The following is an 86,794-nucleotide window of genomic DNA, read 5'->3' as shown; positions in this document are numbered from 1 at the left end:
CAACATCGACCAATTGGGACGTCGAGGCAGGCGAACCTGTCCACCCGATCAGTAAGTTTAAATCAACAGGCGGAATTAGAGCTTCAATTTTTAGTTGTGGCCATTTAAGTTGAACTAACTCATTTAAAGTATATTCATTGCGTGCAAGTTTTAGCCATTCTCTATCAAAAGAATGATAAGCGATATAACCACCATAAACACTGGCTGCAATGTCGCCCAGTGAACCATTACCCTGAACTTCAAAATGTGCAATTGCAGCTAATTTAAATAATTTGTCTTTAGATACTGGTAAATTATAGAAAGTACAGAGTGCCTTAACAGTTGCTACAGTTACAGCTGCTGACGACCCCAGTCCATATTTTTTACCATCTGGACTGTCTAGTTCACTATCGATTTTAAGATGGTAACAACGCATCTTTTTGCCCAATGATTGTGCATATTGTTCGGTGATCTTGATACCGGAAAGGATATAATGAAATGGATTGTCACGGTTATCAAAAACCATTTGATTTCCATGTCTTTTCCAATACAATGATTCTTCTTGGTATTGTCGTGAAATGATTGAACCATAGTCATGACTTTCTTCCACAGATACGTGAACGAATTGGTTTAATGCCACTAAAATAGCGGGATAACCGGTCTCAACGACGGCATATTCACCCGCCAGGTAAAGTTTGCCGGGGGCTTTGACCTTAATCAAATAAATCAGACCCTTTCAGGAAAATATTTCTTAATTATCTAATAATTTAACTCCTGGACCAGGTGCTGCAACAAGCAAATGATCACTAGGGAAGTAATGGCACAGCTCATCTAATATAACATTTAAATCATTGTTTTTACAAATAACTTTGACGTTTGGTCCAGCGTCCATAGTATAGTAACAATTAACTTTTTTTTCACGCAAATTTTCCACAACGCGCATTGCAATCAAGCTTTCAGGTTCAAAGTAATTAAAATGAGGTGTGGCACTTAAATTGAGCGCATGCATTTTCAAAGAATTATTTTCGGCAATTTGACCAAATGACTGGAAATCATTTTTACTGAGTGCTTCTTTAATGTCGTTAAGATCTTTATTAGCAGTGCTGACCCATCCTTTGTAGAAGGGCGATGTTGCAACTACAGTTTGCATACCTGAACGCGAAGAAACCTTTTTGGGCTTAGAGTCAACGACGATTGCGATCATTCTAATATCCCAATCAGTATTAACCCTTAATGGCTTTGCATATGAGCTTTCATCATCTTGACCTTCGATCCATTCAACAAAACCACCAAAAATTGACCGTGTTGCGGAGCCTGAACCCCGACGAGCTAAACGCGAAAGTTCAGTTTTAGTATAATGTTTGTTGGCCGCTGTGGTTGCTGCAAGTGATAAGGCTGCATAAGCGGAGGCTGAAGACGCTAAACCGGCGGCAGTCGGAACATGATTGATTGAGTTGATCGATGCATATGAATTGAAACCAGTTTTTTGGCGCACAATGTCCATAAATTTAGCCAATTTTTGATCATTTTTGTTTTGACCATTTAAGAAAAAGTGATCTTTTTTAAGGCTTGGCGAGTATTCAACCGTTGTGTCTGTATAAAATTTATCTAAAGTTAATGAGATTGATCCATTCATTGGTAAAATTAAATTTTTGTCTTTTTTACCCCAGTATTTAATTAGTGCAATGTTTGTATGAGCACGAGCTGTCGCTTGCAAATCTGCCATTATAAACCTCCAATTTCAGATGATAGTGGTTGGATCCAACTTTTTGTAACACCATATTCTTTTAGTATTACTGCTAACTTTTCAGCTGTTGCTCGACTTTGAGTTAAATTAATGAAGCAACCACCGCGGCCGCCACCAGTTAACTTGCTGCCAAGTGAACCGTTTTGTAACGCAATTTTGATCAATTTTTCTAATTTTTGACTGCTAACACCGATTAAATGCAAATGTTTTTGCGCAGAATTTAAGGAGTCACCCAGACCACTGACGTCATTTTGTGCGAGTTGTTCTCGGACTTTAGAAGACAGTGCGCCAAGTTCATCCAAATGTTTTTGTGTTAGACTTGGATCCTTGGCTAAGTTGTCTGATACGACCTTAATTGCTTTACTGGTTTGCCCTTTAACACCACTATCGCAGATCAATAAATAAGCGTTCATTGTGATTGGTAGTGGGACTAGTTCTTTTCCCCTGATAAGCCAAATAGGATTTTCACTAGCTGCCGTTGCTGCATCTAAACCACTGGGATTTTTATGCGTATCTGTTTCTGAAATGTTTGCCAGACGCAGTGTTTGATTGTGTGTTAGCTTTAAGTTAAATGCATTGTATAAGCAGCGTATGATGGCAATTGCAACTGCAGCCGATGAACCCATTCCGCGTTCAGCAGGTAATTGACTTTGAATTTTTAGTGTGAAACCAATTTTTTCTTGGTGAAATTGACTCAAGATCCTTGTGATCATATGAGATAATCCTAACATTGCAGGAGGCATTTTATTGAGAGGGCCATCGAAATAAGAACTTTGCAAAATTTGCTGACTGTCATTTGTGAAATACAATTTTGCTGTTGCTTGAATCGTAGTCAAAGGAAGTGCGATCGCTGGTTTTCCATACACGACGGAATGTTCACCAATCAAAATAATTTTGGCATGACTGTGACCAATACCATCTACTTTTTGTTCCATAACATCTCATACTCCCTCTTACTTTTATTTATCTATCAATACTTTTTGGTAATTAATTCCAGAATTTAAATAAATTTGTATGAAAAAAATTTATTGTCAGGCAAGGTAATTATACATTTTCATACAAGTTCAGACAATGAAAATATAGATAGAAATTTATTGTCAGGCAATATCATGCCAAACGCAGACATTGTTTAAAATCAAGAATAATGAATCTTAATGGTTTGTTGGATATTAAAAAAACAGCAGATATTGAAGTGATTTAAACGTTACTTCTACCCTAGAAATTACCACGTGAAGTGGACAAAAAGCGTCAATACTGGTAATATCAACGATTGTAATAACACTTTTGATTTGATTAATTGTAGAAGTGGTGAAAAAATGAGCGCACAAAAAACATATGCAGTAGTTGATCTTGAAACTACTGGAACTGCTATTAATGGAAATAACCGAATTATTCAGTTTAGTTGTGCTTTTATTCAAAAGCAGCATATTGTCAATGAGTTTTCAACGTTGATCGACCCTAAACAACCAATTCCTCCAGAAATTTCGCAGTTAACAAATATTAGTGATAAAGATGTTAGAAAAGCACCTAGTTTTGAAGAAATGGCAGGGACTATTTATTCTTTGTTGCAAAATACTACTTTTGTTGCACATAATATCGCTTTTGATTATAATTTTTTGAATAGTGAATTAGTTCGTGTTGGTTATCCTGAGTTAGATATAAAAGGCATTGATACTGTTCAGTTAGCACAGATCGTGATGCCAACTTTACCATCGTATCGATTATCCGATGTGAGCCATGTATTATCTCTAACACATGAACAACCACATAATGCAGCTAGCGATGCGCAGACCACGGCAACACTTTTTATTAAATTACAAGAAAAAATTGCGACTTTCCCAGTGACTTTGTTAGAACGGCTTGCATCCATGGGGCGGAAGTTAGAACTGGACACTGTGGACTGCTTCACTGATATTTATAAAAAGAAAAAGGGACAAGAAACTAAGTTGCCTGCAGATTTAATGTCAGTTGATGGGATAATTTTACAAAGGCCAATTTTTACTAAGGATATATTAGCGCCTTTAGACTATCCTCAAAGATTAGCAGATAAGGAAAAATTATTTGCTGATGTGATCGATGTGCGACCACAGCAAGTGGCGATGATGGATGAGATATATGAGTTTTTTAGCAGCTCAGAGTCTGTTTTAGTAGTAGATTCTCCGACTGGTAGTGGTAAAACACTTGCTTATTTATTTCCAGCAGCTTATCAGACAGGACAAGGAAAACGAGTCGTGATCAGTACGGCAACTAATCTTTTACAGGCTCAGTTACAAGAAAATTCATTTGCCACGTTAAAAAAGTTGCTTCCTTTTGGCTGTTCTCTTGTTTCGGTCAAAGGAAATTATCATTTTATTGATCTGGATCGATTTGCACGTTCTTTAAAACGTGTCCAAAATGCGCATACTAATTTGTTGCAAATGCGGATCATGGTGTGGTTAATGGAAACAAAAACGGGAGACTTTGATGAATTACATTTGACTAAAATGCAGGATCCTTTATTTGCCGAAATTAGTCATCATGGTATTGAAGAGCTTGATCAAGATAGCTCCTTTTATGCAGTGGACTTCTTGAGAAGGAGAAAGAAGGCAGAAAAAAATGCAGATTTTGTCTTAACTAATCACGCTTATTTAAGTAACCATGTTGATGAGTTAGGTGGGGCTGATACTATTTTGATCGTTGATGAAGCACAACATTTGCCACAAATGACGGTTAAAAGTAATCGACGGGCCCTAGATTTTGATGAAATAAAAATTTTAGCAGATTCGGTGCTGGTTAAAATCAGGTCACATGAATCCTACTCTTTTTTTGATTTAGTCGATGCTGGATTCATTATGGGTTCTGAGTTCAAGAATTTATTGCAGGTCGTGCGAGTCATTGATTCTAGAGTACCTCAACTAAAAGCAGATCTGACACAAGCTTTGATACCGTCAAAAATCTCGTTTGAACACTATTATGAACAGTTAGTCCAGCCAGCTAAACTTCGCGGGTTTATTAAAGCACACTTGGCAGAATTTACTGCAGTGGATTATGCGTATCAAAGGTTAATAAAAATCAATAGGCAATTGTACAAAAGGTATGTTACTCAAAGTAGTTCCCTGCATTTAAGTTCCATACAAACTAAATTGCTAGATGATTATTTTACCCTGACAGGATCTCTGCTAAATGAACTGAAAAATTGGCAACTGTTTGACTTGGATCATTTGGAAGAATTGTTTGAAAAACAAGTTATTTGGTTGTCTAAATCGAATGTAACTGGAGCACATTTGCGAGTTAATGCTGGATTAATGGAAACACAGGATTTCCTAAAAGAGCATGTTTATGACCATTTTCAACATACTTTACTAACGGGGGCTGAATTATCGCTGAACAAGATCCAGGATTTTATCCGCAAAAGTCTTGATTTGCCATCGCAAACTAAAATTTCAGGATATGGCAGCGTTTTTGATTATCAAAAACAAGCCCGTGCTGTGCTAGCTTACGATGCTCCAGATGTTGGGACGATCGATCATCAAAAATATTGTCAGTATTTAGCGGATGCTATTAGTTTGATTTGCACTGAAGTTCCGCGTCAAACACTGGTTTTATTTAATTCCTTACAAACAATTGCTGATGTATATCAGATTTTGCAAAAAAATGGAGTGACCATGAACAAAAATATTTTGGCACAGGGTATTTCTGGTGGAGTCGAAAAAATCAAAAAACGTTTCTTATTGGATCACAAACATCAAGCAGTTTTGCTTGGAACAGGTAGTTTTTGGGAAGGTATTGATTTACCATATGATGACTTGGAACTATTGATAGTTACACGTTTACCATTTCAGCCAGTCGGCTCAGTACTTAATCAGGCTAGATATCATCGTGCCGAAAATAAAGGGGAAAACCCATTTTCAACGATTGCCTTACCAGAAGCGGTCGTTAAATTAAATCAAGGCTTTGGTCGCTTGATCAGAACGCCAACTGATTTTGGTGCGTTTGTATTGCTGGATCCTCGTGTTAACACTAAAAAGTATGGCTCAGTATTTGTGGAATCTTTTCCCACGGGGGTTAAATTATCTCAAACAGCGACTAACGAAATACCTGCAACTTTGCAAGAATTTTTTAAAAACTGTGAGCTCAATCTTTAAAGAAGATGTAGACATTGGTATAATTGTTAGGTGAATAAGCTGGGTATTGAGTTGAGCGAGGATAGGATGAGAAATGAGAAAGAAAAACGGGCACAAAAAGACAATTTTTTGGTTGATCCTTTTGGTTTTAGTTTTCTTGGTAGTTGTTTATTTCCGTGGTGCACTAGGACCAAGACAACAAAACGAGCAACAGGCAACTGCTTTGGCTGAGAAGTATGCACATATCACGAAAAAAACTGACTATTATGAGTATCAGCGTGGAAACAGCGGTTATCATACAGTAGTTGGACAAAATAAGCAGGGTGAAAAATTATATGCAGTTGTTTCTAACAATAATCGTAAGATCAATGTTTTGTCTGCTGATAAGGGTGTTTCTGCTAAACAAGCGCAGGATGCAGTCGTTTCAAAACGTAAACCAAAAAAAGTTTTGAATGTTGGACTCGGGATGGATAAAAAAGGTAAAAAACCACTGTGGGAAGTAACTTATCTGAATCAAAAAGGAAATTTATGTTATACATTGCTATCTTTTAAAGACGGTGTAGTAACTAAAGAAATTCAAAATTTGTGATGGGAGGGTATTTATATGGAGTTATCCAAAAAAGTTCGTGATTTACAGCCATCTGCAACTATTGCTTTGTCAGATCAGGCCAAGAAGCTCAAAGCAAAAGGGGTTGATGTGATCAATCTAACAGCGGGTGAGCCAGACTTTCCCACCCCAACTGCGATCAAAGATGCTGCAATTACGGCGATCCATCAAGGTCGAGCAGATTCCTATACAGCAGCTAGTGGGATCTTACCTTTGAAAAAGTCGATAGCTGCCAAAGTTAATGAACAATATCAGGCTAACTTTTCTTTTGAAAACGTGGCAGTCACTACTGGGGCCAAATTTGGATTGTATTTGTTAGGCCAAGCTTTATTAGATCCAGAAGATGAAGTATTGATCCCGGTACCATTTTGGGTCAGTTATGGAGAACAAGTGAAATTGGCTGGAGGTAAACCAATTTTTGTTCAACCAACTAGTACCACTGGTAAGATCAGTGTATCCGATTTAGAAAAATGCTTAACGTCTAAAACTAAACTCTTGATACTTAATTCTCCACAAAATCCGTCTGGTTTAGTATATTCAAAAAGTGAATTATTAAAGATCGCACAGTGGGCCACTAAACATGAATTAATACTGTTGACTGATGATATCTATCGTGATTTGATCTACAATCAAACTGAATTTCATTCGCTCTTTGAATTTGGTGGGAAGATCCGCGAACACACTGTTTTGGTAAGCGGCTTTTCAAAATCATATGCAATGACTGGCTGGCGGATCGGTTTTGTAGTTGGTCCTACTAAATTGATCAAGACGCTCAATGCTTTATTGGGACAGACAACAAGTAATTTAACAGCAGTCAGTCAATATGCAGCGCTCGCAGCACTGAATTTGCCACAAAATGAGGTTGAACAAATGCGTGTGAGCTACGAAAAAAGACTAAATCATTTTTATCCCAAGCTAGCAGAATTACCAGGCTTTTCCTTTCCGGTCAAACCACAAGGGGCATTTTACTTTTTCCCCGATGTTAGGGAAGCTTTAAAATTAACAGGTATCTCGTCTACTACTGAATTTGCTGCAAAGTTATTAGAAGAGGCCCATGTAGCATTAGTGCCAGGTGAAGCATTTGGTCAACCTGGTTTTATACGTTTGACTTATGCAGCTGACAAGGATAGTTTGGAAGAAAGTATCCAAAGGATCCAAAAGTTTATCGAATTACATATGTAGGAGGAATGTTCGTGGAAACTATAAGTATTATCGACTCAAAAAATTACGTTGATCAAAAAGTAAAAATCGGTGTGTGGTTGACGAATAAGCGTTCAAGTGGGAAAATCGCGTTCTTACAACTGCGTGATGGTTCAGCTTATTTTCAAGGAGTAGTGGTTAAAAGTAATGTTAGCCCGGAGATCTTTGAATTAGCTAAAGAAGTTAAACAGGAAACAAGTATGTATGTAGTTGGAACAATTCATGAAGATTCTCGTTCGCATTTTGGCTATGAAATTGAAGTCGAGGATATTACGATCGTTGGTGAAAGTGAAGATTATCCTATCACACCAAAAGAACACGGTACTGATTTCTTGATGGACCATCGTCATCTGTGGCTACGTTCTAAAAAACAATTCGCTAACATGCAAGTACGTAATGAAATAACTCGCGCGACATTTGAGTTCTTTAACAAGGAAGGTTTCATCAAATTCGATGCACCCATTTTAACTGGTAGTGCTCCAGAGGGTACGACTGAACTTTTTCATACCGAATACTTTGATAAAGATGCTTATCTTTCCCAGTCAGGTCAGCTTTACGCTGAAGCAGGAGCCATGGCTTATGGCAAAGTATTTACCTTTGGACCAACATTCCGTGCAGAAAAATCTAAGACGCGGAGACATTTGATCGAATTTTGGATGATCGAACCAGAAATGGCATTTATGCACCAAGAAGAAAGCCTGGAGATCCAAGAACATTATATCGCCTTTTTAGTACAAAATGTTTTGGATCACTGTGACTACGCTTTGACGCTTTTGGGTCGTGATAAAGAGCTCCTTAAAAATTATACCAAATTGCCATATCCAAGGATTTCATACGATGAAGCGATTAAGCTCTTGCAAGAGTCAGGGGAATTTGATGGTCTTGAATGGGGAGCTGATTTTGGGTCGCCAGAAGAAACTTATTTAGCTAATCATTTTAACCAACCAGTTTTTGTAGTTAATTATCCTAAAGCAATCAAGCCATTTTATATGAAGCCACATCCAACTCGAAAAGATCTTGTGATCTGTGCTGATTTACTCGCTCCTGAAGGATATGGAGAGATTATTGGCGGTTCTGAACGTGCTACAGATTCAGATTATTTAGAAGTACAAATTAAAAAAGCTGGTCTGAATGAAAAAGACTATCAATGGTATTTGGATTTACGTAGGTATGGTAGTGTTCCACATTCTGGTTTTGGTTTAGGGCTAGAGCGAATGGTGACGTGGATCACTGGTGAAGAACATATTCGTGAGGCAATTCCTTTCCCACGTATGTTAAACCGGATCTACCCTTAAAAACTGTTGAATAAGTTACTAAAAAGAGGGAGTGAACGCTTTGTTTAAAGGTGATTCATTCCTTTTTATATGCAATGAAAAAAAGTGCCGATTTTTATATTTTTGATGTTCAAGAACCATTCTATAAATTTTTAAAAAATTTAAAAGTTATTGCTTTAAATGAGGAGTTAAAAATGGTGTATCTGAGTTCAATATACAATATATTGCCTTTTTGATATAATAACGATGAAATAGCAAAGAAAAGAAGTGATATAAGATGGATCCAACGTTTAGCAAGTTTATTGCGCAAGGCCAAATTACTGTGTCGAATATGATTTTGCATCATTACGTGCAGCTTGGACTAACTAATGACGAATTTATTTTATTTTTACAAATCTCAAGTAGTTTACAATCTGGTAATGATTTTCCTGATCTAGAAATGATTGCCCAAAGAATGGGGATTAAAAATACAGAAGTTTATGATCTAGTTCATCAATTACTTGCTAAAAAAGTCTTAACGATCACGCCCGTTAGTGAACAAAATGGTAAGCAGCATGATCGTTATAGCTTTGAATTGTTATATCGTAAGTTAACAGCCTTAGAAGAAAAGTCACAAAAGGATGAGGCTGACCACAGTGTTATTTTGGAAAAAGAGCAGGTTTATAATCAAATCGAAGAAGAGTTTGGACACCCATTATCGCCAATCGAAATGGAAACTATTGATTCTTGGCTTAAGGAAGATAATTATTCACCGGAATTGATTGGCGCTGCTTTACGAGAAGCAGTGTTAAGCCGCGCGTATAGTTTAAAGTATATGGATAAGATCTTGCTTAATTGGGAAAAGCAAAATGTGAAATCAGCTGCCGATGTTGCTAATTTGCAAACAAAACGGCGGCAAAATTTTGCCGGTAATAAAACTGAAAATAAAAAGCAGGGAAATCAAAGTAAACCAAAGATCCCGTTATATCGTTGGTCAGATAAGCCGGATAAGTAATTAGAGAATAGAGGCCAAAATATGATGAATAAAAAGCAAACGACCGCTGCGGTGCAAACGATGATGGAGGAATTTCCTGATGCGAAATCGGAGCTAAATGCGGATTCTAATTTTCATTTTTTATTAGCGGTGATTTTAAGTGCGCAAGCAACAGATAAGTCAGTTAATAAAGTTACGCCAGCATTATTTGAAAGATATGTCGATCCAGAAAGTCTTGCTCAAGCTGAATCGTCTGAAGTTGAAGACTATATAAAAAATATTGGATTGTATAAGAATAAGGCGAGGTATTTGATAGCATGTGCACAAAAATTAGTTACTGATTTTTATGGTGTTGTGCCGCAAACTTTATCAGAACTGACCTCATTACCAGGTGTCGGTCGAAAAACTGCAGATGTTGTTTTAGGTGACTGTTTTGGCGTTCCTGCCATCGCTGTTGATACACATGTAACTAGGATCTCTAAACGATTACGTATAGTAGACCCAAAGGATACACCGCATGAAATTGAGAAAATTCTCATGAAAAAATTGCCACAGTCGATGTGGATCCGCGCTCATCATACGATGATTTTTTGGGGACGATATCGTTGTACCGCCCGAAAGCCACGATGTGCAACTTGTCCATTGCTAAAACAGTGTCGTGAAGGGCAAACACGAGTTAAAAGTTGATAGCAGAATAAGTATAAAAAAAGTCGCAAACTTATTTGAAAGTGCGACTTTTTTTATAATAAATTTTATTCAGAATCTTGTTGTTGCTCTGAACTGCTTGGTTGACTATTATTACCATCATTTTCGCTTGGCTGGGAGGATGATGGCTGTTCCGAAGACGAAGGCGTGGATGAGGGTTCTGTGGATGAAGACTCTTGAGAAGAAGAAGAAGGTTCACTACTATCTTCAGAACTAGAGCTTGTTTCTTCTGAACTAGAATTACTATCTTCAGAACTTGAACTGGATTCAGAACTAGAAGAACTACTGATCTCACTTTCTTCAGAGGAGCTTTCTTTAGAAGAGCTCTTTTCAGATGAACGACTACTATTTTTGCTTTCATCTTTCATCATCGATTGGTCAGGTGAACCAGCCAGATAAAGTTCACGTACGCCATTAAGTTGTTTAGTTAAGACGTTACTTGGACGTGACCAATCGGAGTTAGTTTTACCTTGAGAAATATAAGACATGATTTCTTTATAGGTTAACTGAGCTAAACGTTCAGAGGCTTTATCCAAATAATTGTTTCCTTGATAAGGGTGGTCATAACCGATCCATACGGAAACTGAATAATTTTTAGTATAGCCATTGAACCACGAATCCATGGAGACATCTTCTGGGAACTTGTCGGAAATATCGTCTGGATATGCATTAGTACCTGTCTTACCAGCTTGGTAGAGACCAGGGATCTGAGCACGTGTACCAGAGCCCATTGGAGAAGTAATAACTCCCTTTAAAATATCAGTGATCATGTACGCAGTTGAAGACTGCATTACATGTTTGCCTTTGCTAGAATAATCATTAACTTGACCATCAGCGGTTTCGATCCGGTTAATATACGATGGTTTATAATATGTTCCACCATTAGCAAAGGCAGAATAAGCAGCTGCATTTTGTAAAGTTGAAGATGGTAAGCCAATACCGTTTTGATATTCCAATTGTTTCTTATATTTAAAGCCTAACTTGCCAATAAAGTTTTGAGCCTTATCGATTCCAACTGCATCTAATGTTTTAATAGCCGGAACGTTTCTTGATTGAACTAAAGCGTCACGTAGTGTCATTGTACCTTTATATTGATTATCAAAATCGTTTAACTGAGTGTTGGTCCCGGGATAAGTATATTTCTCATCCTTGAGTGAATGATAAGTTGCCCAGTCAAGATATTCAATAGCTGGAGCATAGTCCATTAATGGTTTTGCAGTCGAACCATTTGTCCGATCAGTTTGCACAGCACGATTCAAACCATAAGTTACGTCACCATTTTTACGTCCACCTAACATGGCTACTACTTTACCATTATTAGGATTTACGATCGTTGAAGCTACTTGTAATTTTTTATCAGGGAAATAAACATAATCGTTTGAATTGGCAATGTTATATAGTCTCTTTTGTACATCCATATCGATGTTGGTATAAATTTTAAGGTTAGCACCATAGGGATCATAACCTTTTTTCTTAACTTCTGATAGGACCTGTTTCAAATATGGATCTGCAATTTTAGCTTTTTCATTTTTTTGTTTATTTTGATGATAGGGTAGGAGACCATCGCTAATATCTTTATTTTTGGCCTCATCATGCTGAGCCTGTGAGATTTTTTTGTTTTTAAGCATCGCATCTAAAACTTCATTTCGTCTAGCTAAGGCTAACTTAGGGTTGGAATATGGGTTATATTGCGATGGTGCATTTGGTATCCCAGCGATCACAGCAATTTGAGCTAAATCTAGGTTTTTGATCGATTTTCCATAATAAAATTTTGAAGCGGCTTGCATACCATATGAGCTATAGCCCATAAAAACTTTGTTAATATAGAAAGTTAAAATTTGATCCTTAGAGTATGTTTTATCCAGTTTGCGTGCCATCCAGGCCTCTTGAGATTTTCTTTTTAAGGTCTGGTCAGATTTTTTAGTGGAGAAAAATGATAGCTTGATTAATTGTTGATCGAGAGTACTTCCACCTTGTAGCCCCGATGATGAATTAGTGAAGTTGGAAAAAGCAGCCCCAACTGTTCGTTTGATATCCACCCCGTCATGTTCATAAAAACGACGATCTTCAATAGAGACTACAGCGTCTTTAAGTTGCTGTGGTATTTCACTTTGCTTTAAAGTTTCCGCATTTTGTGATCCAAGGGTGAGTATTTTTTTATTTGAAGCATCGTAAACCTTTGTTGCACCTGGATTTTTTAGGCTATCTTCATTCAATGAAGGGGCACTCCTAGCATATGAAAAGAAAAGAGTTGCACCAGCGGCGACAACAACTATACACAATAGTAGCAATGACCATAAAACCGTGGAAAGAACGTGGTGCTTTTTACGTGGGTGTTTTTTTGGTCGTTTATTTTTTTGTTCTTGTTCACGCCGATTAACACGTGAATATTTTGGATCTTGTTTACTCATAATAAACATAAACTCCTTTATTAAGGCATCTTTAATTTTTGAATCAATTGATCGACTCCTATAAGATAGGGAATTCGCGGATTAATTTGGTAATTGATCAAATAACTTTCCTTTTTTATTTGATCGTAAGGAATAGATTTACGACCATTTGACTGGTTATCCCAATATAAAAAAAGTAGATGTGAAGGCATCAAGTAAATTTCTTGACGTGTTACGAACCTAACGATCGTAAAGCATATCCCTTGTTGTTTTTCGCATGCCTTCATATGTTTAATTTGATGGTCATGGAAATTATTCAAAGGAAAAGAAGAATGGTTACGTGTTTCTTTCGCCTCAAAATCAATATAATGACCTTGGTAAACACCATTGTAATCAGTAGTAGAAGCTTGCTTAAAATAGGCTTCTCTGATTACAGCGGCACTTCTTTTAGGATAGTTCACGTCAACTATTTGAATCGGGATCGGTTTTTTATGGATGACAGCTATTCCGTTTTCCAAATAATATTTGTTACTGAGGTTGATCTCTTGTTCAAGCGACATGCCACGATTACCATAAATGACATTTTCCTGCGCTGGAGCAGTGTGGAAACTTGATCCACTTTGAGCAGTAACATTTTCCTGAAAGGGAACCCCATTTGGATAGTGTTTGATCATTTTTTCTCACACTCCTATGCGCTTAATTATAGCAACTCAACGCTCCATTGGCAAAGTTTGAAAAAAACTTTTGTTCATAATATACTTGGATGAGAGTAAAAAATTAGTCACATACGATTATAGTACGTGTGTGTCTAAATAGCTTAAATTTTACCTGACCTTATTTAAAATATAATTCGATCATAGTCGATATGACAAATGAAGGTGAGTGAATATGCGACTATGGGTTACAGGGTATCGTGCTTATGAATTAAGTGTTTTTAATGATAAAGACCCGAAAAAGCTTGTGGTCAAACACGTTATAAAAAAAGATTTAAAAAATTGGTGTGACAATGGGTTGGAGTGGATCCTGACTGGAGGACAGTTGGGAGTTGAACAATGGACGGTCGAAACAGTATTGGAGTTAAAGTCTGATTATCCGGAGCTCAAGGTAGCTTTAATGCTACCCTTTGCCAATTTTGGTGAAAATTGGCAAGAAGATAAGCAACAACATTTGATGGAATTAAAACAAGCAGCTGATTTTTGTGGCGAAGTTAGTCGGCAACCCTACAGTTCTCCTCAGCAATTAAAAAACTATCAGACATTTATGTTAAACCATACTGAAGGAGCTACACTGATATATGATCCAGAGTACCCTGGAAAAAGTAAGTATGACCACCAGTCAATTCTCAAAAGACAAACCAAAAGTACCTATGGTGAAGAATTGATAGATATGTTCGAATTGCAAGATGCTGCAGCTGAAATGGCAGAGCAATCGGAAATTGACCAATAATAAAAATTGATGGGCAGCTTTGAATGCCTAAAGAGTTTTATGGATTATTATATAAAATGTCTTGTAATTTTAACATTAACTGATATAATAATATTGTTATAGGTTAAGTTCCTTTTGGATGGGGTGCAATGCAATGGAAAACGTAAAATTAACGCCTAAAGATATCGTTAATAAACATTTTAAGCCAAAGATGCGGGGATATGATCCTAATGATGTTGATGAGTTTTTGGATGATGTAATTCAAGACTATGAAACATATTCTAAAGAGAATCAACGCTTACAAGCTGAAAATGATCGTTTAGTTAGCAAAGTCGATGAGTTAACTAAACAAGTGGCAGTTGGTAAATCCGGGCAAACATCACGTCCAGCTTCTAACACGACGAATATGGACATTTTAAAACGCTTGTCTAATTTAGAGCGCCATGTTTTTGGGGCCCAACTTAACGATGATGATCAAAGTAATCAGTTTTAATAAAGCAATGTAGTTTTCTGGTAATCGCGGTCTGCATTAAGCAGGCTGAGGAAAGTCCAAGCTTACACAAGCTGCGATGCTTGTAGTGTTCGTGCTTGCTAAAAAAATAAGGCGGGAGGCCTGTGATAACAGGCTATGGCAGATAAAAGGGCTAAAATTTCGATCATGCCTTAGTAGTCTTGAAAAGTGCCACAGTGACGAAGCAAACAGGGAAACCTGTTTGATGGAACGCGGTAAACCCCACGAGTAGGTAACCCAAATTATGGTAGGGGCGCTTCATGACGGAAATGAACAAATCATGGGGGCGAGTGCTAAGTCACTCGGAGATAGATGATTACCACCGATTTCGATTCCTGGATCGAATGACGTACGGAACGTGGCTTATAGAGGACTACATTACAGGAGTCGGGGTAATTTTTAATTATCCCGACTTTTTTAATAGTTAACTTTTTAGGAGCTTTTAGAGCCTTTTGATTTTTAATAGAATTAAAAGGCGGGCTCCCTTTAAAAATATGGAGGATCTTTAATGCAAGAATACAATTTAATTGCCACTTGTGCTTCGGGGATCGAGGCATTGGTCGGCAAAGAACTACGTCATCTCGGTTATGAAGCTGAAGTTGAAAATGGACGTGTTCGTTTTCGCGGAACATTAGAAGATATATTTTGGACCAACTTGTGGCTGAGAACTGCAGATCGGGTCAAAATTGTATTAGCTGAATTTGAAACAAAAACTTTTGATGATTTATTTGAACAGACAAAAGCTGTTTCTTGGGATCAATTTTTACCAATGGATGCTGAGTTTCCTGTAAATGCTAAATCCCAAAAGTCAACTTTACATCATGTTCCTAGTATTCAGTCAATTGTCAAAAAGGCTGTAGTCAAGCAAATGTCGGCTGCATATCATCGCCGCACGAAATTTCCTGAAAATGGGGCTGAATTTCAAATAGAAGCTGTTTTGAATAAAGACCATGTTTTATTATTGTTAGATACAACAGGAAGTAGTTTATTCAAACGTGGCTATCGGGTTGAAAAAGGAGTTGCACCTCTAAAGGAAAACATGGCCGCAGCATTAATTTTATTAGCACGTTGGTACCCTGAAATGCCGTTTGTTGATCCAGTTTGTGGATCAGGAACTTTACCGATCGAAGCAGCATTGATCGGCCGTAATATTGCACCTGGAACGTGGCGCTCATTTGCTTGTGAAGCTTGGCCGCTGTTTTCTGATGAGATCTCAGAAAAAATGAGAGCCAAAGCAGAAAATGCTATCAATACTGAACAAAAACTCAATATCCATGGTTATGACATTGACGGTGAGATGATCTCCATTTCACGGTTAAATGCTAAAAAGGCCGGCGTTTTACATGATATTGAGTTTAAACAGTTAGCAGTTAAAGATTTTAAGACGACAGATAAAAATGGTGTGATCGTTGCCAATCCTCCATATGGTGTTCGTTTGAGTGATCAAAAAGAAGCAGCTAAACTTTATCAACAAATGGGACAATTGTACCGGCCACTAAAAACTTGGAGCAAATATATATTATCGAGTGATTTAAATTTTGAAAAAGAGTATGGGCAAAAAGCCACTAAAAGGCGTAAATTGTACAATGGTGCATTAAGGGCAGATCTTTTCCAATACTGGGGGAAAAAGGAAAAGCTCAATTAAAGTAAGACATGTTTAAATTTAGGTAAGGTGATTGAAATAAATGGATAAGAAATATAGTTATCAGCCTGACTTTGCAACTAGTGTAATTTGTTGGTCCTTTACTTTCATGTTATTTTTATTAAGTATGTTATTGTGGTTAGAAATCACAGTATTGCAGCCGTGGACGGTGATAACTTTTATACTTTTCATGTTAGTTTTTGCTTTACAAGTGAAATTACGTAACTTAGAGCTAGGAAAAAATGAGCTAAGAGTCAACAAAGTTATCAAAACCAATAACGTAGAGATCTTGTACAGTGATGTTGTGGCAGTTGAAGTTAACCAACATAGATTGATACTTAAAACAAAACATCATAATTATGAATGGTTAATGAAAAAACAACAGGCTTTGGAACTTGCACGAATTATTTCACAGAATATTTCTGTGGAACAAACAAAATAATTTTGCCTTTGATCAAGAACGGAGGTCATCTTACTAATTATGAAAGATATTGAAATCGCACAAAAAGCAAAGTTGCTTCCTATTGACCAAGTCGCTCAAAAAGCAGGTATTCCTCTGGAACAAGTCGAACCATACGGGCATTTTAAAGCTAAAATTGACTTGTCTTTAAGCGCTGGTGATCATGCACGTCCATATGGCAAATTAATTTTAGTAACTGCGGTCAGTCCAACACCTGCGGGTGAAGGTAAATCAACAGTCACGATCGGCTTAGGCGATGCCTTAACTGCAGTTAATAAAAAGACTATGATCGCACTTCGTGAACCTTCGATGGGTCCGGTCATGGGGGCGAAAGGTGGAGCTACTGGCGGAGGATACGCACAAGTATTGCCAATGGAAGATATTAATCTGCATTTTACTGGTGATATGCATGCCTTGACGAGTGCCAATAATACTTTAGCTGCTCTAATCGATAATCATATTTATCAGGGGAATGCATTGAACCTTGATCCACGGCGGGTCGTCTGGAAGCGCGTCTTAGACATTAACGACCGTGCGTTAAGACACATTGTAGTTGGTTTAGGTGGTAAAACATCTGGGGTCGTACGTGAAGATGGTTTTGATATTACAGTTGCTTCTGAACTTATGGCTGTTTTGTGTTTGGCAAAAAATCTTGCTGATCTGAAGAAACGGCTCTCCAAAATTTTGGTCGGTTATACATATACTGGTCAACCAGTGAGAGTCGGACAGTTGAAAGTTGAGGGTGCATTAACTGTGATTTTAAAAGATGCACTCAAGCCAAATTTAGTCCAGACGCTTGAAAATACTCCTACTTTGATTCACGGTGGTCCATTTGCTAATATTGCACATGGGTGTAATAGTGTCTTGGCTACAAAAACTGCTTTACAATTGTCAGATTATACGGTGACAGAGGCGGGATTTGGTTCAGATCTTGGTGCAGAGAAATTTTTAGATATTAAAAGCCCTGTTTTGAAAAAAAATCCAGACACGATAGTATTAGTTGCGACCGTGCGTGCTTTGAAGATGAATGGTGGCCTTGCTAAAGATCATTTAGACCATGAAGATATTACTGCTTTAACTCAAGGATTTAGCAATTTAAAACGACATATCCAAGCTATGCGCAGATATAATATTCCTGTTGTTGTTGCGATCAATCGTTTTGTTGCTGATACTCCCCAAGAATTGCAGTGTTTGAAAGACTTGTGTCAAGCTGAAGGCGTGGCTGCTGAAGTAACAGATGTTTGGGCTCGTGGTAGTCAAGGAGCACAAGCCTTGGCACAAAGGGTCCTAGAAAGTTGTCAGCAAAATAGGGATTTTGTTACTTTATATACACCTCAGATGTCTTTAACTGATAAAATCAGTGCAGTCGTAAGTGAAATTTATGGCGGTAGTCAGGTCAGCTATTCGAATAAGGCTCAAAAACAACTGGTAGAATTTCAAGAACGGGGTTGGGATAAACTGCCAGTCTGTATGGCTAAAACACAGTATTCGTTCAGTGATGATCCTAAACTTTTAGGGGCGCCGGTTGATTTTACGATCCACATTCGTGAGTTTGTCCCTAAACTAGGTGCAGGTTTTATCGTAGCTTTGACAGGTAATGTTTTGACTATGCCGGGGCTACCAGCTCTTCCTGCTGCTGATCAAATTGACATTGATGAAAATGGTCAGATCACAGGTTTGTTTTAAATAGAACGTTGTTAGGTTTGAATAGATTAGAAAAAAGTGTGCTGATGTAATATTTTGATCAAGCATAATAAAGATGGAAGGCGCCGATTTTATGCCGATTTATGTATTGTTAGTTTTCGCAGTTGTCTTGCTTGACCAGTCTTTGAAGTTTTATGTTTTAGGGAATATTCCACTTGGACATAGTGAAGTTTTGGTTGATAACTGGTTGTCCTTAGCCCATATCAGAAATTATGGCGCAGCATGGAGTATTTTACAGGGACAACAGTGGTTATTTACGATCATCTCAATTATCGCGATCGCTGTAGTAATTTATTATTTTATAAAGTTATGGAAAAATTGGGGTTATGCCTTAGGATTGACGCTTATTTTAGGTGGAACGATCGGTAATTTTATCGATCGTTTACGCCTAGGCTATGTGATCGATATGTTTGAATTAGATTTTATAAACTTTCCGATTTTCAACGTTGCCGACTGTGCCCTGACTGTCGGGGTCATAATAATATTACTCGTAATGTTAAAGGATGATTCAATATGAAAGAGTTCACCATCACAGATCAAACAGGACGTTTGGATCAGGTTTTAAGTGTTGTATTTCCAGAATATTCTCGCTCGGTGATCAAAAAAATGTTGACTTCAAATGATATTTTGGTCAACGAACAAGGTGCTAAACCGCGCTATCAAGTCAAAGCTGGCGATCATGTCAGACTGACAGAGCCTAAGCCTCAAAAATTAGACTTGGTGGCAGAAAACATCTCTTTAGATATCATCTATGAAGATGATGATGTGTTGGTGGTTAATAAGCCTGCAGGAATGGTCGTGCACCCGGCAGCTGGACATCCTGATCACACTTTAGTTAATGCTTTGTTATATCATTGTCCATTATCGCAAATAAATGGTAAGTTACGTCCAGGTATAGTGCACCGTATTGATCGTGATACTTCGGGTTTGCTGATGGTTGCTAAAAATGATCAGGCACATCGAAGTTTGTCACAGCAGTTAAAAAATAAAACAACTAGTCGCTACTACTTGGCGTTAGTTCATGGAAATTTGAAAGAAAATCGTGGCACGATCGATGCCCCTTTGGGTCGGAGTCCAAAAGATCGAAAAAAACAAGCAGTTGTCGCAAACGGTCGCAAAGCTGTGACACATTTCGAAGTACTTCGTCGCTATCAAGCATACACATTGATCAAATGTCAGTTAGAAACAGGACGGACCCACCAGATACGTGTGCATTTGAAGTATATTGGTCACCCAGTTGCAGGAGATCCTGTTTATGGACCAAAAAAAACTTTAGCGGGGAAAGGCCAATATTTACATGCAGCTGAATTAGGTTTTACCCACCCAATAACAGGTGATAGGCTTGATTTTAAAGCCGCGCTACCAGATTATTTTAAAAATATTTTATCTTATCTTGACAAAGATATAACTAATTAGTATACTAACAAAAGTTAAGTTCCTTTTAAAACTTAGTCCAGAGAGGCTAGTAAGGGCAGCATTTATGAAAAAGTTAGCACCACCATTTTATGGTGAGCTCGACTGTGCCCTAAATTGGCTACATGTCGAGCTTTTTTTATACGATCAAGCGTTTTTAATTTTTCAAGGGACAAACTTAAAGTTTATTTATAATAAGAGTTTTAATCTAAAGGGGGTAATTTTTCAATGTCAAAACAGATTTTAGATGGGATCGCCATGAAAAGAGCACTTACCCGGATCACATACGAGATCATTGAAAATAATAAGGGCGTCGATAACCTGGTTTTGGTTGGTATCAAAACACGCGGAGTTTTTTTGGCTCAACGGATCGCCGAGCGTTTGAAAGAGCTTGAGGGCGCCCAAGTTGGTGTAAATGAGCTTGATATTTCGCACTATCGTGATGATGTCAGTGATCATGGTTTAAGAGCGGCTAAGCAAGTTGCAGAATTCAAAACGGATGTAACAGACAAAAATGTGATCTTAATTGACGATGTTTTGTTTACTGGCCGAACTATCCGTGCTGCACTCGACGGTATCATGGACCAAGGTCGGCCACGTAAGGTGCGCTTAGCTGTTTTAGTTGATCGCGGACACCGTCAATTACCAGTCCGTGCTGATTTTGTTGGTAAGAACATCCCTACGTCTTGGGATGAAAAGGTTGCGGTCTATATGTCAGAAGTCGATGGTAAAGATGGTATTGAACTGATTTGACGCACTTTTTTACAAAACTAAATATAAATATTAAAGAAATGAACCATTTAAATGACTCCAGTGAGAGCACAACGGTTTTACTAACACGTAGTCTGTCTAAAAGACTAGCTATTTGTGCAAGTGTATTTTGCCTAGATCATTTAAAGATGGTCTAGGCTTTTTTTATTAAAGTTGAAGCTGATCTTAGTTTAAATTTTAAGGTATTAGTAGAAACGTTATTGTAATTATTAATAAGAGATAGTTTCATTGAAAGGATGGATTTGACGTGTCAGAAAAAAATACAGACGAATTTCGTAATGACGAAGCACTTTTAGATATTGGAGACAAGCCAAGTTTTGGACACTGGTTAATTTTATCGATCCAACATTTATTTACTATGTTTGGAGCAACAGTCTTAGTTCCATTGCTGATCGGGATCGATCCAAGTATTGCTTTATTCGCTTCAGGTGTAGGAACCCTAGTTTACATAATTTGTACTAAAGCTAAAATACCGGCCTATCTTGGGTCTAGTTTTGCTTATGTAGTCACAATGCAAGGATTGATGCACCAGTATGGATATTCAGCAGTTGGTCAAGGAGCGATCGTTTCCGGTTTAGTCTATGTTTTAGTTGCTTGGTTGATCTCGAAGTTTGGTTCAACATGGATGGACAAAGTTTTGCCCCCAGTAGTTGTGGGACCGATCATCATTGTGATCGGTTTATCGTTAGCTACTACGGCAGCGGAAGATGCAATGTTGAATAATTCGCATTATGATCTGAGATTTTTCGGTGTTGCGATGTTTACCTTACTGATTACGATTATTTTTAACATGTTCCTCAAAGGGTTTCCGAGTATGATCCCCGTATTGTTGGGAATTATTTGTGGCTATATACTGGCATTGTTGGTGGGGATCGTTGACTTAACACCAGTTAAAGAAGCCAAATGGTTAAGTTTGCCGGCTTTCAGTGTGATGTTTGTAAATTATGATTTTAAATTTTATCCATCTGCGATCATCGGTATGGCCCCGATCGCTTTTGTAACAATGACAGAACACATGGGTCATATTATGGTCCTTAATAAATTAACTAAGAGAAACTTTTTGAAAAAACCTGGTTTGCACAAAACTTTATTAGGTGATGGTTTATCAACTATTATTGCTGGTTTTGTCGGTGGACCACCTACAACTTCTTATGGTGAAAATATTGGTGTGTTAGCAATGTCAAAAGTTCATAGCGTGTGGGTCATAGGAGGCGCAGCTTTCTTTGCAGTTGTATTTAGTTTTTGTGGTAAAGTTTCAGCTCTGATCCAAACAATACCTAGTCCTGTGATCGGTGGTATTTCATTCCTCTTGTTTGGCATGATAGCTTCGAATGGTCTACGTATCTTGATCGATTCTAAGGTAGATTATGAGAAAAAAAGAAATCTGATCGTTACTTCCGTGATTTTGGTGATCGGTATCGGTGGAACTTACCTACAATTGGGAAACTTTCAATTGACAAGTATTGCTTTATCAACAGTACTAGGCATCATCTTGAACTTGATCTTACCAAAAAATGCTCTGAGTGAAGAAAAATAAATGAATTAGTTTAACAAACTAATTACAAGTGTAAAGGGGAGTATAGGATGTCATCAAGAAAAGCACCAGTTTTATTATCACATTTTCTTTCGGTCGAAAAGTTAACTACCCAACAAGTTTTTAGTTTATTACAGCGGGCCCAAGACTTTAAAAATTCACCGACCAGGCCTGAATTTACTAGGGAGATTAACGTTGCTAATTTATTTTTTGAAAATTCAACACGGACCAAACTTAGCTTTACGATGGCAGAACAAAAATTGGGATTAAACATTTTTCCTTTTTCGGCGCAGACTAGCTCAGTACAAAAAGGTGAATCACTGTATGACACTTTGCTAACGATGTCAGCGATCGGTATTGACCTTGCTGTGATCAGACATCCACAAAATACCTACTATGAAGAAGCTTTGAATCAACCGAATTCTCAACTGAACTTAGGGCTATTGAACGCGGGCGATGGCTCAGGACAGCACCCGTCACAATGTTTGTTAGACCTGCTAACGATTTATGAAGAATATGGTGGTTTTAAGGATCTGAAAGTTGCGATCGTTGGTGACTTAAAAAATTCACGGGTAGCTCGCTCGAATATGCAAATGTTAAAAAAATTAGGCGCACATTTGTATTTTTCCGGCCCATCCGAATGGTTTACGTCAGAGTTTAGCGAATATGGTGAGTACGTAGAGTTTGATCAATTGGTGCCACAGATCGATGTTTTGATGTTATTAAGGGTTCAACATGAACGTCACACAGATCTAGCACAAGAACAAGCTTTTAGCGCAGCTAGCTATCATCAAAAATATGGTTTAACGATATCACGTTACCAGCAGATGCAAGAAAAGGCGATCATCTTACATCCTGGCCCGATAAATCGTGATGTGGAAATGGCGTCAAAACTAGTTGAAGCACCGCGTTCGCGTTTTGTGAAACAAATGACCAATGGAGTTTATGTCAGGATGGCAATGTTAGAGGCTGTTATTAACGGCCGTCAGATGGGGGGATTTAAGTGCAACAAACGGTGATCAAAAATGGCCAAGTCTTGTTAGGAGAACATTTTGAACAAGTTGATGTTTTAGTTCAAAATGGAAAAATCAGTGCGATCGGACAAAATCTGACTGCACCTCAGACGATCGATGCAAGTGGCATGGTAGTCAGTCCGGGATTGATCGATGCCCATGTGCACTATCGTGAACCCGGGCAAACTAGAAAAGAAGATCTGGTTAGTGGAACGATGGCTGCAGCACACGGAGGGTATACAACAGTATGTGCGATGGCAAACGTTCAGCCAGTACCCAATACTCCAAAAAGTATTCAGCAAATGTGCCAGGCTAATGCGGATAAGGGATGTGTCCGTGTTTTACAGTATGCACCGGTCACCAAAGATTTGACTAGTGAAACTTTAAATGATTTTGCTGGAATGAAGAAAGCGGGTGCTTTTGCTCTGAGCAATGACGGTCAGGGGATACAAAAAGCGTCAACTATGTATGCAGCCTGCAAACGCGCGGTTAAAGCCGACATGATGATCGCTGTTCACGCACAAGATAATAGCTTGTTTGACCACGGTGTGATCAACCAAGGCCCAACCGCACGTCAATTATCATTAGCAGGTATTCCAGCGCTGAGCGAGTCAACTCAAGTGGCACGTGATCTCTTGATTGCTCAACAAACAGGTGTACACTACCATGTTTGCCATATTTCAACTAAGGAAACAGTTGCTTTGATCCGTCAAGCAAAAACATCAGGGATAAACGTGAGCTGTGAAGTTACGCCACACCACTTGTTACTCACGGAAGATGATATCAAACAAGATGACACAAATTATAAAATGAATCCTCCTCTCCGGTCTAAGGCTGACCAAGAAGCGTTACTACTGGGGATATTAGATCATACGATCGACATTATTGCCACTGATCATGCTCCTCATACAATACAAGATAAAGCAGGCGGGCTTAAGCAGGCAGCTTTTGGGATCACTGGTAGTGAAACAGCCTTTGCGACCTTATATACACAGCTCGTATGTACTAAAAAAATGTCTTTAGTGCAATTGTTATTGCTTTTGAGTACGCGTGTGGCAGATACCTTAGGTTTGTCAGATACGGGCAAGATCTTACCCGGTAAACGAGCTGATCTAGCGATTTTTGATCTTCATTTCGAAGAACAATTGTCAGATAGTAAATATTGCTCTAAAGCAAACAACACACCATTTACTGGACAAAAAGTGAGTGCCAGGACGATTTTAACTATGGTCAACGGTAATGTCGTGTATCAAGCCGAAACAAAGCAGAATAATCAACGATAGGAGTGAAGAGTAAAATGAAACGTTATTTAGTTTTAGAGGATGGAACGATCTATCAAGGTCAAGCATTCGGAGCGACAAGAGTTTCTGAGGGTGAATTAGTTTTTACTACAGGTATGACTGGTTATCAAGAAGCGATCACAGATGATTCTTATGCAAGCCAGATTTTAGTCTTTACAAATCCTTTGATCGGAAACTATGGGGTGTCCTTGGCCGATAGTGAAGACATTCAGTCTAATTGTGCAGGAGTTGTGTGTCGACAACTAGCACGGGTAATTGACAGTTGGCGGTCTACTGCAACTTTAGATCAATTTTTAAAACAACAAGATATACCAGGGATCAGTGGGGTAGATACCCGCGCCATCGCGCAAAAGCTCCGGAGATCTGGTGCAATGAAAGCACAGTTAGTCGATGATGTTCCTACTCAAATGTCTCGGCAAAAATCAGCTCCTTTTGCTTTGGCGATCAAAGCACAAACACAACCCTATATGATACCAGGTGAAGGATACCGAATAGTAGTGATCAATTATGGTACTAAGCAAAGTATCTTGCGTGAGTTGATCAAACGCAACTGTAATATTGTAGTTGTACCTGCCACTTATACGGCTGCACAGATCTTAAGCTTTAAACCAGATGGTGTTTTACTTTCGAATGGTCCTGGAGATCCACAAGATTTCCCAGATACGATCGCAACCATTCAAAACTTACAACAACAAACGGTATTGTTTGGGATCTGTTTGGGACATCAGTTGTTTGCTTTAGCAAATGGTGCGCAAACATTCAAAATGAAGTTTGGCCATCGTGGATTTAACCACCCAGTTAAAGAAATTGCGACAGGCAGATCACTTTTCACTTCACAAAATCATGGCTATGCGGTCGAACCAGCTTCATTAGAAAATATGGAATTGATCGAAACTTATGTCGAGTTAAATGACGATACAGTGGAAGGTTTACGGCATAAAAAATATCCAGCAGCTTCAGTGCAATTTCACCCAGATGCTAGCCCCGGACCTCATGACGCAGTCGAAGTTTTTGATGACTTTATTTCCATGATCGATACACATAAGGAGGAACAACTTGCCAAAAAGAAATGATATCTCTAAGATCTTAGTCCTCGGTTCAGGGCCAATTATTATTGGACAAGCCGCAGAATTTGATTATTCAGGAACACAAGCGTGCTTAGCTTTACGTGAAGAAGGTTATCAGGTAGTGTTGGTCAATTCTAATCCAGCTACGATCATGACTGATCACGAAATTGCTGATCAAGTTTATCTTGAACCTTTGACTGTAGAATCTGTTACTAAAATCATTAGACAAGAAGCACCCGATGCATTGTTACCAACTTTAGGCGGACAAGTTGCTTTGAACTTAGCAGTTGCACTAGCTGATAATGGTGTGTTAGAAGAGATGAACGTTAAGTTACTTGGAACTGGTTTAGAATCAATTTCCCAAGCAGAAGACCGGGAAAAGTTTAAACAGTTGATGAATGAACTAAACGAACCAGTGCCTGCTTCAAAAACTGTCCAACAAGTAGAAGAAGCACTCGCATTTGCTCAACAAGCCGGTTATCCAGTGATCGTTCGTCCAGCTTTCACTATGGGCGGTACAGGTGGAGGAATTTGCTATAACTCTACTGAATTAACGCAGGTCGTGGGTAACGGATTAGAGCTCTCGCCAACCAGCCAGTGTTTGATCGAACAATCGATCGCAGGATTCCGTGAGATCGAGTTTGAAGTAATGCGTGATGCTGCAAATAATGCTTTAGTTGTCTGCTCTATGGAAAATTTTGATCCGGTCGGAGTCCATACTGGGGATTCGATCGTTTTTGCACCGACCCAAACACTGAGTGACCAAGAATACCAGATGTTACGTGATTGTGCGTTGAAGTTGATCCGTGCTTTAAAAATTGAAGGTGGTTGCAATGTTCAATTAGCCCTTTCAACTGATAGTATGGAATATTATGTGATCGAAGTTAACCCGCGTGTTTCACGTTCATCAGCCTTAGCGTCTAAAGCGACGGGCTATCCGATCGCTAAGGTGGCGGCTAAGATCGCAGTAGGTCTTAATTTGACTGAAATTAAAAATCCGGTCACGAAAACGACCTATGCTGAATTTGAACCAGCTTTGGACTATGTAGTTGCAAAGATCCCACGTTGGCCATTTGATAAGTTTACACAGGCAGATCACTCCATTGGTACACAAATGAAGGCGACAGGTGAAGTGATGGCAATTGGACGGAATTTGGAAGAAGCTTTGTCTAAAGCGATTCAATCCTTAGAAGTCTCCACTCATGACCTTAGTTGGCCTAAAATCAGCCAGAAAAGCGATGAAATTCTCGCTAAGTACTTAGTCCATGCCACCGATGAACGCTTATTTTATGTTGCTGAAGCATTACGGCGGGGATGGTCGTTAAATGAAGTCGCTGGCTATACTAAGATCAATCAATATTTCTTAGATATCGTATTACACTTGATCGAACTTGAAAAACAAGCGCCTGACCACGTTATGGATATTAATTTTTTGCAAGAAGCCAAATATTATGGTGTAAGTGATGAAACAATGGCACGCTTGTGGAAGGTCGATGAAAATAAAGTCAGAGATCTGCGACATGAAAATAACTTGTTACCTGCTTATAAAATGGTCGACACATGTGCAGCTGAATTTGAATCAGATACGCCTTATTTCTATAGTACTTATGGGGAGTTTAATGAAAGTGTCGATAATGACAAAAAATCAGTTTTAGTTATTGGTTCAGGTCCGATCAGAATTGGGCAAGGTGTTGAATTCGACTATGCGACGGTTCATTGTGTTAAAGCCTTGCGTAAGGCTGGATATGAGGCTATCGTGATGAATTCAAATCCCGAAACGGTTTCGACCGACTTTTCAGTTTCAGATAAGTTATATTTTGAACCACTCACACCTGAAAAGGTCTTGGATGTGATCGACTTAGAAGATCCATTGGGAGTGATCTTGCAATTTGGTGGACAAACTGCTATCAATTTAGCGGAACCCTTGGCTAAGCGAGGTGTCAACATTTTAGGAACTAGTTTAGAGTCATTGAATCAAGCAGAAGACCGCGATGAATTCGATCAGTTGATCAAGAAATTAGACCTCTTACAACCACAAGGAAAAATCGCACATTCAACTAAAGAAGCTGTGGCTGGTGCGAAAGAAATTGGGTATCCAGTACTAGTTCGCCCAAGTTATGTCTTAGGTGGAAGGGCAATGCAAATTGTCGCAAATAAACAAGAATTGTTGGATTATCTGGAAGAAAATATGGCCACAGTTGGCGAACGTCCGATTTTGATCGATCAGTATTTAAAAGGACGTGAGTGTGAAGTTGATGCTTTATGCGATGGTCATGATGTCTTGTTGCCTGGTATTATGGAACACATTGAGCGAGCAGGTGTTCACTCGGGAGATTCGATGGCAGTTTATCCTCCACAACATTTAAGTGATAAAGTAAAACAACAAATCGTCGAGATCACTAGCAAATTAGCTACTTCGTTAAATTGCGTAGGGATCATGAATGTTCAATTTATTATCGTTAAAGAACAAGTCTATGTGTTAGAAGTTAACCCGCGGGCTAGCCGGACTGTACCATTTTTAAGTAAAGTGACTGGGCTTCAAATGGCTCAAGTTGCAACACGTATTGCATTAGGTGAAACATTGGCAAAACAAAATTTAACAACTGGCTTGTTACCAGAGCCTAAAATGAAGTACGTTAAAGCGCCTGTTTTTTCCTTCAGTAAACTTAATGATAGTGATAGTTTCTTAGGACCAGAAATGAAATCAACAGGAGAAGTCATGGGCAGTGACAGGAAATATGCCAATGCTTTATTAAAAGCTTTTCAAGGGGCGGGACTTTCTATCCCCGCAAATGGGAATGTATTATTAACAGTTAGTGATGAAGATAAACAGCGTCTAGTTTCGATCGCACAACGTTTTACACGGATCGGATATCGTTTATATGCGACCCAGGGAACAGCTGAATTGTTAAACCAACAAAAATTATATCCAACATTGGTGGATAAGATCGGTGAAAATGAAAAATCAGATAATGATGGCATCATGGACGTTATTTCAGATGAAAGGATCGATCTGGTAGTCAACACGATGGGGACAGACGTGGCTAAGAATTCTGATGGTTTCATGATCAGACAAAATGCAGTTGCACATAACATTGTGTTATTAACATCATTAGACACGGTCGAGGCTTTGTTAGTAGCTTTAGAAGGGCAATTTTTAACAACGGTTCCTCTTTAAGGATAAAATTTGTAAGATGGAAAAGAACGGCCGTTCCAATCAAAGGATAGAAAGGAAGCAAGTTGATGAATAATACACGGTTAGCAGTTGAATTACCTGGGCTTTCTTTGAAAAATCCGATCATGCCTGCCAGTGGTAGCTTTGGTTTTGGTGATGGGGATATCACTAAGACTAATGATCTGAACGAATTAGGGGCAATAGTCTTAAAAACTACGACTAAAGATCCTAAGAAAGGAAACTTACAACCACAAATTGTTGTTTTACAAGATGGCGTTTTGAATTCCGTTGGCCTGACTAACCCAGGAGTAAAAAATGTGGTCAATGAAAAGATACCCACCTTAAGAAAGCACTATAGCAAATTACCTATTATTGCAAGCATTGCCGGAGAAAGCTTTGAAGATTACTTGTTTGTTGCTCAACATTTTGCTGCTCCAGGTTTAATTGATGCCTTAGAACTCAATGTTTCTTGTCCCAATGTTGCTGAAGGCGGTATGCAATTTGGCGTTGATCCCAAGGTTATTCAAAAACTGACAGCGGCAGTGAAAGAAATTATCGCGGTTCCGCTTTATGTTAAATTAACGCCCAATGTTACTGATATCGTTGCGTGTGCTCGTGCAGCACAAGAAGGTGGAGCAGATGGATTAACGATGATCAACACCTTGTATGGAATGAGGATCGATCCAGTTACTAAAAAAACGTTAGTTGGTAACCAAATGGGTGGTTGGTCAGGGCCTGGCATCTTACCATTGGCAATTCGAATGATTTATCAGGTAGCTCATGTAGTCAATATACCGATCATTGGTGTTGGTGGGATTTCTAGTGCACTAGATGTACTTGAAATGTACTTAGCTGGTGCTAGTGCTGTTCAGATTGGAAGTGCACAATTTAAGGACCCAGCGGCTTGTTGGCATATTTTATCTGAGCTAGAAAGTGAAATGGATAAAGCCAATGTCAATAATTTGCAGGAATTATCAGACCAAATCAAAAGGAAGTTTCGAGATGAAAGAAGATAGACCAATAATTGCTTTAGATTTTCCAGACCAAAAAAGTGTGGATACTTTTTTAGAACAGTTTCCTAAGAACGAAAAGTTGTTTGTCAAAATTGGAATGGAGTTATTTTATCGGTGTGGGCCGGATCTGATAAAAGATATGAATGACCGTGGCTATGATGTTTTTCTAGACTTAAAATGCCATGATATTCCGCATACGGTTGAAGCGGCTATGCGAAGTATTTCAAAGTTAAAAGTTACTTTAACTACAATCCATGCTAGTGGCGGTCTACAAATGATGAAAGCTGCTAAGAAAGGTATGAGTGACAGTTTAGGTAAAACTAAGATCCTAGCTATCACTCAACTTACTTCGACTTCTCAAGAAATGCTAAAAAAAGAACAATTGACTAATGTTAGCATGGAACAAAGTGTGAATAATTATGCTAAACTGGCTGAAAAAGCAGGTTTAGATGGTGTAGTTTGCTCTGCATTTGAAGCAAAACAAATCAAAGAACAAACTAATAATGATTTTTTAACTGTGACCCCTGGAATTCGTTTAGCTTCTGATGATCATGATGACCAAAAAAGGGTCGTTTCTCCTGATCAAGCAGCGAGCTTAAAAGCTTCAATGATCGTAGTCGGTCGTAGTATCACTCAAGCAACGCAACCATACGAAACTTATTGTAAAGTAAAAAGATTATGGAAGGATGGGAAACACCTTGAAGAAGATCGCTGAAGAACTATTAGATATTGAAGCTGTTAAACTATCACCGAATGACCCATTTATTTGGGCAAGTGGGATCAAAAGTCCGATATACTGTGATAACCGTTTAACGATCAGTTACCCACACGTTAGGAAAATGATTGCTACAGGAATGGCAAAACTGATCTTAAGTAATTATCCTGATGCTGAAGTTATCGCTGGGACCGCAACTGCTGGGATACCACATGCTGCTTGGGTAGCAGATGAATTAGAGCTACCGATGATCTATGTTCGTTCAAAACCTAAGGATCATGGTAAAGGTAAGCAAACAGAAGGTGTATTGAAAGCAGGTCAAAAAGTGGTTTTGATCGATGATTTACTTTCGACTGGTGGTAGTGTGCTAAAAGCAGCGACGGCATTACAGCATGAACAAGCGAATGTGATAGGTGTAGTTGGTATTTTTAATTATCAGCTTGCTGATCTAGATAAAAACTTTGCAGATAGTAAATTAACTTATCATACTTTAACGAACTACTCAGAATTACTCGAAGCTGCACAAGAAAAAAATATCTTTACGCAAAAAGATGTTGATTCGATGCTTGATTGGAAAAAGTCGCCTAAATCTTGGAAATAAAGTTAGTAATAATTAAAAAAGATGTAATTGCATTGACGTTTTGATTAGACATGTTATATGCAATTACATCTTTTTTGTTTATATTCTTCAATAGGAATCTTAGTTAATAATTTTTAATCAAAAGTTAGTATTTAATTTAAGTCACTTTTTCTGGTTTGAAAACGGTATTTGCGAAAAAAACTTTTAAAGTGTAAACTTATTATATATATCAGAAATAATTTAGTTTTGTTAAAAATTTCTGTTGCTAGAATTAGTTGCTACGAATTTAAAGATGTAGTTTTAGTAAAAATTAATTTTTACTTGATATAATGATAAGTAACGATTAATTGTTGAATTAACTGCATCTAGTAAAAATTTTTCTAAAGGGTTTAACTGAATATGCAGCATAGTATCGCACACAAAAGCTTGAACTGCTTGGGAGCAACATGAAAAGGGGTCGTATTTTATGAAAACACAGCATGAAAGTATTTTTTCATCGAAAACGTTAACTTATTTTTTACAATTAGCGGAAACTATGAGTTATACGCAAGCTGCTCAAATATTAGGGATCACACAACCCGCTTTGACTCAGCAAATAAAAAAATTAGAGAATAATGTAGGCGCACCTTTATTTTATTCAGTTGGCAAAAAATTACATTTATCGGATGCAGGTTATACTATGCTGGATGCTACCCATCAGATCTATGAAACATTAAACCGTGCAACTGATGAGATACAACAATCAACAAGCCCTGATATAGGGGAAATTAATATTGGTATTTTAGCCTCGATCGAGACTGAAGTATTCTTTGATTTTGTAAGTGATTTTTATCAAAGACATCGCGATATAAAACTAACGATATATGCTTTGACTCGTAAAGAGATCTGGGAAGGGTTAGAGAATAATCAGTTAGATTTAGCTATTATGTATTTGCCAGACGAAAACATTAAAAATTGGAAGCCATATGAAACCAAGAAAATTTTGACAGAAAACTTGGTCTTTGTACATCAAAATGAAAAGCTGAAAAAGAGAAGACGTATTAAATTGAAAGATACTTTGGGCCGTCCCTGGGTTGGTTATCCAACGGATTTTTATGTAAATACACAACTTAGAGAGGCTTACCGCAATGAAAATATTGATTCGCCTAACTTTGCAGCTCGTTTTACAGATCCAGAACAATTGCTTAGATTTACTAGACGTACAGGCAACTATACCGCTTTACAGGCTTCGTTTGTAGAGGCTAATCTGACGGAAGATAGTGATTTTTATACAGCATTATTTGAACCGACAATTTCTTTTGAAATGTCTTATGTTTATCGAAAGGGAAAAGGAGAAATCCCTCGGATCGCTAATTTTTTCCAGGAATTTGATCAGTATCTAGCAGATAAAGATTATATTTCTCGCTTGACAGATTCTACTACAGAGCAATAAGCTATTTAAGAACGTAATATTAATTAATAAGGTAAAAGTTTTTAGAAACTTTAAGACTAATTATTATAAGGAGATATTTATACAATGAAAGAATTGGTTTTTGGACACAAAAATCCTGACACAGACGCAATCGTTGCTGCCAAGGCATATTCATATTTGTTGAATCAATTGGGTGGGCAAACTGAAGCTGTTGCTTTGGGTGAACCTAATGATGAAACAAGATTTGTACTTGATCATTTCTCTGAGCCATATCCACGCGTGATCTCTGAAGCTGGTTCAGAAACAAAACAGGTAGTTTTAGTTGATCATAATGAATCACAACAAAGTGTTGATGATATTAGTGATTTGACAGTTACTCATGTTATCGACCACCATCGGATCGCCAATTTTGCCACAGCAGCTCCTTTATACTATCATGCAGAACCTGTTGGCTGTAGCAGTACAATCATCTTTAAGGAATTCAAACAATCTGGAGTTGACATTCCACAAAATTTAGCTGGTTTGATGTTATCTGCAATTATTTCAGATACTTTATTATTTAAATCACCTACTACTACAGACGTTGATATTGCAGTCGGAAAAAAATTAGCTGAAATTGCAGAAGTGGATTATGAAGAATATGGGTTAGCTATGTTAAAGGCAGGTACTAATTTATCTACCAAGACAGCAAAAGAATTGGTTACTTCGGATGCCAAATCATTTGAGATGGGTAACAAGACTATTCGTGTTGATCAGGTCAATACAGTTGACCTTAACGAAGTTTTTGCACGTGAAAATGAATTACGTTCAGCAATTGAAGAACAAAATAAAGACAATGGTTATGATTTGTTTTTGTTGATGGTAACTAATATTCTTGATTCTAATACACGTTTATTAGCGATCGGGTCTGGACAAGACGTTGTTGAAAAAGCATTTGGCCAAGGTTTAGCTAATGATAAAATGGATCTACCAGGCGTTGTTTCACGTAAAAAACAAGTCGTTCCACCGTTAGAAGAAGCTTTTAACTAAAAAATATGTTTTATTAGTACGAAAGAACACCTTATACTTTAGGGTGTTCTTTTTTTAACTATTAAAAAGTATAAAGTTACTTTAACTAAACGAAAAAGTTAAAACAAAAGAAACAATCATTAGGAATACGTGCAATTACGTAAGAAAACCCATATAATAAAAGGTGAAAACATTTTTGAGGTGATCAAGTTGAGTCAAGAAAAAAGAATTGAATTAATCAAACAATTATTAGAAGAACGGCAGGAATTATCTACCAAAGATATTATGAATGAATTTGGTATTTCACAAGATACTGCCCGTCGTGATATTGTACTGCTGACAAAACGAGGAGAAGTCCGCCGTACTCATGGTGGTATATTGCCACTTGATTTTGGCCGTAGTGTGCCAAATTATGAAAGTCGTTTAGCTCGATTTAATAAGTCAAAGACCCAAATCGCGATTGAAGCCTTAAATTACTTTAAGCCACAGCATGTTTATTTTATTGATTCGTCTACGATTTTATTAAAAACTTGTCAGAATTTAAATGTTCCTCTAACAGTAGTCACTCATTCGCTCGATAATTGTATTGCACTAGCACAAAATAATAAGGTAACAGTCAAAAGCCTGAGCGGAACTTTAGATCATGACAATCGTTTTTTCTATTCACATTTGGCTATGGAAGAATTACAGGATATCATGTTTGATACAGCGTTTATCGCTGCTTCAGGTATCGATGAACACGGAGTCTATTTACTTGATCAAGATGATGCTGAGATTGTGGGTATGGCTGCTAAACGAGCACGTAAAGTAATTTTAGTAGCCGAACATCAAAAATTTGTGAACAGGTCCTATTACCGAATTTGTTCTTTGGATAAAATTTCATTGTTTATTACTGATAAAATGCCAACAAAAGAACAACGAGAACTATTTTCACCAGAAACTGAGATCAAGGTAGTAGAAGATAATAATAAATAGCAAGTACTTTGACATTTTTTTAAACTTGGTGGCAATTTGTTTGTTTAAATTGTTATAATAGTCCCAATTTAATGAAAAGGGTGTGAGAAAATGGTTTTAAAACACAAATTTAACCAACAAGTAGAACAAGTTGCAATTTCAGATATTCGTCAATTTGATATTGACGTTAGTGGTATTCCCGAAATTATTAAATTGACTTTGGGTGAACCAGACTTTAATACCCCCGACCATGTCAAACAAGCTGCAGTTGATGCAATCAATGATGATCAATCTCATTATGCGCCAAATCCTGGTATTCCAACGTTGCGAAAAGCAGCAGCAGATTATTACAATACAAAATACCATTTAGATTATCGAGCAGAGCAAGTAATTACAACAATTGGAGCAACTGAAAGCATAGCAGTCTCACTACAAACTATCTTAAATCCAGATGATGTAGTACTAGTTCCCACGCCAGTTTTTCCAATTTATATACCAATTACGCAAATTAACCACGGTAAATGTATCACGATCGATACAAGTGACGATGATTTTGTTTTAACACCAGAAAAGTTAAGGGTAACTATTAAAGCTAATCAAGACAAAAATATTAAAGCTTTAGTTTTAGTTTATCCTAGCAACCCAACAGGGGTCACATATTCTAGGGAGCAATTGAAAGAATTGTCTAAAGTTATTAAAGAAAGTGGCATGTGGGTTTTATGTGACGAAATATATGCAGAACTTAGCTATAATAATGAAACACATACTAGCTTAGCCGAGTTTTTACCTGATCAGGTTCTATTGGTTTCGGGTTTGTCTAAATCGCATGCCATGACTGGCTGGAGGGCAGGTTTTTTAATGGGGCCAAGTGACTTCATCGAACAGGCAATTAAAACCCATCAGTATTTAGTTACTGCTCCAACTAACAATGTCCAATATGCCGCATTAGAAGCATTAACTAATGGGCAAGCTGATAGTGAACCAATGAAAGCAGCATATATTAAAAGGCGTGATTTCTTATGTCATGAGTTGGAAGAATGTGGCTTTGATGTTGCTAGTCCAGATGGTGCTTTTTATTTATTTGCAAAGATACCAACGAAATTTGGTACAGATTCATGGAAATTTGTACGACAGTTAGCTAAAAAAGCGCGCGTTGCTTTAATCCCTGGAGCATCATTTGGGCCTGGAGGAGAAGGGTACGTCAGGATCAGTTATGCTGCTTCTCTGGATGATTTAAAGACGGCTGCGCAACGAATAAAAGAGTATGTGATCAATAATTAGTGTATGGAGGCAAGCGATTTTGAATTCTATTGAAAAACAAAGACCGATCGGGGTTTTCGACTCCGGTGTTGGTGGTATTAGCGTTTTAAAAGAACTTTACAAGTTAATGCCAAATGAAACTTATTTATTTTATGGTGATTCGGCGAATGCGCCGTATGGTATTAAAGATAGAGAAGAAGTTTTTCAACTGAGTCATAATATAGTAGAAAAGTTTCTTCAACAAAATGTAAAAGCAATCGTGATTGCCTGTAATACTGCAACAAGCGCTGCCATTTCCCGTTTAAGAGCTGAATTTCCTGAGATTATTTTTATTGGACTTGAACCAGCAGTTAAACCTGCAATTTGCCATAAAAAAAACTCAGAAGTTGTCGTTATGGCTACGCAATTAACTTTAAAAGAAAAAAAGTTTGCCGAATTGATCGGTCATTACAAAAATCAAGCAAAAATTATTCCTTTACCTGCTTCAAAACTAGTTGAATTTATTGAACGTGGCGAGACTGATAGTTTGGCTTTAAAAAATTATTTAAAAGATTTATTGGCTCCATATAAAGAAACAGTAGATTCAATTGTCCTTGGCTGCACTCACTTTCCATTTGCACGTGGTGCCATTCAAAAAATAGTTGGTAGCCAAGTATATATTGTTGACGGTGCAAAAGGGGCAGCCACACGTTTACAGAGCGAATTAAAAAATAATTCATTGAATAATGACTTAAATAGCGGAGCAGTTCGATTTTATAATAGTAATCCTGATCCAGCTGAACTCGAACTTAGTCGAAAGTTATTCTCATTATAATTATTAAATGTTGGTGGTGAAACATGTAATGATAAAGATCAAAGTAGCAACATTTAATGATCTTCCTGTGGTAATGCGAATTTTTAACCAAGCCAAGAGATTTTTAAAGGAAAATAAAATACCACAATGGCAGGATGGAACACCTAATGAAGAAACCTTTTCTGAAGATATCAAATTACAAGAACTATTCTTACTCGTAAATAATTCGGATATTTTGGGGATTGCTGCATTAAAATTAGGGCCTGACCCATTTTACGATGAAATCAGAGAAGGTGAATGGTTATCAGATGCGTCATATTATGTGATCCATCGTTTTGCCATGGCACAAGAAGCGCGTGGAAAACAATTAAGTGAGATCTTTATTCAAAAAATACTTGAAATTGTTAAGCAAAAGGGTGTTGCTCACATCCGTATTGATACTCACCCGCGAAACATGGCAATGCAACATGTGATTGAAAAAGTAGGCTTCCAGTACCGTGGGATAGTAGATGTCACATTAGAGCAAAGTGATCCTACGAGAAAAGCTTATGAGTTAAAACTTAACTAGGAGTATATAATTGACTAGAAAAAAATACGAAACATTTATATTTGATTTAGATGATACATTATTAAACTTTAGGTCTGGAACAGCAAGCGCTAGAACTTTTATTTGACAATTTTGATTTGATTTTAGACCAATCTGCTAAGAAAGCATTTAATAGTTTTAACCAAAGCTTATGGAAAAAACTTGAAAGAAAAGAAATTACTCGTACACAGCTTTTTGAAGGAAGATTTCATACCTTTTTTAAAAATTACTTTCATATGGAAATTGATGGTAACGTTTGTTCGGCTCAATATCTGTCTTATTTAGCACATGGACATGAAGAAATAGACGGTGCCAGTCAGATATTAAATGACCTATTTAAAGTTAATAAACAAATATTGTTAGCAACAAACGGCGTATTTAAAACTCAAATTCAACGGATAAATGATGCTCAAATAACGCATTTTTTTGAACACATATTTACTTCTGAAAAAATTGGTGTTGAAAAACCTGATCCACGTTTCTTTGAATACCTTTTTGCCCACTCACATGCCTTACCGGCTAAAACATTAATTATTGGGGACTCTTTAAGTTCGGATATTTTAGGAGGAATTAATGCTGGAATTGATACAGCATGGTTTAATCCGCTTTCTACCCAAAATTTCTCTCAAATTAAGCCTAAATATCAAATTGAAAATTTATCTGAGATCAAGCAATTTACTTAAATAAATTTAATTATTATTTGGATATTATTTTAAGACAGTTTATAATGAACTTAAGGCTAATTTATTTTAATCATCTTAACTCTTGTATATAACAGATGTTAGATGACAGGAGGGTGCATAATGATCGAAAGTATCCGCTTAAAAAGGAAAAAAACTGAACCCATTGCAATCGGAGATGTTGTTCAATATCATGGTGGAACATTTGTTGTTATCAATATTTTAGGTATTGATGCACAACCGGATAGAAAAAAAGACGATCGCATATTTTATTATTGTTTAGGGCAGTTATACGGATCGCCAGACCTAGCGACCGATTATTTGGCGACTGAAAATGAGTTAAAATTTTCACCGGATCAATATTACAATATTCCGCAAGTTGGTGATATTTTTTTTGATAATAATATTGGTATATGGCTCAGGATCATTGAAATTCGTGCGGTAACTTTTGAAAAAGATGGTATGAAGGTTAATTTTAAATTTTCTCCGATCAAAGAATGGCCTAATAAAAAAATGGAACAGGCTTTTCAAAAGTCACGGTCGCACCATATGAAACTTTTAAAAAATGACCGACCTACTGGATAAAAAAATGCGATATTAGAGTCTTGGATATTAAGTGAATTTAGGATAGAAGCATTTGATAAGACTCATCAACACTAAAAAGTTTAGACCCAAAAAATCTGCACTTCTCCAGCTATAGTTGCTGTAAGAAGTACAGATTTTTTATTTTTGCTTTAACGAATCGATTTTATCTTTTTGGGGTGTAACATACAAGGTTTTTTGTCCCTCGTAAATTACAAAACCAGGTTTAGCACCATTAGGTTTACGGATATTTTTAACAGGTACATAGTCTACCGCTACATTTGCAGACGCTCTTCCTTTGGAATAATATGCTGCAATTTGAGCTGCTTCAAGTAAGGTTGATTCTCTTGGAGAATTGGAATGAACTATAACGTGAGAACCAGGAATGTTTTTAACATGTAGCCAAATCTCATCTTTTCTAGCAGTTTTCATAGTCAAATGATCATTTTGAATATTATTTTTACCAACTGAAATTTCTGTACCATCCGTAGCATAATATAATTCAGGCTTACTTTTATTCTGACGTCGTGCCTTTTTTGGCGAGCGTTTATCTTTTTGGGCTTTTAGGTATCCTTGTTCCTGTAACTCAAGTTTGATCTCCGGTAAATCTCTCGGGTCAGCTAATTCGATTGCATTGGCGAGTGATTCAAGATAAGTGATTTCAGCCTTGGTATTTTTAATTTGCTGGTTGAGATAGACGGCTGCATTTTTAAGTTTTTGGTATCGTTTAAAATACTTTTGAGCATTTTGCGAAGGACTCAACTGATTAGATAATGAGATTTCGAACAAATTATCATTATCGTAATAATTTGGTAAAGTGATTGAATTCATTCCACGTTGTACTTGATATAAATAAGTTGTTAATAATTCACCTTTGACTCGGTATGAATCTGCATTTTCAGTTGCTTGGAATTCTTTATTTTGTTTCTTTAATTTTCTTTGGTTTTTCCGCAAATTATTAGCTACTACTTTGATAAGATTTGCACCTTGCTGTTTGACGCGGTCGTGTTCGGCTTTATCTTGGTAGAAGGCGTCCAACAATTCGCTAAGTGTCGGCCAAGATGAGTTAATTTTCATTTCGGCAGATAAGAAACTAAAGTCTAGCTTATTATTGTTAGTTATAATAACCGGGTCAGGATGTTTTGTTTTATTAAGAAAATATGAATAAGCTTCCTGTAATGAAGGATAGTTTGTTGAATGTAAAATGTCAGCCAATTGTAAACCAGATAATTTTGAAAAACCTTGATACGTATCAACTAGCTTTTGCGCCAAAACATCTCTGTTGGGATATTGTCTGTTAAGTTCAACGTACAGCTCTTGTGTTGAAAAAGGGTCACTTTTATCTTGTTTTGGAGGAGTACGATAGGTAGAACCAGGTAACAGAGTTCGGTATCTATCCTGCTGAGCAGAAACGCGTTTGATTGCATCTAAGACCTTGTTTTCCTGGGAATCAATTAAAATTACATTACTATGGCGTCCCATAATTTCAATACTCAAAAGAAGTGTGATTTGATCACCGAGCTCATTTCTACGGGTAAAATTAAGATAAATCACACGATCATTTTGTAACTGCCAAATATCTTCGATTTTGGCCCCATCCAAATATTTACGCAACATCATCGTAAAGTTGGTTGGGGTCTGGGGATTTGTATATGGAATTTTTGTTACTTGTATCCTAGCATAATTAGGGTTTGCAGATAGCAACAGCGGATAATTTTGTCGGTTAGAACGAATCGTCAAAATCACTTCGTTCGAATAAGGCTGTGATATTTTTGCAACACGACCATTAACCAACATATTTTTTAATTCATTGACCATCGCATGCACAAACAAACCATCGAAAGCCATCATTAAACACTCCCTTATATAAATCTACAGTACTATTATTTTAACCTTTATTTACCTTTGGGGCAAAAATATTTGTCAATAATTAAAAAATAAAAAACTTTTTTATAGAGTGTAAACTTAAGGTTGTTTAGATATGTGTGAAGTTGTATTATACAAGTAATGTATATATGGAGGTGACGTAATGAAAGAAAGTTTAGATATTTTATTAGATGTTCAAAAAAACTATACGCAGCTATTAAAGCAAATGACCCATTTACATACGGTGACCATCGCAGAATGGCAGTTACTTCAAAATGTTGCTGACGGAAGTAATACGCAGTCTGAACTTGTTTCGACCACAAAATTAGATGTTTCAACCTTAAGCCGACAATTAAGTAAGCTAGTCAAAAAAGATTTGTTAGCAATTGAAAAAATGGGTGAAAAACCGACTGCACGAAAAAAATATCTCTACACCATGACAAACAAAGGACAAGAGGTTTTGAGGAAGATGGATCAGGATTTTACCCAACTCAAAGATCGTCTATTTTCACAATGGACTAAAGAAGAACAAAACTTGTTAAAAATCTTATTGAATCGGCTCAACACCAGTTTTAATAGGATTGAAAACTAGCTAACAGGACTTCAGTATGTTACTATTAAAGTCGCTATTATTTTAAATTTAAATAGAAAAAAGACTAAAGTAGGTGTAAATTTATGAAAATAGCTGTAGTTACAGATAGTACGGCTTATCTTTCACCAAAACAAATAGAAAAATATAATATTCATATTGTTCCGATTCCAGTAATTATTGATGGAAAAACATATCAGGAAGGTGTAGATATCACTACTGGTCAGTTTTTTGATAATCTCAGGATGTCTGAATCTTTTCCAAGCACTTCACAACCACCAATCGGTGAGTTAGTTCAAATGTATGAAAATTTAGGCGATCAGGGTTATGACGCAGTGATCAGTATTCATTTGGCTGCTACAATTTCTGGACTTTATAATACGCTCAAAACTATAGTTGCTCCACAAGTTAAAAATATTAAAGTGATCCCATTTGATTCGAAAATTACTGTAATGTTAATGGGTAATATGGTGATCGAAGCGGCCCGCATGGCACAACACGGTGAAACGACTACTACAATTCTTAGTCGCTTAGAGCACTTACGTGAAACAGCAGACGAATACTTTGTTGTAGATGACCTACAAAATCTAGTGCGCGGTGGACGCTTATCAAATGCTTCGGCTTTTATTGGTAGTGTATTGAAAATAAAACCGATACTGACTTTTGATGAGGAAACGGACAAAATAGTAGCATTTGATAAAGTTCGTTCTTCTAAACGTGCACTTAAGCGTGTCGAAGGTTTATTTGACGAAAAAGTAAAAAAATTAGATTATCCAGTTAGAATGATCATTATTCACGCTAATGATGAAGAAGCAGCGCAAGACTGGAAGCAAAAATTGACTAAACAATATCCAGAGCACCCAATCGATATCAGTTATTTTGGGCCAGTTATCGGCACACATTTAGGAGAAAAAGCACTTGCCTTAGCATGGATGGAAGATATTGATAATTATTAATTAATAAAGAAAGAACTGATAGATATGATCGATTTGGGTTTAAAAGCTAGTACAAAGTTCAGTCAGATTAAAGATAGGCTTCATTATCAACCAGAAGTTTTCGAATTTTATACGGATGAAAATGATTTTACTTCAGAAGGCCTAAAACGTTTAGAATATGATATTGAGTGGGTTAAAAATGAAGCAACGGATAAAATAATTTTACATCATCCGATGAAATATCGTGGAATGGCTACTGAACTTGTTGCGCCAGAAAGTGATTGTCCTCAGCTATATCATTTTATCGAACAATCATCTTTAGATTTATTACAATTAGCAAAAAAGCATCGTATTCAGACGCTTATACATGGTGCTTATGCGCGCCAAACTCAACACTTTATTTCGATGTATCCATCTTTGATCAGAGCAGAAAAAGCTCTCTTTGAAAGACTAGATCATTTTAAAAAATTGGGCGGAGAAAACGTGATGTTTGAAAACTCGATCTCTCCATTATTTGCTTATGGTTATCCTGTTGATGAAGAAAAAGTCTTAGCACATCATTATCGTTTGGCTTTTGATGTTTCTCATTGTTTTATAAAAACCCACGGAGATAATCAAGCATTGATAAATTCCTTGCAGAATTTAAAAGATAATGTCGTACATTATCATCTAGTTGATTCTATGGGCCAAACACATGACAGTTTACCTGTGGGGGATGGTAAAATTGATTGGGAGCGTATTTTGCCGTGTTTAAATCCACAGGCAACTAATATTTTTGAAATCAAACTTGCAGATGAAGCTAACGCCACTGAACAAGTAGCTAGTTACCATTATTTAAAAGATTTGCAAGGTTAGTTAAAATTAAATTAAGAACAATTTATCTGCTTTCACTTCGCGCTTTTACTTGTCTATAATACTATTATTGACGTGTAATTCGAGAAGAAGGGAGCAAATATGATTAATAGAAGCCTCAATATTTCTGCTGGAATCATAGGAGGATTTTATATTTTAGTAGATATTGTTTTTCGTTTAACTGCTTGGATCCTGATGCATTCAAAGAAAATTTCTTATCCATTTGCTTTTAGGCTTGCTGATAACAGAGGAGTATTTTTTATCGTAGTTTTATTTTTATCATTTATTCTATCTCTAATCAGTTTGGTTGCGTTAGTTAGCAATTTAATTTTGTTTGTACGAGCAGATTTCTTCTTGAGAGTTCTTTTTACAATGAGTGGTGTTTTTTTACCATTCATTCCTGGTGAGACCACTTTCAGTCTTTTCTTTGAAGTTTTCTTCATTGGTTTATATGTGCTTTATTTATATAAAATAAAACATCGTAAACGGGATATTTCAGAATCTGAGTTTGAAAATTATAAACAATTGTAAATAAAAAGGAGAAGTATGAATAAATTTAAATCGATTATGAGTTGGGTGATCCCAATTTTAGTTGGCCTGTTAGTTGCTGAATTGGTCAAGATTTTTTTGTTTGCTCCTGTAAAAGTGGATGGATCATCCATGTATCCTAATTTACAGTCAAATGAATATGTAGCAGTTTTAAAGCAAGCCAAAATAAAAAGAGATTCTGTAGTCGTGTTTGATGCCTACGGAGTTGACCACCAAAATGCTGCTATTACCAAGGATACTAAATATGTTAAAAGAGTTATTGGTCTTCCTGGTGACCGGGTCGAATACCGTAATAATGGTGATCTTTACGTTAATGGTAAGTTCCAGTCACAAAGCTATATTACTAAAACACAGCAAAAGAGCGGAACGTTGCAGTTGGCAAGTAGCTTAGATCCAGCATCTAAGGTAACCTTAGGTACGGGTAAGGCTTTTACAGTTCCTAAAGGCCAATACTTCATGTTAGGTGATAACCGACATGAATCAAACGACAGTCGTTATTATGGCTTTGTTCCAGAAGACAAAATAACGGGTGTTGTAAAAGTTGCTGTCTGGAATGGCAAACGAGATGTGATCAATTCATTTGCAACAAATTAATGATAGTTAATTAAAAGATCCTGTTTTGATAAAAACTTGGATCTTTTATTTGAATGGAAAATTATTTTAAAGAAGAAATGTGATACGAATTCATGATAGTATACAGACCAATTAAAAATAAAAATTAAGTTGCTACATATATATAAGTTATATAAGTCCAGAAATTAACTTGGGGTAGCTGGGGCGGTGATTTTGATTTAACTCCACTTTCGATAATGTATATTATGTAAACTAGAATAAAAATAAAAAATACAAGTGCCACCCCCTTCAAAACTTAATAAAACAAAGCCAGGTCTTGGTTTTTAGCGGAGTTTTCTACTAATAAAATAGAAGAAAATTATTTTAAAATCAGGTTTTAAAATAAAAATTTTTAAAAAACCAATTACACGGTACGTTTAACAAATTTCATTGAAATGTACGATTAATTACATAAATTCAACAATTTGACTAATTTAATTTCCAATGAATCTATCGATCAATTTAATTTCGTTGAATAAAAAAATAAATATGGGCAGTTTTACGCTAATTAACTTAGCAAAATTGTCCATATCATATAGATGATGGTTAAATTAAATTTGTTTTCTGTGCGAAAATTAGACACTAAAGACACTAACAAAAACTTCGTATTATTTTTCTTTCTTAAACATATTAGCATAACCACCCATAGTATCTGCAATTTGATCCATGAAACTCGGTTTGATGCCCAAATCAGCTAAATCTGATTTGGCAAGCGAATATCGAATAGCTGATTCCTCATTATTGGTTACTTTTTGAACCCATTTAGGTTCCCAGAGCGATTCATGACCTAAAGCAACCAGATCAAAAGATTCACTAGCTTTTTCAGCGTCTGCGGGTGTTTTAATGTTACCAACTACGATCATTGGAAAAGTATTTGAGATTCGTTTTTTGATAGACTCATTGACGATCTGCTTGGAATTTTCATCTCTTAACGGTGTCCGCCAAGCATCACTTTGTGAAACGTGTAGATAATCGATTTTTGTTTGCTTTAACTGATCAATAAAATGTAGGGTATCATCTAATGTAATACCAGGCTCTTCAAGTTCTTCTGGTGAGATCCGATATCCAAGCAAGAATGGCTTCTTAGCGTATTTTTCAATCACTTTAGTCGTTTCTTTAACTACAGCAAGTGGGAATTTCATTCGCTTTTCTAGTGAACCGCCCCACTTATCATTACGACGATTAGAGTGTGGTGAAAAGAATTGCTGTAAAAGATAAGTGTTTGCACCGTGAAGCTCTACACCGTCAAATCCAGCTTCTATTGCCCTTTTTGTAGCAGCACCAAAGTCTTTGATCGTTTGTTCGACTTCTTTTTCAGACAATTCACGTGGTGTTTCCGATTCTGCTCGAACTGCCGGTATCGCACTTGCACTAACCGGCTGTTTTCCTCTTAAATAGCTGTGCTTGACATACGACCAGCACTAAAAATTTGAATAATTGCTTTAGTGCCGTTTTTCTTGATACTAGAAGCTAAATCACTTAATCCAGGTAAAAAACGATCGTCGGCAATGCTTAATTCTCCTTCAAAGCCCTTTCCCAAGGAATTGACGTTAGATACCGCAGTAATATACATTCCTGCACCACCAGTATGTTGAGCATAATATGCGATTTCATCACTAGTGACGGTCCCATCTTCAAAAGACATTCTTTCAGTCATTGGTGGGATCACGACACGATTTTTTAATGTGATATTCTTATTTTCAAAAGTATATGGCTGTAAAAAACTATACTTAGTCATCTTTAAAACCTCCCGTCACATAAAATAATAGTACACTAACAGCAATTATTAAAGAAAAAACTCTGTGCACCTAGCCATTAAAGTGGTCCTGTGTGATCATATAATCGATTGCGATCACTAAACCAACCGCCAAATTTTCATTCTCATAGGTTAACTGTTCATTTTCAGCGGCTTGAATAGATATTTCATAAGCATCCGCAAAAGAAAGAAATTTTTTATGAATGGTCGCTATTTCTTCTTTATTGCTTAAAAGCGAAAAATTCATGGCAAAAATATCACCTTGTACCGTTATATTTTGCGGACTAAAGGTGTAGTGAGGATGAAATAATGTGAGATCTTTTTTAATTTCAACTGTTTGCTTATCTGTTTCAACGACAAATTTAGGTAAAAAAGCCAGCGTTTTTTTTGGTGATCTTAGCAACTAAATTTTTCTCTTCATCCTGGATCTCAAATGTTTTTGGTGCATTAAATAGGCTGCCCTTAACGTAGTAATGAATACGTTCATCAGCGTCAGTTATGGTAAACTTTTCAGCAGCACTGAATATTTTTTGTTTGACATAAAGTTGCTTCATTTTAAAAGTCTCCTAGCAAATCGTTTGATTATGTATACTAATCTTAACATGCTATAAGACATAAAAATATATTCATTAGCCATTGTAATATACAAAAAGGCTAGGAAATAACTTATTCCCTAACCTTTTTTGTTAAATTTATCAATCGGTCTTTTCTTGGATTTCACTATGCAACCAAATTGGCTTACCCTGTGAATCAGTATCTAATATAAATGAACCGTTAGAATAACGATCATTACTTGGATGTTCAAAGGGATCGACCTCAACTATTTGATTTTTGTTAGTTGTTATATACAACTTTGTGTCTCTGTGTAATAAAGCTGTGAATTTAACTTTATGCGGATTTTTCTTTAATTCACGTAGGATCAAAACACCACGCTTGGCTCGCGTAGTTTGTGAAACTTCAGCGACTTTCATTCGCTTAAAGGAACCCCGCTGTGTCACTAGAGCTAAATCGTCGGACTCATGTACCAATGTGACACTTGCTAAAAAATCGTCTCGTAAGTTCATGTTTTTGACACCAGCAGCTTTTGCACCGCTAGTTGGAACTTCTTCTAGGGAGTAACGTAATCCATATCCATTATAGGATGCACAAAATACTTGTAAGTTTGGATCTTTTTGCTTTTGATAATCGATCAGAATAATCTCATCTGTAGTTGTTTTGAGCTTCATGAACTTGCTGGCTTTGGATTTATAAGAACGACCGGGTTTTAGATCGCTCAATTTTGTCTGTTTGATAAATCCCTCTTTAGTAGCAAAAGTAAATTTACCACCCTGGTCAATATCTTTGAAGCAATATGCTCGAATTACATACTCATTATTTGCTAAACCAACGGTCTGAGACAAATGTTCTCCTGTATCCTTCCAGCGGGCTTCTGTCACATCGTGGACCGGACGATAAATCATATTACCCTTATTGGTAAACATTAATAAATGATCCAACGTATTAACTGTTGCTGAATAGACAACATGGTCTTCTTCTTTCAATCCATTTTCATCAGCTCCGGATGCTTTAACTGATCGAAGGGATGAGCGCTTAACATAACCATCGCGTGAAACTAAAACTTGGACATCTTCAGATGCAACAATAACCTCTGTATCGATCGTTAATGATTCTATCTTTTCTTGGATCTCAGTTAATCGTGGTGTTGAATATTTCTTGTTAACTGCCCTTAATTCTTTTTTGATAACTTTGTCCAATTCTTTCGGATCAGAAAGTATCTTTTGGAAGTTTGAAATTTGTTTTTCTAGTTCTTTAGCTTCTTTTTGTAGTGCCGTAACGTCAGTATTCGTTAAGCGGTATAACTGCAAAGAAACAATTGCTTCCGACTGTTTATCACTAAATTTGTACTTGGTAATTAAATTTTGCTTAGCGTCTCGTTTATTTTGTGATGAACGAATTGTTTTAATAACTTGATCAAGAATTGAAAGCGCCTTGATCAAACCGTCAACGATATGCTCACGCTCTTGCGCTTTATCAAGGTCAAATTTGGTCCGTTTAATTGTAATATCGCGTTGATGATCAATATATGCGGATAAGATATCCTTTAAACCGACATTTTCTGGTCGCTTATTATTGATTGCGACCATATTGAAGTTATAAGAGATCTGCAGATCAGTGTTTTTAAACAAATAATTCAAAATCCCTTTAGCATTTGCATTTTTCTTTAACTCGATCACTATACGTAAACCTTCACGATCAGTTTCATCACGTACTTCGGCAATACCTTCAACCTTTTTCAAGAGACGCAGCTCGTCGATCCTTTTGACCAAAAGAGCTTTATTGATCTCATATGGGACCTCAGTCACAACGATTTGTTGTTTACCACCACGTAATTCTTCGATTTTAGTCCGTGAACGTAAAATAGTTTTTCCGCGTCCAGTTTCATAGGCTTTTTTGATACCTTCTTTGCCCTGTAAAATACCGCCAGTCGGAAAATCTGGTCCCTTTACGAACTGCATCAATTCGTCCAGAGCAGCATTAGGATGATCAAGCAAATAAAGGGTCGCTTCAATTGCTTCACCTAAGTTATGTGTGGGGATCGCTGTCGCATAACCAGCAGAAATGCCTGTGGCTCCATTAACTAACAGGTTAGGAAAACGAGCCGGCAAAACTGTTGGTTCATACTCGGTATCGTCAAAATTTAATACCATCTCAACAGTTTTTTTATCAATATCTTGCAGCATGTCACCGGCGATCTCAGATAAACGCGCCTCAGTATATCGCATTGCTGCAGGTGGATCACCATCCATCGAACCATTATTACCATGCATTTCGATCAGTGGTTCTCGCAACTTCCAATCTTGACTTAGGCGGACCATCGCTTCATAAATTGATGAATCTCCGTGTGGATGAAAGTTACCCATAACATTCCCAACGGATTTAGCGGACTTTCTAAATGCTTTATCAAAAGTATTACCATCCTGGTTCATCGCAAATAAAATCCTACGTTGAACTGGTTTTAGACCATCACGGATGTCTGGCAACGCACGTTCTTGAATGATATATTTTGAATAGCGTCCAAATCTCTCTCCCATGACTGCTTCAAGTGAAAGTTCTTGAACATTGTTATTTTCAGTTGTCACCATGACTTTTCACCTCGCTAATTATTGTTTTTAGATCGTGCAAGTTTACCGTCAAAGAATGCCTGATCATTTTTACTTAGGTCCACATCTTCGCCATGGGCACCTTCAGCCGCGACTGTATCTAACAAACTTCCATCTTCTTCCAATGAGAATTTGACATTGTTTTCGATCCATTTTCTACGTGGTTCAACTTTATCACCCATCAGCGTCGTAACACGTTTTTCAGCTAAAGCACCATCATCGATTTTGACACGAACCAAGGTTCTAGTTTCCGGATTCATGGTTGTTTCCCATAATTGGTCAGCATTCATTTCTCCTAGCCCCTTAAAGCGTTGTAAAGAATAACCTTTGCCCATTTCTTTGCTGACTTTGGCTAATTCATCATCAGTCCAAGCATAGCGCACAACTGGTTTTTTCTTAACATTTTTTTGTAATTTGTACAATGGTGGTAAAGCAATATAAATACGACCTGCATCGATCATTGGACGCATGTACTTATAAAAGAAAGTCAGTAATAAAATCTGAATATGTGCACCATCAGTATCGGCATCAGTCATGATCACAATTTTATCGTAGTTTGCATCTGCGATATTAAATTCCGCCCCGACCCCTGCGCCGATTGTATAAATCATTGTATTGATCTCTTCGTTTTTAACGATATCTTGTAACTTAGCTCGTTCAGTATTAAGGACTTTTCCTCGCAAAGGTAAGATCGCCTGAAATTTACGATCACGTCCTTGCTTAGCTGAACCACCCGCAGAATCCCCTTCGACTAAGAACAGTTCATTTTTCTTAGCATTTTTTGATTGAGCAGGCGTTAGTTTACCTGAAAGTAACTGATCTTTCTTACGTCGTTTCTTACCATTCCGACTTTCATCACGCGCTTTTCGGGCTGCTTCACGTGCTTCTCGCGCACGCAAGGATTTTCGAACCAAGTCTTGGGCAAATTCACCGTTTTCCATCAAATAATAATTAAGTTGTTCAGAAACGACGCCATCAACGATCGTACGTGCTTCGGGCGTCCCCAATTTTTCTTTAGTTTGTCCTTCAAACTGGAGCATTTCTTCTGGAACACGCACCGAGATCACTGCTGATAATCCTTCACGTACATCGCTGCCCTCTAAATTTTTGTCTTTTTCTTTAAGCAACCCAACACTACGTGCGTAATCATTAAAAGCTTTTGTCCACGCTGAACGTAACCCAGCTTCATGCGTTCCACCATCTTTAGTCCGCACATTGTTGACGAAAGACAAGACGTTTTCAGAGTATCCATCGTTATATTGTGCAGCAACTTCTACTTCCATTCCAGACGTAGAACCATCGAAATACATGACCCTACCGATCGTATCTTTGCCTTCATTTAAGTATGTGACGAATTCTTTAATACCTTCTTCATATAAGAAAATATCTTGGTGGTCGTTACGCTCATCGGTTAAAGTGATTTGTACCCCTTTTAAAAGATAGGCCGATTCACGTAATCTCTCAGCTAATACATCATAGTGATAATGTGTCGATGAAAAAATAGTCGAATCTGGCTTAAAGGTAACTTTCGTACCACTGGGGCGTTTAGTCTTACCCAGTTTTTTTAATGTGCCAACTGGTTGGCCGCCATTTTTAAAATCTTCTTCATACTCAATGCTGTCACGAACAGTATTAACGGTTAACTTTTCCGACAAAGCATTGACTACAGAAGCCCCCACACCATGTAAACCACCGGAGGTTTTATAACCGCCTTGACCAAATTTACCACCAGCATGTAAGACTGTAAAAATAACTTCAACAGTTGGGACCCCCGTCGAATGCATACCAACAGGCATACCACGACCATAATCGCATACCGTAATCGAGTCATCAGCATGGATCGTCACATCAATTTTTTTACCATAACCAGATAGTGCTTCATCGACAGCGTTATCAACTATTTCATAAACTAAATGATGTAAACCATGTGTATCAGTTGATCCAATATACATCCCCGGTCGCTTTCTGACAGCTTCTAGACCCTTTAATATTTGGATCGAATCATCATTATAATTAGGTTTTGTCATTGAAATTTCAAATCCCTTCCCGCTTAAACAAGTCGATTCATTCTTACTTTGAATCGACAAACTTGTATTATCATAACCCATTAGATACTATCCTGTAAAGTAACTAACGCCACTATAGCCCGTAATGACGGACTTTTAAGAAAAATTTTGAATTGCATATGACTACTTAATTTTTTACAAGAAGCTATTCAATAATTTAAATTGCCCCCAGCACAATAAACTGCTAGAATTAAAAGGCAAGACAAAGGAGGCAAAAAATGTGGACCTAAATGTTATTTGGATGCTCCTGATCGGCTACTTACTAGGTTCTATACCATCTGGTATCTGGATCGGTAAGGCTTTTTTTGGAAAAGATATTCGTGAATATGGTAGTGGTAATATGGGTACGACTAATACGTTTCGTGTATTAGGGAAAACGGCTGGTTCGGTCGTGTTGTTGATCGACATGTTAAAAGGTTCAGCCACGGCCTTATTGCCCTTGTTATTCCACTCAGATGCTAATGCGTTATTGATCGGAATCGCAGCAATTATTGGGCATGCATTTCCGGTTTTCGCAAACTTTAAGGGTGGTAAGACTGTTGCTACAAGTGTGGGAGTTTTGTTGATTTATAACTGGCAATTCTTTTTACTAGCTTGGGCAATTTTTCTAATTACGATTTACCTAACAAGTATGGTCAGTGTCGCTAGTATGCTTGGATTTACACTGATCACGATCAGTTCTTTATTTTACCAAGATTGGATCTTGACTACGGTTGCACTTGTCCTAACAATTTTTGTTTTTATTAGACATTGGGGTAACGTTTCGCGTATTCGACAAGGTCAGGAAAATATGGTTCCTTTTGGTTTAGGCTATCGACGTCGCCAAAAGCGAGAAAAAAATAACAACAAATAAAAAATAAGCTGCAGTAACTGTTTCATATTAGTTACTATAGCTTATTTTTTAATTAAAATACTGTCACTGAAAAACCAGCATTAAATTCTTCATGAGGAGCCAATTTGTTGATGGCAAATTTATGTGTTAACTGACCATCAGCATCTTTTTTATCTGCTAAGCCCCACCATGGCTCAATGCACACAAACTGACCATCTTTAGGATACGTTGACCAAATTCCGACATACTTAGCATCTTTAGTGTCGATCAAAACACCATGCTGCTGTTTTTTATCTTGTAGAGTTATCTTGGTCGGTTCTTTGTGTAAATTATAAATTAAAGCATCATCTTTAAATAAATCTCGACTGACCTCTAGGTGATTATTATCCACTAAGGTTTCATTTTCAGGATCTGTTAAACTTTGATTAAGTGGGACCCTTGGTCTTTTAATGGCAGGCGAAAATTCTAATTGATAATCAGTATATGCTTGTGACGGCATCAAAGGTGTCTTGAATGCTGGATGAGCACCGATCGCAAAATATAAGTCCTGATCAGCACTAGGATCATAAACATTATAGGATAATGTAAGTTTTCGACCTTGTAATGAGTAAGTTAAACGTAAACGAAAGTCAAATGGATATTTAGCCTTAGTTTCAGAATTTTCAGTTAATTCAAAGACGACGTGCTCGTTTTTTTGTTCAATGACATCAAAATCTTGGTCTCGAGCAAAACCGTGTTGTGTCATATGATATTCTTGGCCTGCGTAAAAGTAATGATCATCCTTAAGTTTACCTTCGATCGGAAACAACACTGGTGAATGGCGTCCCCAATATTTTGAGTCACCAGACCACATATAATCGATCCCTGTATCCTTAGCGATCAGACTACTTAACTCTGCACCGTGTTCATTGATAACTGCCCGGACCTTATCATTTTCAATAATAACTGCCATTTTTAACTTCTCCTTTAACTTAATTACCTACTAGTTTATAAAATATAATGAGCTAAATCTTTATCAGCGGCAATTTTACCAATTTTTTGCTCAACATAAGCTTCAGTGATCGTGATCTCACCCATTTGCATATCAGGTCCTTCATACAAGAGATCTTGTAATAAACGTTCTAAAATAGTGTGCAAACGTCGTGCTCCGATATTATCTGTGTCACGGTTAACTGTAAACGCAATATTAGCGATTTTACGGATTGCTTCGATCGTAAAGGTGACTGAAATATTATCGGTGTTGATCATAGCAATATACTGTTTGATCAAAGCATTATCTGGCTCAGTTAAGATCTTGACAAAATCTTCTGCACTTAAGTCATTTAATTCCACACGAATCGGAAAACGTCCTTGTAATTCAGCAATTAGATCGCTTGGTTTGCTGTCTTGAAAGGCTCCAGATGCAATAAACAAAATATGATCCGTGTTAATAAAACCATATTTCGTTTTGATCGCTGAACCTTCAACGATCGGTAAGATGTCACGTTGAACTCCTTCACGGGAAACTTCCCCAGAATTTTGCTTAGACTGAGAAGTGATCTTATCTATTTCATCAATGAAGATGATCCCCGTATTTTCCGCCCGTTTGATAGCAGCATCAGCTAAATCAGCACTATTAACTAATTTTTCTGATTCTTCTTGGACTAATACTTCTCGTGCATCTTTGACTGCCATCGTTCGTTTAACTTTTCTTTTGGGGATCATCGAACCTAAAGCGTCACTTAAGTCGATCCCCATTTGATTTAACATATCTGAAGATGGATTGCTATTATTTTGAGATGGGTCATCTATTTTAATGGTAACCTCAGTGTTCTCTAATTGACCACGTTTCAATTTTTCGTTGGTATTTAAGCGTTCATTACGAACTTGGTCACTAACTTCGCCATCGTTTTCTTCTTGTCCTGGACCTTGTGGCATTTTACCATTCTGCAGGTCTCGCATCATTTGCATGAAGTTTTCCTGTTGATTTTGCTGCTTCTGTTTTTTTTGTGCAGGAACTAATAATTTTACAAGACGTTTATCAGCGTTAGCGACAGCCTCACTTCTAACCTGGCTAAAAAGTTTTTCTTCTTCCATCTTATAAGCTGATTCAACTAAATCACGTACCATTGATTCAACATCACGGCCTACATAACCAACCTCTGTGAATTTAGTTGCTTCGATCTTTACGAAAGGTGCATTGACAATTTTAGCTAAGCGACGTGCGATCTCAGTTTTCCCGACCCCCGTCGGCCCAATCATTAACAAATTTTTCGGAGTAACTTCTTCTTGCATTTCTTCGGGTAACTGCATCCGACGATAACGATTACGTAAAGCGACCGCTATCGATTTTTTCGCTTCGTCTTGTCCGATCACATACCGGTCAAGTTCTGTAACTATTTCTTTTGGTGTTTTATCCATTGGATCCATAAATTAAGCGGTAAAGATCAGTGAAATAATCTTTGCCTTCGCTCCTTTCCGACTATCAGGCTAGTTTAGAGAACTTCTGTGATTACATTTTGGTTGGTAAATATGTCAATATTGCCCGCAATATGCAATGCACTTTGAGCAATTTCTTCTGCAGACATTTCAGGAGCATGCGCAGTCAAAGCAACTGCCGCTGCGAGAGCATAATTACCTCCAGAACCAATCGCAAGTACGTCATTATCAGGTTCGATCACTTCACCAGAACCAGAAACTAATAATAAATTATCTTTATCCATCACAACTAATAAAGCTTCAAGCTTTTGTAATTGTTGGTCACCACGCCATTCTTGAGCTAATTCTACAGAGGCACGTTGTAAGTTACCACTGTATTGATTCAGTTTCTTTTCAAAGCGATCTTGCAAATTAAGTGCATCTGAAACAGAACCAGCAAAACCGACTGCTACCTTACCGTCATAGATTTTTCTAATCTTATGGGCTGTTCCTTTCATAATGACTTGTTCTCCCATTGTTACCTGGCCATCGCCGGCCATTGCTGTATGTCCATTGTGTCGCACAGCACAAATAGTTGTCATATTATTGACTTCCTCCTAATATTTTAAGTTATTATTGTTATTTAGTTTTAGGCACGTGGGAAAAATTTTCGATAATTTTCTTGAAGACTCTCCGTAGTCACGTGCGTATAAATTTGAGTTGTTGAAAGACTGCTGTGTCCTAACAGTTCTTGAACAGCACGTAAATCAGCACCATTACTCATTAAATGCGTTGCAAAAGTATGTCGTAATTCATGGGGATGAATGGTTGTTTGCAACGAACTCTGTTTAACGATCTGATTTAAAACATAAGTGATCCCTGCAGCTGTGATTGGATCTCCATAATGATTGATAAAAACATAATCGTGTTCTTTATGATACTTTTCCATGATCGGAGTTCGTGCTTTTGCAAAATACTTTTTAAGTGCATTTGCACAATATTGTCCAAAAGGAACGTAGCGATCTTTACCACCCTTACCGTGCAATAACATAGCTTGGTTATCAAAATCAATCACTGGGACTGTGAGGTTCGTACATTCAGAAACACGCATACCTGTTGCATATAAAGTTTCTAGTAGTGCATTATTTCTGATGTCTTTCATTGAATCACCAGCTGTGGCTGCAAACAAAGCGTTCATTTCCTTTTCATAAAAAAAATGTGGTAAAGAACGAGAATGCCGCTTTAACTGAACGTATATAAATGGATTTGCGGATACGTAGTTATTTTTTAGTAAAAAACGATAAAAAGAGCGCAAACCAGAAATCATCCTAGAAACACTATTTTCTTTGTATTGTTGTTCGTACAAAAAACTCATATACACGTGAACATCGTTTTCTGTAACTGCTGCAAAGGATGTTATCCCACCAGTGTCAGCTAAAAAACTGCAAAAGTCACGGATGTCATCTGTATAAGCTTTCACAGTCTCTCTTGAATACTGTCGCTCGTATTTTAGATAATCTTGATATTCCATGATCCATTTTTGTTCCACTACGCCACCTCCTAGTCAACATAACTGTATTTTCCTATAATGGTCAAAATTAGTCAAGGAAACGCCAGTTAATTCTTTTTTCTTAACCTTTTCACAAGCAAGACAAATATTAGATAACAATTGACTGTTAATAAATACACTTGTTGAAAATAAAAGCTGCATTATCATATACGTTTAAACGTTTGATAACACAGCTTTTTTTGCTAGTACACCTTAAAGATTATTTCTGCAATTCTTCTTCGTAATCGCCATTCGGACATTTAACTTGTGCACCTTTTTTTGATTTTTTATAAACTAAATAATGTTTGCATTTTGGACAATTACGGCCAACCGGTTGATCCCAAGAAATGAAGTCACAATCGGGATAACGTGAACACCCATAAAAAATACGATTTTTCTTAGATTTACGTTCGACTACTTCACCTTTACTGCACTTGGGACAGGTTACACCGATTTTTTTGACGATTGCCTTAGTGTTACGGCAATCAGGGAAACGGCTACAAGCATAAAATTTACCGTAACGGCCCATTTTGATCAACATTGGTGCACCACAGATATCACAGTTAAAGCCAGCAGGCTCATCTTTGATCTTGACCTTTTCCAATTTTTGTTCGGCGCTGGTAACTTCTTTAGCAAATGGTCGGTAGAATTGATCGATCACGTTGACCCATTCTTGTTTTCCTTCTTCAATTTCATCAAGTTCATCTTCAAGATCAGCGGTGAACTTCACATCTAAAATGTCAGGAAAGCATTCGGCGATCATCGAATTAACTATCTCGCCTAGTTCAGTTGGTTCAAATTTGCGCGCAGTTAACTTAACGTAATATCGCTTTTGAATCGTACTTAGAGTCGGAGCATAGGTCGATGGACGACCAACACCATTTTCTTCAAGTGTTTTGATCAAAGTAGCTTCAGAATAACGTGCGGGTGGTAAAGTAAAGTGCTGACTCGGATCAGTTTTAACCAGCGAGACCTCATCACCTTCGCTTAAGTTTGGTAAAAGATTATCTTTTCGCTTTGATTCAGCATAAACTTTAGTATAACCGGGAAACTTCATCTTTGAACCGTTTGCTCTGAAAGTTACCTCATTTTGTTCTAAATCAGCCCGTACGGTATCAACGATAGCTGGAGTCATTTGACTGGCAACAAAACGTGACCAGACCAAAGAATAAAGTTTCATTTGGTCTTTGGTCAAATATTTTTCCATAGATCCAGGTGTCCGCAAAACAGAAGATGGACGGATCGCTTCGTGGGCATCTTGGGCATTTTCTGAAAGTTTACCTGCGCGTGGTTTAATAGCAGCATAATCACTACCATAGTTCTCAGTAATAAACCCAGCTGCTTCGTGTTTAGCAATAGTTGATACACGTGTGGAATCAGTCCGCATGTAAGTGATCAGTCCCACTGAACCGCCACGACCGATATTGATCCCTTCATAGAGCTGCTGAGCGATCATCATTGTTTTTTGCGTCCTAAATTTCAATGAATTGTTCGCTGTTTGCTGCATAGTAGAAGTCGTGAAAGGCAATGCGGGGAATCTTTTACGTTCCTTTTTGATAACTTTGGCAACTTCAAATGGCTTTTCTTTTGAAATTTTACTTAAGACGTTTTGAACGTCTTCATTATTTTTCAATGCAGTTTTTTTACCTTTGAGACCATAAAAAGCCGCATCAAACTTGCTACGCCCCTTTTTAAACTGCGAATCTATGTTCCAGTATTCTTCGGGAATGAATTCTTTAATTTCCCTTTCTCTTTGAATGATCAAGTTCAAAGCAATTGACTGGACACGACCTGCAGACAACCCTTTTTTAACTTTTGACCACAATAACGGAGAGATCGAATAACCAACTAAACGATCTAAAATTCGTCGCGCTTGTTGTGCATCAACTAAGTTCATATCAATGGCACGTGGATTTTTAAAAGCATTTTTGACGGTATCTTTAGTAATTTCATTAAAAACTACACGGTTCTTATCGTTCGGGTCTAGACCTAAAAGATATGACAAATGCCAAGCGATCGCTTCCCCCTCACGGTCCGGGTCGGCTGCAAGATAAACCTGCTTTGCTTTTTTTGCTTCCTTACGAAGCTCTTTAATGACGTCACCTTTACCCCTGATCGAAATGTAATGTGGCTCATAGTTATTATCTACATTGATACCCATCTTGCTTTTAGGTAGATCACGAATATGTCCAAGACTAGCCATCACTTTGTAACGTGAGCCTAAATATTTTTCGATAGTTTTTGCTTTTGAAGGTGATTCCACAATCACTAAATTCTTTTTTACTTTTCTTGTCGTTCTTTTCTTTTTTGCTTTTGTTTTGGGTGTTTTTTTTGGTTGTGTGGATGTCGGCAAAACGTCCCACTCCTTTATTTAGATTGTATTTTAATGATAATTGTTAGTTGGTTAAATCGCTTAACCAAAATCGATAACAATGTTATGCCTTTGAAGATTGGTTTGTCAAGCTGTTTGGAAAATCTTCAAGAATATCCCTACTATTTAAGACGGGTTTTGCACCGGCTTGGATTAATTCATTACAGCCAACTGACAGACTGCTGTCAATGCGACCAGGAATCGCTAAAACATTGCGATTTTCTTGTAAGGCCAGGTTAGCTGTGATCAGACTACCACTATGGTGTTTTGCTTCTACTACTAACAAACTATAACATAAACCAGCAATGATCCGATTACGTAGCGGGAAATGATAAGGTAATGGCTTTTGCCCGATCTCATATTCGGATAATACTAAGCCTTTTTTAGCGATCAAAGTTTGCAATTCATAATTGTCTTTTGGATAAGTTCGGTCAAGACCTGTCCCGATCACAGCAATGGTTGGTGCATGAGCTTTCAAAGCTAAACGATGAGCAAGACTATCAACACCTGTGGCGGCACCACTTACGATCGGGATTTGCGGGGTGCAGACATCTTTTAATACCAAAGGCAAAACGTCAGTTCCATAACTAGTCATTTTTCTGGCACCAACGACAGCTAAACTAGTCTCCTTCATTAATGAAAGATTTCCTTGATAAAATAAAATTATCGGTGGTTCAAATGTCTCTTTTAATTGAGTCGGATATTCAGGGTCAAGGATCGTTATAATTCCATTATGTCGCTGATTGATCAACATTTTTTGTGTAGTAGAATCTGAATGAAAATCAGCTAAAAAATGTTGCAGATCACTTTTAGTTCCTGTTAAGATTTTATCTAATTCAGTTACTTGGGGTTGTCTTTTATTTTGCTGCATAAAATTATAAATTTTGGTTTCACCTTTAATGCCAATTCCTGTACACAAATGAATCCTTAATAAAAATGATCGATCATCCATAAAAACGCCGCCTTTGCTTTTTATATGATACATACGCAAAAGGCGGCGTTTTTAATTATTTAATTTAGATTTAATTGGTTCAAAACTTTTACGGTGGATCGGAGTAATACCATTTTTTTCGATCTCTGCTAAGTGCTGCTTTGTCCCATAACCAGCGTTTTTTTCAAAACCATAACCAGGATAATCCTGAGCGTACTCTTCCATGATTTTATCACGGGCGACTTTCGCAATAATGCTGGCGGCTCCGATTGAAGCCGAACGTGCATCACCTTTTATCAATTTACGTTGCTTGATGGTTGTTTTTATCTGCATAGCGTCGATCAAAAGTTCTTCCGGCAATGGTATCAATTGTTCAACTGCTTGTTCCATTGCGAAGCGAGCTGCTTCATAAATATTGATCTCATCAATTTTTTTATTATCAGCTTGTCCGATCCCGATAGCGATCGCTTGTTCCTTGATCAAGGGTGCTAATTCAAGTCTTTTTTTGGCGCTGAGTTGTTTGGAATCATTGACATCATATAAATCAAAATCATGAGGTAAGATCACAGCTGCAGCTACGACTGGCCCTGCCAGTGGTCCACGCCCAACTTCATCGACCCCGGCAACAAATTGCACACCATTTGTCCATGATCTTTTTTCCAGTGTAAGTCTTTTTTCAAACTCTTTTCTTTTCAGTTCAATTTTTTCTTGACGTTTTTCAAAGCTTTTCAATAATTGCTTGACACCTTGGCGCTTGTCTGTATAAAGCTCATTTATCAGTTTAGCTGTAGAGTTTTCAGGTTGACTTTCAATGCTTTTTAACAGTGACCGGACATCTGTTATATTCATTTTCTTTGCCTTTTCACTAGTCATTTTGCTTCTCTTTTTTTGTAGTTCTTCCAGCAATTTGCAAAACTGGGTCTAAGGTATACCGCCCTAGTTTTTGTTTACGGATATCTTGGATCAAACGTTGTGCGCCTCGATCATAATCATCACGAAAACCTGCATTTTTAGTGATAGCTAAAAGTGTATCCACGTCTGAAGCTGTCATTTCTTCGTTAGTTAACCGATAACGTTCTTGTAGCTTTTGCGGTGCCTTTTCTTTGAAAAATTCAAGCGCATATAAAGCAATATCATCATCATGGAATAATTGGTCTTTAATTGCTCCCGTCAACGCTAATTTTTGACCTACCAATGGATCCTCGAATTTTGGCCATAAAATCCCTGGTGTGTCTAATAATTGTAAATTCTTACCAGCTTTTAACCATTGCTGTTTCTTGGTAACACCTGGCTTGTCCCCCACCGAAGCTACGTTTTTTTTGACCATATGATTGAGCAAAGTTGATTTACCAACATTAGGGATGCCAATACACATTACACTAATTTTTTTAGATTTAATTCCTTTTTCTTGACGTTTCTCAAGCTTATCGGCCAAGACGTTATTTATTTTTTTTTCGATCACTTTCAATGAACCATTAGTACTATCAACTGCAACTGCGGGTTGTCCCGTTGCTTCATAATAATTTATCCACCGCTGTGTTTCTTTAGGATCAGCTAGGTCCATTTTAGTTAAAACAATGATCGCGGGTTTATTTTTAAGAATATTTACAAGTTCAGGATTACGTGATGATTCAGGCAAACGAGCATCAACCAGTTCCAAAACGATGTCAACCGTCTTTAAATTTTCTTTAGCCTGACGTAAGGCTTTTGCCATATGGCCTGGATACCATTGAATGACTGCCATATTATTCCTCCTTGTTATCTGATCTTTATCAATAATCAGACTAGAATTTCATATTTTTATTATACACAAGACGTTCTTTTTAACCAAATTAACAAAACAATTGTTCAGTCAAAACAAATGAAAAACAAGTAACTAACATTACATTAATTACTTGCTAGATAAATTCTAATTAGCAGCTTTAATTGCGGTGTCATACGCTTTATCAGAATCAATAATAAATTGAGCAACTGATTCTTGAATACTATCGATCGTCTTTTTATCAGCGATACCATTTGTATTTAAGTGCTTAGTTTGTTGGAATCTTTTCACCGCATTTTTAGTCCCTGAATCATAATATCCATCAGTTCGGCCTGGTTTGTACCCTAAAGCCTTTAGGAATATTTGTAAACTTTTAACATTCTTGGAAACGTCATTTTCTTGATAATTTTTCTTATTATCAATGGCTGCTTGATAAGCGACAGACGGGTAATCTGCTTTGATCGAAGGTTTAACTCCTTTTTCATGGATCCAACTACCATCGGGTGTCAACCATTTAGCAACAGTTAACTTAAGTTCTGTTTTATCATTAAATGGCATTGCATTTTGAACAGTTCCTTTTCCAAATGATTTAGTTCCCACTAATTGATCATTAGCTGATTGTTTAAGGGCAGCAGCAAAAATTTCCGCGGCACTCGCAGAACCGCCGTTGATCATAACAACTGTTTTTTCATGAACTTTAAAGCCATCATCGTACTTTTTGCCAGCTTTATAAGCTTCCTTTTTTCCATCTCGTTGTTGTACTTGCATAATAGTTTTTCCATCTTTCAAGAACATCGAGGATAATTTTAATGCTTGATCCATCAAACCACCGGGGTTATTGCGCATGTCGATCACAAACGATTTTGCACCTTTTTTCCGCAATTGCTTAATCGTTTTTTTCATCTCTGTTGCAGTTTTTTCTGAGAAAGTGGTGACTTGAATATATCCGACATTTTTATTATTGTCATCTAATTTACCATTCACAGTTTTAACGGGAATAGTATCACGCTTAAACGTTTTTTCAAAAGTCGAGGAGCCACGTTTGATCGATAATTTAACGGAAGTTCCTTTTTTACCTCTGATCAAAGAAACTGCCTTATTGAGCGAGTATCCATCCAGTGATTTTCCATCAATTTTTAAAATAATATCTTTGGCTTTCAGGCCGCCTTTTTGAGCTGGAGTTCCAGAAATTGGAGAAACAATTTGAATTTGTTCTCCAGTTTTCCGAACTTCAGCACCAATTCCTGTAAAGCTAGACGAAATAGTTTCATTCAATGACTGAGTTTCAGATTTTGTCATATACTCTGAGAATTGGTCATCTAAAACATCAACCATCCCATTTAGGGCACCATTTTCAAGTTTTTTCTTGCTGATATTTTTGTAATAATATTTATCCAAAGCTTTATAAACTGTGTTGATTTTTTCCATTGATTCACTCGTTTGTTCTGCTGCTTGCAAACGTGAATTCATTATTACGAAAACACTGCTTCCTCCAAACAAAATTGCAACGATAGCAGTGATTATCAACGTTGTTAAGCTAAAGGATCTTTTTTTACCAGAAGAACTTTTTGTTTGTTTTTTTTCTTCCTTCAAAAATCATTCCCTCTTTCACTTAATTATTGAATTTTTTCAAGATATTTCTGCCACGCATCATCGAAAATTGTCATGGAGGGTAAGTAATTTCCATTCATTTCCAAATATTGTGACAGTCCTTCATAATCACTCAACTGTTTAGGAAAAGATTGATCATAAAATGCATTATTGGCAAATTGAACCACTTCATTATAATCATCGGGATCGCGAAGAGTCATTAAAAACTGATAAAAGCTCATCTCATTTTTCATTATTTTTCCTCCTCAGTTAATGGTATCAATATTTTGAAACGAATGCTGTCATTTTTTAAGTCTAATTCTTGACCCTTAGCTTGAATTCCCTGTTTTGTCTTCACGTGATTTAAATTTAAAATAATCTCAGATTTTTTAGGCGAGATCTGAACAGCTTGCCCAGTTTTAACGTTATTTTTAACATAATTTAGCACAAATTTAGTTGGTGCATTCAAAGAACCGATCGCAACAGACTTAATTTTTAACTTGATATTTCCATTTTTACTTAAAGTTGGTTTAGCATATAAAGTAAAGGAGACTTTCTCACCCAGCACTTTAGTTGTTCCAATTAAAATCGCCGATTTATTCAGAATAAATTTGTATTGTATATTGTTGCTGTCTTTTTGCTGATGATTTAAATAGTAATTAAGAGCACTACTTAATTGTTTTTTATTCATTTGAACATCGATCGAAGTCGTTTTATCAGCAGGTGTTTTAGTCTTGATTTCTTGTTCAACGCCCTTGTCAGGTGTATACACTTCAAGAATTATAAAAGCTACAAACGCAATGACCAACGCTAATAAAAAAGTAAAAGCAATTTTCCACGGGTCTTTAGGCTGCTTAGTGGCGTGGGCTTGTCTTTTTCTGTTTTTATTCTCCATTTTGGACCTCCTTGAACCATGTATCTTTATGTTTTACCATAATTTCATACAATTTTTGGGTCATTAGTTGATAACCGCGATCATTTGGATGAAAATGATCATCTGAAGATAAAAAGTTATTTTTTTCTTTATTATCAGACAGTAGTTTTTCAAGTTTTTTATTATTAGTATTACTTAAGTCTAAATTAGCTTCTTTTTTTAATTCTTTTTTAGACTTGCCATAATATTGACCCTCAGAAATTTGATGGTCGACGTCAACAAAATAAGTTGAATTTAGCTGTTGTACTTGATTATGAGCAGCTTTATTCCATTGATCGGTATATTCTTGTAGAGCTGTCATATTTGGAAAATATACATAAAATGGGTCGTAAACCGAAAACAAAAAGATAGGCGCACGTGAATTAACTGCACGCACATCCTTTAATAATGCAGTCATATTTACTTTGTATTGATCCTTAGCCACTTGCATGCTTTGGTTGAAATTATTAGATGACAATGTTTGAAAGTTATTCTGCAAAACGTGCATTAGATCGTTGCCACCAGCCGTGATTGTTATAATATCAGCTTTTTTTAATTGCTTTTTAATCTCTGGTTGGGAATCTAAACGCTGTTTGATTTCAGTTGTAGTGTCTCCAGTTTTACCAAAATTAGCTGTGTTTACTTTTTTAGCATCATTTTTTTGTAACTTTTGTTTAATTAAATAAACATAGCCACCACGCTCAGTCGTATCGCCAACACCATGTGTTAAAGAATCTCCCAATCCAACTAAGTTAAGGTGATCAAGCTTTTGATTTTGCTTATTTTTCTGCTTGTTAACTTGGTGTGATGTTGGTTCTGATCTGAAAGGCTGGTTTTGTAGTCGTGCCACCAAATAAAAAATTCCTAAAAAAATGCCACTAAGAACCAACAAAGACAATGTGAATTTGCCAATCTCAGTAATTTTTTTCATCTACCCCACCCTTATCAAACAAAATTTCGTACTCTAATCATAGCACGCCATTTTAATATTTTATAATTATCAGTCAGAATTTTTACATTTTATACCTAACTTTTTTTATTAAAAATCGTCTATACATATCGATCTATTCCTCAAACAAAAAACACTTTTCGCCATAATGAGCTACTAGCGAAATAGTGTTTAGCAATAAGTCACATTAAATTTAGACCGCTACAGGTGCTTTGATTGCTGGCCAAGATTCATAACCAATGACTTTAATGTCCGTTAGGTCTAATTCTCCAATATGTTTTTTTTCAGGATTCAACCAGAGTTGCGGTGCATCTTTAGGAGTACGTTGTAATTGTTCTTGGACTTGATCAAAATGATTAGTATAAATATGAGCATCGCCTAAGGTATGCACAAATTCGCCCACCTCTAAGCCAGTTTCGCGTGCGATCAGGTTAGTTAATAGTGCATAGCTGGCAATGTTAAACGGAACCCCTAAGAAAACATCTCCACTTCTTTGATATAACTGACAACTTAATCTTCCCTCTACCACGTAAAATTGAAAAAGTGTATGGCACGGTGGTAAAGCGGCAGAAGGGATATCTTCCGGATTCCAGGCAGTTACGATCATCCTTCTTGAATCCGGATCATTTTTTATCGTTTCGATCACATCATGGATCTGATCGATCGTCTCATTTGAACGAGTTTGCCAGCGACGCCACTGTGCACCATAGACATTCCCTAAATCACCATACTTAGCAGCAAAACTATCGTCAGCGATGATCCGTTGACAAAAAAGCTTTTTTTGCTGTTGATATTCTTTTTTAAATTGGGCATCTTGCTGTGCACGTAGTCCAAAATTATTCATATCTGGTCCCGTGTATTCAGGACTGTTGATCCAGTTCTCAAAAGCCCATTCGTCCCAAATATGATTTTTATGCTTCAATAGAAACTGAATATTTGTATCACCACGTAAAAACCACAACAATTCACTTTTTATTAAACCAAATGGAACTTTTTTAGTTGTTAATAACGGAAAACCTTGGTTGAGATCAAAGCGCATCTGGTAACCAAATAGACTCTTAGTTCCTGTACCTGTCCGATCTTCTTTATAGTGACCATGGTCTAAGATATCTCTGATTAATTGTAAATATGGTTCTTCCATGCTGGCCATTTTAATCCTCCCATTTTTTTACTATATTTAACTAGATAATATTTCTAGTTAAAAACAAAATACTATTCAACGTACTGCCCTAATTCTTCCCAACGGGCCATCTTTTGTTCGGATTCATTTTCTAAATCATTCAATTGCTGTTGCAGATCACCTAGTTGCAAATAGTCATCACCACTGATTTGTGACATTTGTTCTTTAACATCTGTCATTTTTTGCTCGATTTGATCAATTTCTTTTTCTAAATTGTCAAACTCGATCTGCTCAGCGTAGGTCAACTTAGTTTTAACTTTAGTTTGTTCACTTTGCGCTGAATTTTGTTGAGCAGTTTGAACAGTGGTATTTTTCGTCTTGTTTGCGACCTTAGTACTTTCCTTTTCTTGTTTCAAATAATCTGTAAATTGCCCTGTATATCGTTTGATCTGAGCGTCACCATTGAAAATTAATAATTGATCAGCAACTTTATCTAAGAAATATCGGTCATGAGAAACCGTAATAACAGTCCCGGCAAAAGTTTCCAAGTAGTTTTCTAAAATTGTCAATGTGCCAACATCTAAATCGTTAGTTGGTTCATCTAAGAATAAGACATTCGGTTGCATCATCAATAATTTCAACAAATAAAGGCGCCGTTTTTCACCACCAGAAAGTTTGCGGATCAGTGTACCATGCATGAAACGCGGAAATAAAAATTGTTCCAATAACTGTGTGGTACTAATTTGTTCACCCTCAGTATTAGTAACATTTTGGGCTACTTCATTTAGATAATTAATGACACGTTTATCTTCAGGTATCTGTTCAGTTTGTTGACGATAGTAAGCTGCTTTAACAGTTTCACCAACTATTATTTGACCTGAATCAAGTGGGGTCTGACCAGCTAATACATTTAAAAAACTGGTTTTTCCCGCACCATTTTTACCAGTAATTCCGATTCGATCCCCCGCGTTGATCATAGTACTAAAATCATGGATGATCTGATGCTTTCCGAGTTTTAAAGATGCGTTTTTGAGTTCAAGTACTTTTTTACCCAGTCGTTGTTGACCGAGATCGATGTCAATATTTTTATCGACTTGAACCTTGTCATTGACTTTGTCCGATAATTTTTCAAAGCGATTGATACGTGCCTGTTGTTTAGTAGAGCGCGCTTTAGCACCAGTCTTCATCCAAGCTAATTCTTTTTTGTAGAGCTGTTGGTTTTTATGTTCCTGTTGTAAAGCTTTCTTTTGTCTTTCGGCTTTTTGACGAACAAAAGCCTCGTAATTTCCTTGATAAGAAAACATTTTTCCAAAAGATAGTTCATAGATTTGATTAGTTACATGATCCAAAAAATAACGATCATGGGTCACGACTAAAAGAGCACCTTGATAATTTTTTAGATATTCTTCTAACCAATCGATCGAATCAAAATCTAAATGGTTAGTTGGTTCGTCTAAAATTAATAAATCAGGGTTTTGAATCAAGATTTGAGCTAATCCCACACGTTTTTTTTGTCCACCAGATAAAGAAGCAACTTTTTGGTCTAATTCATTCAAATGTAATTGTGTCAAAATCGTTTTTACATCATTTTCCGCTGTCCAAGCGTCTGCTTCATTCATGCGTTCTTCCGCACTTGAATAACGTTCTACAAATTGTTTTTGGTCAGGATTTTGTTCTAGATCATGTAAAGCTTCTTCATATGCACGGATCACCTTAAACACTGGAGCACCGCCCTCAAAAACGGCTTCCATAACTGTTTTATCAGTCGCTAATTCAGGTTCTTGTTGTAAATACCCGATCTCATAGTCATTAGCATGGATCAGTTCACCTGAATCAGCAGGATCAATTCCACTAATTGCATTTAGCAAAGTTGTTTTACCTGAACCATTTGTACCGATCAAACCGATTCGGTCATGTTCATTGATTATAAAATTTAAGTCTTCAAATAATTTTTTTTCGCCATATGTTTTTGTTAAATGTTCTACACGTAATGTTTGCAATTTTTTTCACTCTTTCATGCAAATGTTGTCCAAAACTCTAGATAAAAACAATCTATATCAAGGATTTTGCATATTGCAATAAACTGTTTTTGTCATTATTCAATTCACCATTTAAAACCATTTCCTCAACCAAATTAATGATTTTACCAATCTTTGGACCAGGTTTAATTTTTAATTCTTTTATCAAGTCATTACCAGTCAAAGTAAGCTCCCTTTTATTCTTAATTGGCAAAGAAACGTACATAGAATGTAATTTTTCATCTGGGAGCGCAGAATTTTCATACTTAGCCACTTGATTGGCCACTAACAATAATGGTAAACCAGTTTCATAAAGAAGTTTCGGCTCTAATTGCGGAAAATTTTCTAATGCATTTTGTGCTGTGGTGACATCTTTGATCAAATCATTTGAACTTTTCCACTTACGTAGCATTTGACCGGTTTCTTTCGGTTTGAGACCAAAGTAATGTGCCAGCAAAACCCAGACAGTTACTTCATTATCAAGACTTAACCCGGAAAGATCAGCAATTTTTTTTAAGTTATTTTCATGATCTTTAAAGCAAGGACAATATAGATACATTTTGGTTCTGATAAATTCTGCCAGGGCATGATCGACCGTTTTTCCAAGCATTAGCTTGACCCACTCCACATGTATCCTTTCAACTGCTATTTTTGTCAATAGCTGTGCATTATCACTAATCGCTTGACGCGTTTGCTTTTCTAAAGTGAAACCTAATTGGCTTACAAAACGAACTGCACGCATCATTCGTAAGGCATCTTCGTGAAAACGTTCAGCTGGTTGTCCTACGGCTTTTATTTTTTTGGCCTTTAAGTCAGCCAATCCGCCAAACAAATCAATGATTTTTCCTGTTGGATCCATTGCTAATGCGTTGATCGTTAAATCTCGACGTTTAAGATCGTCTTTTAGTGAACGAACAAAGGTCACATGGTCAGGCCTTCTAAAGTCTTGATAACCACTTTCAGTTCTAAAAGTAGTCACCTCATACCCATTCCCATGGTCCAAAACCATAATTGTCCCATGTTTGATACCTGTGTCAACTGTCCGTTTAAAAATATTTTTGACTTCAGCTGGATACGCATTCGTTGCAATATCTACATCATTTATTTGTGAGCCTAATAAAGTATCACGGACACTTCCACCGACAAAGTACGCTTCAAAGCCATGAGTTTGTAGTTGTTTTAGGACAGGAAGAGCGTCAAGAAATTTTTGCGGTAAATTTGTTACTCTCATAGGATATTTTCTAGCCCTACTTTCAAACCGGAGACTTGGTTTATTTTTTCGATCGCAAGTGCCACACCAGTCATAAATGAAGCACGATCAAATGAGTCTTGTCTAATTGTCAAGGCTTCGCCCGGTGCACCAAATAAAACTTGTTCATGAGCAACGTATCCCGGTAAACGAACAGCATGTAGCCTGATACCATCATATTCGCCTCCACGAGAGCCAGAGATAGTTTCTTTTTCGTTGGGATCTCCTTGCCGATGAGATTGACGTACTTCGGAAATCTTCTTAGCAGTATTTATCGCAGTTCCTGAAGGAGCATCTTGTTTTTGGTCATGATGCATTTCGATTATTTCGGTATCTGGGAAATATTTAGCGGCTTGTTGAGCAAATTGCATCAATAACACAGCTGAAATGCCGAAATTCGGCACTATCAAGCCCGAAATATCCTTTTTATCTGCAATACCTTGTAAGTCTGTTATTTGCGCATCAGATAGCCCTGTCGTTCCAATCAAAGGGTGGATCTCTTTTTGTAATGCAGCTTTGACATTCTCATAAACTGACCGAGGTGATGTAAAGTCTACCCATATATCTGCATACTTGGCAGGAATAGTTGTAAGATCATGATATACGGGGATCTTAAGTTCTTCTTTAATCAAAGAATCTTCAAGTGAATGTGGATCATAAACACCTACTAATTCAAAGTTTTCATGTTTTAATATCATGGATACAGTTTGTTGGCCCATTTTGCCTTTGTATCCAGCAACTAAAATTTTAATCACTGACACCATCCCTTTACAAAAGTCTTGCTACTATTCTAGCAAATCTGCTACTAAAATAATAGTAACAGATCAGGTACTTCTTGTTGTTTGGTTGTTTGAATTTTGCTATAGTTAAAGTAACTTGTTACTTTAACTTGATGAAAGGAATGTGAAAGAATGAGTTTTCCTTATGAAAAACGATTTAGACGTTTCTTGCAAAATGACAAATTAGTTATCAAAGTCACCGAAAGTGATACTTGTCATGATGTTAATGATCTGTTTATTTATTTACGTAATTTCAATGATAATTATCGCCAGAGTGCTGATTTGTCAAATTTAGAAGAATCAGATATTGTTGAATATTTAATTATGCTCCAGACAAAAAGAAATATAAAAAATACGACTTACAATAAGGTATTAACGCACTTGAATACTTATTTTAAATTTTTATTCAAATTTAAATTATCATCCGCTTTACCTACTATTTCATTACAAGGTCTTGAAAGACCACAAAAAGAATTAGTTGACATTTATGGCTGGCAAAAAGACTTGCCTTCCTATTTAATTAGTTCAAATTTATCAAATTATACCAAAATGGTTTTACTTTTATTAGCACATTTTTATACGATCACAGAAATTGTAACGCCAGGATTCCATCAGCTTTTGGAACGTTTGGATTGGTCAAAAAATGAACAACGGTTCATAACTACATTTCTTCAAGAAGAACGACCGAAGCAACAAATGCAGCAATGCTCAGATTTATTTTTAAAAGCTCGTCTTGACCTTTCTGAGCCACGCTTATCTGTCGCTGGTCTGCATAAAATATTAAAAAAAGATCAAACGTATTGTCAATTACCCCTTTCTCCTCGTCGCTTACGTCAAGCAGCAATCGAAGCTTATCTGAATGAATATCAAGAAAAAACTGACGGACAACTATGTGCAATTCTACGACTTGATCAGGCCTCACTAAATTATTACCGCAACCTCTCTGTAAAAAATTTATAACATAAAAAAACAAAGGTACAGCTATTCTATGAATAAAAGCGTCCTTTGGTTTTTGTTTAATCTTGAATTTCATCCCAAAACAAATTCATATCGGGGTCATTAGGATAAATTGCTAAAAATTTCTGTGCACAATCTCTTGCTTCTTTTCTTTTACCAGCATTGCGGAAAAAAACAGCAGCGTCAGATAAAAAATCTGGTGAATTGCTTAATTCTTGAAATGCTGCTTCATAGTCATCAAGCGCATCAGAATAATTATCTATGGCGGCAAAAGAACGACCTTGGTTCCATAACAATCGTGCATCAGATTGATCTTGCTTTTGATAAAATTGAATCAAGTCTAAATTGTCTGAGTGACGTTTTAAAAAAACAAGCAAATTACTTAAATCGATCACTAAAGTTAGGTTATCAGGATCCTGTTTTAGAGCGGTACGTAAATATTTTTCAGCAGTTTCATCTTGTCCTAATTTATGTGCCATTCGGCTAGCATTTTGATAAAGGGAAATATTATATTGATCGATAGTTAAACCGTCTTGTAGTGTCAGTAATGCATCTGCAAACTGGCCTTTGTTTTCATAGATCTTAGCAATATAGGGATAAATTGTCGCATAATCAGGGTCAGTTTCTTTTAACTTATTGAAATTACGTAAAGCATCATCTTCATGATGTAACTCATATTGTGTTACGGCTAGCTGGAAACGAGTATCTGATTCTAGATCTTCTTCGTGGATCTGCTCCAAATAACCTAAAGCTTGTTCAAATTTTCCAATTTCTGCATAACAAACACCTAACCTACCTACAATATTAACGCGAGAATAAGACTGTATCCCCTGTTTGATCAAACCTAGATAATAATTCAATGCCTTACGGTATTCTTTAATACTAAAGTATAACTCGGCTAATGCAAACTGAATTACTTCTTCATCCGGAGCTAATTGTAAAGCAGTTAACAATTTTTGCTCGCTGACTTCAAACAAGCCCTGAGTCTGATACAAATCAGCTTCTACTAGCAAAGCTTCAATGTATGCTGGAGAAGAAGGAGCAATCTCAGTTAAATACTCCAGTGCTTGATCGTCTTCACCTTCACTGATTGCGATATCTGCTAAAGCAGTACGTAATTCATCTTCTTTGGGATAACGGTCCAAGAGTAACTTATATGTCCTTTTGGACATCGAAGAAAATCCTAATGAATATAGTTCTTCTGCTAAACTAAATAAAACATCGTCGTCATCTTTACGCAATGCCCAAGCAAATTGTTTTTTTGCCTCATTGATCTGTCCTAATTCTAGATTAGACAACGTATCTTCTGAATAACTCATAACAGTGCTCCTTTACTTCTTAATTGATCTAATAATATATATCATTCTAGCAGTATTTTATCAACTATGGGGACTACAGCTCATTTTAAATGTTTGCCTAATTAAAAAAGGACCAGGATAAGAAGTTTCTTACCTGATCCGTTTCAATGCAGTTGTTTTATTTAACAACATCCTTCAGAGCTTTGCCTGGCTTAAATGCAGGGACTTTGCTTGCAGGAATTTGAATTTCTGCACCTGTTTGTGGGTTGCGGCCTTTACGAGCAGCGCGTTCGCGTACCTCAAAGTTACCAAAACCGATAAGTTGAACCTTTTCGCCATCCTTTAAGAAATCTTGGATTGAACCGAAAACAGCATCAACTGCAACAGTTGCGTCCTTCTTTGTCAAACCTGTTTTTTCTGCAACAGTTTCGATCAATTGTGCTTTGTTTGCCATGTGTTTCACCTCCTGAACTAGATCTCAGATATAAAATAATCTTTATATCTATTCTAAGTAATTGGTTGTTCACCAAAAACATGAAACAATGACTAACAAATCATTGCTCAAGTAATAAGATAGCACATGAAGCCTAATATAACAAGGTTTTTGGCTTTATTTTGCAATTTTTTTGTCAAAAAGGCATATATATTAAAATATTCTAATGAAAAGCCTTACTTTGCCTATTTTCTACGTCTTTCAATGATTCTTAATGGTGTTCCTGTAAAGTCAAATGCATCACGAATTTGGTTTTCCAAGAATCTTTCATAAGAAAAATGCATTAGATCTGGATCATTAACAAAAAATACAAAAGTTGGCGGTTGAACAGCAACCTGTGTTCCGTAATAAATACGTAGCCGTTTACCATTTTCAGTTGGTGTTGGATTATGTGCAATAGCATCCATCAACACATCATTTAGCACAGATGACGAAACTCTTTGCTTATGATTATTATAAACTCTTTGTACTAATTGAGGAATTGTACTTAGTCGTTGATGTGTCTTAGCAGAAACAAAAACAATCGGTGCATAACTCAAATATTGAAACTCGTCACGAACAAAAGCTTCAAATTGTTGCATTGAATGATTTCCCTTTTTTAGTGCATCCCATTTATTGACTACGATAATAACACCACGTCCAGCTTCGTGCGCATAACCAGCTACATGCTTATCCTGCTCTCTAATACCTTCTTCAGCATTTAAGACAACACAAACCACATCACTTCGATCAATTGCTCGCATTGCGCGTAAAACTGAATATTTTTCAGTATTTTCATAAATTTTACCACGTTTACGGATACCAGCCGTATCTATCATAGTGAATTCAGTCTCGTTCTTTGTAGAAAATTTAGTATCGATTGCATCACGTGTCGTTCCTTCGATCCCTGAAACGATCACTCGATTTTCACCTAAGATCGCATTTACTAAGCTTGACTTACCTACATTTGGTCGACCAATAAAACTAAACTTGATCGAATCATCCTCATCATTTTTAGTATCATCAGGAAATGCCTGACAAATCTTGTCTAGCAAGTCACCAGTTCCGATACCATGAGTACCAGAAACAGGCACTGGATCGCCTAGACCTAAAGAATAGAAGTCGTATATCTCTGCTCGTGCCTCCGGATTATCAACTTTATTAACAGCTAAAATAACCGGTTTATCTGAGCGGTACAAAATTTGTGCAACTTGTTCATCAGCATCTGTGATCCCCTCTTGCACACTTACGATCGCAACGATCACATCGGCTTCATCGATCGCAATTTTAGCTTGTTCAGTAATTTGTGTGATCAATGGCTCGCTGCTGATTTCAATTCCACCAGTATCTATGATATCGAAATTTTGACCAAGCCATTCACTATGAGCATATATTCGATCTCGCGTAACTCCAGGCGTGTCTTCGACGATAGAGATCCGCTCTCCAGCTACTCTGTTAAAAATAGTGGACTTGCCAACATTCGGTCGGCCAACAAAAGCAACTACTGGATTAGACATATTATATCCCCTCTTTCAAATTCATAATATTTCTTCTATCTCAACAAAACCAACAATCAAAAAACCAGTCCAAGAACAGAATACATGGACTGGCATTAAATATCAAATTAGGTTTAATTTATTTGTTTAAATCGTCACCAATAATATCGCCTAATGTGAAACCTGTTTCTTCATCAGGGAAATCGTTGGAATCATTTTTGTGCGATTGTTTTTTCTCAGGCTTAGGTTCTGCAGCCGGTTTGTCTTGCAAAGCCTTGATCGACAATGCTAAACGATGACGTTCACCATCAACACTTAAAACCTTAGCTTTAACAGTTTCACCAGAAGTCAACACTTCGTTTGGTGTCGCAATATGCTTATGTGAAATTTGTGAAATATGAACCAAACCTTCAACACCAGGGAAGACTTCAACAAAGGCACCAAAACTCGTCAAACGCTTAACGGTTCCTTCAATAACATCACCTTCGGCAACCTTTTCGTTAATATCATCCCAAGGTTGTGGTAATGTTTGTTTGATCGACAATGAGATACGATCTCTATCAGGATCAACAGAAAGGACCTTAACTTTAACATCTTCGCCAACTTTAAGAACATCAGATGGTTTACCAACACGTTCATAAGAAATTTCTGAAACATGTACCAAACCATCAACGCCACCCAAGTCAACAAAAGCACCAAAGTTTGTTAAACGAGCAACTTTACCTTCAACAACATCACCTGCTGCTAGTTTACTCATAATTTCTTGACGTTTTTCTTCACGTTGCGCACGTGCAATTTCTTTATGGGAAAGAATCAAACGATTTTCACTAGGTTCGATCTCAATAATTTTAAGTTCAAGTTCTTGTCCCTTGAATTGACTTAAATCTTCCACAAAGTGATCAGAAACCATGGATGCGGGAATAAAGCCACGGACACCTGCGTCAACTACCAAGCCACCTTTAACAACTTGAGTGACAGGAGCTGTGATATTCTCACCAGCTTCAAATTTTTGTTCAATTTCATCCCAAACTTTGCGCGCTTCAAGTCTGCGTTGAGACAATAAGAAACTGCCGCCTTCTTTGTCAGAACCGATTTTTGAAATGACTACTAAGTCAAGGTTATCACCAACTTTAACTTGATCATCGATTTCTTCGGCTTTCATGCTCAATTCACGAGCAGGAACGACACCCTCGACACCTGTGCCTTCAATACCGACAATAACTTGTTTTGAATCGTCTAATGCCAAGACTTCACCTTTAACGACATCACCGATTTTTACAGGTTTAACACTGTTTAACGCTTCTAATAAATCCTTGTTTTCTGATTCACTCATGGACTAAGTCCTCCTTAACGACTAACTCTAAGGTATATCTTAACTGATTTTACCTAAAAATTCCAGTTAATTTTAATTTTTTTCGTATTCTTCAATAAATTCAAGTATTTTTTCGACTACCTCTGTAATATTTAGTGATGTTGTATCCAGTAAAATGGCATCACTAGCCTGTGTCAAAGGTGAAATTTCACGGTGTGAATCTTTATAATCCCTAGTTTTTATTTCATCTTCTAACGTTGCCATTGAAGTTTCTATGCCTTTTGATACATTTTCTTTATAACGACGGACAGCACGTTCATGCACACTCGCCACTAAGAAAATTTTTACCTCAGCTTGTGGCAAAACTGTGGTACCAATATCACGACCATCCATCACAATTGCACCAGCGGCGGCAATATCTTGCTGACGGTGAGTCATTTCCTTACGTACACTTGGTTGTGCTGAAACCAATGACACCTGATTTGTAACTTCAGGTAAGCGGATCTTTTTAGTAACATCTTCACCATTAACAATAACCAATTGCTCTGGGTCAGCAGGCACGAATTTTAATTCAAAGGAATTCAGCATCTCTGCCAATACCTTGTCATTATCTAACGCTATCCCCTGTTTTAATGCAGCATAAGTAACAGCTCGATACATAGCACCAGTATCACAATAGATATAATTTAATCTTTTTGCAACTAATTTAGCAACAGTACTTTTGCCTGCCGAAGCAGGACCGTCGATTGCAATTTGCATTTTTGTTGACATATTTTCCTCCAAAGTTTTTAGCTAAAAATTAATAGTTGGTCAAGTATGCTCCAAAATTAAAAATTTGCTTTAATTATTTTTTTCTCTTTAGTATAAGCAAATAAATAGAGGACAATCAAAACTTGAGCGCCCTCCGTATTATTGCTTATTACTTAATGCGTATCCTTTGTCCCGGGTTGATCGTGGAACCTGCACTTAATCCTGGATTAAGTTGAACAAGCTCGTCAACTGAAAGACCGTTATTCGCTGCAACACGATATAAACCTTGTCCAGCATCGACAGTTACATATGTTTGATCGTCAGATGACTGTTCAGAACTACTTTTTTCTTGTGAACTTGCTGACTCTTGTTGTCCACTTGACTGCGCCTGTTCTGACTGTGAAGTATTTTGTTGAGACGATGATGCTTTATTTTTAGACTCATTTTGTTCTTCGTTTTCTTTGCTACTTGCTTTGGCAGCAGCTGTTTTAGAACTTTTCTTAGCCGCTTCATCTTCAGAAGATTTCTTTTTTGCAGCTTTTTCTTTTTTATTAGAGGAAGAAATTACTTCTACCTGATCATCACTATTTAAGGTTTTATTAGACGATGTCTTTTGTGAAATAAAATAAAGTGCGATGGTTCCAATAATGATAATCAAAAAAATAACCAACAAAGAACTGGTTAAAACTGTGTTGCTTTTATTGTTCCGGCGCGTAGCTGAACGCGAATAATTGCCGTTACTATCCTTTTCATCCTCAAAAGTACTTTCCCAAGGTTTTTTAGTATGTTGGTCACTTTTCTTACTCATGAATCACACCTCCTTAAACTAACTCATAAGTATTTTACCATAGTTATTTTTTTTAAAAAAGAAAATCAATGTCAAAATAGTAAATTATCGAGCTTAAAGATATAAAACACTTCAATCAGCTCTTGGATTTTTTGCTGATCACCAAGAAACCTTAAATAGTTTCTGTAAAATTTCCTGGTATGATGCAGGCATTTCTTGCTTTTGCTCAGGCTTAAGTGCTTTTATTTGTTTAAAAAGTGATTCAATATCGATATTTTGTCCGCCTATTTGACAACAACATTTCCCATGTTTAACAAAGTTCACTTCGTCAAAATACTTTAAAATAAAGTTACGCTTACATTCACTAAAAGAAACATAGTCCACCATTTGTTGAATCGCGTGTAGCTTTTCTAGACGTCGTTGAGCAAATATCTGATTCATTTTTGCAAATGCAACCCCCATTTGCCGATAACGTATCACCAATTCTGCACTCTCATTTTCTTGACTTGCATTTTTCAATATTTCTGGATCACGTTGATATATTTCCAATTCATCGGAACTTGGAAGTGAACGTAAAGCTAATCGTCGTTGTAAAAACTGGTCACTTTCACTAAACAAAACAATAGCAATACTCTGTTTACTATCACGACCAGCACGCCCGATCTCTTGTACATAACTTTCCAGATCTTGTGGCATATGGTAATGGATCACATATCGAATATCTTGTTTATTGATACCCATCCCAAAAGCAGAAGTCGCACAGATCACATCAAGTTGTCCATTTAAAAACTGTTGTTGAACAGCATAGCGTTCACTGAAAGATAATCCCGCGTGGTATGAGGCAACACGTAAACCTGTCTTTTGCTGCAAAAGCTCTCCGACCTTATCACATTGCTTTTTACTAGAAAAATAAACGAGCCCCGGAGCAGGTAAACGTTGTGCAAAATCTATCAAATAATTATCTTTATCTTTTTCATCTACTGTTTTTTGACTAGCTAAATAAATATTAGGCCTGTCGACCGAATGTCTGATCACTTTAGTGTTTTCCGATAAATTCAATGAAGATAACATATCTTTTAACACTCGGTCAGTAGCTGTTGCTGTTACAGCCAATGTTAGCGGATCATTTAACTGACTTCTAACTTGCCCTAGGTTAAGATAATCAGGCCGAAAATCTGGTCCCCACGCCGAAATACAATGAGCTTCATCGATCACCAATAAACCAATATGTATGCTAGATATAGCACGTAAAACATCTTCGTTACGCAGCATTTCCGGCGCTAAATAAATGAAGGAAAAGTGAGCAAGGTTTTGCAAAACGTGCTTTTTTTCTTGAAATTTTAAATTTGAATTGATCGCAACGACACGTTTTTCGCCATTAAGCCGCAACTGTTCAACTTGATCTTGCATCAATGAAAGTAGTGGGGAAATGATCAGCACTGTTTGTTGCGTATATTTTCCATAGAATTGATAACATAACGATTTTCCTGTGCCAGTTGGTAAGATCGCAACAGTTGAATGGCCAATCAGCAAATTTTGAATAACTTCTTTTTGGCCAGCTTTAAAATCAGTAAAACCAAATGTCTTTTTTAGATAATCATACATTTTTTCCTCAATATTCAAGTGTTTCCCGACTCCTCTTGATAGCAAATAACCTATATTTGAAAAATGACAATTCCTCTTGTTCTGATTCAACCATTTTGTACTGCCATTTATCGATATCATCAGGCAACAGCTGTAACAATCGGTTCTCCTCTTCTGCATTTAAAAATAAGAAGAACGGAAAATCGATGTTAAAGATAGCAGCATTTAAAATATGTTCGCGTATAGTACTTTCTTTTAATCTTTTTTGCTGTGCGATATCTATGATCTTATTTCCCTGCTTAACTAATGCTAAAGCAGCATTGCTTTTCTCATACAACGAATTCTGGCTTCTAAAATGTTGAATAATACTAGTCAAGGTCGATCTACTTTCTACTATGTGTAAAGCAAAGCGACTAGTTAGATCTAATGAAACAACTTCGATCTCAGTCAGCGTTAACCCAGTTAGAGTTGATATTTGTTGAACTGTAAGGGGAATCGTATTGTGCCCGATAAACTGAGCACAAAAAATCCAAGCATCCAATTGATCTTCATTGCCTAAAAATTCAGTTAAATCATGTAAAAGACTATCTTGCAAAGCATGCATGCCATACTTTTTCAACCATCTTTTAACAACCATCTGGCATTCAAAGTTATCAACTGCAACATAATATCGTTTGTTTTCCCAGCTAGCTTCTGAAGCAACTTGAATCAGCAATCGAATCATCCACACTAAATCAGAAACGCGATAAATACTAAAGAGTTGAGGGCAAGCAAGCTGTCGATTTTCTTTAAGTTTGTTCTTATTGGCGATACCTAGTTGAGTTAAAGATACTAAACCGTCCTTGTTGCGTTTTAATTTTTTTTGTTGGCATAAAAAATCTATCTGATAGTCATAATATTGAGTATCTAATTGCGGATAAACGTTGATATAGTCTAGGATCTGGTAACGCATACCCCAAAATAATGCTGAATTTGACAACCTTTTTGTCAAAATTTGTCGAATTACTGCAGGACGTCTTGCTTGCTCTGCAGAAAAAAACAGCAGCCAGTTTTCGGCTTTGATTTCTGTCATGCTAAAGCCCCCAATAGTTAACTATTATTATTAACTTTTTTCCACCATTTTTTTCAAAGCAGCGATCTCTTGATTTGTTAATTCACGAAAATCACCTGAAGTTAAACCATCTAAATTCAAAAATCCATAAGTTTCTCGCTTTAATTTTTGAACTGGATGTCCCACCCCTTCTAGCATTTTTTTTACTTGATGATAACGGCCTTCATGAATAGTTAACGAAACTATGGCAGTTTCTTTTTTCTTGTCGATCGAGAGTACTTTAGCTTTGGCAGGTGAACTTTTGTGTTTTTTATCTAATTGAACACCATGACGCAATTGTTCAAGTTCTTTGTTTTCAGGGATACCTTTAACCTTTGCCACATATGTCTTATTCACATGATATTTAGGATGCATTAGCTTATTTGCTAGTTGCCCGTCATTTGTCATTAAAACTAAACCAGATGTGTCATAATCCAAACGGCCGACAGGATAGATCCTTTGCGAAACATCCGTAAAATAGTCAGTGACGACCTTTCTATTCTTGTCATCTTTAACCGCTGAAATTACCCCACGAGGCTTATACAATATAAAATAGACTTTCGAATCACTTTGTGTTAATAAATGACCATCGACTTCAACCGCGTCTTCGCCATTAACTTTTACGCCTAATTCTGTGACTTTCTTTCCATTAACACGGACTCTTCCGGCGGTGATCATTTTCTCACTAGCTCGTCTGGAAGCAACACCAAAATTAGCCATCATTTTTTGTAATCTTTCACTCATTATTTTCTTCCTTTTTTTGCCCCTCATCAGTTGCAACAGCTTTTTCGAATAAACCCATTAAACTGTCAGCACCAAATCCTGGTTCTTTTTGTTGATCTTGGTTTATTGTGGGAAGTTGTTCTATACTTGTTAACCCAAAATAATTCAAGAATTCTTCTGTTGTTTGGTACAAGATCGGCCTACCAGGCGCGTTTGACCTGCCTTGTTCAGAAACTAAATCAAATGCCGTTAATTTCTGTAACATTCCACTAGATTGGACTCCGCGTATTTCATCGATCTCGATCCGAGTTATCGGTTGACGATATGCAATAATTGCCAAAGTTTCTAATGCTTGAGCTGATAAAGTGGTCATCGTTGGTGATTCAAAGTAATTTTTAACTAACGAAGCAAAAGCCTTTTTCGTCGTCAGCTTAAAATGATCGCCAGTCTGCATCAGCTCAAAACTACAAGACTTATCACTGCTATACTTTTTTTGCAATTGTTTTAATTGTGCTATAACAGCAGGCTTCATAATGCCACATAATTGAGCAAGGTCTGTCACAGTGATCCCGTCGTTACCGCTAATAAAAACCAAGCTTTCAATTTTTGCTTGATTTGAAAGCATCCTTATCACCACTTATCATTTCAATTTTTTTAAAATTATCGGACTGAAACATTTTGATGTGTCCCTTTTTCACCAATTCCAACAAAGCCACAAAGGTTGTTACGTATAACTCGATTTCAAATTCAGCTGAAAATAGTGAATCAAACTGTACAGGCCCTTGTGCTCCGTTAACTTTTTGTTCTAAACGAGTCATTTCTTCTTTAATAGTATACTTATCATTTGTAACACTTCTTTGAATCGGTGCTTGTTTTTTTTGCCGTAGCAAAACTTTTTTAAACGCTTTTTCTAACTGAGAAACATCCATTGTATCGGCAACTAATTTACCTAGCTGTGCTTCAGCAGGTACTAACGCTGGTTCTCGCTCAAAGTGTTGTGAACGTTCAGCAAATTTGCTCTGCAATTGTTCAGCAGCTTTTTGATATAATTGATGCGTTAATAATTGTTGTACTAAGGAATCACGGGGATCTTCGTCTAAATCTTCCGTAGTTTCATCTGAATTGTCTCCAGTCTGCTGTGTAGGTAAAAGCATGCGACTTTTGATATTCAACAACATTGCAGCCGTAACAAAATACTCCCCAGCGATATCTAACTCCATTTTTTTCATTCGATGGAGATAGTCAATATACTGAGAAGTTATTTTAGTCATTGGAATATCATAGATATCCATTTCATTTTTCTTTATTAAATGCAATAACAAATCAAGTGGGCCTTCAAAATTATCAATTTTAAAAGTTAAATCATCAAAAGTATGCATTTGTGTTCCCTTATTCTTGTCCATGGTTTTTTTCCCACTTAGTTAGCAATGGAGCTACTTCAAAGCTACCCATCATTTTATGATCAGGATAACGTTGAGCAAGGGAGGTAAACATCTCAAAAGAAACGCCTTCCTTACGATATTGTGGTGAAACGGCAACATGACGAACCATTACGATCGCATCATCGATCTCTGCTCCAATAATTCCACAAAAATCTCCATCATCGTTTTTCCATAAAAACAAGCAACGGTCATCTTGGGCTTCATACCATTCGATCTCTGTTAAAAGTCGTGAAACTTCTTTTAAATTGGGAATAAAAGACAGTAACCCCATTGCAATTTTTTTATAGTCATTTTTATATTTATAAAGCATTTAACTCCCCCGTGGTTCTAGCATTATATGCAACAATATCACAATTAAAGTTGTAAAACAAATTTCGAAAAATTTATCTATAAAAAGCCTAAATCTTTATACATGGATCTTTTACGCACGAGGATGTGTTTTATCATAAATTTCACTTAATCTACGTTTAGATAAATGGGTATAAATTTGTGTAGTTGAGATATCTGCATGCCCCAGTAATTCTTGTACGATCCTCAGATCTGCACCATTTTCTAGGATATGCGTTGCAAATGAATGACGTAAAGTATGTGGCGTAATATTTTTAGTGATCCCTGCTTTTTGCACCTGAATCTTAAGGTTTTTCCAGATACCTTGGCGTGTTAGTTGATTACCATGAAAATTTAAAAACAAAAAATCGGAACGTTTTTCTTTTAATAGTTTAACTCGCCCGTGTTCTAAATATTCATCGATCCAATAAGCGGCCGTGTCGCCAATCGGAACGATCCGTTCTTTTTGTCCTTTCCCGATCGTCTTAAGCAAACCTACCGGTAAATGAAGGTCAGCTAATTTTAAATTAATGACCTCACTGACCCTTAATCCAGTCGCATACATTAACTCCAAGATTGCACGATCCCTCAGACCTAATGGTTCCCCAACATTTGGAGTTTCCAATAATTGTTCGACTTCATGTCGTGAAAGAACTTCTGGTAAGTGTTTCTCTTGTTTTGGAGTATCGATTAAATTCATCGGATCAGTGGTGATTTTTTTTTCATGTATCAAGTATGAAAAAAAGCGTCTTAAGCTTGTTACACTCCGAACGATAGATGAATTTGCCTTTTTTCGTGCAGTTTCTTCTTGCAAATATGCTGTAATATCCTGACGTGTGACTTCCGAAAATTTATCGAAATTTTGCTTTTTTAAGTATTTTACAAACTGATCTAAATCATTACGATAGCTGGTTACTGTGTTAGCGGATAAACCACGTTCAACGGTTAAAAAATGCAAATAATTGACTACGAGTTCATTGATGATGGTCATCTCCCAACAACTGCTTATTCTGACAATCTTGACATAAACCTAAAAAAGTAAGACGGTGATCTGATACTTTAAAATGATAATTTCGTAAAACTAATTGCTCGACATCACTCAACAAATCCTCATGGATCTCGACAGTTTTACCACATCTAGTACAAACCAGATGATGGTGAAAGTGATTTTTATCCTCTGTTCGTAAATCATACCTAGCCACTCCATCTTCAAAAGAAACACGGGTCAACAAGTTTAAATCGGTTAAAATGTCTAATGTACGATAAACAGTTGCTAAGCCGAAAGAAAAAGAAGCTCGTAGTAACTCAATATATATTTCTTCAGCAGATAAATGTTCTTGGTGATGTTCAAGCAAAACTTTAACGATTGCTTGACGCTGAGGGGTCAACTTAAAGCCTGCGTTATGCATACAATTTTGAATTTTTGACATTTCATGTTTTGTATCCATTACACTGCCTCCCTTTGACATTATTCGTTTAAGTAAATCTTACCATTTTCTTGTCTAGCTGCCCCAGCCTTGAGTAAGTGACCCAAAGCACGCTTGAATTGTCCTTTACTGATCCCAAAATACTCTTTGATATCGTCGGGACTACTTTTATCAGAAAAGTCCAACACACCACTTGAGTGTTGTAAAGCAGCCAGGATCATTTGCGCATCATCACCAATTACCTCATAAGCACGCGGCTTCAATGACAAATTAAGGGTTCCATCATCACGAATACCGATCACCCTAGCATCAAGCACTTCACCCAGCCGTGGCTCTTCTTCTCGTTGCGAAGGGTGGATAAAACCTAAACAATAGTCTTTAGTTATAACCCTGGTCCCTACCTTTTTCAAACGGTAAGCCACACACTTCACATTTTGATTTTTCATTGAAGAATCTGCCTTTTGACTAATTCCTTGAAACATTGTTTCTGTTGCTAGATCACCCCAAAGGCGCCCTTTTTTATCCACTTTTAAACCTACCATTAACTTATCATCTTTTTTAGGCCAGATCTCATGTTGTTCAGGTAGATCATCTAAAGAAACAACTATATCTTTATTGGGAAGACCAATGTCAACAAAAACTCCTAAGTCACGTTGGACGGATACAACAGGCCCCCATGCATAACGACCGATACCTGTTTTAGGCGTATTTTTAGTCAATTGCAAATGATGGTTTTCGTTCTCATAGGCAAACCCGGTCAACTTACTACCAATTTTAGGCAATTTTTTTAATTCAGATTTTGGGGTTTTGAATGTTTCCCCTTCAATTTGAGAATAAATACTTCTCTCATTCTCATCTGTGACAACTGCAGTCACGATTCTTCCAAGAATATCTTTTTTCATATTGACTTCTTCCCTTTATTTAAAACTCAAACCCAGTAACGAAACGATGCAATAGGTCATCCCACTAGCAATAACCGGTCCAGCAGCTACCCCACGTAAGAAAACCACCCCGCAAATCGTTCCAAAAACTAAAGCAACTGTGACTTGCGGTGAAGCTGAAAGTTGGTCAACTCCATAGCGTGAAAGCACAGCAACAGCGACACCGCAGGCAATTGCGATCCAACCAGCCGGAGATTTAAAAACGCTCACTAGGTCTCTAAATTTAATTTCACCTGTCGCAATCGGAACTAAAATCGCTATTGAAATTATGGTAACTCCCCAGTTGATCCCTTTACTTTGAATCGTCGGAAGCCACTTAGTTGCAAAAGGTAACGCCTTAATGACCATCACTGTCACCGCTGCTATGATCAATGACATATTTTTACCAAATAATGCTATTGCCAAAACCAATAATAAAAATAACCAACTCTCCATTAAAATATCCATCCTAACTTTAAAACTTCTCTTAAACATTGTAACGGATAAATGCTTAAAAAGCTAATTAGACTTTATTTTATCGCATCATAGATACATGTTTTATGGCAAAAGTAGTTCAAAAGAAAAAACAACTCAAAGCCCAAAAGCTTTGAGTTGTTCCATAAATAACTATGGTTATTATATTTTTATATTACAATGCGTTAGAAGCGCCATGGTAAACAATACCGCGACGTGAATCAACGGTAATAACTTCACCTTCCGAAATTGCTTCGGTAGCTTCAGTAGCACCGACAATCACAGGAATACCCATGGAAATACCAACCACAGCAGCGTGTGAAGTCAAGCCACCATTTTCAACAACTAGTGCTGAAGCCTTTTCGATAGCTGGAAGATAGTCTTTATCAGTATTCTTTGTAACAAGTACACAACCTTCAACTGATTTGTCGATTGCTTCTTGAGCTGAGTTAGCAATTACAGATTTTCCAATAACTGTTTCATCACCAACACCTTGACCTGCAACGATCTTTGAGCCAATCAATTGAATCTTCATCACATTAGTTGTCCCTTTTTCACCAACGGGAACACCTGCAGTGATCAAGATCAAATCGCCCTCTTTAGCAAAACCTTCTGCCTTTGCCTTTTCGGTAGCTAAAGCGAACATTTCATCAGTCGAAGCTGGTGTATCAGCTAAAACAGGATGTACACCCCAGTTAACTGACAAACCACGACGTGTACGCTCATCAAATGTGACTGCCAAAATATTTGCATCTGGACGGTATTTTGAGATCAAACGTGCAGTATGTCCTGATTTAGTAGCTGCAACGATCGTCTTGATGTTCAAATTACCAGCTGTTTCAGCAACTGAACGAGCAACTGCTTCTGTAACATCTGTCTTATCAAAGTCATTGATAGAGAAAGTCTTATGCTGACGTAAAGTATTTTCTGCCTTAACATCAATGCGTGCCATTGTAGCAACTGACTCTACGGGATAATCACCATTAGCAGATTCACCTGAAAGCATAGTTGCATCTGTACCATCAAACACAGCATTAGCAACGTCAGAAGCTTCAGCACGTGTTGGTCGTGGATTTTCTTGCATTGAATCAAGCATTTGTGTAGCAGTGATAACTGGTTTGCCAGCAGCATTACATTTCTTGATCAAGCTCTTTTGTACCAATGGAACATTTTCAACTGGGATCTCAACACCCATGTCACCACGAGCAACCATCAAACCATCAGAAACTTTCAAAACTTCATCAAAGTTATCGATACCTTCTTGAGATTCGATCTTAGGGAAGATCTGCACGTGTTCCATATGTTTTTCTTCTAATAGTTCACGAATATCCAAAACATCTTGTGGTTTACGCACAAAAGATGCAGCAATGAAGTTGATCTCATGGTCTAAACCAAAACGAATGTCATCGGAATCTTTTTCTGTAATACCGGGTAAATTGATTGAAACGCCAGGAGCATTAACACCCTTCTTAGAGCCTAAAACACCGTTGTTAAGAACTTTACATACAAGTTCTCTATTTTCATCGTCTTTCTTTTCAATTTGCATATCGATCAAACCATCATCAAATAAGACATGGCCGCCTTCATGCACATCGTCATACAAGCCTGGATAAGTTACGGCAATTTTTTCATGTGTACCCTCGACAGAACTATCCATCGAGATCCGCACTTCGTCACCAATCTCAAATGAAAGCTTTCCTTCTTTTTGAACTGTAGTTCTGATTTCGGCACCCTTTGTATCTAACAAACGACCGACCATTTTACCAGTGACCTTCTCGGCCTCTGTAACTACATTCATTCTGCCTAATTGTTCTTCATGGTCACCATGAGAAAAGTTAAAACGGAAAACATTAGCTCCTGACTCGATCAATTTAACGATTGTATCTAAATCAGAACTAGCAGGTCCAAGTGTACTTACGATCTTGGTCTTTTTCATTATAAGTTACCTCTCCTTTGGAAAATAAAGTATTGTAAAATCACTTAAAAATAGTTAGAAACTCAAAAGATTAAGTGTGTTACCTACAGTTAATTAAAATCTGACGCGGTCATTTAACTCTAAGAGCGATAAATCGGTTTGATGCTTGTGGTTTTCAAGTGTATCAATGATCTCTGTAGCAATAAGCTTGTTATTATGAACACCTAAAGCTAGGCCACCTTTACCCTCAAGTAATAATCGCACAGCATAATCACCCAACTGGGTCGCAAAGACGCGGTCCTTAGCAGTTGGTTGACCACCACGTTGAACATGTGCCAAAGTTACGGCACGACTATCGAAGTCGCCATGTTGGTCAAGCTCTTCCTTGAAATTCTGAG

Annotated in this window: 80 protein-coding genes, 1 other RNA gene and 2 pseudogenes; 38 read left to right on the top strand and 45 right to left on the bottom strand. The window is 37.0% G+C overall.

All coding sequences use genetic code 11. The features are described 5' to 3' along the window. The 3 genes and pseudogenes from LACPOB_RS13095 to mvk form a co-directional block, all read right to left on the bottom strand. A pseudogene (locus tag LACPOB_RS13095) lies at positions 1-700 on the bottom strand (phosphomevalonate kinase); the annotation flags it as partial. Between the two features lie 30 nt (positions 701-730). Continuing rightward, entirely contained in the window at positions 731-1,705 is a 975-nt protein-coding gene (gene mvaD / locus LACPOB_RS0107465; RefSeq protein WP_017868212.1) for a diphosphomevalonate decarboxylase, read from the bottom strand. Then, on the bottom strand, positions 1,705-2,661 hold the full coding sequence (gene mvk / locus LACPOB_RS0107460) for a mevalonate kinase (protein ID WP_017868211.1): 957 nt from the start codon (positions 2,659-2,661) through the stop codon (positions 1,705-1,707). The genes mvaD and mvk overlap by 1 nt, the downstream gene beginning before the upstream one ends. A gap of 381 nt (positions 2,662-3,042) precedes the next feature. Between mvk and dinG the strand changes: the two genes are divergently transcribed. From dinG to nth, 6 genes are all read left to right on the top strand, one after another. Beyond that, positions 3,043-5,850: a helicase C-terminal domain-containing protein gene (dinG, locus tag LACPOB_RS0107455; protein WP_017868210.1), complete on the top strand. Its 2,808-nt coding sequence runs from the start codon at positions 3,043-3,045 to the stop codon at positions 5,848-5,850. 73 nt (positions 5,851-5,923) lie between these two features. Continuing rightward, entirely contained in the window at positions 5,924-6,418 is a 495-nt protein-coding gene (locus LACPOB_RS0107450; RefSeq protein ID WP_017868209.1) for a cell wall elongation regulator TseB-like domain-containing protein, read from the top strand. 15 nt (positions 6,419-6,433) lie between these two features. Then, entirely contained in the window at positions 6,434-7,618 is a 1,185-nt protein-coding gene (locus LACPOB_RS0107445) for a pyridoxal phosphate-dependent aminotransferase (RefSeq protein WP_017868208.1), read from the top strand. A gap of 11 nt (positions 7,619-7,629) precedes the next feature. Beyond that, positions 7,630-8,931, top strand: a complete 1,302-nt coding sequence (gene asnS, locus LACPOB_RS0107440; protein ID WP_017868207.1) for an asparagine--tRNA ligase — start codon at positions 7,630-7,632, stop codon at positions 8,929-8,931. A 256-nt stretch (positions 8,932-9,187) separates the two neighbouring features. Beyond that, positions 9,188-9,904, top strand: coding sequence for a DnaD domain protein (locus tag LACPOB_RS0107430; RefSeq protein WP_017868205.1), 717 nt, complete (start codon positions 9,188-9,190; stop codon positions 9,902-9,904). A 21-nt stretch (positions 9,905-9,925) separates the two neighbouring features. Next, entirely contained in the window at positions 9,926-10,570 is a 645-nt protein-coding gene (gene nth / locus LACPOB_RS0107425; protein ID WP_017868204.1) for an endonuclease III, read from the top strand. Positions 10,571-10,635: 65 nt separating this feature from the next. Here nth and LACPOB_RS0107420 read toward each other — a convergent pair whose 3' ends face one another. Together LACPOB_RS0107420 and recU are read right to left on the bottom strand one after the other, a co-directional pair. After that, complete coding sequence (locus tag LACPOB_RS0107420; protein WP_017868203.1) at positions 10,636-12,999, bottom strand: transglycosylase domain-containing protein; 2,364 nt, start codon at positions 12,997-12,999, stop codon at positions 10,636-10,638. Positions 13,000-13,019: 20 nt separating this feature from the next. Further along, a complete protein-coding gene (recU, locus tag LACPOB_RS0107415) occupies positions 13,020-13,652 on the bottom strand; it encodes a Holliday junction resolvase RecU (RefSeq protein WP_017868202.1) in 633 nt (210 codons plus the stop codon). A 214-nt stretch (positions 13,653-13,866) separates the two neighbouring features. Between recU and LACPOB_RS0107410 the strand changes: the two genes are divergently transcribed. The 25 genes from LACPOB_RS0107410 to LACPOB_RS0107290 all read left to right on the top strand — a co-directional run bounded on the left by LACPOB_RS0107410 (position 13,867) and on the right by LACPOB_RS0107290 (position 38,579). Continuing rightward, positions 13,867-14,424, top strand: coding sequence for an SLOG family protein (locus tag LACPOB_RS0107410; protein WP_017868201.1), 558 nt, complete (start codon positions 13,867-13,869; stop codon positions 14,422-14,424). 133 nt (positions 14,425-14,557) lie between these two features. Beyond that, positions 14,558-14,896 (top strand): cell division regulator GpsB, encoded by a 339-nt coding sequence (gene gpsB / locus LACPOB_RS0107405; RefSeq protein WP_017868200.1) that lies wholly within the window; start codon positions 14,558-14,560, stop codon positions 14,894-14,896. 12 nt (positions 14,897-14,908) lie between these two features. Beyond that, an RNA gene (gene rnpB / locus LACPOB_RS12475) (RNase P RNA component class B) lies at positions 14,909-15,285 on the top strand. A gap of 137 nt (positions 15,286-15,422) precedes the next feature. Beyond that, entirely contained in the window at positions 15,423-16,559 is a 1,137-nt protein-coding gene (locus tag LACPOB_RS0107400; protein ID WP_017868199.1) for a THUMP domain-containing class I SAM-dependent RNA methyltransferase, read from the top strand. 40 nt (positions 16,560-16,599) lie between these two features. Next, on the top strand, positions 16,600-16,998 hold the full coding sequence (locus tag LACPOB_RS0107395) for an EbsA family protein (RefSeq protein WP_017868198.1): 399 nt from the start codon (positions 16,600-16,602) through the stop codon (positions 16,996-16,998). Positions 16,999-17,037: 39 nt separating this feature from the next. Further along, on the top strand, positions 17,038-18,702 hold the full coding sequence (locus LACPOB_RS0107390) for a formate--tetrahydrofolate ligase (protein WP_017868197.1): 1,665 nt from the start codon (positions 17,038-17,040) through the stop codon (positions 18,700-18,702). A gap of 91 nt (positions 18,703-18,793) precedes the next feature. Continuing rightward, entirely contained in the window at positions 18,794-19,237 is a 444-nt protein-coding gene (gene lspA / locus LACPOB_RS0107385; protein ID WP_017868196.1) for a signal peptidase II, read from the top strand. Further along, complete coding sequence (locus LACPOB_RS0107380) at positions 19,234-20,136, top strand: RluA family pseudouridine synthase (RefSeq protein ID WP_017868195.1); 903 nt, start codon at positions 19,234-19,236, stop codon at positions 20,134-20,136. Before lspA ends, LACPOB_RS0107380 begins: the two co-directional genes overlap by 4 nt. Before the next feature lie 225 nt (positions 20,137-20,361). Then, on the top strand, positions 20,362-20,886 hold the full coding sequence (gene pyrR, locus LACPOB_RS0107370) for a bifunctional pyr operon transcriptional regulator/uracil phosphoribosyltransferase PyrR (protein WP_017868193.1): 525 nt from the start codon (positions 20,362-20,364) through the stop codon (positions 20,884-20,886). A 265-nt stretch (positions 20,887-21,151) separates the two neighbouring features. After that, positions 21,152-22,441: a solute carrier family 23 protein gene (locus LACPOB_RS0107365; RefSeq protein WP_017868192.1), complete on the top strand. Its 1,290-nt coding sequence runs from the start codon at positions 21,152-21,154 to the stop codon at positions 22,439-22,441. Positions 22,442-22,488: 47 nt separating this feature from the next. Then, positions 22,489-23,457, top strand: a complete 969-nt coding sequence (locus LACPOB_RS0107360) for an aspartate carbamoyltransferase catalytic subunit (protein ID WP_017868191.1) — start codon at positions 22,489-22,491, stop codon at positions 23,455-23,457. After that, entirely contained in the window at positions 23,442-24,734 is a 1,293-nt protein-coding gene (gene pyrC / locus LACPOB_RS0107355) for a dihydroorotase (protein WP_017868190.1), read from the top strand. Before LACPOB_RS0107360 ends, pyrC begins: the two co-directional genes overlap by 16 nt. 14 nt (positions 24,735-24,748) lie before the next feature. Next, the gene (locus LACPOB_RS0107350; protein WP_017868189.1) at positions 24,749-25,825 is read left to right on the top strand and encodes a carbamoyl phosphate synthase small subunit; all 1,077 of its coding nucleotides are present in this window, start codon (positions 24,749-24,751) and stop codon (positions 25,823-25,825) included. Continuing rightward, a complete protein-coding gene (gene carB, locus LACPOB_RS0107345) occupies positions 25,809-28,997 on the top strand; it encodes a carbamoyl-phosphate synthase large subunit (RefSeq protein WP_017868188.1) in 3,189 nt (1,062 codons plus the stop codon). The genes LACPOB_RS0107350 and carB overlap by 17 nt, the downstream gene beginning before the upstream one ends. Before the next feature lie 65 nt (positions 28,998-29,062). Next, on the top strand, positions 29,063-30,010 hold the full coding sequence (locus tag LACPOB_RS0107340; protein ID WP_017868187.1) for a dihydroorotate dehydrogenase: 948 nt from the start codon (positions 29,063-29,065) through the stop codon (positions 30,008-30,010). Further along, complete coding sequence (gene pyrF / locus LACPOB_RS0107335) at positions 29,997-30,722, top strand: orotidine-5'-phosphate decarboxylase (RefSeq protein WP_017868186.1); 726 nt, start codon at positions 29,997-29,999, stop codon at positions 30,720-30,722. The genes LACPOB_RS0107340 and pyrF overlap by 14 nt, the downstream gene beginning before the upstream one ends. Then, the gene (gene pyrE, locus LACPOB_RS0107330) at positions 30,706-31,323 is read left to right on the top strand and encodes an orotate phosphoribosyltransferase (protein WP_017868185.1); all 618 of its coding nucleotides are present in this window, start codon (positions 30,706-30,708) and stop codon (positions 31,321-31,323) included. The genes pyrF and pyrE overlap by 17 nt, the downstream gene beginning before the upstream one ends. 445 nt (positions 31,324-31,768) lie before the next feature. After that, positions 31,769-32,734 carry a LysR family transcriptional regulator gene (locus LACPOB_RS0107325; RefSeq protein ID WP_017868184.1) on the top strand — a complete coding sequence of 322 codons (966 nt, stop codon included), beginning with the start codon at positions 31,769-31,771 and terminating at the stop codon, positions 32,732-32,734. An 84-nt stretch (positions 32,735-32,818) separates the two neighbouring features. After that, the gene (locus LACPOB_RS0107320; RefSeq protein ID WP_017868183.1) at positions 32,819-33,742 is read left to right on the top strand and encodes a manganese-dependent inorganic pyrophosphatase; all 924 of its coding nucleotides are present in this window, start codon (positions 32,819-32,821) and stop codon (positions 33,740-33,742) included. 189 nt (positions 33,743-33,931) lie between these two features. Further along, the gene (locus LACPOB_RS0107315) at positions 33,932-34,696 is read left to right on the top strand and encodes a DeoR/GlpR family DNA-binding transcription regulator (protein WP_017868182.1); all 765 of its coding nucleotides are present in this window, start codon (positions 33,932-33,934) and stop codon (positions 34,694-34,696) included. Positions 34,697-34,786: 90 nt separating this feature from the next. After that, positions 34,787-35,956, top strand: coding sequence for a pyridoxal phosphate-dependent aminotransferase (locus LACPOB_RS0107310; protein WP_017868181.1), 1,170 nt, complete (start codon positions 34,787-34,789; stop codon positions 35,954-35,956). A 19-nt stretch (positions 35,957-35,975) separates the two neighbouring features. Continuing rightward, complete coding sequence (gene murI, locus LACPOB_RS0107305) at positions 35,976-36,749, top strand: glutamate racemase (RefSeq protein WP_017868180.1); 774 nt, start codon at positions 35,976-35,978, stop codon at positions 36,747-36,749. 28 nt (positions 36,750-36,777) lie between these two features. Beyond that, a complete protein-coding gene (locus LACPOB_RS0107300) occupies positions 36,778-37,296 on the top strand; it encodes a GNAT family N-acetyltransferase (RefSeq protein ID WP_017868179.1) in 519 nt (172 codons plus the stop codon). A 116-nt stretch (positions 37,297-37,412) separates the two neighbouring features. Then, complete coding sequence (locus tag LACPOB_RS11910) at positions 37,413-37,997, top strand: HAD hydrolase-like protein (protein WP_017868178.1); 585 nt, start codon at positions 37,413-37,415, stop codon at positions 37,995-37,997. Positions 37,998-38,117: 120 nt separating this feature from the next. Further along, positions 38,118-38,579, top strand: coding sequence for a hypothetical protein (locus LACPOB_RS0107290; protein WP_017868177.1), 462 nt, complete (start codon positions 38,118-38,120; stop codon positions 38,577-38,579). A 138-nt stretch (positions 38,580-38,717) separates the two neighbouring features. On the opposite strand, the gene LACPOB_RS0107285 is transcribed toward LACPOB_RS0107290, so the two are convergent. After that, positions 38,718-40,424, bottom strand: a complete 1,707-nt coding sequence (locus tag LACPOB_RS0107285) for an Rqc2 family fibronectin-binding protein (RefSeq protein WP_026142788.1) — start codon at positions 40,422-40,424, stop codon at positions 38,718-38,720. A 181-nt stretch (positions 40,425-40,605) separates the two neighbouring features. Between LACPOB_RS0107285 and LACPOB_RS0107280 the strand changes: the two genes are divergently transcribed. The 5 genes from LACPOB_RS0107280 to lepB all read left to right on the top strand — a co-directional run bounded on the left by LACPOB_RS0107280 (position 40,606) and on the right by lepB (position 43,961). Next, complete coding sequence (locus LACPOB_RS0107280) at positions 40,606-41,034, top strand: MarR family winged helix-turn-helix transcriptional regulator (protein WP_017868175.1); 429 nt, start codon at positions 40,606-40,608, stop codon at positions 41,032-41,034. Positions 41,035-41,117: 83 nt separating this feature from the next. After that, the gene (gene fakB / locus LACPOB_RS0107275; RefSeq protein ID WP_017868174.1) at positions 41,118-41,987 is read left to right on the top strand and encodes a DegV family protein; all 870 of its coding nucleotides are present in this window, start codon (positions 41,118-41,120) and stop codon (positions 41,985-41,987) included. A gap of 24 nt (positions 41,988-42,011) precedes the next feature. Continuing rightward, entirely contained in the window at positions 42,012-42,821 is an 810-nt protein-coding gene (locus LACPOB_RS0107270; RefSeq protein ID WP_017868173.1) for an IolE/MocC family protein, read from the top strand. 99 nt (positions 42,822-42,920) lie between these two features. After that, complete coding sequence (locus LACPOB_RS0107265) at positions 42,921-43,349, top strand: hypothetical protein (RefSeq protein ID WP_017868172.1); 429 nt, start codon at positions 42,921-42,923, stop codon at positions 43,347-43,349. A gap of 15 nt (positions 43,350-43,364) precedes the next feature. Then, positions 43,365-43,961 carry a signal peptidase I gene (gene lepB / locus LACPOB_RS0107260; RefSeq protein ID WP_017868171.1) on the top strand — a complete coding sequence of 199 codons (597 nt, stop codon included), beginning with the start codon at positions 43,365-43,367 and terminating at the stop codon, positions 43,959-43,961. 626 nt (positions 43,962-44,587) lie between these two features. On the opposite strand, the pseudogene LACPOB_RS11905 reads toward lepB, so the two are convergent. The 5 genes and pseudogenes from LACPOB_RS11905 to parE all read right to left on the bottom strand — a co-directional run bounded on the left by LACPOB_RS11905 (position 44,588) and on the right by parE (position 50,923). Beyond that, positions 44,588-45,717 (bottom strand): annotated as a pseudogene (locus tag LACPOB_RS11905) (NADH-dependent flavin oxidoreductase). A 70-nt stretch (positions 45,718-45,787) separates the two neighbouring features. Next, positions 45,788-46,138, bottom strand: a complete 351-nt coding sequence (locus LACPOB_RS11900; protein ID WP_017868170.1) for an LURP-one-related/scramblase family protein — start codon at positions 46,136-46,138, stop codon at positions 45,788-45,790. Further along, positions 46,098-46,289 (bottom strand): LURP-one-related family protein, encoded by a 192-nt coding sequence (locus LACPOB_RS12290; protein WP_017868169.1) that lies wholly within the window; start codon positions 46,287-46,289, stop codon positions 46,098-46,100. The genes LACPOB_RS11900 and LACPOB_RS12290 overlap by 41 nt, the downstream gene beginning before the upstream one ends. A 141-nt stretch (positions 46,290-46,430) precedes the next feature. Next, on the bottom strand, positions 46,431-48,878 hold the full coding sequence (gene parC / locus LACPOB_RS0107245; RefSeq protein WP_017868168.1) for a DNA topoisomerase IV subunit A: 2,448 nt from the start codon (positions 48,876-48,878) through the stop codon (positions 46,431-46,433). A gap of 14 nt (positions 48,879-48,892) precedes the next feature. Beyond that, positions 48,893-50,923, bottom strand: coding sequence for a DNA topoisomerase IV subunit B (parE, locus tag LACPOB_RS0107240; RefSeq protein ID WP_026142786.1), 2,031 nt, complete (start codon positions 50,921-50,923; stop codon positions 48,893-48,895). Between the two features lie 280 nt (positions 50,924-51,203). Between parE and plsY the strand changes: the two genes are divergently transcribed. Further along, positions 51,204-51,815: a glycerol-3-phosphate 1-O-acyltransferase PlsY gene (plsY, locus tag LACPOB_RS0107235; protein WP_371861875.1), complete on the top strand. Its 612-nt coding sequence runs from the start codon at positions 51,204-51,206 to the stop codon at positions 51,813-51,815. A 52-nt stretch (positions 51,816-51,867) separates the two neighbouring features. Here plsY and LACPOB_RS0107230 read toward each other — a convergent pair whose 3' ends face one another. From LACPOB_RS0107230 to dapB, 16 genes are all read right to left on the bottom strand, one after another. Then, positions 51,868-52,746, bottom strand: a complete 879-nt coding sequence (locus LACPOB_RS0107230; protein ID WP_017868165.1) for an aldose 1-epimerase family protein — start codon at positions 52,744-52,746, stop codon at positions 51,868-51,870. A 35-nt stretch (positions 52,747-52,781) separates the two neighbouring features. Next, positions 52,782-54,203 (bottom strand): ATP-dependent protease ATPase subunit HslU, encoded by a 1,422-nt coding sequence (hslU, locus tag LACPOB_RS0107225; protein WP_017868164.1) that lies wholly within the window; start codon positions 54,201-54,203, stop codon positions 52,782-52,784. A 65-nt stretch (positions 54,204-54,268) separates the two neighbouring features. Then, complete coding sequence (gene hslV / locus LACPOB_RS0107220) at positions 54,269-54,793, bottom strand: HslVU peptidase proteolytic subunit (RefSeq protein WP_017868163.1); 525 nt, start codon at positions 54,791-54,793, stop codon at positions 54,269-54,271. Positions 54,794-54,840: 47 nt separating this feature from the next. Beyond that, positions 54,841-55,740, bottom strand: a complete 900-nt coding sequence (xerC, locus tag LACPOB_RS0107215; RefSeq protein ID WP_017868162.1) for a tyrosine recombinase XerC — start codon at positions 55,738-55,740, stop codon at positions 54,841-54,843. A 220-nt stretch (positions 55,741-55,960) separates the two neighbouring features. Then, on the bottom strand, positions 55,961-58,093 hold the full coding sequence (topA, locus tag LACPOB_RS0107210) for a type I DNA topoisomerase (protein ID WP_017868161.1): 2,133 nt from the start codon (positions 58,091-58,093) through the stop codon (positions 55,961-55,963). An 82-nt stretch (positions 58,094-58,175) separates the two neighbouring features. Beyond that, entirely contained in the window at positions 58,176-59,063 is an 888-nt protein-coding gene (gene dprA / locus LACPOB_RS0107205; RefSeq protein WP_017868160.1) for a DNA-processing protein DprA, read from the bottom strand. A gap of 51 nt (positions 59,064-59,114) precedes the next feature. Continuing rightward, positions 59,115-59,915, bottom strand: coding sequence for a ribonuclease HII (gene rnhB / locus LACPOB_RS0107200; RefSeq protein WP_017868159.1), 801 nt, complete (start codon positions 59,913-59,915; stop codon positions 59,115-59,117). Continuing rightward, positions 59,908-60,786: a ribosome biogenesis GTPase YlqF gene (gene ylqF, locus LACPOB_RS0107195; RefSeq protein WP_017868158.1), complete on the bottom strand. Its 879-nt coding sequence runs from the start codon at positions 60,784-60,786 to the stop codon at positions 59,908-59,910. Before ylqF ends, rnhB begins: the two co-directional genes overlap by 8 nt. Positions 60,787-60,951: 165 nt before the next feature. Continuing rightward, complete coding sequence (locus LACPOB_RS0107190; protein ID WP_017868157.1) at positions 60,952-62,397, bottom strand: S41 family peptidase; 1,446 nt, start codon at positions 62,395-62,397, stop codon at positions 60,952-60,954. Between the two features lie 23 nt (positions 62,398-62,420). Beyond that, positions 62,421-62,648: a YozE family protein gene (locus LACPOB_RS0107185; RefSeq protein ID WP_017868156.1), complete on the bottom strand. Its 228-nt coding sequence runs from the start codon at positions 62,646-62,648 to the stop codon at positions 62,421-62,423. Next, complete coding sequence (locus LACPOB_RS0107180; protein WP_017868155.1) at positions 62,648-63,289, bottom strand: YpmS family protein; 642 nt, start codon at positions 63,287-63,289, stop codon at positions 62,648-62,650. The genes LACPOB_RS0107185 and LACPOB_RS0107180 overlap by 1 nt, the downstream gene beginning before the upstream one ends. Beyond that, entirely contained in the window at positions 63,279-64,238 is a 960-nt protein-coding gene (locus LACPOB_RS0107175) for an SGNH/GDSL hydrolase family protein (RefSeq protein WP_017868154.1), read from the bottom strand. The genes LACPOB_RS0107180 and LACPOB_RS0107175 overlap by 11 nt, the downstream gene beginning before the upstream one ends. Positions 64,239-64,449: 211 nt before the next feature. Beyond that, positions 64,450-65,406 (bottom strand): thymidylate synthase, encoded by a 957-nt coding sequence (locus LACPOB_RS0107170; RefSeq protein ID WP_017868153.1) that lies wholly within the window; start codon positions 65,404-65,406, stop codon positions 64,450-64,452. A 62-nt stretch (positions 65,407-65,468) separates the two neighbouring features. Beyond that, the gene (locus tag LACPOB_RS0107165; RefSeq protein ID WP_017868152.1) at positions 65,469-67,376 is read right to left on the bottom strand and encodes an ABC-F family ATP-binding cassette domain-containing protein; all 1,908 of its coding nucleotides are present in this window, start codon (positions 67,374-67,376) and stop codon (positions 65,469-65,471) included. Between the two features lie 52 nt (positions 67,377-67,428). Then, positions 67,429-68,625 carry a CCA tRNA nucleotidyltransferase gene (locus tag LACPOB_RS0107160; RefSeq protein WP_017868151.1) on the bottom strand — a complete coding sequence of 399 codons (1,197 nt, stop codon included), beginning with the start codon at positions 68,623-68,625 and terminating at the stop codon, positions 67,429-67,431. Further along, positions 68,622-69,398 (bottom strand): 4-hydroxy-tetrahydrodipicolinate reductase, encoded by a 777-nt coding sequence (gene dapB, locus LACPOB_RS0107155; RefSeq protein ID WP_017868150.1) that lies wholly within the window; start codon positions 69,396-69,398, stop codon positions 68,622-68,624. The genes LACPOB_RS0107160 and dapB overlap by 4 nt, the downstream gene beginning before the upstream one ends. Before the next feature lie 156 nt (positions 69,399-69,554). On the opposite strand from dapB, the gene LACPOB_RS0107150 reads away from it, so the two are divergent. Then, positions 69,555-70,382: a hypothetical protein gene (locus tag LACPOB_RS0107150; RefSeq protein WP_017868149.1), complete on the top strand. Its 828-nt coding sequence runs from the start codon at positions 69,555-69,557 to the stop codon at positions 70,380-70,382. A gap of 56 nt (positions 70,383-70,438) precedes the next feature. On the opposite strand, the gene LACPOB_RS0107145 is transcribed toward LACPOB_RS0107150, so the two are convergent. The 18 genes from LACPOB_RS0107145 to LACPOB_RS13090 form a co-directional block, all read right to left on the bottom strand. After that, complete coding sequence (locus LACPOB_RS0107145; protein ID WP_017868148.1) at positions 70,439-71,698, bottom strand: tetratricopeptide repeat protein; 1,260 nt, start codon at positions 71,696-71,698, stop codon at positions 70,439-70,441. 157 nt (positions 71,699-71,855) lie between these two features. Then, positions 71,856-72,131 (bottom strand): non-specific DNA-binding protein Hbs, encoded by a 276-nt coding sequence (gene hbs / locus LACPOB_RS0107140; protein WP_017868147.1) that lies wholly within the window; start codon positions 72,129-72,131, stop codon positions 71,856-71,858. A gap of 224 nt (positions 72,132-72,355) precedes the next feature. Then, positions 72,356-73,666 carry a ribosome biogenesis GTPase Der gene (gene der, locus LACPOB_RS0107135; RefSeq protein ID WP_017868146.1) on the bottom strand — a complete coding sequence of 437 codons (1,311 nt, stop codon included), beginning with the start codon at positions 73,664-73,666 and terminating at the stop codon, positions 72,356-72,358. 118 nt (positions 73,667-73,784) lie between these two features. Then, a complete protein-coding gene (gene rpsA / locus LACPOB_RS0107130) occupies positions 73,785-74,978 on the bottom strand; it encodes a 30S ribosomal protein S1 (RefSeq protein WP_017868145.1) in 1,194 nt (397 codons plus the stop codon). A gap of 72 nt (positions 74,979-75,050) precedes the next feature. Continuing rightward, positions 75,051-75,728 (bottom strand): (d)CMP kinase, encoded by a 678-nt coding sequence (gene cmk, locus LACPOB_RS0107125; RefSeq protein WP_017868144.1) that lies wholly within the window; start codon positions 75,726-75,728, stop codon positions 75,051-75,053. Between the two features lie 148 nt (positions 75,729-75,876). Further along, positions 75,877-76,515, bottom strand: coding sequence for an SAG1386/EF1546 family surface-associated protein (locus tag LACPOB_RS0107120; protein WP_017868143.1), 639 nt, complete (start codon positions 76,513-76,515; stop codon positions 75,877-75,879). Positions 76,516-76,653: 138 nt separating this feature from the next. Then, on the bottom strand, positions 76,654-78,117 hold the full coding sequence (locus LACPOB_RS0107115; RefSeq protein ID WP_017868142.1) for a RecQ family ATP-dependent DNA helicase: 1,464 nt from the start codon (positions 78,115-78,117) through the stop codon (positions 76,654-76,656). Next, positions 78,107-79,150: a helix-turn-helix domain-containing protein gene (locus LACPOB_RS0107110; RefSeq protein WP_017868141.1), complete on the bottom strand. Its 1,044-nt coding sequence runs from the start codon at positions 79,148-79,150 to the stop codon at positions 78,107-78,109. The genes LACPOB_RS0107115 and LACPOB_RS0107110 overlap by 11 nt, the downstream gene beginning before the upstream one ends. 30 nt (positions 79,151-79,180) lie before the next feature. Then, entirely contained in the window at positions 79,181-79,912 is a 732-nt protein-coding gene (locus LACPOB_RS0107105; protein ID WP_017868140.1) for a pseudouridine synthase, read from the bottom strand. Then, the gene (scpB, locus tag LACPOB_RS0107100; protein WP_017868139.1) at positions 79,905-80,516 is read right to left on the bottom strand and encodes an SMC-Scp complex subunit ScpB; all 612 of its coding nucleotides are present in this window, start codon (positions 80,514-80,516) and stop codon (positions 79,905-79,907) included. Before scpB ends, LACPOB_RS0107105 begins: the two co-directional genes overlap by 8 nt. Beyond that, positions 80,491-81,294, bottom strand: a complete 804-nt coding sequence (locus LACPOB_RS0107095) for a segregation and condensation protein A (RefSeq protein ID WP_017868138.1) — start codon at positions 81,292-81,294, stop codon at positions 80,491-80,493. Before LACPOB_RS0107095 ends, scpB begins: the two co-directional genes overlap by 26 nt. Beyond that, positions 81,281-81,643 (bottom strand): GNAT family N-acetyltransferase, encoded by a 363-nt coding sequence (locus LACPOB_RS0107090; protein ID WP_017868137.1) that lies wholly within the window; start codon positions 81,641-81,643, stop codon positions 81,281-81,283. The genes LACPOB_RS0107095 and LACPOB_RS0107090 overlap by 14 nt, the downstream gene beginning before the upstream one ends. Before the next feature lie 111 nt (positions 81,644-81,754). Further along, entirely contained in the window at positions 81,755-82,651 is an 897-nt protein-coding gene (gene xerD / locus LACPOB_RS0107085; RefSeq protein WP_017868136.1) for a site-specific tyrosine recombinase XerD, read from the bottom strand. Continuing rightward, positions 82,635-83,108, bottom strand: coding sequence for a Fur family transcriptional regulator (locus tag LACPOB_RS0107080; RefSeq protein WP_017868135.1), 474 nt, complete (start codon positions 83,106-83,108; stop codon positions 82,635-82,637). Before LACPOB_RS0107080 ends, xerD begins: the two co-directional genes overlap by 17 nt. Positions 83,109-83,128: 20 nt before the next feature. Continuing rightward, positions 83,129-83,989, bottom strand: coding sequence for a CvfB family protein (locus LACPOB_RS0107075; RefSeq protein ID WP_017868134.1), 861 nt, complete (start codon positions 83,987-83,989; stop codon positions 83,129-83,131). A gap of 15 nt (positions 83,990-84,004) precedes the next feature. Next, on the bottom strand, positions 84,005-84,463 hold the full coding sequence (locus LACPOB_RS0107070; RefSeq protein WP_017868133.1) for a DUF441 domain-containing protein: 459 nt from the start codon (positions 84,461-84,463) through the stop codon (positions 84,005-84,007). 193 nt (positions 84,464-84,656) lie between these two features. Further along, positions 84,657-86,417, bottom strand: a complete 1,761-nt coding sequence (gene pyk / locus LACPOB_RS0107065) for a pyruvate kinase (protein WP_017868132.1) — start codon at positions 86,415-86,417, stop codon at positions 84,657-84,659. 93 nt (positions 86,418-86,510) lie between these two features. Continuing rightward, positions 86,511-86,794: 6-phosphofructokinase (locus LACPOB_RS13090; RefSeq protein ID WP_017868131.1), on the bottom strand; the 284-nt coding region annotated here is incomplete at its 5' end.

This window comes from Ligilactobacillus pobuzihii E100301 = KCTC 13174, from assembly GCF_000349725.1.
In the GTDB taxonomy this organism is placed as follows: Bacteria; Bacillota; Bacilli; order Lactobacillales; family Lactobacillaceae; genus Ligilactobacillus; species Ligilactobacillus pobuzihii.
The sequence above is the reverse complement of the archived record's forward strand: the minus strand, read 5'-3'. Positions and strand labels throughout refer to the sequence as shown.

Bases quoted from the DNA above. Each gene is read 5' to 3' on its own strand.
- mvaD (WP_017868212.1), bottom strand. From the start codon at position 1,705: ATGGCAGATTTGCAAGCGACAGCTCGTGCTCATACAAACATTGCACTA.
- mvk (WP_017868211.1), bottom strand. From the start codon at position 2,661: ATGGAACAAAAAGTAGATGGTATTGGTCACAGTCATGCCAAAATTATT.
- dinG (WP_017868210.1), top strand. From the start codon at position 3,043: ATGAGCGCACAAAAAACATATGCAGTAGTTGATCTTGAAACTACTGGA.
- LACPOB_RS0107450 (WP_017868209.1), top strand. From the start codon at position 5,924: ATGAGAAAGAAAAACGGGCACAAAAAGACAATTTTTTGGTTGATCCTT.
- LACPOB_RS0107445 (WP_017868208.1), top strand. From the start codon at position 6,434: ATGGAGTTATCCAAAAAAGTTCGTGATTTACAGCCATCTGCAACTATT.
- LACPOB_RS0107430 (WP_017868205.1), top strand. From the start codon at position 9,188: ATGGATCCAACGTTTAGCAAGTTTATTGCGCAAGGCCAAATTACTGTG.
- nth (WP_017868204.1), top strand. From the start codon at position 9,926: ATGATGAATAAAAAGCAAACGACCGCTGCGGTGCAAACGATGATGGAG.
- LACPOB_RS0107420 (WP_017868203.1), bottom strand. From the start codon at position 12,999: ATGAGTAAACAAGATCCAAAATATTCACGTGTTAATCGGCGTGAACAA.
- recU (WP_017868202.1), bottom strand. From the start codon at position 13,652: ATGATCAAACACTATCCAAATGGGGTTCCCTTTCAGGAAAATGTTACT.
- LACPOB_RS0107410 (WP_017868201.1), top strand. From the start codon at position 13,867: ATGCGACTATGGGTTACAGGGTATCGTGCTTATGAATTAAGTGTTTTT.
- gpsB (WP_017868200.1), top strand. From the start codon at position 14,558: ATGGAAAACGTAAAATTAACGCCTAAAGATATCGTTAATAAACATTTT.
- LACPOB_RS0107400 (WP_017868199.1), top strand. From the start codon at position 15,423: ATGCAAGAATACAATTTAATTGCCACTTGTGCTTCGGGGATCGAGGCA.
- LACPOB_RS0107395 (WP_017868198.1), top strand. From the start codon at position 16,600: ATGGATAAGAAATATAGTTATCAGCCTGACTTTGCAACTAGTGTAATT.
- LACPOB_RS0107390 (WP_017868197.1), top strand. From the start codon at position 17,038: ATGAAAGATATTGAAATCGCACAAAAAGCAAAGTTGCTTCCTATTGAC.
- lspA (WP_017868196.1), top strand. From the start codon at position 18,794: ATGCCGATTTATGTATTGTTAGTTTTCGCAGTTGTCTTGCTTGACCAG.
- LACPOB_RS0107380 (WP_017868195.1), top strand. From the start codon at position 19,234: ATGAAAGAGTTCACCATCACAGATCAAACAGGACGTTTGGATCAGGTT.
- pyrR (WP_017868193.1), top strand. From the start codon at position 20,362: ATGTCAAAACAGATTTTAGATGGGATCGCCATGAAAAGAGCACTTACC.
- LACPOB_RS0107360 (WP_017868191.1), top strand. From the start codon at position 22,489: ATGTCATCAAGAAAAGCACCAGTTTTATTATCACATTTTCTTTCGGTC.
- LACPOB_RS0107350 (WP_017868189.1), top strand. From the start codon at position 24,749: ATGAAACGTTATTTAGTTTTAGAGGATGGAACGATCTATCAAGGTCAA.
- LACPOB_RS0107340 (WP_017868187.1), top strand. From the start codon at position 29,063: ATGAATAATACACGGTTAGCAGTTGAATTACCTGGGCTTTCTTTGAAA.
- pyrF (WP_017868186.1), top strand. From the start codon at position 29,997: ATGAAAGAAGATAGACCAATAATTGCTTTAGATTTTCCAGACCAAAAA.
- LACPOB_RS0107325 (WP_017868184.1), top strand. From the start codon at position 31,769: ATGAAAACACAGCATGAAAGTATTTTTTCATCGAAAACGTTAACTTAT.
- LACPOB_RS0107320 (WP_017868183.1), top strand. From the start codon at position 32,819: ATGAAAGAATTGGTTTTTGGACACAAAAATCCTGACACAGACGCAATC.
- LACPOB_RS0107310 (WP_017868181.1), top strand. From the start codon at position 34,787: ATGGTTTTAAAACACAAATTTAACCAACAAGTAGAACAAGTTGCAATT.
- LACPOB_RS0107300 (WP_017868179.1), top strand. From the start codon at position 36,778: ATGATAAAGATCAAAGTAGCAACATTTAATGATCTTCCTGTGGTAATG.
- LACPOB_RS0107290 (WP_017868177.1), top strand. From the start codon at position 38,118: ATGATCGAAAGTATCCGCTTAAAAAGGAAAAAAACTGAACCCATTGCA.
- LACPOB_RS0107285 (WP_026142788.1), bottom strand. From the start codon at position 40,424: ATGGCTTTCGATGGTTTGTTTGTGCATGCGATGGTCAATGAATTAAAA.
- LACPOB_RS0107280 (WP_017868175.1), top strand. From the start codon at position 40,606: ATGAAAGAAAGTTTAGATATTTTATTAGATGTTCAAAAAAACTATACG.
- fakB (WP_017868174.1), top strand. From the start codon at position 41,118: ATGAAAATAGCTGTAGTTACAGATAGTACGGCTTATCTTTCACCAAAA.
- LACPOB_RS0107270 (WP_017868173.1), top strand. From the start codon at position 42,012: ATGATCGATTTGGGTTTAAAAGCTAGTACAAAGTTCAGTCAGATTAAA.
- LACPOB_RS0107265 (WP_017868172.1), top strand. From the start codon at position 42,921: ATGATTAATAGAAGCCTCAATATTTCTGCTGGAATCATAGGAGGATTT.
- lepB (WP_017868171.1), top strand. From the start codon at position 43,365: ATGAATAAATTTAAATCGATTATGAGTTGGGTGATCCCAATTTTAGTT.
- LACPOB_RS12290 (WP_017868169.1), bottom strand. From the start codon at position 46,289: ATGAAGCAACTTTATGTCAAACAAAAAATATTCAGTGCTGCTGAAAAG.
- parC (WP_017868168.1), bottom strand. From the start codon at position 48,878: ATGGTGACAACTGAAAATAACAATGTTCAAGAACTTTCACTTGAAGCA.
- parE (WP_026142786.1), bottom strand. From the start codon at position 50,923: ATGACAAAACCTAATTATAATGATGATTCGATCCAAATATTAAAGGGT.
- plsY (WP_371861875.1), top strand. From the start codon at position 51,204: ATGCTCCTGATCGGCTACTTACTAGGTTCTATACCATCTGGTATCTGG.
- LACPOB_RS0107230 (WP_017868165.1), bottom strand. From the start codon at position 52,746: ATGGCAGTTATTATTGAAAATGATAAGGTCCGGGCAGTTATCAATGAA.
- hslU (WP_017868164.1), bottom strand. From the start codon at position 54,203: ATGGATCCAATGGATAAAACACCAAAAGAAATAGTTACAGAACTTGAC.
- hslV (WP_017868163.1), bottom strand. From the start codon at position 54,793: ATGACAACTATTTGTGCTGTGCGACACAATGGACATACAGCAATGGCC.
- dprA (WP_017868160.1), bottom strand. From the start codon at position 59,063: ATGGATGATCGATCATTTTTATTAAGGATTCATTTGTGTACAGGAATT.
- rnhB (WP_017868159.1), bottom strand. From the start codon at position 59,915: ATGACTAGTGAAAAGGCAAAGAAAATGAATATAACAGATGTCCGGTCA.
- ylqF (WP_017868158.1), bottom strand. From the start codon at position 60,786: ATGGCAGTCATTCAATGGTATCCAGGCCATATGGCAAAAGCCTTACGT.
- LACPOB_RS0107185 (WP_017868156.1), bottom strand. From the start codon at position 62,648: ATGAAAAATGAGATGAGCTTTTATCAGTTTTTAATGACTCTTCGCGAT.
- LACPOB_RS0107180 (WP_017868155.1), bottom strand. From the start codon at position 63,289: ATGGAGAATAAAAACAGAAAAAGACAAGCCCACGCCACTAAGCAGCCT.
- LACPOB_RS0107175 (WP_017868154.1), bottom strand. From the start codon at position 64,238: ATGAAAAAAATTACTGAGATTGGCAAATTCACATTGTCTTTGTTGGTT.
- LACPOB_RS0107170 (WP_017868153.1), bottom strand. From the start codon at position 65,406: ATGGCCAGCATGGAAGAACCATATTTACAATTAATCAGAGATATCTTA.
- LACPOB_RS0107160 (WP_017868151.1), bottom strand. From the start codon at position 68,625: ATGAGAGTAACAAATTTACCGCAAAAATTTCTTGACGCTCTTCCTGTC.
- LACPOB_RS0107150 (WP_017868149.1), top strand. From the start codon at position 69,555: ATGAGTTTTCCTTATGAAAAACGATTTAGACGTTTCTTGCAAAATGAC.
- LACPOB_RS0107145 (WP_017868148.1), bottom strand. From the start codon at position 71,698: ATGAGTTATTCAGAAGATACGTTGTCTAATCTAGAATTAGGACAGATC.
- hbs (WP_017868147.1), bottom strand. From the start codon at position 72,131: ATGGCAAACAAAGCACAATTGATCGAAACTGTTGCAGAAAAAACAGGT.
- der (WP_017868146.1), bottom strand. From the start codon at position 73,666: ATGTCTAATCCAGTAGTTGCTTTTGTTGGCCGACCGAATGTTGGCAAG.
- rpsA (WP_017868145.1), bottom strand. From the start codon at position 74,978: ATGAGTGAATCAGAAAACAAGGATTTATTAGAAGCGTTAAACAGTGTT.
- cmk (WP_017868144.1), bottom strand. From the start codon at position 75,728: ATGTCAACAAAAATGCAAATTGCAATCGACGGTCCTGCTTCGGCAGGC.
- LACPOB_RS0107120 (WP_017868143.1), bottom strand. From the start codon at position 76,515: ATGAGTAAGAAAAGTGACCAACATACTAAAAAACCTTGGGAAAGTACT.
- LACPOB_RS0107110 (WP_017868141.1), bottom strand. From the start codon at position 79,150: ATGACAGAAATCAAAGCCGAAAACTGGCTGCTGTTTTTTTCTGCAGAG.
- LACPOB_RS0107105 (WP_017868140.1), bottom strand. From the start codon at position 79,912: ATGAGTGAAAGATTACAAAAAATGATGGCTAATTTTGGTGTTGCTTCC.
- scpB (WP_017868139.1), bottom strand. From the start codon at position 80,516: ATGCTTTCAAATCAAGCAAAAATTGAAAGCTTGGTTTTTATTAGCGGT.
- LACPOB_RS0107095 (WP_017868138.1), bottom strand. From the start codon at position 81,294: ATGGACAAGAATAAGGGAACACAAATGCATACTTTTGATGATTTAACT.
- LACPOB_RS0107090 (WP_017868137.1), bottom strand. From the start codon at position 81,643: ATGCTTTATAAATATAAAAATGACTATAAAAAAATTGCAATGGGGTTA.
- xerD (WP_017868136.1), bottom strand. From the start codon at position 82,651: ATGACCATCATCAATGAACTCGTAGTCAATTATTTGCATTTTTTAACC.
- LACPOB_RS0107080 (WP_017868135.1), bottom strand. From the start codon at position 83,108: ATGGATACAAAACATGAAATGTCAAAAATTCAAAATTGTATGCATAAC.
- LACPOB_RS0107075 (WP_017868134.1), bottom strand. From the start codon at position 83,989: ATGAAAAAAGATATTCTTGGAAGAATCGTGACTGCAGTTGTCACAGAT.
- LACPOB_RS0107070 (WP_017868133.1), bottom strand. From the start codon at position 84,463: ATGGAGAGTTGGTTATTTTTATTATTGGTTTTGGCAATAGCATTATTT.
- pyk (WP_017868132.1), bottom strand. From the start codon at position 86,417: ATGAAAAAGACCAAGATCGTAAGTACACTTGGACCTGCTAGTTCTGAT.